The sequence below is a fragment of the Amycolatopsis sp. cg9 genome (assembly GCF_041346945.1).
Taxonomy (GTDB): domain Bacteria; phylum Actinomycetota; class Actinomycetes; order Mycobacteriales; family Pseudonocardiaceae; genus Amycolatopsis.
On the sequence record NZ_CP166850.1, the window covers coordinates 9817770 to 9927955 of the forward strand.

Below are 110186 nucleotides of genomic sequence, written 5' to 3' on the forward strand. Positions count from 1 at the left end.
TCAGCGACCGGGAAATGCCGGTGATGTAGAAGGTCACCGAACCGTGCTCCAGCACCGAAAGATGCCCGACGTCCATGATGTGCTCGAGGTAGCCGGCGTTGGTCGCGGTGGCGGGGTTGGGCTTCTTCCACGACTGGTAGCAGGCCCGGCCGGCGAACTCGGCCAGCGCCTCGCCGCCGTCGGCGTCGGTCGACCACGGGACGTCCTCGGGCGGGAAGAACTCCGTTTTCGCGATCAGCTGCACCCTGGGTGACACGGTTTCGGTCACGTCAGCACTCCTTCTCCACGACTCCCCCGGCAGCCTATCCGCTTCCTTGACTGACACCACCGATGACGTCATAGTGGTGTCATGGACTTGACGCCGTACATCGCCAACCTTCGCGAGGACCTCGCGAACACGGCTGCCGCCGGGGACGAGCAGACCCGGCGGGCGGCCGCGCTGCTGTCATCCGCGCTCGAACCCGCCGTCCGCCTGACCCTGATGAACGCCCTCGCCGACCTCGCCGCCGAGGTCACGGCCGCTTTGCCCGGCCAGGTCGTGGACGTGCGGCTCGACGGGCGTGACGTCCGCGTGGTCGTCACCGGCGCCGCCGAGGAGCCGGCGTCACGCGCGACACCACGTGACACCACGCCGCCACCACCGCCGCTCGACGGCGGCGACATCAGCCGCATCACGCTGCGCCTGGTCGAGCAGATCAAGGGCCAGGCCGAGCGCGCGGCGGCGGCGCAGGGCGTCTCGCTGAACACGTTCGTCTCCCAGGCGGTGCAGGGCGCGCTCGGCGGGCACAAGCAGCACCACGGCAAGGACGACCGGTCCGGGTCGCGCCTGCACGGCTGGGTCGAAGGCTGAGGGGGCCGAAGATGAGTGAAGAGCAGACGACACCGGCCGACGAGCTGGTGCGGATCGACGACTTCGAGACCGAGGTCCCGCTGGAGCTCGACGTCAGCGTGACGATCGGGCGTGTCGAGATCGTCCTCGAAGGGGACTCCGGCGCCCGGGTGGAGCTGCGGCACGACCAGGGCGAGCAGCAGCCGTGGGTGGCGGGGGTGAACAACCTGCTGTCGTGGGTCGGCGAGCGCTTCGGCGACCAGCTGGGCGTCGACCCGGCGGCCTCCCCCGCCGAAGCGGTGCGGCAGAGCCGGATCGAGAAGCTCGGCAACCGCCTGGTCGTCCAGGCGCCGAAGGCGTGGCAGCTGCGGAACGTGGCACTGGCGGTGAAGGTGCACGCGCCGGTGGGTTCGCACGTGGAGGTGCGCGCGGGCGCGGCGGACGTGACGGTGACCGGTTCGGCCGGCCGCGTCGACCTGCTGACGGGCTCGGGCGAGGTCAAGCTCGACCGCGCGGACGGCTCGGCCACGATCCGCACCGGCAGCGGCGGCATCACCCTCGGCCCGACCCTGGCCGGGTTGCAGCTCCGCAGCGGCAGCGGCAGCGTCGAGGCGTCCTCGCTGGCGGGTTCGGCCACGCTCGCAACGGGAACGGGAAACGTCTGGCTGGGCGCGGTCTCGGGCGAGGTGATGGCCCGCACCGGCAGCGGTGACCTGTCCGTGGCGGACGCGGCTTCGGGGTCGCTGGACTTGATCACGGGCTCGGGCGAGGTGCGGATCGGGATCCGCGGCGGGACCGCGGCGGAGATCGACCTGACTTCCAGCGGGGGCCGGGTTTCGAGTGAGCTGGACGTGCTGGAGACGGCACCCGAGGGGGAAGTGAAGCTGCGGGTGCGAGCCCGCACGGGCTCCGGCAACGCCGTGGTGACGCGCGCGGCCGGCTGAGTAAGGGGGAGACGGGCCGTTCCCGGCGGGGGTGCCGGGGGCGGCCCGTCTTGCGTGCGCGGGAGGGGTCCTTCGCCGGGCAGCGCTGCACTTGTTGCCGCGGTGCACAACCGTGACTGCAACCCCCGCGGCTCCGGACGGCACTGGCGCGATCCCCGCGCCCGGCGCCGTGGTGCGGCCGAGGCAATCGCTGCCGCACGCCGCCGGGTCCACTGTGGATCGACGCTACTGGGCCTGCCCGGTCAGCAAGTTGATGAGGCTGTGCGGCGTCGCCTCGCCGAAGCACAGCTCGAAGTCGCGGGCCGCCTCCTCGGCCGCCGCCGCGCTGCGGGGGAACAGCTCCCGCTCGTACTCGGCCAGTGCGGCCTCCATGTCGTCCGGGTGGGCGGCGATCGCTCGGCCCAGTTCGGCGCCGTCCTGCATGGCGAGGTTGGCGCCTTCGCCGTTCGGGACCGACAGGTGGGCCGCGTCGCCCAGGAGCGTCACGCCCGGGGTGCGGGGCCAGCTGTGGCCGGGCGGCAGGGTGTGGAGCGGGCGCAGCACCGGTGGCGTCTCGCCGTCGGTGATCAGGGCCGTCAGTTCCGGGGCCCAGCCCTCGAACTCGGCCGCGACCTGTGCCCTGGCCGCCGCGGGGTCGGTGAAGTCGGTGAACCAGTCCAGCGGCTTGGACAGCACCACGTACGTGTGGAGCGTGTCGCCGGCTTCGCGGTGCGCCTGGATGCCCTTGCCCGGCTCCGGCACCAGCAGCGCTCCTCCCCCGGCCGCCTTCGCGGTCGCCGGGTGGCGGGTGTCGCCGTCGAACAGGAACGTCTCGACGAACGAGGTGCCGACGTACTGCGGGACCGCGGCCGACACCAGGGGGCGGACGCGGGACCACGCGCCGTCCGCGCCGACGAGCAGTCCGGTGACCGCCGTCGCGCCGTCGGCGAACGTCAGCTCGTGGCGGCCGTCGCCGAGGGAGCGGGCGCCGGTGACCTTGCGGCCCCAGCGGACCGTGCCCGCGGGCAGCGAGTCCAGCAGGAGCCGGCGCAGCTCGCCGCGCTGGACCTCGGGACGGGTGCCGGTGCCGTCGTCCGGCTCGTCGAGCAGGACCTTGCCGGTCCGGTCCAGGACGCGCGTCGCTTCGCGGCCTTCGAGGATCAGGGCGCGGAAGCCGTCGGTCAGGCCCGCCGCCTCGAGCGCGAGCTGGCCGTTGTGCTCGTGGATGTCGAGCATCCCGCCCTGTGTGCGTGCCGAAGGCGAGCTCTCCGCTTCGCAGACCGTGACCGCGACGCCGTGGACGTGCAGGACGCGCGCGAGCGTGAGCCCGCCGAGCCCGGCGCCGACGATCACAACGGGGTCGGACATGACGGCTCCTCTCGTTGGAATGATGTTCCAATCTTGGAACGACATTCCAGACGTGTCAAGATGGGGCATGGCACAGCGGCGCGCAGAGGCCCTTTCGCGGGCGCGCATCATCGAGACGGCGGTCGAGCTCCTCGACGCCGACGGCGAGCGCGGGTTGACGTTCCGGGCGCTGACCGAGCGCCTCGCCACCGGCCCCGGGGCGATCTACTGGCACGTGGCGAACAAGGGCGAACTGCTCGACGCCGCGACCGCCGCGGTGGTCGCGGGCGCCTTGGCCGCCGAGCGAGCCGCGGGATCACCGCAGGACGAGGTGCGCGCCGTCGCGCTCGGCCTCTTCGACGCGATCGAGGACCACCCGTGGCTCGCCCCGCAGCTCTCGGCTCAGCTGACGCGCGGCCCGTCGGGCTCGGTGACGCCGAAGATCTTCGAGAGTTTCGGACGGCACGTGCGCGACCTGGGCGTGCCGAAGGGCAGCTGGTTCACGGCGACCTCCGCGCTGGTGCACTACGTGCTCGGCGCCGCCGGCCAGAACGCCGCGAACACGCGCGTCGCGAAGCCCGGCGCGGACCGCAGCGAGTTCCTCGACGCCGTCTCGACGGCGTGGGAGGGACTCGACGCCGAGGAGTACCCCTTCGTGCGAGCGGTCGCCGACGAGCTGCGCGACCACGACGACCGCGAGCAGTTCCTCGCGGGCGTCGACCTCATCCTGACCGGGATCGGCACGGTCCATTCCCCGGCGTAGGCGTCAGCGCACCAGCTTCGCCAGCGGTTTGGCCAGATCGCCGCGACTGCCCACCGCCACGCCGGACAGGCCGAGCCACTCCGCCATGTGCCGCAGCTCCCCCGCCAGTTCCGGGAGCACGCGCGCCACGTCCGCGCCCTCCTCCGCGAAGGCGCCCTGGACCCGCAGGACGCCCGCCGCGCGGTCGGACTTCAGGTCCACCCGCCCGACCAGTTCGCCGTCCAGCAGGAACGGGAACACGTAGTAGCCGTACACGCGCTTCTGCTCCGGGACGTAGATCTCGATCCGGTAGTGGAACCCGAAGATCCGCTCGGTGCGGGCGCGTTCCCAGATCAGCGGGTCGAACGGGCACAGCAGCGCCCGGCCGGTCACCGACCGCGGCGTGCGGGCCTCGGCGTGCCGGTACGCCACCGCCTTCCAGCCGCGGACCGAAACCGGCTCCAGGACACCGGATTCGACCAGCTCCGCCACCGCCTGGCGCGCCGGGGCCGGACCGAGGCGGTAGTAGTCGCGCAGGTCCGTCTCCGTCGCGACGCCCAGTGCGCGCGCCGAGCGCTCGATGAGGCCGCGCGCGCCCTCCTCCGCCGAGACCGTGCGCGCCAGGATGTCCGGCGGGACAACGCGTTCGGTCAGGTCGTACAGCCGCTCGAACGACCGGCGCGTGCCCGTGGTCAGCTGGCCGATGCCGAACAGGTACTCGCAGACGCGCTTCACCTCCGACCGCTCCCACCACGAGCCGGGGCCCCGCCGCTGCGCATCCGCCTCGACCTCGCGCTCGATGCCGCCCGCGCCGATCGGGCCGAGTTCCTTGACCACCGAAAGGATCTCGTCGACCAGACCCGGCGACTTCTCGATCAACGGGCCGTAGTGCTTCCACCAGCCATCCCGCTTCGCGCCCGAGCGGATCAGCGGCCAGTCCTCGATCGGCAGCAGGCTCGCCTCGTGCGCCCACGTCTCCACCATCAGGCGCGGCTGACGCGCCGAGTGCGACCACGCCGCCGCGTCCAGCAGCGCGGGCTCGTACGCGCCCAGCCGGGAGAACACCGGCATGTAGTGCGCCCGGACCGCGACGTTCACCGAGTCCAGCTGCAGCAGCTGGACGCGCGAAAGCACGCGTTTCAGGTGCCGCCGGGACGGCTCGCCGGAGGGACGCGGGTCGGTGAAGCCCTGTGCGGCCAGGAAGGTCTTCCGGGCCGTCGAGACGCTGATCGTTTGCATGGTGAGGTCATGGTGCCAGCCACCACCGACAGTTTTCGACGACCCGATATCTTCTGGGCATGAGCGACGCCGCCGTCCGCCCCGCCGACCTGTCCGACGCCGCGGAGATCGCCCGCATCCAGCGCGACACCTGGCACGCCGCCTACGAAGACCTGCTGGGCAAGCAGGCGCTCGCCGAACTGGACGCCGCCGACCTGGTGGGCACCTGGACCGAGACCATCGACTACCCCGGCAGCCTCGTCTACGTCGCCACCGAAGGCGAGTACACGGTCGGGTTCTGCGTCGCCGGCCGCGCGCCCGAGGGCGAGATCGCGGCCGCCGACGGCAGCCTGCCCGAGGACGCGGAGGCCACCGGCCTGATCGCCACCCTGCTCGTCGAGCCGCGGTGGGGCCGGCGCGGCCACGCCGGCCGGCTACTCGCGACGGCCGCCGCGGGGCTGCGGGCCGACGGCGCCGGCCGCGGCATCGCCTGGGTCGCCCAGGGCGACCACGCCTCCCTCGGCTTCTACCGCCGGGCCGGCTGGAACCCCGACGGCACGGTCCGCACCCTCGACACCGGCGAGCGCCTGCTCCGCGAGGTCCGGCTCACCGGCACCCTCGAGCTCGCGCTCACCTGAGTCGCGGAAGATCACCCAGCGCATCACGGCGTACATGAACACGCCTTCGCAGGCGCCCGCGAGCAGCCGCGAGAAGTGGTATTCGACGCCCAGCGCCGTCAAGCCCGCGCCCACGCCCAGCAAGAACGCGGCGTAATTGACGGCGATCGCCACGACGTACAGCACGAGCTGGATTCCGACCGCGGCGTGGGAATGGAAGTTGAACGTCCGGTTCAGCACGAAGCTGAGCCCGAACGCGCAGCCGTACGCGACCGTGATCGCGAGCCACAGGGGCCAGCCGAGCAAGCCGTGGAAAACGGTCAGCAACCCGAGGTCGACGCCGAACGTCAGACCGTTGATGAGGCAGAAGCCGAGAAACGTCGGGGCGACGATCCGCGACAGACCCAGCGGGAGTATCCGGACGACGGCCCGGCAGAGGGCGCCGAAGCGGTCAGCGGGCGTACGGGGTTGCTCGGCGGCCACGTGTTCAGCGTTCCAGCGGGAGGTGACCGGGAGCCGTCCGGCAGGTGATCTTCTGGTGCGCACCACCGGCCGAAGTGGGGGGTCAACCCCCGTGTTTCAAGGTTTCGAACTGATAACGTGAAGAACGCGAGCGATTTTCGGGAGGTGACACGATGAGCTGGATTCTGCTGACGCTGGGCGTCGCGTTCGGTTCGGCCATCGTGCCGCTGATCAACGCCGAAGTGTTCTTGATCGGGTTGTGCGCGAGCCAGCCCGGCTTGCACTGGCTGTGGCTCGGGGCGGCGGTGGCGGTCGGGCAGATCGCCGGGAAGACGCTGTACTACCTCGCCGCGCGGGGGACGATCAAGCTGCCCAAGCCGCTGCACGACCGGCTGCACCGCGAGCGGCCGCTCACGCCGCGGCGGGTGCGGTGGCAGTTGCGGACGAAGCGGATCCGCGGGTGGGTCGAGCGGCTGCGGGAGCGGTGCCACCGGCATCCGCACTGGATGGCCGGGACGTACGGGGTCAGTTCGCTCGTGGGGTTGCCGCCGTTCATGGCGACCAGCGTGCTGGCGGGGCTGGTGCGGATGCGGCTGGCGACGTTCTTGACCACCGGGCTGGCCGGAAGGTGGATTCGGTTCAGTTTGATAGCGGCTTCACCTGCGGTGTTCGCCGGATGGTTGCATCACTGAGGAAGTGGGGTCGCTGCGAAGGTTGATCCGCTTCAGTTTTTGAGTCGGTTCGGGTTCTTGGTGTTCCGGGTGGCCCATTGCACCGCTACCGCGCCGGCGACCGCGATCGCGAACGCCCAGGCGCCGATCAGCTCGGCCAGGACCGCTGTCAGGAAGCAGAAGGCTGCGAAGCCGCGGAGGCCGCGTAGGACGCCTCGCATGGTTGCGACCGCTGCTGCCGGGCCGCCTTGCGCCAGGGCGAAGGCCGCCACGACGCTCGTCCCGGTCGGGAACGGGGCCAGCACACCGGTCAGATCCGGACCGAGCCGCCCGGCGGCGGCCGTCAGCGCCAGGACGAGCGCGGCTGTGGCCAGTGCGCGGGCGGGGAGGTCCCACCAGGGCAGGGTGACCGGGCTGGTTGCGCGCATGCTCGACGGCTCTGCTGCGCCCGACGACGGCGGGAGCGGCTGTCCGGCCTCGCGGGAGGCAAGCGGGCCCGGACCCGGTGTGCTCAGCGGCCCGGCTTCACCCGACGCGGGCAAGCTCGGCTCCGCCACGCCCGACGCGGGCAGGCCTCGCGGCCCGGCCACTTCGGGTCCAGGCGAGCTCACCGGCCCAGCCACGCTGGTTCCGCGCAGGCTGCCCGGCCCGGCCTCGCCCGGCTCAGCCGCGCCCGACGCGGGCAGGTCCCGCGGCCCGGCCACCTCGGCCCTGGGCAAGCTCACCGTCCCAGCCTCGCCCGTCGTGGCTAAGCCCGGCTCCGCCACGCCCGACACGGGCAAGTCCCGCGGCCCGGCCACCTCGGCCCTGGGCAAGCTCACCGTCCCAGCCTCGCCCGTCGTGGCTAAGCCCGGCTCCGCCACGCCCGACACGGGCAAGTCCCGCGGCCCGGCCACCTCGGCCCTGGGCAAGCTCACCGTCCCAGCCTCGCCCGTCGTGGCTAAGCCCGGCCCAGCCGCGCCCGACGCGGGCAAGTCCCGCGGCCCGGCCACCTCGGCTCCGGGCGAGCCCGGCCCGGCCACCTCGGCACCAGGCAAGCTCACCGAACCAGCCCCGCGCAAGCTCGCCTCCCCCGACGCCGGCACGAGTCGCGTGCCTCCCCAAGCCGCCGCCAGTGCCAACCCCACCGCGGCCCACGCCGGCACCGGCGCGAACGACAGCGCGAGGTCCAGCACCAGGCACACCAGCCACCCCACGAACACCGTTCCCAGCCACCCGCGGCCCCGCGCCACCCACGCGAACACCACCGCGAACGCCGCCAATGACACCAGTCCCAGCAACGACGCCGAAGCCGCCCGGGCCGCGAAAGCTGCTCCGTGGTCCACGTACGTGATCAGCAAGATCGGGCCCGCCACCACCGGCATGGCCACCAGCAGCCCCGTCAGTCCCGGGCCCCAGCGGCGGCCCGCCAGGGAGGAGCCGACCACCAGCAGCGGGGCCAGGACGAGCTTCACCACCAGCGTCACTGGGTCCAGTCTGCCGGACCCAGTGAAGCCGCCACGCGGATGAAGCCGCGGACGAGGGGGCCGGCGGCGGATTTGGGCCAGGCCACCGCCACGGTGCTCGGTGGGCGGTCGGTCACCGGGATGATGCGCAAGCCCGGTGGCAGCGGCTGGCCGAGCGGGGCGAACGCCGAAATCCCGTTCCACAGCACCGCTTGCAGGCACTCCTGGATCGTCCGCACGACCGGAGCGCCGTCGCCCGGCTCGCCGCCCGTCCAAAAGGCCGCCCAGACCGGGTCGGTGCCGTCCGGGAGGCGGATCCAGCGGCGGCCGGTCAGGTCCGCCGCGGACAGCTCGGCCCGGCCGGCCAGGGGGTCGTCGTCGCGCAGCACCACGCCCGTTCGCACCTGGCGCAGGACGTGGACGCCGATTCCCGTGCTCTCGAAGGGGGTCCGGGTCAGCGCCACGTCGACCAGGCCCGTGCGCAGCCCCGCGGTCGGGTCGGCGAGGTCCGTCTCGTGGACCCGGACGTCGACGTGCGGGTGGCGTTCCCGGAACAGCGCGACCAGCCGGGGGCCGGCCTGCTCGGCGGTGTCCGCCAGCGTGCCGACCGTCAGGGTCGCCGCGCCCGCCGCCGTGGTGACGCGGTCGCGGATCCGGTCCGCGCGCGCCAGCAGCGCGACCGCCTCGTCGTACAGCACCGTGCCCGCAGCGGTGAGCGTGACGCCCTTCGGCGTGCGCTCGAACAGCGTCGCGCCCAGTTCGTCTTCCAGCCCGCGCACCGCCCGGCTCAGCGGCGGCTGCGCCATGTGCAGCCGCCCCGCCGCGCGGCCGACGTGCCGCTCCTCGGCGACCGCGACGAAGTACCGGAGCACGCGCAGGTCCATACTCGCAGGGTATCGAGTCGACGCAGCCGGTCTTGGACACCCGCGGCCGCGCGCGCCGATGATCGGGGCATGGACCTCAAGATCGGGTGCTTCCCCTACGACACCACCAGGCAGCTCTTCGAAACCACCACCGTGGAAACCGCCGATACGCTGCCGGAGATCTTCGAACGGCTGATCCGCGGGAACGAGTTCGACATCGCAGAGCTCGGCCTCACGTTCTACCTGCGCCTGCTCGAAGAAGACACGCCCTTCGTGGCGCTGCCCATCTTCCCGAACCGGGTGTTCCGGCACTCGTGCGTCTTCGTCAACACCCACTCGGGCATCACCGGCCCGGCCGACCTCACCGGCCGGACCATCGGCGAATTCGGGACCTACGGCCAGGATTCGGGCGTCTGGGCCAAGGGCGTCCTGATGGACGAGTACGGCTTCGAGCCCGAAGCGAACCGCTGGGTGATCGGCGGGCTCGAACACCCAGCGGCACCCTTCGGCTTCATCCCGCACCCGCACCCGGCCGCCCTCGACGTCACCGCGGCCGGGGACGGGAAGACGCTGAGCGACCTGCTCGACACCGGCGAGATCGACGTGCTGTTCTCCGCCAACGTCCCGCAGTGCGTGCTCGACGGGTCGCCGAACGTCGCCCGCCTGTTCCCGGACTTCGCGGCGCGGGAACGCGAGTACCACCGCCGCACCGGGATCTTCCCGATCATGCACACGGTCGTCGTCCGGCGGGGGCTCCTGCGGGACGACCCCGGGCTGGCCCGCCGCGTCTACACGCAGTTCGAAGCCGCGAAGGACGCCGCCGCCGAGCGGTACCGGCGGAACCGGCGGCTCTACCAGGTACAGACGATGGTCCCCTGGGCGAACGCGCTGGTCGACGAAACCCTCGCCGAGTTCGGCGAAGACTGGTGGCCCTACGGGATTTCCGCCAACCGCGCGACGCTCGAAACCTACCTGCGGTACCACCACGAGCAGGGGCTGTCGTCCCGCCGCTGGCCGCTCGAGGAGATCTTCGCGCCGGAGCTACTCGGCACCTGAGCGTTCGGCGGCTTCCAGCTCCACGGCCTTTTTCATCGTCTCGCGCGCCCGGCGCCGGTCGCCGGCGATGTCGTAGGCGTACGCGAGCTTGTACCAGGCCCGCCAGTTCTCCTGGTCCGCCTCGACCTCGGCGCGGCGCTCCCCGAACCACGCGTCGGCCGCGTCGCGGTCGACGCGGCCCGAAGGCCGCCGCGGCAGGCCGGAGACGTCGGGGAGCGCGCCCTCGGCGTCCAGCCGACGCGAAAGCCGCTGGATCTGCAGGCCGTTGCGCCACGTCACGACGACGACCCAGACGCCGAGCAGCGGCAGCAGCAGGACGCCCGCCCCGAGCGCGATGCCCAGGCCCGTCCCCGACGCGAACAGGGCGAACGCCCGGTCCGCGAGCAGGAACAGGTACACCACCAGCGCCGCCGTCAGCAGCAGCGCCACATTGCGGGCCTTCACAGGTCGAGGACGTTTTCCAGGCCGACCGTCAGGCCGGGGCGCGTCAGCACCGTGCGGACGCCGAGCAGCACGCCCGGCATGAACGACGTCCGGTCGAGGGAGTCGTGGCGGATGGTCAGGGTCTCCCCTTCGCCGCCGAACAGGATCTCCTCGTGCGCGACCAGCCCCGGCAGGCGGACGGAGTGGACGCGGACCTCCTCGACCGAAGCGCCGCGGGCACCGTCCAGTTCCGACGTCGTCGCGTCCGGGCCCGGCGTCACGCCCGCCTCGGCCCGCGCGGCGGCGATCATCCGGGCGGTGTGCGCGGCGGTGCCCGAAGGCGCGTCGGCCTTGCGGTTGTGGTGCAGCTCGATGATCTCGGCGGACGCGTAGAACTTGGCCGCCTGGGCCGCGAACCGCATCGCGAGAACCGCGCCGAGCGCGAAGTTCGGCGCGATCAGCACGCCCAGCTCGGGCTTCGGCTCGAGCAGCGCCCGCAGCGAAGCCAGCCGATCCTCGCTGAAGCCCGTGGTGCCGACGACCGCGTGGATGTCGTGCTCGACCAGGTACTCCAGGTTGCCCATGACGGTGTCGGGGTGGGTGAAGTCCACGACCACCTGCGCCTCGGCGAGCGCCGCGAAGTCGTCGCCCGCGTCCAGCGCCGCGACGACCTTCATGTCGCCCGCGCCCTCGACCGCCTTCACCACCGTCGCGCCCATGCGGCCCCGGGCACCGAGCACACCGACGTTGATGGTCATGAAGCGATCACCTCGTGCAGGTCGTCAGGAAGGTCGTCGGCGTGAGCGTACGGCCCGACGACCGCCGCCGCCGAGACCCCGCCCGGGCGCGCGAACAAAGTGCGAGCGAGCGCACACACGTCCTCGGTGGTGACGGCGTCGATGCGCGCGATCGTGTCGTCGACACCCAGGTAGCGGCCGTAGTTGAGCTCGGTCTTGCCGATCCGCGACATCCGCGACGACGTGTCCTCGAGGCCCAGCACCAGCCCGCCGCGCAGCTGGCCCTTCGCCCGCTCCACCTCGGCGTCGGTCAGGCCGTCGACGCCGACCTTGTCGAGCAGCTCGCGGATGACGCCGGCGACGTCGCCGAGCTTCTCCGGCTGGCAGCCCGCGTACACGGCCATGTGGCCGGTGTCGGCGTAGCTCGCGACCGACGAGTACACCTGGTAGGCCAGCCCGCGCTGCTCCCGGATCTCCTGGAACAGCCGCGAGCTCATGCCGCCGCCGAGCGCCGCGTTGAGCACCGACAGGGCGAAGCGCCGGTCGTCGTGGCGCGACAGCGACCGCAGGCCCAGCATGACGTGCGCCTGCTCGGTGTCGTCGGTGTGCAGGGCCAGCTTCGGCGGGGTCTTGATCCGGGCCGCACCTTCGCGCGGCGCGACCGGCGTCGCGGTCCCGGTCAGGCGGTTCTTCAAGGCCTTGCGCACCAGCCGCAGCACCTGGCCGTGGTCGATGTTCCCGGCCACGGCCAGCACCATCCGCGGCAGGGTGTAGCGGCGCTTGTAGAAGTTCCGCAGTGCCGACGGCGACATCTCGATGATCGACTTCTCGGTGCCGAGCACCGGGCGGCCGAGCGCGTGGTCGCCGAGGATCGCGCTGACGAACGTCTCGTGCAGCAGGTCTTCGGGGTCGTCGTCGCGCATCGAAATCTCTTCGAGGACGACGCTGCGTTCCATGTCCATGTCGCGGTCGGTGCACAGCGCCTCGAACACGACGTCGGTGACCAGGTCCACGGCCAGCGGGAGGTCGGCGTCGAGCACCTGCGCGTAGTAGCAGGTGTGCTCTTTCGCCGTGAAAGCGTTGAACTCGCCGCCGACCGCGTCGATCTCCTCGGCGATCTGCGTGGCGTCGCGGTTCTTCGTGCCCTTGAACAGCAGGTGCTCGAGGTAGTGCGCGGCACCGGCGACGGCCACCGGCTCGTCGCGGGAGCCGATGCCGACCCACAGCCCGACCGTGGCCGAGCGGGACGCCGGGACGTGCTCGGTGATCACCCGCAGGCCACCGGGCAGCACGCTGCGCTTGACGACCGCACCGTCCGGGGTGGACTCGAGCGTGCGGGTGGTGCCGATGGGCTGTTCGTGCCCGGAAACCTGCCGTGCCATGGGTTCCTTACTCACGATGCCGCGAAGGCCTCCCCACCGGAATCGGCGAGGAGGCCTTCGACGGAACTGTCTTGAACCGGACGAGCCGGGTCTTACTTGGCGTCGGCCTTCTCGGCGTCGGCGGCCGGCGCGTCACCCTCGGCGGGCTTGGCGTCGTCCTCCTTGACCACGATCAGGCTGATCTTGCCGCGGTTGTCGATGTCGGCGATCTCGACGCGGAGCTTGTCGCCCACGTTGACCACGTCTTCGACCTTGGCGATCCGCTTGCCGTTCCCCAGCTTGGAGATGTGCACCAGGCCGTCCTTGCCCGGCAGCAGCGAGACGAACGCGCCGAACGCGGCCGTCTTCACCACGGTGCCGAGGAAGCGCTCGCCGACCTTGGGCAGCTGCGGGTTGGCGATGGCGTTGATCAGGTCGATCGCCGCCTCCGCCGACGGGCCGTCCGAAGCGCCCACGTAGATCGTGCCGTCGTCCTCGATGGAGATGTCGGCGCCGGTCTGCTCGGTGATCGAGTTGATCATCTTGCCCTTCGGGCCGATGACCTCGCCGATCTTGTCGACCGGGATCTTCACGCTGGTGACGCGCGGCGAGTACGGGCTCATCTCGTCCGGGCTGTCGATCGCCTCGGCGATGACCTCCAGGATGGTGGTCCGGGCGTCCTTCGCCTGCTTCAGCGCGGCCGCGAGGACCTCCGACGGGATGCCGTCGAGCTTCGTGTCGAGCTGCAGCGCGGTGATGATGTCCTTGGTGCCGGCGACCTTGAAGTCCATGTCGCCCAGTGCGTCCTCGGCACCGAGGATGTCGGTGAGCGCCACGTAGCGGGTCTCGCCGTCGACCTCGTCGGAGACCAGGCCCATCGCGATGCCCGCGACCGGCGCCTTCAGCGGCACGCCGGCGTTGTACAGGCTCATCGTGGACGCGCAGACCGAGCCCATCGAGGTCGAGCCGTTGGAGCCCAGCGCCTCGGAGACCTGGCGGATCGCGTACGGGAACTCGTCCCGCTTCGGCAGCACCGGCACCAGGGCGCGCTCGGCGAGCATGCCGTGGCCGATTTCGCGGCGCTTCGGCGAACCGACGCGGCCGGTCTCACCGGTGGAGAAGGGCGGGAAGTTGTAGTGGTGCATGTAGCGCTTGTGCGTCTCCGGGGACAGCGAGTCGATCTGCTGCTCCAGGCGAAGCATGTTCAGCGTGGTGACGCCCAGGATCTGGGTTTCGCCGCGCTCGAACAGCGCCGAGCCGTGCGCCCGCGGGATCACGGCGACCTCGGCCGCGAGCGACCGGATGTCGGTGAGGCCACGGCCGTCCATGCGGATCTTCTCCGTGAGGACGCGCTGGCGCATGATCTTCTTCGTCAGGGCCTTGAACGCCCCGCCGATCTCCTTGTCGCGGCCCTCGAAGGCTTCGCCCTCACCGAGGCCGACCTTCTCCAGCACGGCGGCCTTGACCTGGTCGGTCGCGGCGTCGCGGTCCTGCTTGCCGGCGATCTGCAGCGCGTTCGCCAGGTCGTCGGTCGCGATCGCGGCGACGGCCTCGTAGACGTCCTGCTGGTAGGCCGGGTAGACCGGGAACTCGCCGGTCGGCTTCGCGGCGGCCTCGGCCAGGCGCTGCTGCGCCTCGCACAGGACCTTGATGAACGGCTTCGCGGCCTCGAGGCCCTCGGCGACGGCGACCTCGTCCGGTGCCTTGCCGCCGTCGGCGATCAGGTCGAGCGTGTTCTCGGTGCCCTCGGCCTCGACCATCATGATCGCGACGTCGTCACCGACGATGCGGCCGGCCACGACCATGTTGAAGGTGGCCTTCTCCAGCTGCGACCAGGTCGGGAACGCGACCCACTGGCCCTCGATCAGCGCGACGCGGACGCCGCCGACCGGGCCGGAGAACGGCAGGCCGGCGATCTGGGTCGACGCCGACGCGGCGTTGATGGCCAGCACGTCGTACGGGTCGTCCGGGTTGAGGCTCTGGACGGTGATGACGACCTGGATCTCGTTGCGGAGACCGTCGGCGAACGACGGGCGCAGCGGCCGGTCGATCAGGCGGCAGGTCAGGATCGCGTCGGTCGACGGGCGGCCCTCGCGGCGGAAGAACGCGCCGGGGATGCGGCCCGCGGCGTACATGCGCTCTTCGACGTCCACGGTCAGCGGGAAGAAGTCGAAGTGCTCCTTCGGGTGCTTCGACGCGGTCGTCGCCGAGAGCAGCATGGTCTCTTCGTCGAGGTACGCGACCACGGCGCCGGCGGCCTGCTTGGCCAGGCGGCCCGTCTCGAAGCGGATGGTGCGGGTGCCGAACTTGCCGTTGTCGATGACGGCTTCAGTCTCGTGCACGGTGACTCCGGTGGAGTCGGTCATAGATGTTTCTCCTCTTTGGTTCCTTCGTTCGGCGCGAGTCTCCCACCCTGGGACCCATTTCGCCGGAGGACGCTCGAGGAATGAGGCCGGTCTTCGATCGAAGCCCCCGGGACGCTTCCCGGGAACCACTACCGAGGACCGGCGGACGGACCCTCGTGCGCGCTCGCGCCGTTCCTGTGGTGGTGCACCGAGGGGGAGCGACCGCGGTCACTCCCCCTCGGGTGAAGCTATCGGCGCAGGCCGAGGCGCTGGATCAGCGCACGGTAACGCTCGATGTCCACCTTCATCACGTAGTTCAGCAGCCGGCGGCGACGGCCGACCAGCAGCAGGAGCCCGCGACGCGAGTGGTGGTCGTGCTTGTGAGCCTTGAGGTGCTCGGTGAGGCCGACGATGCGCTTGGTCAGCAGCGCGACCTGGGCCTCGGGGGATCCGGTGTCCGAGTCGTGCACGCCGTACTCGGCCAGGATCGACTTCTTCTCTTCGGTGGACAGCGCCACTTGTGTTGCTCCTCGAAATAATCAGTGCCGTGCGGCCCCGGGCGTGGATGCACGCCGGGAAGACGGTCACGGCCGCCACGGACTGCAGCCGGACCCGCTCGTGAGGTTACCAGCCCGCTGAACAGCGGCTTCAGGCGCCGTCCAGCTCGAAGACGCGCGCCACCCGGTAGCGGGGGCCGCCCGGCTCGCGCTCACTGGTCATCAGCGTCACTTCGGCGGCCCGCCAGCGCCGGCTCGTGAAGCCGGCGAGCTTCCCCGTCCAACGCTCGGCGTGCCCCGGTTCTTCCCGGGGGAACCGCGCGAGCGTCAGGTGGGCCCGGTACGGCCTCGCCTCGGCGTCGGCGCCCGCGGCGTGCGCGAGCGGCGTCAGCTCCGTTCCGGCGACAGTCAACCACAGCACCCCGGGGAACGTCGCGGCCTTTTCCAGCCGGACGTCGACACCGGCCCGCCCGGCCAGCCGCTCCTCCAGCCAGGCACCGCGCGCCTCGACGTCGTCGTGGCCGTAGTAGGCGAGCGTGACGTGCCAGCGCTCCGGCGGCTCCCAGCGAAGACCGCCGTCCGGCTCGCCCAGGGCCTCGGCGACCGCCGCGACGACGTCGTCCGGCGGGACGAGCGCGCTGAACAGGACCGGCATCAGGAGCCGTGGCCCGCCCGGCGGAGCAGGTCGGCGATGGCCGGGAACTCGTCGTCGAGGCGCTTGGCGGCCTCGCCGAGGTCCTCGTCCTCGGCCAGGTCGCGCAGGTAGGCGAGGACCTTCGCGTCCTCGTTGACCACCGGGATGTTGTCGCGGCCGACGGTGGGGCGCGAGTCGCGGACGTCCTCCATCGCGGCGAGCATCGCGTCGCGGTTGCCGGCGGCGACCTCGGGCACGAGGATCTTGCGTTCGAGCATGATCATCCTGGCCAGCACGACCGGGTTGCCGATCTTCGCCCGCCGCCCGCTCATCACCTGGCTGAGCATGGGGGCGCTGATCCCGAGGACTTCGGCCAAGAACGCCTGCGAAACGTCGAACGCGACGACGAGCCGGCGCACGCGGTCGCCGAGCGGCTCCCCGTACCACTCGCGCTGCAACGCGATGTTCCGCTGGACGATCTTGTGGTCCTCCACCAGTTCCGCTCCCCTAAACCGCTTCGCCTGCCGCTCGCGCACACCGTCCGTGAGCATCTTGCCATCGCTGCCACGTGCGTGAACGCGAAATCCCCTATTCGTCCCCGGTCGGGGCGTCCGGGGGCACCTCGAGTGCCTTTCTCGTCTCGATCACGTCGTCGTCGATCTGCGTGACGAGCCCGGCCGAGTCCGCGAAGCGCACCTGGTCGCGCAGCCGCGTCACGAAGTCGATCGCCACGTGCTGGCCGTAGAAGTCCTCGTCGACGTCGAGGACGAACGCCTCGACGGTCCGTTCGCGCCCGGAGAACGTCGGGTTCGTGCCCACCGAGACCGCGGCGCGCAGCCGGCGCGACGGGTCGGCCGAGCGGGTGAACCAGGCGCTGTAAACGCCGTCGGCCGGGACGGCGGCGAAGCGCGGCGTCGACAGGTTCGCCGTCGGGTAGCCGAGCTCGTGGCCGCGGCCGTCGCCGCGGACGACGATGCCCTCCAGGCGGTGCGGGCGGCCGAGGGCCTCCGCCGCCGCGACGACGTCGCCCGCGTCGATGCACGAGCGGACGTAGGTGCTGGAGAACGTGATCGCCGATTGGTCCTCTTCGGACAGTTCCTTGCCCTGCAGTTCCGCGCCGTAGGCGGCGAACCCGAACCGGCGGCCGAGCGTGCGCAGCATCGCGACGTCACCGGCGGCCTTGGCGCCGAAGGTGAAGTTGTCGCCGACGATCACCGCGGCCGCGTGCAGGCGGTCGACGAGCACCTCGTGCACGAACTCCTCCGGCGCGAGCCGGGACAGCTCCAAGGTGAACGGCAGCACGCAGAAGACGTCGACGCCGAGGCTCTCGACGATTTCCGCCTTGCGCCGCAACGTGGTCAGCTGCGCCGGGTGACTGCCCGGGCGCAGCACCTCCGACGGGTGCGGGTCGAACGTCAGCATGACGCTCGGCAGCCCCCGTTCGGCGGCCGCGGCCACGGTCCGGCTGATCAGCTCCTGGTGCCCGCGATGCACCCCGTCGAACACGCCGATGGTGACCACGCACCGGCCCCAGCCGCCGGGGAGGTCCCCCAGCCCACGCCACCGCAGCACGTCGCACTCCCGTCTCTGTAAGGCCCACCCTAGGCGGGCAGCAACACCACCACCGCGCGGGACACGCCTTGTTCGTCGGCGGCCAGCGCGAGCACCCGGCCGTCGGGCCCGAAGAGCCCGTACGTGCCTTCGAGCCCGGTCGCCGGGATGCGCTGCCCGTGCCGGACCGCCTTCGCCGTGGCCGCGTCGAGGTCGCGCCTCGGGAAGGCGGCGGCGACGGCGGCGTCGAGGTCCAGGCTCAGCTCGGGCTGCTCCTCGAGCTGGTCGAGGGTGCGCGCCCTGGCCAGCGTGAACGGGCCGACCGTGGTGCGCCGCAACGCCTTCAGGTGCCCGCCGCAGCCGAGGTCCGCGCCGAGGTCGCGGGCCAGCGCGCGGACGTAGGTGCCGGACGAGCACTCGACGACGGCGTCGACCTCGACGTGGTCGTCTTCGTGCCGGACGGCGAGGACGTCGAAGCGGTAGACGGTGACCGGGCGCGCGGGGATCACGACGTCTTCGCCGGCGCGGACGCGGGTGTAGGCGCGCTTGCCGTCGATCTTGACGGCGCTGACCGCGCTCGGCACCTGCTGGATGTCGCCGGTCAGCTTCGCGACCCCTTCGGCGATCTCGTCGTCGGTGATCTTCCCGGTGTCGCCGGTCGTGAGGACTTCGCCCTCGGCGTCGTCGGTCGTGGTGCTGCTGCCGAGGCTCAGGGTGGCCAGGTAGGTCTTGCGGTCCAGCGCCAGGTGGCCGAGCAGCTTGGTGGCACGCTCGATGCCGAGCACCAGCACGCCGGTCGCCATCGGGTCGAGCGTGCCGGCGTGCCCGACCTTGCGGGTGCCCATGATGCGGCGGGCGCGGGCGACGACGTCGTGCGACGTCATGCCGGCGGGCTTGTCGACGATCAGGAGACCGGGCGGCGGGGCGGGGCGGCGGGGCGGTTTGGGGCTCGACACGCGGCAAACCCTAGCTGCCGCCCCTCGGGGAACGATCAGGCCGCTCAAGCGGCGACGATCGGCGTCTCCGGTAGTGCGGCGTCCCAGCGGCGGCGGGTGATCCGCACCGGCAGCTCCTCGCCGCGCGCTTCGGCGAGGAACAGGTGGGCGCGGGTCCGGCGCCACCACACCAGCATCCGGTACGTGCCGACGGCGAGGATCGCGACGATCGCCAGCAGCGACAGCCGGAAGTTACCGCCGGTCCACTGCAGCAGCACGCCGACGGCGAGCGCGGCGATCGTCGTCGCCACGAAACCGCCGACGTTGACCACGCCGGTCGCGGTGCCGACGCGGGACAGCGGGTTGTAGTCGCGGGCGAGCGCGAACCCGATCATCGACGCCGGGCCGCCGAGGGCCAGGAAGGCGAACGCGGGCACCAGCACGGGCACGGGCACGGTGCCGGGCCAGCTCAGCAGCACCGCCCAGATCAGCGCGGCGCCGCCGATGTACCCGCCGACCAGCGGCATCCGCAGCGACGGGTGCCTGCCGATCACGCCGCCGAGCAGCGGCCCGCCCGCCATCGACCCGAAGACGAACACGGTGAGCAGCGCGCTCGCGGCGGCCTTCGACTGCCCTTGGCCCTGGACCAGCCACGGGACGCCCCACAGCAGCGTCAGGGCGTTGGGGGCGAACATGGTGCTGAAGTGGACCCAGAAGCCCAGCCGCGTCCCCGGCGTCCGCCAGGCTTCGGCGACCTGGTGGGCGAGCTGGCGCGGCCGGACCTGTTCGCGGACGGGCAGCGCTTCGCCGGCCGGGACGTCCCGGACCCGCAGCGCCACGACCAGCGTGTAGAGCACGGTGAGGGCACCGACGGCGAGGAAGGTGGGGGTCCAGCCGGAGACGTCGAGCAGCAACGCCAGCGGAACGGTGGCGGCGAGGTTGCCGATGTAGCCGACGGCGGCGGTGAACGACGTCAGCAGCGCGTACTGGCGGCCCGGGAAGTGGGCCGCGACCAGGCGCAGCACGCTGACGAAGGTCAGTGCGTCGCCGAGCCCGAGCACGCCGCGGGCGAGCAGCCCGAGGCCGTAGGAGTGCGCGATGCCGAGCAGCAGCTGCCCGGCGCCGAGGATCAGCACGGCGACGACGAGGACGCGGCGGGGACCGTAGCGGTCGACCAGGACGCCGGTCGGGATCTGCATGGCGGCGTAGACGCCGACCTGCAGGACGGTGAAGGTGCCGAGCGCGGCGGCGCCGACCCCGAACCGTTCGGCCGCCTGCAGCCCGGCGACGCCGAAGGAGGTGCGGTGGAAGACCGCGAGGAGGTAGACGGTGACGGCGGCGAGCCAGATGAGCCAGGACCGGGCGGTGGCGCGGCCGGTGGCGGGCGGCACAAGGACCTCCAGGGGTTCGGCGGTGTTCGGGGCGTGGAACGCCCACGCTGCCGTCCCTACTACTTGTATCGCCTAAGCAACGGCGAAACATAGCCGTTATCCGGGTGGTTTTCGCCACAGGGTCGGGGGCGTCACACGTGGTCAGGGGCTCGGGTGGGGGTGATCGCTCGGACGGGTGAACGGGTCCGGGGGCTGGGCGCGCGGGGAGGCGGCGCGCGGCGCGACGCTCGCTGAGTGGACCAGGTGGCCGGGGCCGGTCGGGCCGCGAGCCGGCAGCCCACGACCGTCGGCTGGGTTCGGGTTGCGGGCAGGGAGGCGGCTGCGCGCGACTCGGGGCTCGCTGGCCGGACCCGGCCAGCGAGCCGGCAGCCCGTGATCTGCGGCTGGGTCAGGGCTTCGGGCCTGGCGCGCCGGGAGGCGGCTGCGCGCGGCTCCGACCTCACCGGGCGGGCCGCGTGGCCGGGGCCGGTGAGCCGGCAGTCCATGGCCGACGGGCTGCGTTGGGGCTGCGGGCCTGGCGCGCAGGGAAGCGGCTGCACACAGCTCAGGGCTCGCCGACCGAGGCCGCCCGGCCCGCGAGCAGGTAGCCCATGACCGATGGCTGGCACCCGGCCGGTGAGTGCCGCGGCCGGATGCGAAAGGCCGCCAAGCCCACGCCGGGTCAAGCCGGGCGGATCGCGCCTGTCACCGCCCAGTTGCCCGACCGCCAGCGCGCCACCACGAACGCCAGCCGGATCACCATGAACAGCGACAGGCCCGTCCAGATCCCCGTCAACCCCCAGCCGAACGCCAGGGATGCCCAGATCAGCGGCAGGAAGCCCAGCGCCGCGCTGCCGAGGGTGGCGTTGCGGAGGAAGGCCGCGTCGCCCGCGCCCAGCAGTACCCCGTCCAAGGCGAACACCACGCCGGCGATCGGCTGCAGGGCCACGAAGAACCACCACGCGTGCGGGATCTCCGCCAGCACGCCCGGGTCGGATGTGAACGCGTGCGGCAGCACCCACGACAGCGCCGCGAACAGGACGCACAGGAAGCACCCCAGCAGCAGCCCGTACCCCGTGATCTGGTTGGCGACCCCGCGCGCCTGCCGGGCCGCGTTCGCCCCCAGTGCCGCGCCGACCAGCGACTGCGCCGCGATCGCCACCGAGTCCAGGACCAGCGCCAGGAACGTCCACAGCTGCAGCACCACCTGGTGGGCGCCGACCGCCTCGGTCGACGTCCGGGCCGCGACCGCCGCCGCCGAGACGAAGCACGCCTGGAACGCCAGGCTGCGCAGGACCAGGTCGCGGCCCAGGCCGAGCTGGGCGCGCATCACCGCGAAGTCCGGGCGCAACCCGACCTTCTCCTTCACCAGCGCCGCGAAGAACAGCGCCGCCGAGATCACCTGCGCGACGACGTTCGCGATCGCCGAGCCCTCCAGGCCGAGCCCGGCCCCGTAGACGAGCACCGGGCACAGCACGGCCGAAATCCCGTTGCCCGCCAGCACGTACCGCAGCGGTTTGGCGGCGTCCTGGACCCCGCGCATCCAGCCGTTGCCCGCCATGGTGACGAGGATCAGCGGCGCCCCGAACAGCGCGATGCGCAGCCACGACACGGCCGCGCCGGCGATCTCGTCGCTGCCTGACAGCGCGCGGGCGATCGGCCACGCGAGCAGCTGGCCCGCGCCCAGTACGACGAGCCCGACGAGCAGCGCCAGCCACGTCGCCTGCACGCCTTCGCGGACCGCGTCCGGGCGGCGGCCGGCGCCGTGCAGGCGCGCGGTGCGGGACGTCGTACCGTAGGACAGGAACGTCAGCTGGCTCGACACCTGCGCCAGCACGACCCCGCCCAGCGCGAGCCCGGCCAGCGACAGCGCGTCGAGGTGGCCGACCACGGCCGTGTCGACCAGCACGTACAGCGGCTCGGCGGCCAGCACCCCCAGCGCGGGCACGGCCAAGCCCAGCACGCGCTTCGCCGGAACCCGCTCGGTCTCCTCCACGTTCACCACGATCCGGACTCTAACCGGCCCCACCGGCAGTTCTGACCGGCGGGAAGCCGGGAACTTTCCCGGGCCGCCGTCCGACGCCGGCTACAGCAGCGGTGCCCGGTCCAGCGCGGCGCGCAGTCCCGCGAGGACCTCCTCGGCGGTGCCCGGGATCGTGCAGCCCGCGGCCTGCCGGTGCCCGCCGCCGCCGAACTCCGCCGCGACCGCCGAGACGTCGATCCCGATGGAGCGCAACGAGATCTGCCACTGGGCCGGGTTCGCGAGGTCCTGCTTGAGCACCGCGGCGACCGCGGCCTCGCGCACCGAGCGGACGACGTCGACGACCGACTCGACTTCCTCCGCGCGCACCGTCCCGGCCGCTTCGACGCCGACCACGGCGTGCACGAAACCCTTGCCCCGCGCGGCTTCCGGTTCCAGCCGGGCCCCGCTCAGCACGGCCGACAGCATCGGCAGCCAGGCGAAGGGGCGCTCGTCGGTGATCCGCCGCACGACCGCTTCGGCGTCGACGCCCGCCTCGATGAGCCGCGCCGCCATCCGGTGCGTCTCCGGGCTGGCCCGGCGGAACCCGCTGGTGTCGGTGACGATCCCGGCGTAGATCCCGCGCGCGATCGGCTCGTCCGGCGCGACGCCCAGTTCGTCCAGGATCCGGAACACGAGGACGGCGCTGGCCTCGGCCGCCTCGTCGACGACGTGGCAGGTGCCGTAGCGCGTGTTGGTGGCGTGGTGGTCGACGACCAGCACGGCGCCGGCGGTGTCCACGCGCCCGGCGAGCCGGCCCAGCCGCTTCGGCGTCGGCGTGTCGACGCAGATCAGCAGGGGCTCGGTGGCCGGGAGGTCGGCCGGGTGGGTGAGCAGCCCGTCCTCGTCGAGCCACCGCAGCGTCTCGGGCGCCTCGTCGGGCTCGCCGAAGGAGACACGCACCTTCGCCCCGCGCTGGCGGAGGGCCCGGCCGAGGGCGAGCGCGCTGCCCAGCGCGTCCGCGTCCGGGCGGATGTGGCCGAGGATCGTCACGTCGGTGGCCGAGGCGAGCAGCGCGGCCGCGTCCCGGATGTCCTGCGCCGAAGTAGGGGTCACGGTGCGTCACGCTACGCTCTGCGGGATGCCTGAGTACGCGATGCTGGTCTACCCGTCGGCCAACCGGGTCTACGCCGCCTCCTCCGCCGCCCTGCTGCGCGCCGAGCTGGCGGTCTTCGGCACGGCACTGGCGGCCGAGCTGTCCGCGATCGAGGAGGCCGAGCTCGGCGGCGTGGGGTACGTGCGCTTCACGAGTTCCGCCCCGCTGGGCGAGCGCGACCTGGCGGTCCTGTCGAACCTCTCGTCGTTGTACGCGCTGTTCGAGCTCGGCGACGGCGTCCTCCGCCCGGTGACCGTGACGCCGCTGGCGAAGGCGGACTCGGACCTGCTGACCATCCAGAAGTACGCGGGCAAGACGAACGAGCTGTTCACGAAGCTGCTGGTGAACGTGACGCTGATGGCGACCGCGGACCCGTTCTCCCCGAAGGCGAAGTACCTGCTGGACCCGCTGTGCGGGCGGGGGACGACGCTGAACCAGGCGATGATGTACGGCCTGCACGCCACCGGCCTGGACGTCGACGGCAAGGACTTCGAGGCGTACGAGGCGTTCATCAAGACCTGGCTCCGCACCAAGCGCGTGAAGCACACCGCGGAGTCCGGCCAGCTGCGCCGCAACAAGGTGCGCCTGGGACGGCGGCTCGACATCGAGTACGCGCTGGACAAGGAAGCGTACAAAGCGGGCGACACCCGCAAGCTCACCTACTTCCAGGCCGACACGCTGACCACGGACGAGGTGCTGCGGGCGAACTCGTGCGACGTGATCGTGACCGACGCGCCGTACGGGGTGCAGCACGGCAGCCACCGCGAGGCGGGGTTGCAGCGGAGCCCGCGTGATCTCCTGGCGGCGGCCGTCCCGGTGTGGACGCGCGTGCTGCGTCCCGGTGGAGCGCTGGGGATCTCGTGGAACACGACGGTGCTGCCGCGGGAAGAGCTGGTTGCGGTGCTGCGCAAGGCCGGGCTCGACGTGCGCGAGGGCGGGCCGTGGGAGGAGTTCGCGCACCGGGTGGACCAGGCCATCCTGCGTGACCTGGTCGTCGCGGTGAAGCCCACGTCTTGAGCCGGCGGAGCCGGAGTCGACAAAGCGCTACTGCGTGAGCTCGGGCTTGGTCACCTGCCCGTTCTCCTGCGCCGCCGCGGCGGGCGCCGGCGGTGCGCTCAGGCCCCGCTTCACCGAGTCCAAGATGGACAGTCCCTGGCCGACGAGGCCCGCGGCCATCTCCCCGAGGCCGTCCGCGCCGTTGAGGATGTTGACGTTCGCGCCGGCCAGCCCGCGGCCGGCTTCCTTGACGATCTGCGGCAGCTGGTCGATGAGCATCCGGTCGAGCGCCACCCGGTTGTTCGACGCGGCCGCCTCCGCCTGCACGCGCATCTTCTCCGCCTCGGCCTGCGCCAGGATGCGGATCCGCTCGGCTTCGGCGTCGGCGGGCTTGATGACCTCGGCGACCAGTTGCTGCTGCCGCAGTTCCGCCTCGCGCTGCGCCAGCTCGGTGCGCGCGTCGATGACCTCCTGCTGCGCCCGCGCCTGCGCGAGCGGGCCGGCCTGGGCCGCCTCGGCCTGTGCCTTGTCGACCTCGGCGCGGTACTGCGCCTGCACGATGGACGTCTGGCGCGCGTACTCCGCCTGCGTCCGCTGCGACTTCTGCTCCGCCTCCGCCGCGGTCTGGTTCGCGATCGCCTGCGCGATCTGCGCGTCGCGCTGGATGGCGGCGTTGTGCGGAGCGGCCATCGCGGCGATGTAGCCGAGTTTCATGTCGTCGATCGACTGGATCTGCAACGCGTCGACGCTGAGCCCGATCTTCGCCATCTCGACCGCCGAACCGTCGAGCACCTCGGTCGCGAGCTTCTGCCGCTCGGTGATGATCTCCTCGACCGTCATCGACCCGATGATGGACCGCAGGTGACCGGAGAAGATCCGGCCGGTCAGCACGGACATCTGGTCCTGGTCGGAGAGGAACCGCTGCCCGGCGTTGACGATGCTCTCGGTGTCGTTGCCGACCTTGAACGCGATCACCGCCCGGACGGTCAGGGCGATGGCCTGCTTCGTGACGCACACTTCGGTCACTTCGGCCTCGCACATGGAAAGCGTGAGGAACCGGACTTTCCGGAAGACCGGCATGACGAACGCGCCGTGGCCGGTGACGACCCGGAACGGCGACGAGCCCTTGCTGTGCTTGCCCCCGGAGATGAGCATCGCCTCGTTGGGGGCCGGAACGCGATAACCGAACACCGCTGTCCTTCCGCGAACACTAAGAAGCCGGATCCGAGACGTCCCACGCCACGACGTCGACCGTGCGCCGTCCCCGGGCTTCCACGACCAGGACGGTCGTGCCCTTCGGCAGCTCCGTGTCGGACCAGGCAAGGAAGGTTTCCAGGCCACCCCTGATCCTGATCAGCACCTCCCCGGGGCCCCGCTGCCCGCGGGTGCCGACCAGGAGGACTCCCGTCCGGCCCGCCGGGGAGAGGTCGGAGTGCATGGCGCCGACCTCCCTCGCTGACCGCCTCGGTGCGGGTTGCGCCCCCGCTGAACCCCATTGTGCTCCTGGTGGCCACGGGCGGTGGGCGCTGTGAGGTTCCGATCAGGGGGCAACCGGGCGGGTCGTTCGAGCGTGGAGGGGCTTTCCGCTTGGCTATACTCCGGAGCGTGACCGTCGACCACCGTCCCCTGCGCGCGGACGCCCGGCGCAACCGGGAGGCGCTGGTCGCCGCCGCCCGGGAGGTCTTCGGGGCCAAGGGCGTCGACGCTCCGCTCGACGAAGTCGCGCGGCGGGCCGAAGTCGCCATCGGGACGCTCTACAACCGGTTCCCCACCCGGGCCGACCTCGTCGAGGCCGCGTTCCTGCCGACGCTCCGGGAAGCCGAAGCCATCACCGAAGAAGCGCTCGCCTGCGAGGACCCCTGGGACGGTTTCGTGCTCTTCCTCGAACGCTCGATCCTCATGCAGGTCGCCGATCGCGGGTTCACCGAGGTGTGCTCGCGGGTGTTCGACCCGGACTCGGGAATCGAGAAGGCCAAGCACGCCAACGCTTCCCGGATGAACCGGATCATCGAGCGGGCGCAGGAGGCCGGCGCGTTGCGGGCGGATTTCCGCGGGCCCGACCTCGCCGTCGTCTTCGCCGCGGCGACCGCCACCCCGGATTGGCGGCGGGCGCTCGGCATGGTCCTCGACGGCCTGCGCGCGCGATGAGCTGGCTCGCGGACACCCGCACCTCCTACGACACCGTCGCCGAGAGCTACGCCGAGTTCATGCGCGACGCCGTCGCCACGCGGCCGTACGTGCGGGCCGCGCTCGACGTGCTGGCGGCCCGGGCCGACGGGCCCGTGCTGGACGCCGGGTGCGGGCCCGGCCACGTCACCGCGCACCTGCACGCACTGGGGGTCGACGCCGCCGGGGTCGACCTCTCGCCGAACATGGTCGAGCTCGCGCGGCGGAACCACCCCGGGCTGCGGTTCGACGTCGGCTCGATGACCGACCTGGACCGGCCCGACGCGTCGGTGGCCGGGGTGCTCGCGTTCTGGTCGCTCATCCACGTGCCGGACGACGAAGTCCCCGTGGCGCTGGCGCAGTTCCGGCGGGTGCTGCGGCCCGGCGGCGTACTCGTGCTCGGCTACCACGTCGGGGCCGGGAGCCGGCTGAAGACCCAAGGGTACGGCGGGCACCCGATGCGGGTGCACGTCCACCTGCGGCAGCCGTGGTGGCTGGCCGGGCGGGTGCGGAAAGCCGGGTTCACGGTCGATGCCGAGTGGTTGCTCGACCAGGAAGCCGAAGTGCCGCAAGGGATCCTGTTCGCGAAGCGCTAGATCCGCTCCCCCACGAACTTCAGGACGTCCGGCAGGATCCCGCGCCAGTACGCGTCCTTGTGCCCGCCCGGCGAAAACCGGGACACCGCGGGCGAAACCGCCTTCACCAGTTTCTTGTCCGCGCCCAGGAACGGGTCCGACTCACCGCACCAGACGCCGAGGGTGGCCGGGCGGAGGTCCGGGGTGTGCAGCAGCGGTTCTTCCGCGCGCCAGTTGTCCTCGCCGGAGAACACCTTGCGGCTGCGGGCGTCGGGCCAGTCCACGAACAGGGCCGCGCTCGCCGTCGCCACCGCCTTCAGGTCCGGGTGGGCGCGGGCGAACCTCAGCGCGCCGAAGCCGCCCATCGAAATGCCGAACACCGCCGACGCCGGGCGCAGGTCGCGGGCCACGAGCCAGGCCGGGACCTCCTCGGTGAGCATCCGCTGCGGGTCGTCCCCGGAACCGACGTCCACCCAGTAGGTGTCGCCGTCGACGGCCGCGACCGCGAACGGCGGCGTACCGGCGCGAACGGCCTCCGTCAGGAGGTCCGGGACGCCCAGCGAGAGGAACGTCCGCGCCCGCGCGCCACGGCCGTGCAGGGCCAGGCACACCGGCAGCCCCGCCGCCGGGATCCCGGCCGGGGTGATGAGCACCAGGTCCACGTCGGTGCCGCGGGCCGCCGATCGCATCCGCTGGACCGTCACCGGGTCGCGCGGCGCCGAGGGGCGGGTCGGCGCCGGCACCGGGGCCGGGCCGGGTGGGGGTTCGGCAGGCGAGCAGCCCGCCAGCAGCGCGAGTGCGCTGCCGGCGAGCAGGCCGCGGCGGGAAAGCACGGGTCAGCCCCGGCTCTCCTCCTCCGCGAACTCGTCGTCTTCGGCCTCTTCGCGAGGCGCCTTGTACGGGTCGGCTTCGCCGGCGTGCTGGGCGCCGGTCGCGCGGCGGGCGACCTCCGCGTCGGCCTCGCGGGCCTTGGCGAGGAGGTCTTCGATCCGCTTCGACTCCTCCGGAATCGTGTCGGCGACGAACGTCAGCGTCGGCGTGTAGCGGACGCCGGTGCCCTGCCCGACCTTGGTGCGCAGCACGCCGCGCGCCGATTCGAGCGCGGCGGCCGCGCCCGCGAAGTCCGGGACGGAGTCCAGCTTCTCGCCGAGCACCGTGTAGTAGACGGTCGCGTCGTGCAGGTCGCCGGTGACCTTCGTGTCCGTGATGGTCACGTAGTCCAGGCGCGGGTCCTTGACCTCGTGTTCGATCGCGGACGCGACGATCTGCGAGATCCGCTTGGCGAGCTTGCGAGCCCGAGCAGGATCGGCCATGTCGTTCTCCTAGGAAGATCTAATCGTCTGGACCGAGCAGCCGGCGGTGGGCGGACAGGAGTTCGAACTCCGGTCTGCTCGCCACGTACCGCTCACACGAGTCGAGCACGTCCCGGACGTGCTCGCCACCTTCGGCGACCACGGCCACCCCGATGAGGGTCCGGCGGTGCAGGTCGGTGTGCCCGGCCTCGGCCACCGACACGGCGAAGCGCTTGCGCACCTCGGCCAGCACCGGACGGACCACGGACCGCTTCTGCTTCAGCGAATGGACGTCGCCGAGCAGGATGTCGAGCTCGAGAGCTCCGACGAACATAGGCAGTTTTGGTGGTGTAGTAGGGAGACACCGGGTGTGCGCGGAACGCACACCCGGTGTCGATCGTCCTTACGCGCGGGGCTTTTCGCGCTGCTCGTACGTCTCGATCAGGTCGTCGACCTTGATGTCACCGTACGAACCGAGCGTCAGACCGCACTCGTAGCCTTCGCGAACCTCGACCACGTCGTCCTTGAACCGCCGCAGCGAGCTGATCGGCAGGTTCTCCGCCACGACGGTGCCGTCGCGGAGCAGACGCGCCCGGGCGTTGCGCCGGATCTCGCCGGACATGACCAGGCAACCCGCGATCGTGCCGATCTTGGAGGACTTGAAGACCTCGCGGACCTCCGCGCGGCCCAGCTCGACCTCTTCGTACTCCGGCTTGAGCATGCCCTTGAGGGCCTGCTCGATCTCGTCGATCGCCTGGTAGATGACCGTGTAGTACCGGACGTCGACGCCCTCGCGGGTGGCCCGCTCGGTCGCCTTGCCCTGGGCGCGGACGTTGAACCCGAGGACGATCGCGTCGGACGCGGTCGCCAGGTCGATGTCCGACTCGGTCACGCCACCGACACCGCGGTGGACCACGTTCAGCTCGACCTCGTCGCCGACGTCCAGCTGGAGCAGCGAGGCTTCGAGGGCCTCGACCGTACCCGAGTTGTCACCCTTGATGATCAGGTTGAGGCTGTTCGTCTCCTTCAAGGCGGAGTCGAGGTCCTCGAGGCTGACCCGCTTGCGGCGCGACGCGTTGAGCGCGTTGCGCGTACGAGCGGCGCGGCGCTCGGCGATCTGCCGGGCGACGCGGTCCTCGTCGACCACCAGGAAGGTGTCGCCCGCACCCGGCACCGAGGTGAACCCGATGACCTGGACGGGACGCGACGGCAGCGCCTCGGTGACGTCGACGTTGTGCTCGTCGACCATCCGGCGGACGCGGCCGTAGGCGTCACCCGCCACGACCGAGTCGCCGACACGCAGCGTGCCGCGCTGGACCAGGACGGTGGCCACCGGGCCGCGGCCGCGGTCGAGGTGCGCCTCGATCGCGACACCCTGGGCCTCCATGTCCGGATTGGCCCGGAGGTCCAGAGCGGCGTCCGCGGTCAGCAGGATCGCCTCGAGCAGGCCGTCGATGTTGATGTTCTGCCGCGCGGAGATCTCGACGAACATCGTGTCGCCGCCGTACTCCTCGGCGACCAGGCCGTACTCGGTCAGCTGCTGCCGGATCTTGTCCGGGTTCGCGCCTTCCTTGTCGATCTTGTTGATCGCGACCACGATCGGGGCCTTGGCGGCCTGCGCGTGGTTGATCGCCTCGACCGTCTGCGGCATCACACCGTCGTCGGCCGCCACCACGATCACCGCGATGTCGGTCGAGTTCGCACCACGGGCACGCATGGCGGTGAACGCCTCGTGACCCGGGGTGTCGATGAAGGTGATCAGGCGCGGGTTGCCCTCGAGCTCGGTCTCGATCTGGTACGCACCGATGTGCTGCGTGATGCCGCCGGCCTCGCTCTCGCGGACCTTCGTCTTCCGGATCGTGTCGAGCAGGCGGGTCTTACCGTGGTCGACGTGACCCATGATGGTCACGACCGGCGGCCGGACCTGCAGATCCTCTTCGCCACCCGCGTCGTCGCCGTAGGTGATGTCGAAGGTCTCCAGCAGCTCGCGGTCCTCTTCCTCGGGGCTGACGACCTGAACCGTGTAGTTCATTTCGCCGCCGAGCAGCTCGAGGATGTCGTCCGACACGGACTGCGTCGCGGTGACCATCTCGCCGAGGTGGAAGAGCACCTGCACCAGCGAAGCCGGGTTGGCGTCGATCTTCTCGGCGAAGTCGGTCAGCGAAGCACCCCGCGGCAGCCGGATCGTCTCGCCCTGCCCCTTGGGCAGGCGGACGCCGCCGACGCTGGGCGCCTGCATGTTGTCCATGTACTCCTGGCGCTTCTGCCGCTTCGACTTGCGGCCCTTGCGCGAGGGACCACCGGGCCGCCCGAAGGCACCCGCCGTGCCGCCACGGCCGCCGGGGCCGCCACGGCCACCGCCGCCGCCGCGGAAGCCGCCGCCGCCGGCCGGGGCACCGGTGCCGCCACCCGGGCGGAAACCGCCGCCACCGCCACCGCCACCGGGACCGCCGCGGAAGCCACCGCCGCCGCCACCGCCACCGGGACCGCCGCGGAAACCGCCGCCACCGCCACCGGGACGACCGCCGCCGCCACCGGGGCCGCCACGGGCGCCGCCACCGGGGCCACCGCGGGCGCCGCCACCGGGACCGGCGGGACGCTGCGTGCGGCCCGGCATCATGCCGGGGTTCGGCCGCGGGGGCATGTTGCCCGGGCTCGGCCGGTTGCCACCGGCGCCGCCGCCGGGCCGCGGGGCCGGACGGTCACCGCCGCCCTGACCGCCACCGGGACGCGGCGGGCGGTTGTCGCCGCCCTGCCCGCCACCGGGGCGCGGGGCCTGCGGACGCGGAGCCGGGGCGCCGGAACCGACGCCGAACGGGTTGTTGCCGACGCGCGGGGTGCGCGGGCCGGGCTTGGGACCGCCGGGCTTGGGGCCCTGCGGCTTCGGCGGGACGACCGAGCCGGTGCCGCCCTGTGCGGGCGCGGCCGGGGTGTCCTGCTTGGGCGCGGCAGGAGCTTCGGCTTTCGCGGCCGGGACCTGCTGCTGGGGTGCGGGCGTCGCCGGCCGGGGGCCGGGCCGCGGGCCGGGGCGCTGCCCCGGAGCGGCCGGCTTCGAGGCGACGGGCGCCTGCTGCTGGGGCGCGGCCGGAGCCGGCGCGGCCGGAGCGGGTGCCGCCTTGGCCGCCGGAGCCTGCTGGGCAGGCGCGGGGGGCTTCGGGGCGGCGGGCGCGCCGGGCTTGGCGGCCGGCGGGCCGGGACGCGCCGACGGACCGGGGGTGGGCTTCTTGGCGCCCTTGGGCGCATACGCGTCGCGGAGACGGCGGGCGACGGGCGCCTCGACCGTGGACGACGCGGACTTGACGAACTCGCCCTGTTCCTTCAACTTCGCGAGAACGTCCTTGCTGGTGATGCCGAGCTCTTTCGCGAGCTCGTGTACGCGGGCCTTGCCTGGCACAACTCTCCTCATCTAGGGGAGGCCAGGCGGAAAACCCGCTGACCTCGTCCTTATTGTCTGACGCTCATGGCTTCAGCTTCACGGCTGACTCATGACGGGTCGACCTGCTTCCTTGCTTCCTCGCGACTCCGGGGACGTCCCGGGTTCGTGGTGCGTGGCGGTGTGCTCGACGTGCTCGCGGACCTCCCGGGCGTCGAGCGCCCCCGTCGCCCGCAGGGCTCTGGGGAAGGCCCGCCGCCGTTCGGCCTTGGCCAGGCAGTCCGGGTCGGGGTGCAGCCAAGCTCCCCGGCCCGGCAGCCGCCGACGTCCGTCGACGACCACCCGCCCGGCCACCGCGACCACGCGCAGCAGCTCACCGATCAATGCCCGCCGCTTGCAGCCGACACAAGTCCGCACCGGGGAAATCCGGTGGGGCTGGTGCTCGGCTACCCGCCGCGGGCGTTGAACCACTCCTGAGTCTAGCGCTTCGACCTTCACTCAGCCGAACCGGTTGTCGCGGCGGGCCGCGTCGGACCGGCGTGGTCTTGATCACCCTCGTCTTCGGCCGGCGCGGCATCGCTGCGGATGTCGATCCGCCAACCGGTCAGGCGGGCGGCGAGGCGGGCGTTCTGGCCCTCCTTGCCGATCGCCAGCGACAGCTGGAAGTCCGGCACCACGACGCGGGCGGTCTTCGCCCGCTCGTCCACGACTCGTACCGAAACAACCTTGGCGGGCGACAGCGCATTCCCGACGAAGCGGGCCGGGTCGTCGGAGAAGTCGATGATGTCGATCTTCTCGCCGGCCAGCTCGCTCATCACGTTGCGCACGCGCGCGCCGACCGGGCCGATGCAGGCGCCCTTGGCGTTGACGCCCGGCACGGTGGACTTGACCGCGATCTTGGTGCGGTGCCCCGGTTCGCGCGCGACGGCGGCGATCTCGACGGTCCCGTCGGCGATCTCCGGCACCTCGAGCGCGAACAGCTTGCGCACCAGGTTGGGGTGCGAGCGCGAGAGCGTGATCTGCGGGCCGCGGTTGCCGCGCGAGACGGTGACCACGTACGCCTTGATCCGGCTGCCGTGCTCGTAGGACTCCCCCGCCACCTGCTCGGCGGACGGCAGCACGCCCTCGGTGTCGCCCACCTGGACCACGACCATGCCGCGGGCGTTGGCGCGGGCGTCGCGCTGGATCACGCCGGCGACGATCTCGCCCTCCTTGGTGGAGAACTCGCCGAAGGTCTTCTCGTGCTCGGCGTCGCGCAGCCGCTGCAGGATGACCTGGCGCGCGGTGGTGGCGGCGATCCGGCCGAAGCCCTCGGGGGTGTCGTCCCACTCCTCGTCAACCTGGCCGTCGTGGGTCAGCGTGTGCGCGAGGACGCGCACCAGGCCCGTCTTGCGGTCGATGTCGATGCGGGCGTGCGGCTGGTGGCCCTCGGTGTGCTTGTACGCGGTGAGCAAGGCCGTCTCGATGGCCTCGATCACCGTTTCGAAGGGGATGTCCTTGTCCCGTTCGATCGCCCGCAGCGCGGCGATGTCGACGTTCACTTCGACCCCTTCTCCGTCTCGGCCGCGATGATGCCGGACGCGTCGTCTTCGAGCAGTTTCAGGTCCTCGGCGGGCGGCTGCTTGAACTCGATCTCCACGACCGCCTTCGCCACGTCGGCGTAGCGGACGTCGCGGAGCTTGCCGCCTTCGAGGACGCGGGCGGCGGACGCGCCCGCGTGGCCGACCCGGCCGATGAAGGCCGTGCCGTCGGCCGGGGTGATCTTCACGAGCCGGAACCGCGCGCGCCGCCAGTGGCGGGCCTGCGTGAGCGGGCGGTCGAGCCCCGGCGAGGTGACCTCCAGCGTGTAGGCGCTCGCGAGCACGTGGTCGTTCTCGTCGAGCACCGCCGAGACCTTGCGGCTGACCTCGGCGACCTCGTCCAGCCCGACCCCGTCGTCGGCGTCGACGACGACCTTGACCAGCTGCCGCCGGCCGGCCTGTTGCACCTCGAACGAGTCGAGGTCGAAACCCGCGGCGGTGACGGCTTCGGCCACTATCGGCTGGAGCCGGCTGGCGAGTTCTCCTGGCACGTGGGGGTCTCCTTGCTCGGACTGGGTGTCGGGTCGGTGGTGGACCAGCTTATCCGGTCGCCCGCTCGGGCCGCGCGAGCGGCGGGGGCGGCCGGGGGCCTGGCAGGATGGGCCGACGTGACCGGAAGACCGACCGACCTGACCCGTCGTGCCGCCCTCCGCGCGGGGGCGCTGGCCGCGCTGGCCGTCCCGCTCGCCGCCTGCGGGCCCGGCTACGACGAAAGCCCCGACCCCCTGCAGCCGTTGCTGGCCGCCGCCGACGCGGACGCCACGGCCGCGAAGGCCCTCGCCAAGGGCGACGACGCCGCCGGCCAGCTCGCCGCCGCGCGCGCGGCGCACGCGGCCGCGCTCAAGTCCGAAGTGGACCGCTTGAACCGGCCGAAACCGTCGTCGTCACCGGCCCCGCCCGCCCCGGCGGCGCTGGGCGACCTGAAGGACCGGCTGGCGGCGGCCCGCAAGCAGGCCGAAGACCTCGTCGGCGGCCTGCCGCGCTACCGCGCCGGGCTGGTCGCGGCGGTGGCGGCGGGCTGCGCGGCGCTGCAGCGCATCGACCCCGCGCTGGGCCCGGGCGAGGACGCGCCGAAGGTGGGCGTCGCGCCCGGGGGCGCGGTGCCCGCGGAGGTGGTGGACCCGCTGCAGACGGCGCTGGCCGCCGAGCACGCCGCCGTCTGGGTGTACGGACTGGTGGGCGCGTTCCTGCCGGCCGACTTCAGCGAGGGCGAGAAGAGCGGCGCCGCGGAACACGCCCTGCGCCGCGACTTCCTGCAGACGACGCTGGCGGCCTCGGGGGCGACACCGGTCGCGCCCGAAGCCGCGTACGTGCCGAAGAACCCGGTGACGGACGCGAAGTCGGCGTCCCAGGTCGTCGCGACGGCCGAGGCCGACTGCGCTTCGGCGTGGCTGGCCGTGGTGAACCACACCGACGACGCGGGGCTGCGGACGACGGCGCTGCACGCGCTGGTCGCCGCGTCCCGCCGCGGCACCCCGTGGCGCTCCGAGGCGGGCGAGAAGCCCACGGCGATCGCGATGCCAGGCCAGGCGAGCTGATGTTCGTGAAGGCCACCTCGAGGACCTCGAGGTGGCCTTCACGAACGGCGGTCAGGAGTGGAGGTCGGCCGAGAGGCGGAGGGCGTCGTCGGCGATCTTCTCGATCAGGGCCTTGTCGGAGTGCTTGTCGTAGAAGTCGGCCAGCACGATCACCGTGTCCGTGCCGTCCACCTTCGACGCGTATGCCGCGTCGGCGCCGCTCACGCTCGGGGTGCCCGTGCCCGCGAACGTCTTGTCGCGGACCAGGTCCGTCACGTTGCCGGTGCCGTCCTTCTCGGTCAGCGCCTTGAGCGACTTGGCCTTCGACGAGTCCGGCATCCCCACGACGGCCACGGAGACCAGCGCCTTGGCGCCGCCGGTCTCGGTCGTGTACAGCGCGCGGACCAGCGACTGGCACGGGTTGTCCTGGAAGAACTCCTTGGTCTTGCCGTAGGACTTCGCCGGGCAGTCGTCCGAGCGCACCGGCCCCGCGACCTTCGTGAATTGGTAGGCCCCCGAGCTCTGGGCCGGCGGCTGCGCGACCGGCTCGTCGGAGGTCGAGTCGTGCCGGATCAGGAACCACAGCAGCCCGGCGACGACGGCGATCGCGACCAGCCCGGCGCCCCTGAGCAGCAGGGACCGGGTGTCGCGCGCCGGCGGGCCCGGCGCCGGCGGGCGGGGCTGCGGGGGCACCGCGCCCAGCGGGGCCGTGTCGGACGGGCCTGGGGTGAAACGAGCACCAACCACGGGGTCATACGGTAGTTCACCGCCGCGGCGAGGTTCACTCGAATGCGGGTAAGACGCGTTCGACGTCGTCAGCGGTGTTGTAGAGGTGGAAGCCGACCCGCACCCGGCCGCCGCGGACGCTCGCCGCGATCCCGGCCGAGGCCAGCCGCTCGGGATCGGCGTCGAGCGAGACGATCGCGGTGCCGCGCGGGGGCAGCCCGAGCTTCTCCAGCAGCGCGTCGGCCAGCCCGGTGTTGTGCGCGTGGACCTGCGCCAAGTCCACCCCGTCGAGGTACTCCAGCGCCGCCGCGGCGCCGACCTGGGCGAGCCACACCGGCGAGAGGTCGAACGCGCGCGCGTCGCCGGCCAGGCGCAGCGGGAGGCCGTAGACGGTGGTCCACGGGTCGTCCTCCCCCGCGTACCAGTTCGCCGCGACCGGCCGGGTGCGCTCGTGCGCGTCCGGCCGCACGTGGAGCCACGCGCAGCCGCGCGGCGAGAGCAGCCACTTGTAGCCCGCCGCGACCACCCAGTCGGCCCAGGCGACGTCCAGCGGCAGCCAGCCGGCCGCCTGGGTGGCGTCCAGCAGCACCGCCGCCCCCGCGGCTTCGGCGGCCGCGCGCAGGGCCGGCAGGTCCGCGATCCGGCCGTCGGCGGACTGGACGACGCTCACCGCGACGACGTCGTGGCCTTCGACGCGCTCGGCCAGCAGCGCCAACGGCACTTCGGTGACCGCGACGCCCGGGTTCGCCGCGAAGGGGAACGTGACGCTGGTGAAGTCGCCCTCGGCGGCCAGGACGCGGGTGCCCGGGGGCAGGGCCGCGGCGACGTTGGCGACGAGCTGCGAGGCCGACGCCCCGATCGCGACCCGCGCGGGGTCGACGCCGAGCAGCCGGGCGAACCCGGCCCGCGACCGCACGACGTACTGGTCGAACTCGCCCGGCCGGGTCGCGCCGGTCCGCCAGCGCTCGACCGACTCGGCCACGGCTTCGGCCACCGGCGCCGGCGGGACGCCCACGCTGGGCGTGTTCAGGTAGCCGGGCGGGACGGCGAAGTCGGTTCCGAAGGCGCGCATGCCTCCGACTCAAGCAGACCGGGGCAAGCCGATTACGGCAGCAGCGCGGCGACGTCGGCGTAGGACGGCGGGCTCAGCGGCAGGTCACGGCCGTCGCGCACGGCCCGCGCGGTCTCGGCGGCGGCCGCGAGGGCCATCCGGTACGGCAGCGAGCCCAGGCTGATCCGCGCGACCCCCAGCTCCGCCAGCCCGGCGACGGTGACCTTCCCGGGCAGGAACAGCAGGTTGAGCGGGAGGCCGGCGGCGACGATCCGCTCGACGTCCGCCGGCTCGGCGAGGCCGGGCACGAACACGCCGTCCGCGCCCGCCGCCGCGTAGGCCCGCACCCGCTGCTCGGCCTCGGCGACCGAGCGGTCGCCCGCCCAGTGCGTGTCCGTCCGCGCGTTGACGAACAGCTCCGGCACCCGCTCCTTCACGGCCGTGACCAGCGCGCACTGGACGTCGACCGTGGCCAGCGAGCCGTCGGCGCGGCCGTCTTCGAGGTTGACGCCCACGACCCCGGCGCCGGCCAGCTCGGCCGCGAGGTCGGCGACCGCGGCCGGGTCCGCGCCGAAGCCGTCGGCGAGGTCGACGCTCACCAGCGCGTCCAGCCGGGTCAGGCGGGTGGCCAGTGCGACGGTCGCGGCCCGCGTCGACGGCGCGCCGTCCGGCTCCCCGGCCGCCGCGGACACGCCGAGGCTCGTCGTGCCCAGTGCGCGGAAGCCCTGCGCGGCGAGGAAGGCGCCGACGCCGAACTCCCACGCGTTGGGCAGCAGCAGCGGGGAACCGGGGACGTGCAGGGCACGGAATTCGTCCATGCCCCGAACCCTAGGTCCGCGACGCTTCGGCGGGCGCCGAAGCGAACGGCGCCAGGACGCCGGGCACGGCCGCCGCCGCGAACTCGAGTCCTTCGGCGGCGTCGGCGTCGAGGATCGAGTAGGCGCCGGCGCCCGCCGCGGTCGTCGCGGTGAAGGTCGCGAGCCCGCGGCGGCGCTGGAACACCGACTGCTTCACGGTCCAGCCGATCACCCCGTCCCGCGCCAGGACGGCCGTGCTGCGCCGGATCGTGCCCGCGCGCAGCACCAGGTAGCGGCCGCGAGAGCCGTGCCCGAGGCCGCGGTAGGCGTCCCGGGCCAGCAGGACCGCGACCGGGAGGGCGACGACGGCGAAGGCTCCGCCCAGCACGAGCAGGACGTCGGTGAGCAGCGCGCCGAGCAGCAGCAGGACCAGCACCGGCACCAGCGCGGTCAGCAGGGCCCAGCGCAGCCGGCGGCCGCGGGCGGCCCGCGGGTGCGGGACCAGCGGGACGTCCGCGACGGGCTCGCCCGCCACCCGCGTCGCCACGTCCCGGGCCACCGCGCGCGGCGCGACGGGCAGCAGCGTCTTGGCTTCGGTCTTGCCGTCGTCGCGCTTCATGCCGGTGGCGATGGCGTCCACGCGAGCGGCGCCGGCCAGCCGGGCCCCGAGCGGCTCGACGAGCTCGACCCCGCGCAGGCGCCGCTCCTCGATGGTGACCGACCGGGTCGTGAACAGGCCGCGGCGGACGCGCAGGGTGCCACCGGGTTCGCGGTCGAGCCGGTAGTGCCACCACATTTCGACGAACAGGCCCGCGGCCCCGGCCACGCCGATGACGAGGGCCAGGACCAGCAGGAGCAGGACGCTCGCGACCAGCGGGAGGTCGCCGAAGAGGTCGAGCAGCCACTTCAGCAGGCCACCGCCGGCGTCGAACCAGTCCGCGACCTTGAACAGCGCGCCGAACGCGGACAGGCCGAGCGCCGGCGCGACGAACGACACCGGCGCGTACCGGATCCAGCTCGGATCGAGGCTCGCCAGCGGCCCGTCGGCGGTCTCGGCGCTTCCGGTGGCCGTGCCGCGACGCAGCAGCTCGGTGCGCAGCGCTTCGGCGTCCGCCCGGGCCAGCGGGGCGAGGGTGATACCGCCCTGGCCGGACTTCTCGTGCTGCCCGGTGCCGACGGTGAGGACGGCGACGCCGAACGCGCGGTGCAGCGGGTTGGCCGTCAGGTCGGCGGTGCGGATCCGCTCGCGCGGCAGCGACTTGCGCGTGTGGGCGAGGAACCGGAACTCGAGCTCGAGGCGCTCGGGCGTGCAGCGGTACCGGGTGGACCGCCAGCGGACGAAGTCGGCGAGCACGCCGGCGCCGACGAACAGGACGGCCGCCGGGACGAGCCACGGCGACCGGGTGCCGATCGCGATCGGCACCCCCGCCGAGACCGCGATCCCGGCCGCGACGAGGGCGGTGACGCCGAGGGTGCGCCGGTCGAGCCGGCGCCAGCCGGTCACGTCGCGTCCCCGGGCGTGGCCTCGGTGCGGTCGGTCAGCCGCTCGGCGACCTCCGCCGCGAGCTGGGCGTCCAGGCCGCGGAGCTTGACCGCGCCGCGCGCCGACGCCGTGGTCACGGTGACCGTGGCGAGCCCGAAGCGCTGCTGCAGCGGCCCGCGCAGCGTGTCGACGGTCTGGACGCGCGAGAGCGGCGCCACCCGCCATTCCTGCCACAGGAAGCCCGAGCGGACGTAGACCGCGGTGCCGGTGACCTCCCAGCGGTGCAGGCCGAACCACCACACCGGCAGGACGGCGCACCAGGCGGCGCCGAGCACCGCGACCACGGCGGCCGGGACCAGCAGCCAGAACGCCGCCGGCGGGATCAGCACGCCGAGCACCGCGAGGACGAGCACCACCGGCCCGAACACGAGTGCCCACTGCGTGCGCCACCAGGCGATCGCCCGGCGGTCGAGCGCGTTGCGCGGCGGCCTCAGCCGCACGACACCGTCAGACACGAACACCCCCGAAGTTGTTTTACAATGCGACCGCATCGTAACGGCGGGGACGGGGTCTTCGCAATGCGATCGCATGACAACGGGAGCGGACGTGCCGAAACAGGTGGACCACGAGCAGCGCCGGGTGCAGATCGCCGAAGCGCTGCAGCGGCTGACCACGCGAGCCGGACTGGAAGGCGTCAGCCTGCGCCACGTCGCCGCCGAAGCGGGCATGTCCATGGGGTCGGTGCAGCACTACTTCAAGACCAAGGACGATATGCTGCGGTTCGCCCTGGCGCACCGGCACAAGCTGCGCAGCGAGCGGATCGCGGCGAAGGTGCTCGCCGAGGGGCCGCCGACCCCGCGGTCGATCCTGCGCGCGTGCCTGGTCGAGGTCCTGCCGCGCGACCCGGACAGCGAGGGCGACTTCCTGATGGGCGTCGCGTACTTCATCCGCGCCGTCGCCGACCCGGCGATGTCGGAGGTGTTCGGCGAGGGCATGCCCGAACTGCTGGCGTTCTTCGCCGACCAGGTCCGCCAGGCACAGGAAGCCGGCGCCGTCCCGGCCTCGGCCGACCCGGCGGCCGAGGCGGCGATCCTGTGGGCACTCGCGGACTCACAGGGCTCGGAAATCCTGATGGGGCACCGGACACCGGCCGAGGCAGTGGCCACTGTGGACTACTACCTCGGCCGGCTGTTCACCGGCTGACGCCAGCGAGCCCCCTCGGCTCCCTGGTTCGCCGGCCTCCGCGGAGCGAAGTGCCGTGGAGGACGCCCGCTCCGCAGTTTTCCCGCGGCGGCACCGCAGTCACCTGCAGTCACCTGCGCGGCACCGGATCCGCCGCTTCCCCGCGGCGGCACCACCCGCACGCCACACGAGCCGCTTCCCCGCGGCGGCACCAGCTCAGCCGCCACCCCCACCGCCGCCGGAGGCCGCCGAAATCGCCGCCGTGCGGGCCGCGTTCACCTCGCGGATCACCTTGCGCAGGGCCGGGACCGCCGCGCCCGCCTGGTCCTCCAGCTGCGCGATCCGTTCCTTGTGCCGGCGGCGGTCCGCGCGCGGGAGGACCGCGCCCAGCTCGACCGCCGCGGCCAGCGCCGTCAGCGCCGCGATACCCGGTGGTACCCGGTCGGTGCTCCGCAGCGCCGAGGCGACCTCGTCGTGGAGCGCGGCCGCCGCGGCGCGGTCGCGGACCACCGGGCGGCGGCGCGGGAACAGCCCCAGCACGCGGGACGTCCGCAGCGTGATCACCCCGGCCGCGCCGAGCTGCGCCTCCAGCGATTCGAGCGTGCCGCGGGCACCGCGGCGGACCCGGGCGCGCCACTTGCGGTGCGGGTCCGCCGACAGTTCGACGAGCAGGTCGTCGAGCACCAGGTGCCCGGTGCCACCGGCCCCGGTCACGACCGGGCGGCCGTCGTCGTCGGCGACCAGGCCGCGCAGCACCAGGTCCGTCAGCGCCGCCGCGCGGACCAGCAGCGCCACGCGCTCGCGGTCCGGCAGCCGGTCGCGCCGGGTGTCGCAGGCGAGCAGGTACGCCCGTGCGGGCAGGGAAAGCATCGTCGTTCTCCTCACTGCCGCTTCAGCGCGGGCCAGATGTCCCGCCACGGCGCCGTCCGGCCGTCGTAGTGCCACAGCAGCCCGTCGACCACCGTCGTCTCGTGCGCGAAGTACGGGCGCAGCAGGCCGGGGTCGAAACCCAGGAACAGCACCGCGTCCGCCGACTCCGGCGGCGGCCCGAAGTACCAGTACCCGCGGTGTCCACTGTAGACACGCTGGATGCCGGCCGGCGGCCCGTAGAACTCCGTCACCGCCGCGAACGGGTAGATCTCGGCGTACACCGCCGTCCGCGCCCGGGCGTCGGCGGGCAGCGCCGCGTACGCCTGCCCGACCGCCTTCGCCAGTTCCTGCTGCGGCAGCTCACCCTGCGCGAACGTGCTGCCGAGCAGGAACGGCCCGTACGACGTCCGCGCCGTCGCCGGCCACACCGGCAGCGCGACGAGCGTCACGACGGCCGACACCGCGAACACCGGCCACACCACCGCTTTCCACCACCGGACCAGGTTCCGCCAGCTGAGCTCGGTGGCCGCGGCCGCGAACGGCACCGCGTACAACCCCATGACGTAGTTCGACCGGCCCTGCATGACCAGCACGGCCACCGACACCACGAGCGCCGCGACGCCGAGGTAGCGGTACGGCCGCAGCTCGGGCGAGCGCAGCAGCCGCCAGACCCCGTAGAGCAGCGCGAGCACACCGGCCCCGACCCCGGCGCCGAGCAGCGCGTCCCGCGCGAAGCCGCCGTAGCCGGGGAACTCCGCCGCGACGACGTCACTCATGTGGGTGTACGGCCAGCCGTGGGTGGCCTGCCAGACCAGTGTCGGCAGGGTGGCGGCGACGGCGATCGCGGCGCCCAGCCAGAGCTTCGGCCGGGTGAGCAGCTCTCGCGGGCCCAGCCACAGCGCGGCGAGCAGCACCGCCGCCCAGAGCGCGGGGATCAGGAACTTCGTTTCCAGCGACACCGCCGTCACGACGCCGGCCCAGACGAGCAGGCCGTCGCGGCGGGTGCGGGTCCAGCGGACCAGCAGCCACGTGACGACCGTCCAGAGGAACGGGTCGAGCACGTAGGTCGCCAGCCAGTGGCTCGCGATGATGATGCCGGAGGTCGCGTAGCACCCGGCCGCCAGCACCTGGGCGCCGCGGCCGCCGCCGAACTCGCGGGCGATCAGCGCCGTGACGACCACCCCGGCGGCCGCGGCCAGCGTCATCGGCAGGCGCAGCACGACGAGCGAGTCCGGCGCGAGCCAGTCCATCGCCGCCGCCAGCGCCGGGATGAGCGGTGGCTGGTCGAAATACCCCCAGGCCAGGTGATCTCGACCGGCCACCAGGAAGTAGAGCTCGTCGAACCCGCCGGCGTAGCGCCCGCTGGTCAGCAGCAGCGCGAGCCCGGCCAGGCCCGCGACCACGAGCACCGGGCCCGTGGCGAACGTCGTCTTCGGTCGCGTCAGGACAGTCACTTTCTCCCCCCTCGCCGTGGTGTCCCAGTCCACCGGTCCGCCGGGGTCGCGCGAAACCGGACGAGGGTGGTGATCGCGGCGACGAACGTTGCGAGCACCCGGCGCGCGGTGCAACTTTGGTTGTGGTCCGGGCGCGGCGAGCCCGCCCGGCGATTACCGTGACCGCGTGACCACCGCCCGGCGGCCGCTGTGGCCGAGCCGCTCCGACGCCTGCTGGCTGTTCGTCGCCGCGTTCGCGTTCGCCGGCATGAACACGCTCTTCTTCGCGCTCGGCGACCGGACGACGGGAGCGCTCGGCCCGGCGGCCGGGCTGGTGCTGCAGGTGGTCTGCGACTTCACCCTGGTGCTGCTGTTCCGCTTCCCGGTGCCGGTGTGCGCCTTCGTCACCGCGGCGGCGTTCGCGATGCTCGCGTCCGACGTCTTCGCGCCCGGCCTGCTCGTGCCGCTCCACCCGCTCGCCCTGCTGACCGTCCCGACGATCGCCCCGGTGATCCTTTCGCAGGCGGCGCGGGTGCTGGACCGGCGGACCGTGCTGTGGGTCGCCGGAGTCCTGGCCGTCGTGGCGTCGCGGCCGTGGACGCCGAACTGGGCGGTCACCCCGTTCGGGCTGCTCAGCACGGCGCTGCCGGCGCTGGTTTCCCTCTACTTCGAGGCGCGGCGCCAGCTGCTGCAGTCGCTGCGCGACCGCGCGGAACGGGCCGAGCGGGAGCAGCACCTGCTCGCCGAGCAGGCCCGCGCGGAGGAACGGCGGCGGCTCGCGGGCGAGATGCACGACGTCGTCACGCACCGGCTCAGCCTGATGGTGCTGCACGCCGGCGCGCTCGGCGTGACGTCGGCCGAGCCGGCGGTCCGGACGGCGGCGGAGGACATCCGCCGCGAGGGCGCCCAGGCGCTCGACGAGCTGCGCGAACTGGTCGGCGTCCTGCGCAACGGCACCGAAGTCGTGGGCGCGCGGACGCTCAGCCCGGCCGAGCCCGGCGACCCGGCGCGGCTGGTCGAGGAGTCCCGGTCGGTCGGGGTGGCGACGGTGCTGGTGGTGGCCGGCGACCCGGCGCGGGTGTCCCCGACCGTCGCGCGCACCGCGTACCGGCTGGTCCAGGAAGCGCTGACGAACGTGCGCAAGCACGCACCGGGCGCGTCGGCGACGGTGTCCCTGCGCTACCGCGACGACGGGCTGGACGTCTCGGTCGGCAACACGGCCGCGGTGCGCCCCCCGGACCCGGCGCTGGCCGGCAGCGGCTCCGGTGCCGGGCTGGCGGGCCTGCGGCAGCGCGTCGAGCTGGTCGGCGGCCGCTTCGACGCGGGCCCGGCACCCGGCGGCGGGTTCCGGGTCGGTGCGATACTGCCCGCTTACGTACCGACGGCGGAAGGCACGCACTGTGATCCCGGTGCTCGTGGTCGATGACGAGCCGATGGTGTGCGCGCACCTGCGCACGATCCTGGGCTCGGCGGGCGACATCGACGTGGTGGCCCAGGCGGCCGACGGCGCCGAAGCCGTCGAGGCCGTGGTCCGGCACCGGCCCCGCGTGGTCCTGATGGACCTGCGGATGCCGGGCGTGGACGGCCTGACGGCGATCGCGCGCATCACGGCCATGCCGGACCCGCCGGCGGTGGTCGCGCTGACGACGTTCGACGCGGACACGTATGTCATCCGGGCCCTGCGCGCGGGAGCGGCGGGCTTCCTGGTGAAGTCGACGCCGCCGGAGGACTTGATCGGCTTGGTCCGGGTGGCGGCGGACGGTCATACGGTGCTTTCGCCTTCGGCGGCGCGTCGCTTGGTGGCGCTGTCTTCGGACGGCCGCGAGCGCGGCGAGGACGCGCGCCGCCGGACTGCGGGTCTCACCGACCGCGAGCGCGATGTGCTGGCGTGCCTGGGCGAGGGACTGTCCAATGCGGACATCGCGGGGCGGCTGCACCTGGCTGAGGCGACGGTGAAGAGTTATGTGTCGCGGATGCTGGTGAAGCTGGAGTGCGCCAACCGGACGCAGGCTGGGTTGCTGGCCCACGAGGCAGGTTTGGTGGCTCGCTAGGGCCACAGCATCGGGAAGGCGTGCCAGACCGCCCACCCGATCAGCGTGAACCAGGCGGCGATCCACACGAAGCTGGGGATCCCGGTCCGTTCGGCGAGCGACGAGGCATCGTCGTCCTGCCCGCGGAACCCGCCCCGGGCCCGGTTCGCGACGAGCGCGGCCAGCCCGCCGAGCTCACTCGTCAGCAGCAGCCACGCTTCGGCGTAAGCGACCCCGTTCTGCAGCCACACCGGCGCCCACCGCAGGGCGCAGAAGGCGACCGCCCCGACGGCGACGACCGCCACCAGGGTGATCGCGTCCCGGGTGACCAGCAGGATCAGCACCATCGCGGCGACGGTCAGGAACAGCACGGCGGGCGCGAGCCCGCGGTGCAGCAACGCCGCCGCACCGAGCCCGGCCAGCGGCGGCATCGCGTACCCGGAAGCGGTCGCCAGCACCCGGGCGAACGGCGAGGGGTTCCAATGCCAGGTACCCCCGGACTCGGCGCTGGTGATCTCGATGCGGAAGACGCCCCCGCCGGTCAGGATGCTCACCAGCGCGTGGCCGCCTTCGTGGAAGAGCGTTCCCAGCACGTTGACCCGGTTCAGGACCGTCCACGTCCCGGTGGCCACGAGCACCGAGGAGGTGGCGGACACCGCGACGGCGAAGACGGCCGTCACCCCGACGAGCCCCCACCCGGGAGCCGGGACGGTCTCGTTGAGCACTGAGAACACGCCGGACGCCATGGAACCCCTCCCCGGAGCCGTTTCCGCCCAGTTTCGCCGATTCAGGAGCCGGGCGGGAGTCCGTTCGCGGACTGTCCAGGAGCTGTCCGGTGAGCGCCGGCTCGTTCGCGATCGGCCTCCTCGAGACGGCTCTCGAAGACCGACATACCGTCCGGACCCGAGAGGACCGCTTGGTAGTCCGGCCCGAGGATCCGGGTGCAGATCGCTCCCAGGAGCCGGTATTCACGAGCGGCCTCGGCCTGCCGTCCCAGCTCGAGCAGAAGGGCTGCCCGCTTGACCCGGCAGACCACGGTGTCGCGGCTCGTGGGGCCGAGCACCTGCACCCGGATTTCGATCGCGGAGCGGAACTCCCGCTCGGCCTCCGCGAGCCATCCCAGTTCACACAAGACGGCGATGAGCGCGTCCCGGCTCTTCAGCGCATCCGGGTGGTCCGGTCCCAGCACCCGCGAGCACACCTCGAGCTCGGCACGGTGTTCGCGCTCGGCTTCCTCCAGCCGACCAAGCTTGCCGACTACCTTTGCGAGGTGGTATCGGCTGGTCAACGTGCTGCGGTCTTCCGGACCGAGGACGCGATCGCGAAGTTCGAGCACCGCACGGTGCTCCCGCTCGGCCTCCCTGAGGCGACCCAGCTCACCGAGGGCGATCGCCCGGTTGGCGCGGCTGGTCAGAGTGTCGGCGTGGTCCCGCCCGAGGACACGGGTCCGGGCGTCGAACAGCCTTCGGTAGTGCTCCTCGGCTTCCTCCGTCCGCCCCGAGTCGCGCAAGGTGGCTGCCAGCAGATCCCGTCGGAACAACGTGTCGTGGTGGTCCGGGCCCAGCACCCGGACGCAGGTGTCGAGCCCGGCACGAACCTCACGCTCTGCCTCTTCCAGCCGTCCCATGGCTCGGAGCGTGGTGGCGAGATCGGCGTGACAGCTCCGGGTGTACGGGTGGTCAGGACCGAGGAGCCGAGTGCGCACTTCGAGGACGACGCGGTGTTCCCGCTCGGCCTCGTCGAGCCGGTCGAGGTCGTGGAGCAGGGCCGCCCGGTTGTTGCGGGTGATCAGCGTGTCCGGGTGTTCCGCGCCGAGGACGAGTACCCGCGCGTCGAGTACCGCGCGGTGCTCCTGCTCCGATTCTTCGAGACGTCCCAGGTGCATCAGTTCGAACGCGAGGTTGCTGCGGCTCGTGAGTGTGTCGGGGTGGTCTGCGCCGAGGACGCGGGCGGGTGTCGAGGACCGCGCGGTGTTCCTCCTCGGCCTCCTCATGCCGGCCCAGCAGGCACACTGCGACCATGAGGTTGTTCCGGCTGGTCAACGTGTCGGGGTGGTCCGGGCCGAGAACCCGGCGGCGGGCCTCCAGCGTGATGCGACCCTCGTGTTCGGCCTCGTCCAGCCGCCCCAGCCGGCTCAACGGAAGCGCGAGGTTGCTACGGCTGGTCAGGGTCTCGGGGTGATCCGCGCCGAGCGTGCGCGTGCGGAGCTCGAGCACGGCGCGGTGCTCGCGTTCGGCCTCCTCCCAGCGGCCCGCTTGGTAGAGCATGCGCGCCAAGTGGTCGCGGTTGCCGAAGGTCTGGGGGTGGTCCTCGCCGAACAAGTCGATCATCCCGTCGAGCGCGGCGCGATGCTCGTGTTCGGCCTCCAGTAGCTTTCCCTGCCGGTCGTGGACGAGAGCGAGGTTGCTTCGAACGGTCAGGGTGAGCCTGCTCTCGGGACCGGACAGTCGCAGCATCGCGTCGAGGGTGACGAGGTGTTCCCGCTCGGCCTCGTCGAACTTGCCCCGCGCGCAGAGCAGGCAGGCGAGGTTGTTGCGACTGCGCAGTGTGTCGAGGTGTTCGCCGCCGAGTGAACCGCTGCGGATCGCCAGCACAGCGCGGGCTTCTTTCTCGGCCTCGTCCCACAATCCCATCTCGTGGAGCGCGCTGGCCAGCGCTGCGCGGCTCACCAAGGTGTAGGGGTGGTCGGCCCCGTGGTCGCTCGTCAGCCGTTGCGCGGCCCGCGAAAGTGCATCGAGTGCCAGAGCGTAGTGCCCCTGCGTGGTGCACTTGGCTCCGATGGCCATCGCTTCGGCACCGTCGGCGGTGTCGAGCGCTGCTCGCAGTGTGAACTCCGGGACGTACCCTTCCGGACCGCCGATGCGCTGCGCGGCATCCACCAGGTAGTCGAACACGTCGTAGCCGGCCTTGGCCGAGCCCGTCATCAGCGAGGTGGTCGCCCGGCGAGCGCCCAGCGCCCACGTCCAGGCATCGCCCAACGACTCGGGTCGAAGTCGATCACCCCCTCGCCGGCGCAGGTGTTCATCCGCCAGTTCCTCCACCAGCCGCCCGGACAGCGGCGGCTCGAGGCCCGCGCGGCGCGCATCGACCGCGGCGGTCACCAGAGCCGCCCCGCGAGGGTGGGCTCCGACGTCCCACCCGTTGTGCCAGGCACGCAACAGTTCCGGGCCGGCGGCGAGGTACTCGGCGAGCCCGTATTCGCCGCCGTGGCCGATCGCCTCGGCGATGCGCCGATCCCACACACGATCCGCGGCGCGCTCACTTTCGGCCCTGCTCAGGAAGCGCTCGACGCGGACCTCGTCGTCGACCAGGGCCAGCGCCTCTCGCGCCGTGCGGAACATGTCTCGGGTCGCTTCGTCGAGGCCCGCCTGTTCGGCGAACCGAGCTCGCTCCGACGCCCGGATCGTGCCCACGACCACGGTGTGCCGCGGTCCGGACAGCAAGCGGCTCAGCAACTCACGAGTGACACCCGCCGGTCCCAGGTAGTGCTCCAGATCGTTCAACCAGATCACGCAGTTCCCAGCCCGCATCGCCCGATCGAGCGCGGGCTTCACCGCGGCGCGGTCTTTGGGAGCCACCAGCACGTGCTCGGGAACCGTGGCCGCGATCGCTTCGAACGCGGTGCGCGTCTTCCCCGCCGTCGAGTCACCGACGAGCAGCACGAAGCCACCTCGCGCGATCCGGGCTCGCACTCGCTCGTCGACGTCTCGCGGTACGTACACCGGCATCATCTCCGCCGGCCCCTGCTGGTCGGCGGAATCGAGCTGGGCAGCCGGGTGCACCCCGAGGCGGCGCGGGTCGTCGACCTCCCGCACCTTCGGGAGACTTCCGCGCGCAGTCACCAAACACCCGTCGACGACGGCCAGGTCGCCTTCGTCACGGCGGGAAACGAGACGGCGCAGCCGCTCGGCGATGATCTTGCCGAACGGCGTCACGAGGGCCGCCACCGCCGCCGCGCCGCCCACCCACCAGGAGCCCTTGACCCCGGCCGCGCCCAGCACGGCCGGAACGGCGATCACCGCGGTCGCGGCGATCAGCGCGAACACCACCCAGCCCCAGCGGCCCCACCTCTGCACCCGCACCAAATGCCCCGCTATCACTCACGGCTTCGTGGAATCCGGCAGTCTCCGGCCCGGGGTGACCTACGCCGACGCCGGGGTGTGCTCCGCGTCGTACGCCTCACGCGCGTCCTGCACCGACGACATGTGCACCCTCGCCCACCGGTCCAGCATCTCCAGCGGCTCCGACAGGTTCCGCCCCAGCGGGGTCAGCTCGTACTCCACCTTCGGCGGGATCGTCGCGTACGCCGTGCGGGTGAGGATGCCGTCGCGGACCAGGCTGCGCAGCGTCTGCGTCAGGACCTTCTGCGAGATCCCGTCCACGCGGCGGCCGATCTCCGTGAAGCGGAGGGGGCCGTCCTTCAGTGCGCCCACGATCAGCACGGTCCACTGGTCGCCGATGCGGTCGAGCAGCTGGCGGGTCGGGCAGTTGCGGTCGTACGGGTCGGGCTGCCACACGGCGCGTCTCCTCACTCTCCTGGAGAGAGTAACACGCGTTTCAGCTGGTGGGAGCCATCAGCGCGGTGAACAGGATCCGCAGGTGGTGGCGCGCGCGGTCCCAGCGGGCTTCCAGCTCCTCCTGGTCGCGAGTGGCCCAGCTGGCGATGAGGATGCCGCGCACGACGTCCATCGCCGTGTACACCGCGTGCAGGAATTCGTGGTGCTCGGCGTGCTCCGGCAGCAGCGCCGTGCCGAACTCGACCAGGCTGGACGTCGCGATCGGCTCGACCACCGCCATCTGGCGGCGCAGGTCGGGGTCCGTGCGCGAAGCGACCCACAGCTCCACCGTCGCCGAAAAGACCGGGCCCTGGTGCATCTCCCACATCAGCTGCAGCGCGTCGCCGACCGGGTCGGTGGACGCGCGGAGCCGGTCGAGCTCGGCCATCGCGACCTCGGTGCGCTTGGCCGCCAGGTGCCGGATCGCCGACGTCACCAGGTCGGCCTTCGTCGGGAAGTGGTGCACCTGCGCGCCGCGCGTGACGCCGGCGCGGTCGGCGACGCGGGTGGTCGTCGTGCCCGCGTAGCCGTACTCGACGAGGCAGTCGATCGTCGCGTCCAGCAGCCGGACGCGCATCGCCGCGCTGCGCTCTTCCTGCGTACGGCCGGTCGATCCCCGTCGTGGCGCTGACATGCGCCCACCTTATGGGGCCACCGGCGCCGCCTCGACCAGCCCCGCCACGACCCGCCCGAGGAAGCGCCCGAGGAACCGCCGGTAGAACCAGCCGGTGCCGGGGATCTTCGCCGTGAACGTCGAGTGCCAGTGGACCTCGGTGCCGCCGTCGCGCGGGGAAAGGTCGACGTAGGCGACGTAGTCCCGCAGCGGCAGGCCGTGCTCCAGCGCGTAGCCGAACCGGCGGCCCGGCTCCAGCGCGACGATCTTCTCGTACGACTTGATGCCGCCGGTCCGGAACAGCCGGATCGCGCCGAGCCCTTCCGGCTCCCCTTCACCCGCGCGGACCAGCTCGAACGAGCCCAGCGGCGACCACTCCGGCCAGCTCGCGCCGTCACGGAGGAGCGCGTACACGGCGTCGGGCGGAGCGGACGTCCGGCCGCGCACGGAAATTCTTTGTACCATTTGGTACGTGTACCATCTGGTACATGATCGAGGCAAGCCCGCGCGACCGGCTCCTGGCCGCGGCGATCGACCACATCGCCCACCACGGCGGGGCGGGCAAGAGCCTGCGGGCGCTGGCGGCCGGCCTCGGCACCAGCCACCGCATGCTGATCTACCACTTCGGCTCGAAGGAAGGCCTGCTCACGGCGGTCGCCCGCGAAGTCGAAGCCCGGCAGCGCGCCGCACTCGCCGACCTCGACCCGGCGGAGTTCTGGCAGCGACTCACCGACGACGACCTGCGCGCCAACGAGAAGCTCTTCTTCCAGCTCTACGGCCAGGCCCTCGGCGGCACCCCGGGCACCACCGGGCTCCTCGACGGCGTCATCGACGACTGGCTCGGCCCGATCGAAGCGCTGCTCGCGCAGTACGGCGTCCCCGAAGCCGACCGCGCGGCCCACGCCCGGCTCGGCCTCGCCGTCGCGCGCGGGCTGCTGCTCGACCTCGTGACGACCGGCGACCGCGCCGCCGTCGACGCGGCGATGGAACGGTTCCTGGCCATGCACGAAGGACTCCCGTGATACTGGCGCGATGCGCTTGCTGCTGGGGATGTCCGCCGCACTGCTCACGATGACCGGGCTGACACCCGTGGCGGGGGCGGCCGAAAGCCCGCCCGTCCGCGAGACGGCGTGGGTCGAAACCGGCACCGACCACGACCACGACGGCAAGATCGACCGCGTCGCCGCCGACATCGCCCGGCCGGCGACCGACGGCCGCGTCCCGGTGATCCTCGACGTCAGCCCGTACTACGCCTGCTGCGGCCGCGGCAACGAGTCGCAGAAGAAGACCTACGAACCGGACGGCGGCCCGAAGCAGTTCCCGCTCTTCTACGACAACTACTTCGTCCCGCGCGGCTACGCGGTGGTGCTCGCCGACGTCGGCGGGACGAACCGCTCGTCGGGGTGCTTCGACGACGTCGCGAGCGGCAACGCCGTCGTGAACTGGCTCAACGGCCGCGCGAAGGCCTTCGACGCCCCCGAAGGCGGCCGCCCGGTGACGGCGGGCTGGGCCACCGGGGACGTCGGCGCGATCGGCAAGTCCCAGGACGGCGCCACCGCGATCGGCATGGCCGCCTCCGGCATCGAGGGGCTGAAGACCGTGGTGCCGATCGAGGGCGTCGCCGACAACTACGCCCAGCTCGTGGCCAACGGCGCGCCGCTGGCCACGCCGGAGCACACCGGCTCGTCGTTCACCTACAACGAGCGCGCGGCCGGGCTGTGCCAGCCGTTCGAAGCGGACCTCAAGGCGCGGATGGGCACGAACGGCGACTACAACGCCTACTGGCGCAGCGTGAACTACGTGCCGGAACCCGGCCGCGCGAGCGTGCTCGTCGCGCAGGGGTTCGGGGACAGCGTCGTGGGGCCGAACCAGTTCGCCGCCTACTGGGACGCGCTCGGCCGCGCCGGGGTCCCGCGCAAGGCGTGGCTGAGCCAGGCCGGGCACGTCGACCCGTTCGACCTGCAGCGCTCCCAGTGGGTGGCGACGCTGGGCCGCTGGTTCGACCGCTGGCTGAAGGGCGTCCGCAACGGCGTCGAGCACGAGCCCGCCGTCCACCTCGAGACCACGCCGGACCACTGGACCGACGTCCGGAGCTGGCCGCCCGCGACGGCGCCGCTGACGGTGCGCCCGTCGGCCGGCGGCACGCTCGGGCTCCGCGGCTCGGGCACGGCCACGGTCGCCGACGACCCCGCCGTGGGCCGCGAGGCGTGGGCGGCCGGGGTCTCGGCCGCGCGGTTCACCGGCGCTCCCGTGCCCGCCGCGGTGCGGATCGCCGGGTCGCCGTCGGTGACGATCACGGCGTCGTCCGACAAGACCGCCGCGCGGCTCGGCGTCGCGCTCGTCGATTACGGCCCGGCCGACGTGCGCAACACCGCGAACTACGGCAGCGGGACCAAGAACCTGACGACGACGTCGTGCTGGGGCGAGAGCCGGCCCGGCGATTCCGCGTGCTTCCTCGACACGGCCACCGACCTGGTGCGCGCCGACCACCGGATCGTCGCCGCGGGCTGGGCGGACCTGGGGCACCACGCGTCGCTGCGCCACGGAGAGCCGCTCGTGCCGGGCCGGGCATACACCATGACGTTCACCCTCAGCGCGCTCGACCACGTCCTCCCGGCCGGGCACCGGCTCGGCCTGCTCCTCGGCGGCACCGACGGGCAGCTCTTCGACCCGGCGCTGCCGGTGCTGGGCGACACGCTGACGTTCGACCTCGCGCGGACGTCGGTCACCCTCGGCCTTACAAAGCCCGAACACTAGGCGGACGCCCTCCGAACACCGCCGCGCGAAAGTTCTCCTCGTACCCGACACGAGGAGAAACGATGCGAGGAACCACCTGGACGCGGCTGGCGCTGGCGGGCTGCGGGAGCGCGGCCTGCCTGCTGGTGGCGGCACCGCTGGCCTCGGCCCAGACGACGTCGCCGGCGCCGGTCGCGCCGATCACGCTCAGCCCCGAGGAGTCGCAGCAGGTCTGCTCGGACTGGGTGCCGAAGCTGCAGAAGAAGGCCGACAACCTGAAGAAGCGGATCAACGGCGGCGCCGAGATCAGCGGCTCGGTCGCCAACCTCAAGGCGCGGGCCGCCGACCAGCGCGCCAAGGGCCACACGCAGCGCGCCGACCAGCTCGACCAGCGGGCCACCAAGCGCCAGGGCCGCATCGGCGAGCTGGACGCGGCCAAGCAGAAGCTCGACGCGTTCGCGTCCGCGCACTGCAAGCCGGCGAAGTGAGGGCGGCGAGGATCGCGGCAGCGGTCGGGGCCGCCGCGCTCATCGCGCTCGGCTGCTCCGGCTGCCGCGACAACCTGATGGGCTCGCCGGACTCCGGCAGCGCGCCCGCGTCGTCCGAGTTGAGCGGCGTCGAGTCGACGCTGAACGGCATCGAATCCGACATGAACAGCGATGGCACGCCCTGACCGGCTAGCGTCTCCCCGCACACGGTGGTGGAGACGGGAGTAGGCATGGGGTCACCGGGGCGCGGCCTCGTCCTCGTGGTCGAGGACGAGGCCGCGATCGCCGAGCTGGCGGCGCTGTACCTCAAGCGCGACGGCTTCGGGGTGCACGTCGAGGCGGACGGCGGACGGGCCCTCGACGCCGTCCAGCGGTTGAAGCCGGTCGCGATCGTGCTCGACATCGGACTGTCCGGAATGGACGGTATCGAGATCTGCAAGGCGTTGCGCGCGGCCGGGGACTGGACGCCGGTGCTGTTCGTCACCGCCCGCGACGACGAGCTGGACCGCCTGCTGGGCCTGGAGATCGGCGCGGACGACTACCTGACCAAGCCGTTCAGCCCGCGCGAGCTGGCCGCCCGGGTCCGGACGGTCCTGCGCCGCGCGTCGGGGGCGACGCCGGCCGCGGAGACGTTCACCGTCGGAGGGGCCCGGGTCGACGTGCTTTCCCGGCGAGCTTGGGCGGGTGACGCCGAAATCTCCCTGACGTCGACCGAGTTCGACCTCCTCACGCACCTGCTCCGGCACCCGGGGCAGGTGCTTTCGCGCGACCAGCTGCTCAGCGCGGTCTGGGGCTACGCCGCAGCGGCGGGCACGCGCACGGTCGACGTCCACGTGGCGCAGCTGCGGGCGAAGCTCGGGGCGTCGAGCCCGATCCGGACGGTGCGCGGCATCGGCTACGCGGCGGACCCGGCATGAGGGGCACGCTCGCCGGCCGGATCACCCTGGTGTGCCTGGCGGTCGCGGGGGTCGCGGTGATCGTCGCCGGGCTGGTCGCGGCGCGGCTGATCCGGACGACGGCGGACAACGTGCTGCAGTCGTCGCTGTCCGCGCAGGCCGACGTGGTTGCGACGCAGCTCGACGAAACCGGCATCGGCAACCGCCTGGGCGTCGGCAAGGTGGCCGACGTCGTGCGCGGCCAGGGCATCTCGGTGGTGGTCCGGCGCGCGGGCGGGCAGGCGCTCGGCGAAGCGGTCGCGGTGCAGGCCGCGGGCAAGCTCGGCCTCGGCGCCGACCACTCGGGGCGCGTCACGGTGGCGGGCTCGCAGTACCTGGTCGAGACGCGGGTGGTCGGCACGCGCGGGGCGGCGTTCGCGCTGGTCCTGCCCGCCCGCAACGCCGAAGCGACGCAGCGCGCGCTGGTGCGCACCATCGCGCTGGCCCTGGGCATCGGGCTGCTGGTGGCGGCCGCGGCCGGGTTCGTGTCGGGCCGGCTCCTGGGCCGGCCCCTGCGCCGGGCCGCACTCGCCGCGGGCTCACTGCGCGCGGGACGGCGGGACGTGCGGGTGCCCGTGCAGGGCCCGCGCGAGGTGGCGGAGGTCGCGGGATCGTTGAATTCCCTGGCCGACGCCCTGGCGGTGAGCGAGTCGCGGCAGCGGGAGTTCCTGCTGTCGGTGTCCCACGAGCTGCGGACCCCGCTGACGGCGGTGACGGGCTTCGCGGAGGCGATCGCGGACGGCGTGGCGTCCGGTGACGACGCCGTGCGCGCCGGCCAGACGATCCAGCGCGAGGCAGCCCGCCTCGAACGGCTCGTGACGGACCTGCTGGAGCTGGCGCGGCTGGGTGCCGACGAGTTCCGCCTCGACCTGGCCTCGGTGGACCTGGCCGCGCTGGTTCGTGATTGTGCGGAGGTGTGGCAGCTGCGCTGCGCCCGGGAAGACGTCCGGCTGTCGGTTTCGGCGCCTGCCTCTCCGGTGCCGGTGGTCGCGGACGCCCGGCGGCTGCGTCAGGTGGTCGACGGGCTGGCGGAGAACGCGCTGCGGGTGACGCCGGGCGGCGCCCCGATGGTGTTCGCTCTCGAGGTGACCGCCTCCGGCGCTTCCCTTTCGGTGCGCGACGGCGGGCCGGGACTGGCCCCGGAGGACTACCCGGTGGCGTTCGAGCGCGGCGTGCTGAACAAGCGCTACCGCGACCGGCGGCCGGTGGGATCGGGAATCGGCCTGGCACTGGTCCACGGCCTGGTGACGCGCATGGGCGGAACGCTGACCGCGGGCCCGGCCCCCGAAGGCGGCGCGGCGTTCACGATGACGTTCCCGTTGGCAGCCTCGACCGCCACGGTTCCCCTCCGGCTGGGCTGAAGGGGACGTTGGTCGCATCAGATGCGCTGAAGGGGACTTTCCTGGCATCTGATGCCAGGAAAGTCCCCTTCAGCTCACGCCACCATACGGACCGTTGGCCGGGGAAGCGCTGCAGCCGCCGCGTATGCGTCCTTGAGCTCTGCGATCACCATCTCGGGGTGGGTGCGCAGGCGCGAAGGCAACGTCGGCAGGACCAGGACTCCCGCGGCCGCGTACCGGGCGTTTCGGGCCAGAGTCCGCGCGAACCCATCCGCATCGGAGTGGAAGGCGAGCGAATCGATTTCCCACGCCAGTCCAGCCTGCTCGAACCAGGCATCCGGCTTGCCGACGTAGGCCCCAGAGCGCGTGAAAAGCGGCCTGTTCCACTTCGGCTCCGGCAGCCCGCTTCGCTTCCAGAGCCGGACCGCGTCGAGCTCAGCCACTGATTCCGCGCCGCCGGCCATCTCGGCGAGAACCAGACGCGGGACCGCACTACCGCGCCGGCTGCCGCTCGCGAGTTCCCTGGTGAGCTGCTCGTACGTCGTGAAAGAACGCTGCACGGCTTCGGTCAGAAGAGCGCGAACGGGCCGGAGTTCGGTCATCCGACGGCATGCGTCGAGCACCGAACGGGTCGGTTCGGCGACCGGCAGACCACGCCGGAAGAAAACTTTCGGCGTGCGGTGCGTACGTTCGATGTGTACATAGTCGTAGTTGTGCAGCCGCCGGCCATGCGGAACAAGCAAGTGGATGACGGAGCAGCCCTCCGGGACGTTCCGCAAGCCCACCGTTCGACAGGCTTCCGTACCGGTGAGGATCGCATCCGGTCCGCCGTACTGGAGAGCGGCCGCGATCTGCTGCCGACGCGTCGGCGGAGCATTGGACAGGAGGACGATGCCGGGCAGAAGCCGCGTCCACGGTCCTCCCGGCCCACATCTTCGATAAGCCGTCGTCGCGGGCACGCCCAGTTCCTCGAGCCGCCGGACGCGGATCACGCCTTCGAGACTGCTGTCCCTGAGTAGTTCGGGGTCTTCGCCCCAATGACCGACTTTCACACCATGATCGTCACCGCAGCCCGGCAACCACACCAGACCCGAACCGAACGCCTGTGGATAACCGGGGTGGTGTGGACAAAGCTGAAGGGGACGTTCGTCGCACCAGATCCGCTGAAGGGGACTTTCCTCTCATCAGATGCCAGGAACGTCCCCTTCAGCCCGGGTGACCAGCGGCAACGGCTAGGGTGATCACCGTGGAGATGCTGCACCTGCGCTACTTCGTCGCGGTCGCCGAGGAGCTGAACTTCTCCGCCGCCGCGCGGAAGCTGCACATGGCCGCGTCGCCGCTCAGCCAGCGGATCAAGGATCTCGAGCACGAGCTCGGGCAGCAGCTGTTCGACCGCAGCACCCACCACGTCACCCTCACCGAGGCCGGGACCGCGCTGCTGCCGCTCGCGCGGGACGTGCTCGAGCGGGTCGGCGCCATCCCGTGGAAGCTCGCCGAGGCGACCAAGCCGCAGCGGCGGACCGTTTTCCTCGGGATGCCCGCCGGCGTGCACCCCGATCTGCGGGAACGCGTCAACGCCCTCGCCGGGCGCGTCCGGGACGAATACGAGCTCAAACGCTGGCCCGGGACCACCGCCGATCTCGTGCAGGGGGTCCACGAGGGCAAGCTCGCCCTCGCGCTGGCGCGGCTGCCGGTCACCGATCCGGAGCTGGAGCAGCTGCCCGTGATGACCGAACGGCTCGGGGCCGTCGTGCCCGCCGAGCTGTTCGCCGGGCGGGACTCCGTCAGCCTGGCCGAGCTGGCCGACTTCCCCTACGTCGCCTCGCCGGGTGAAATCGTCCCCGCCTATTTCGAGCAGCTGGACCACCAATTGAGCGAACTCGGCGTCAAGAAACGCATCCGGTTGACCAACACCGGGTACAGCGGGACGTCCGAAATCATTTCCAGCGGCGAGGCGTTTTCCATTTCCATGCTCGACGACAAGTCGCCCATGCACGGCTACCGGCTCGACAACGTCATCGTGCTGCCCTTCAGCGACTTCCGGCCCCAGCTGGACACCGGCCTGCTCTGGCGGCGCGATCGCACCGACGGCGACCTGCGAAGGCTCGTCGAGGCCGCGAAAGCGATCTTCGCCGAACCCCTCACCAGCTGACAAATGGTATGACCGCTGCGGTCATACCATTGTTCGTATCATGATCATTCCCTTTCGGTGCCACCGCTATTAGCTTCGTGGGTAGAGCGAAACAGCAAGGCGCGAAAGGACGAACGATGAACAGCACCGGACCGCTGGACGGCGTGCGCGTGATCGACCTCTCGACCGTGGTCATGGGCCCGTACGCGGCCCAGATCCTGGGCGACCTGGGCGCCGACGTGATCAAGATCGAGTCCCCCGCGGACACGGTGCGGGTGGGCAGCTACCGGACCACGCCGGGCATGACCGCGCTGAACCTGAACGTGAACCGCAACAAGCGCAGCGTGGCCCTCAACCTCAAGGACGAGACCGAGCGCGAGCAGGCGCTCAAGCTGATCGACACCGCCGACGTGCTGATCACCAACATGCGCCCCGGCGCGCTGAGCCGGCTCGGCCTGAACTACGGCGACGTCGCCGAGCGCAACCCGCGGCTGGTCTACGCCCACGCGCAGGGCTTCCGCGGCGACTCCCCGCAGGCCGGCAACGCCGCCTACGACGAGACCGTGCAGGCCTCCTCCGGCCTGGTCGACGTGGCCAACCGCGCCCTGGGCCAGCCGGTCTACCTGCCAACGATCATCGGCGACAAGGTTTCGTCGCTGACCATCGCCTACAGCGTGCTCGCCGCGCTGGTCCACCGCGACAAGACCGGCGAGGGTCAGCAGATCGAGATCCCGATGACCGACACGCTGCTCGCGTTCAACCTGGTCGAACACCTCGCCGGGCACACCTACGAGCCGGCCGAAGGCCCCACCGGGTTCGGGCTGTCGATGACGAAGGGCCACGCCGCGGTCCACACCAAGGACGGCCTCGCCTGCGTCATCCCCTACAACCCGAAGAACTTCCGCGACTTCTTCGCCGCGGCCGGGCGCCCGGAGCTGGCCGGGGACCCGCGCGTGAACGGCGAAGCCATCGACCGCGTGGACAACGAGTGGCTGACCGAGCAGATCGCCGCCTGCGCCCCGGCGCTGACCACCGAGGAGTGGGCCGAGGTCTGCGCGAAGCACAGCATCCCGATGGCGCCGGTGCTCGAACTGGACCGCGCGCACGAGGACCCCTACGTCCGCGACGGCCACCTGCTCGACACCGTCGAGCACCCGAGCGAGGGCACCATCCGCACGGTCGGCATCCCGGTGAAGTTCTCCGCGACGCCCGGCTCGATCCGCCGCCTGGCCCCGCTGGCCGGCCAGGACACCGCCGAAGTCCTCGCCGAACTGGTCTGAACCACCGCACTTTCACGTGAAAGTGCGGCACTTGGGAAGTGAAGTCATGAGTGAAGTACGCACCGAACGGATCGGCGGCACCCTGCTGATCACGATCGACCGCCCGCAGGCTCGCAACGCGGTCGACGCCGCCGTCGCGGCCGGGCTGGCCGCCGCCCTCGACGAGCTGGAAGCCGATCCCACGCTCCGGGCGGGCGTCCTGACCGGCGCCGAAAACACCTTCAGCGCCGGGATGGACCTCAAGGCCGCGCTCAAGGGCGAGTCCCCGGAGATCCCGGGCCGCGGGTTCGGCGGCCTGACCGAAGCCGAGCTGGGCAAGCCCCTGATCGCCGCGGTCGAAGGGTTCGCCATGGGCGGCGGGTTCGAACTGGCGCTGGGCTGCGACCTGATCGTCGCCGCCGAAGACGCGAAGTTCGGCCTCCCCGAGGTGAAGCGTGGGCTGATCGCCGCGGGCGGTGGCGTGATCCGGCTGCCGAAGCGGATCCCGCACCACCTGGCGATGGAGTTCCTGCTCACCGGCGAGCCGGTCACCGGCCGCCGCGCCGGGGAGCTGGGCCTGGTCAACCGCGTGACGCCGAGCGGTGACGCCGCCGCCGTCGCGCTGCAGCTGGCCGAGAGGCTGGCGGAGAACGCGCCGCTCGCGCTCGCCGCCGTCAAGAAGATCGTGCGTGCCGCGGATCCCACCGCCGTGCAGCGCGAAGAAATCAAGAAGCTGATGCAGTCCGCCGACGTCCGCGAAGGCATGACCGCCTTCGCCGAGCGCCGCGCTCCGAAGTGGACAGGCGAATAGGATGAAGATCGACGAAGTCCGCCGGCACGTGACCACTCCCCTGACCGCCCCGGCGTTCGCGCCGGTGGTCCCGAGGTTCACGAACCGCGAGTACCTGAACATCGTCTACCGCACCGACGCCGACGCCCTGCGCGCGGTCGTCCCGGAGCCGCTGAAGGTCGAAGAACCCTTGGTGCGCTTCGAAGTCATGAAGATGGGCGACGTCTCCGGCTACGGCCCGTACACCGAGTCCGGCCAGGCGATCGAGGTCAGCTTCGACGGCGAGCGCGGCGAGTACCTGCACGCGATGTACCTCGACAACTTCCCCGCCACGGCGTCCGGCCGCGAGGTCAGCGCGTACCCGAAGACCGTCGGCAGCCCGGACCTCTATGTCGACAACGGTGTCCTCGTGGGCACTTTGGACTACGGGACGCTCCGGGTGGCCACCGCGACCATGGGCTACAAGCACCACGAGCTGGACACCCGCGAGGCCGAGCGGCAGATCACCGTCCCGACGTTCATGCTCAAGACGATCCCGGGCTACGACGGCGCGCCGCGCGTGCAGGAGCTGGTCCGCACCGAGATCACCGACGTCGTGGTCAAGGAGGCCTACACCGGCCCCGCGCGGCTGCAGCTGTTCCAGCACGTCCTGGCCCCGCTGGCCGACCTGCCGGTGCTGGAGGTCGTCGCCGCGAGCCACATCCGCACCGACCTGACGCTCGCCCCGGTCAAGCCGGTCTTCGACTACCTGGAAGGAGCGCGGTCATGAAGCACGCGGCAGTCATCGGTGCCGGCACCATCGGCCTGTCCTGGACGGCGCTGTTCGCCCACCACGGCCTGACCGTCCGGGTCACCGACCCCCGCCCGGACCTAGCCGAGGCCGTCACCGAGGCACTGAAGACGTTCGCGCCGCACCTGGGCACCACCGCCGCCGAGCTGGCGAGCCGCGTGAGCATCGCCGAGGACGTCACTGAATCAGTGAAAGAAGCGGATGTTGTGCAGGAGAACGGGCCCGAGAACGTCGAGTTCAAAAAGGACTTGTTCAAGCAGCTGGTCGAGGCGGCGCCGGAGCACGCGCTGCTGCTGAGCTCGTCGAGCGCCATCCCGTCGACGGCGTTCACCGAGGAGATCGACGGCAGCCGGGTCCTCATCGGACACCCGTTCAACCCGCCGCACCTGATCCCGCTGGTCGAGGTCGTCCCCGGCGAGCGCACCAGCGACGAGTCGGTCGAGCGGGCCGTCGAGTTCTACACCTCCCTCGGCCGCACGCCGGTCGTGGAGCGCAAGGAGATCCCCGGGTTCGTCGGCAACCGGCTGCAGAACGCGCTCAGCCGCGAGGCGATCTACCTCGTCGAGCAGGGTGTCGTGACGCCGGAAGAGCTCGACAGGGTCATCACGAACTCGCTCGGGATCCGCTGGGCCACGGTCGGGCCGTTCCTCGGTTCGCACCTCGGCGGCGGCCCCGGTGGCTACCGGCACATGGCCGAGCACATCGGCAAGTCCATGAAGAAGATGTGGGCCGGGCTGGGCACTCCCAGCCAGAGCCCGGAAGAGCAGGAACGGCTCATCGAAGCCGTCGAAACCGCTTACGGCTCCTCCACGTACTCGGACCTGGCCGAGACGCGCGACCGCAAGCAGCTCGCCGTTTTGCACGCAGTGGAGGAGAACTGACATGGAACCGCTCAAGGACAAGCTGACCGCCGACTTCTACGACTTCGAGGCGCTGCTCGCCGACGACGAGCGCAAGCTGCTCGTGAAGGCGCGCGAGTTCATGACGAACGACGTCAAGCCGCTGGTGAACGAGAACTGGGAAGCCGGCACCTTCCCGCAGGAACTCATCGGGATGTTCCGCGAAAGCGGTCTCGCCGGTCTGCCCTACGAGGGCTACGGCGAGCACAAGCCCGCCGTCAGCCACCTGCTCACCGGCATGATGGCGATGGAGATGAGCCGCACGGACGCGTCCGTGGCGACGTTCTTCGGTGTCCACAACGGACTCGCGATGTACTCCATCTACAGTGGCGGCAGCCAGGAGCAGCGCGACCGCTGGCTCCCCGAAATGGCCGCGATGGACAAGATCGGCGCGTTCGCGATGACCGAGCCGCTCGGCGGGTCCGATGTGGCCGGTGGCATGCGCACCACGGCGCAGCGGCAGGGTGACACCTGGATCCTCAACGGCGCCAAGAAGTGGATCGGCAACGCGACCTTCGCCGACTACGTCGTCGTGTGGGCCCGCGACCTGGCCGACAACCACGTCAAGGGTTTCGTCGTCGAGAAGGGCACGCCGGGCTTCGTGCCGGAGAAGATCCAGGGCAAGACGGCGTTCCGGATCGTCGAGAACGCCGAGATCACCCTGACCGACGTCCGCGTGCCGGAGGCGAACCGCCTGCAGGGCATCGACTCCTTCCGGGACGTCGCCGAGATCCTGCGCGCCACCCGCGGCGGGGTCGCCTGGCAGGCCCTCGGTGTGATGATCGGCGCGTACGAAGCCGCGCTGGCCTACTCGCAGGAGCGCACGCAGTTCGGCCGGCCGATCGCGCGGTTCCAGCTGGTGCAGGACCTGCTCGTGAAGAGCCTCGGCAACATCACCGCGTCGTGGGGCATGCTCGTGCAGCTCGCCCGCCTGCAGGACGCCGGGATCTTCAAGGACGAGCAGTCGTCGCTGGCCAAGGCGTTCGTCACCTCGCGGATGCGTGAGGTCGTCGCCTGGAGCCGGGAGATCTTCGGCGGCAACGGGATCGTGCTCGAATACGACGTCGCGCGGTTCTTCGCCGACGCCGAGGCGATCTACTCGTTCGAGGGCACGCGCGAGATGAACACCCTGATCGTCGGGAAGGCGATCACGGGACAGTCCGCGTTCGTGTGACGGGCTAGTTCACGCAGCCGGCGGCCGCACTGGTCGCCGGCTGCTTGCTGTCCGCCGTCCTGGTGGTGGTCGCCGCGACCGGCTTGACGCCGCCGGTCGTGTCGTCGCCCGAAGCCTGCACCGCGGGCGTGCTGATCGCCGTGCGCACGAACTGCTGGACCTGCGCGGGGTCGACCTTCACCGCGTCGCCGTCGGACGGCGTCTGCAGCGACAGGCTCTGCACCGGGATGGTGGCGAACGCGATCGCGCCCGACGTCATGCCCCGCAGCTGCTGCGCGAAGCTCAGGACGTCCCAGCCCTTGTCCAGCACCACCGCGCCCTGCACGGCGCTGACCAGCGAGTTCAGCTTCGACACGTCGGTGAACGTGCCCGCGTTGAGCACCTTCTTCGCCATCCCGGACAGGAACGCCTGCTGCCGCGCGATCCGGTCGAGGTCGCCGTTGGCCAGGCCGTGGCGCTGCCGGACGAACGCGAGCGCCTGCGCCCCGGACAGCGTCTGCGGCCCGGCCGCGAAGTCCGCGCCCGAGTAGCTGTCGTGCACCGGCGCCTTGAGGCAGACCTCGACGCCGCCGACCGCCTGCGAAAGCGCGTCGAACCCGGCGAGGTTGATGGCCGCGTAGTGGTTGATCGTCAGCCCGGTGAACTTCTCCACGGTCTGGATCGCCGTCTTCGCGCCCGCCGCGTTCGCCGCGACCTCCAGCTGCGCGCCGCTCAGCCCCTCGGCGCGCAAACCGGACATCGAAGCGTTCTTGCCGCGGCTGTACGCGGAGTTGATCTTGTGCTTGCCGTACCCGCCCGCGATGTCCACATAGGAGTCGCGCGGGATGGAGATCGCGGTGGCCGCGGCGCCGCCCGCCGGGATGTGCACGACGATCATCGTGTCGGTGGTGTCCCCGCCGTCGTCCCCGCTCCCGGCGTGCAGGGCGTCGAGCACGTTCTGCGGCAACGGGTTGCCGTACGCGTCGGTGCGCGCGTCGATCCCGACGAGCAGGATGTTCTGGGCCACTTCGAGCGGTTCGCCGGGAACGACGTCTTCCTCGTCGATCTGCGCCGAGGGCGGGATGACGTCCGCGGTGACGATGCCCGCGTCCAGCTTGCTCAGCTGCGTCCACGCGTACCCGGTGGCGGCGAGCACCAGCGTCGACACGACGCCGATGGCCACGCGCCCGCCGATGCGGCGCCCCCGGGACGACAGCAGCACGACACTTCCCCTTGCTTCCCTCTGGTGGATCCCCTCCTCCGAGGATCACCGGGTTAGCTGGGAATCACCTGAGAAAATTGTAGGAAGGTCGTGACGCTGCCCGATCGGCCGAGCCGGTTCGAGCCGATCGGCCGGTTTTCGCGACGGACCGTGCCGGAGCGCGCACGGGAAGGTGCTGTGGCACTGGCCACAGCGGCCACCGCGATCGCGTCAGCGCGGCATCCGGCGCCAGATCGCGCGCGGCAGGAGACGCATCGCGAAGAACACCGGGCGGAGCACTCCCGGCACCCAGACGACCCCACGACCCCGGCGCAACGCGGCCGCCGTCGCCTCGGCCACCTGGTCCGGGGTGCTCGAGAACGGCGCCGGTGCCATGCCGTCGGTCATCCGGCCGATCACGAAGCCCGGGCGGACCAGCAGCAGGTGGACGCCCGAGCCGTGCAGCGCGTCCGCGAGTCCGCTCGCGAAGCCGTCGAGACCGGCCTTGGCCGAGCCGTAGACGTAGTTCGCGCGGCGCACGCGGATCCCGGCCACCGACGAGAACACCACCAGGTTGCCGTGGCCCTGGGCGCGCAGCAGGTTCGCGGCGTGGGTCAGCACGCCGACCTGGGCGACGTAGTCGGTGTGCACGACCGCCGCGGCGTGGGCCGCGTCGGTCTCCGCGCGGGCCTGGTCGCCGAGGATGCCGAAGGCGAGCACCACCGTCTCCAGGGGACCGTGCTCGGCTGCCACCTTCTCCAGGAACGGGCCGTGGGCGGCGAGGTCGTCGGCGTCGAAGTCCGCGGTCTCGACGCTCTTCGCGCCGGCCTCCCGCAGCGCGGCGACCTCCGCGGTCAGGTCCGCGCCCGGCCGCGCGGCCAGCACGAACCGCCGGGTGTCCCCGCTGACCAGGCGTTTCGCCAGGGCCAGCCCGATTTCACTGCGTCCGCCGAGCACCAGCACCGTTCCGCTCACGGCAGCAGTGTCGCAGCCCGGGTGCGCTAGCGTGCCCGGGTGGGTCGCACTCCGGACTTCGAGACGCTCGTCGAACGGCACCGCCGGGAGATCCAGGTGCACTGCTACCGGATGCTCGGCTCGCTGAGCGACGCCGAAGACCTGGCGCAGGAGACGTTCCTGCGGGCGTGGAAGGCCCGCGACGGCTTCGAAGGCCGGGCGAGCGTGCGCACCTGGCTGTACCGGATCGCGACGAACGCGTGCCTCGACGTGCTCGCCCGCCGCCCCCGGCGGGTGCTGCCCGACCAGCTCGGGCCGGCCGGGGAGCCGGACGGCCCGATCGCGGCCGCCGACCTGCCGTGGCTCGAGCCGTACCCGGACCGGCTGCTCGACGGGGCCGCGCCGGACGACGCCGTGGTCGACCGGGAGACCATCGAGCTCGCCTACCTCGCCGCCCTCCAGCACCTGCCGCCCCGGCAGCGGGCCGCGCTCGTCCTGCGCGACGTGCTCGGCTGGCCGGCGAAGGAGACGGCGGCGGCGCTGGAGACGAGCGTGGCTTCGGCGAACAGCGCGCTCCAGCGGGCGCGGACGACGCTGCGTGAACGCCTGCCCGCGCGCCGTGCCGAGTGGCCGGCCGGCGACCCGACAGCCGAGGAAGCGGCGCTGCTCAAGCGGTTCATCGCCGCGTACGAGAACGGCGACCCCGGCGCGGTCGCGCGGCTGCTGCGCGAGGACGCCCAGGCGATCATGCCGCCCTACACGCTGTGGTTCGCCAGTCGCGCCTCGATCGTCCGGGCGCTGTCGCTCTCGATGGACCCGGCGTCGCCGCACTGCGTCGGGCGGTTCCGGATGCGGCCGGTCCGCGCCAACCGCCAGCCCGCCGTGGCCACCTACCTGCGGCGGCCGGACGAGGACGGCTTCCGGTGGTTCGGCGTCAGCCTGCTGACGGTCGAAGCCGGGCTGATCACGGCGATGGCCGCGTTCGAGTCGGTGCCGGCCGCCGCCTGGGGACTGCCCGAAGCGTGGCCAGGTGAGCACGATGGGCCCGGGTCGCGCTGACGACAATGGCGCTGTGAAGTGAATTGAGCACCCTACGTGGACGTGAAAATGCCCGGGCGGGTGATTCGCACAGGAATCACCCACCCGGGCACGCACACTCCCGGATCCGATTTTCTTCCGGATTCGGTGTTATTGCTCGAGGCCGCCGGGAAGAGGTCACCGGGCGGCGGTCAGGCCACTCGGTGCCGCTGCGGCGCGGTGCGCGCCAGCCGGCGTCGGTCCTCGGCGGTGGTCCCGCCGAAAACACCGTGGTCGAGCCCGTTGTCGAGCGCGTAGCCCAGGCATTCGGCGCGCACCGGGCAGCGTGCGCACACGGCCTTGGCCTGCGCTGTCTGCCGGGCGCCGGGGCCTACCGCGGAGATCGGGAAGAACAGTTCCGGGTCCTCGTCCTTGCAGGCCGCGAGTTCCGCCCAGCCCGTCATCGTGGCTTCCATTTCCTTCGTTCACCTCCCTCGGTTCTTCTGTTTCCCATTGTCATCGCGCGTCAACCGACTTGACCGCCGCGGGCGCGCGAGCGAACCCGCGTCGGTCAAGGGGGTTTTGGCTTCGGTCCCCGGCTCACCCTCCGGGCAACCAAGACTGCAACACATGAGAGTACGCCCTTCTTCCCGGGATCTCGATGTCGATCACGTCACCCGATCGGCGCGGTCACGCCCCGGCGCGTCCCTTGCGACGGTCGCCCGAACGTGCTCCACCGACCGGCCCCGGCCGGTGGCCGCCGATGAGCTTTCCGCTGTCCGGCAAGGCTTTCCCGCGCGGGCGCGGCCGAAACCGCGACCGCCCGAGCCGATCTTCCCGCCGGCGGCGCCCACCGGGGGGACCCGGCCCGCGACACCCCGCCGGCGTCCGGAATCCGCCGTTCGCGGCTTCGCGCCCGCACCGGCCCGCCACCGGACCTCGTCTCAGTGATCATCGGGCTCGGGTACCCGACCTGTCCGCGGTCATTCGTCACATCGCGTCACCAAGGAGAAGCGTCCCATTACTCCTACCGGGCAGTCTTGATCTAATCGTTACACGTAGCGGTCACCTCGCCGCACCTGTCCTTGTGGAGGCGAGGGGTGGTGAGGGGTCGGTGGGCGGTCACGACGATTTCGACGCGTTCTTCCGCGCCGACTTCGCGCCGCTGGTGGCGTTCCTCTGCAAGGCCGGGTTCGAGGTCGAGACCGCGCGGGACGCGGCCGCGGAGGCGATGGTCCACGCGCTGGAGGCGTGGCACACCCTCGAGGACCCGCGGGCGTGGGTCCGCCGGGTCGCCGGGCGGCTGCTCGACGGCACGGGCGACGCGCGGGCGGACTGGACGCTGGCGGGTGATCCGCGGGCCGACCACGAGCTCGCCGTGCTGGTCGACCAGCACGCCGGGCTCATCGACCTGCTCGCGTCCCTGCCCGGCCGGCAGCGGATGGTCCTGGCGTGGTCCCTCGACGGGTTCACCCCGGCGCAGATCGCGGACGCGCTGCGGATCGCACCCGCGACCGTCCGCTCCACCCTCCGCCACGTGCGGGAACGCCTTCGGCGACTCCGGGCCGTTCGGCCCGGTGACCAGCGGGACAGGGAAAGGTGAGCACCATGCCGGCAACCGAGTACGGGGACCGGGCGATCACCGAGCTGCTGCGGGAGTCCAACACCGCGCTGCACGACTCGCTGCGGGCCGGCCTCGACGTGGAGGGAACCCTGCTGCGGGTGCGCAGCAGGGTGCTGGTCCGGGAGATCGCCGCGGCGCAGCCCGCCGACGCCTTCCCCGCGCACTGGCGCCGGCACGACGAGCCGGTCGCGGACGCCATCGCCGGTGACGACGCCGCGACCGCCCGGCTGCTCGCCACCATCCGCCCGCTGGTCGTGCGCTACTGCCGGGCCCGCGTCGGCCGCCACGAGCGTTCGTTCGCTTCGGCCGACGACGTCGCGCAGGAGGTGTGCCTCGCCGTGCTCACCGCGCTGCCGGCCTACCGCGACCAGGGCCGGCCGTTCCTCGCGTTCGTCTACGGCATCGCCCAGCACAAGGTCGCGGACGCCCACCGCGCCGCGGCCCGCAACCGCACCGACCCGGTGCCCGAGATCCCGGACGGCGTCAGCGAAGCCGCCGGCCCCGAGCAGCACGCGCTGCGGTTCGAGCTGAACGAGCGGCTGGCCCGGCTGCTGGACGTGCTCCCGGCGAAGCAGCGCGAAATCGTCGTGCTGCGGATCGTGGTCGGGCTGTCGGCGGAGGAGACGGCAGCCGCGGTCGGCTCCACCCCCGGCGCCGTCCGCGTCGCCCAGCACCGCGCGCTCGGCCGGCTCCGAAGACTCCTGGGCGACGACGACTGACTCAGCGCCGCACCCGCTCCAGGACGAACTCCGCCAGCGCCGCGGCCGGCCCGGCCATCGACTCCCGCGCCAGCAGCATGAACTCGATGTCGCCGGGTTCGGGCAGGCCGTCGAGCTCGACCAGGTCGGCCGGGACGAGGCTGCGCGCGTGCAGGGTGACGCCGAGGCCGGCCGCCGCCGCGGCGCGCAGGCCGGTCAGGCTCGACGTCTGGCACGCCGCGCGCCACTCGAGACCCGCGCGTTCGAGGCACTCGACCGCCAGCTGCCGCGTGATGGACGGCATCGGGTACTGCACCAGCGGCACCGGCTGACCGGGCTCCAGCACCGTGGCCGCCGAGCCGATCCAGACCAGCGGCTCCCGCCAGAGCAGCCGCCCGTGGTGCGCGCCCGGACGGCGCTTGCCCAGCACCAGGTCCAGCTGCCCGGCGCGCAGCCGCTGCGCCAGGACGTCCGAGAGCTCGACCGTCAGCTCGACGTCCACCAGCGGGTGGCTGCGCCGCAGCCGGTGCAGGATCTCCGGCAGCTCGCCGAGCGCGAAGTCCTCGGACACCCCGAACCGGACGCGGCCGCGCAGTTCGGCGCCGCGGAAGTGCCGCTCCGCGCGCTCTTCGGTGTCGACGACCGTCTGCGCGAACCCCAGCATCGCCTGCCCGCGCGCGGTGAGCTCGACGGTGTGGGTGTCGCGGGCGAACAGCAGGCCGCCGGAATCGCGTTCGAGCCGCCGGACGTGCTGGCTGACGGTCGGCTGGCCGACGCCCAGCCGTCGCGCGGCCGCGGTGAAGCTGCGCGTCTCGGCGACGGCGAGGAACGAACGGCACAGGCGGGGGTCCAGCACGCGGCCACTTTATCGCGATTCACGATGACAGTCAGTCCGGTCATCGGGGTTCACAATGAACGCGACGCCGCCGACAATGGCTGTGGAAGGAGATCCATGTCCCGGTTGCGTCTCGACCCGTTCGTCCTCGCCATCCTCGCCACCGTCGGCGTCGCCACCCTGCTGCCCGCTTCGGGCGCGGTGGCCGGTGGCTTCGGCACCGCCACCACGGTCGCCGTCGGCCTGCTGTTCTTCCTGTACGGCGCCCGGCTGTCCACGCAGGAAGCCCTCGACGGCCTGCGGCACTGGCGGCTCCACGCGGTCGTGCTCGGCGCGACGTTCGTGCTGTTCCCGCTGCTCGGCCTGGCCCTGTTCGCGCTGCCGTCGTCGGTGCTGCCCGCGCAGCTGGCCGCCGGGGTGCTGTTCCTCGCCGTGCTGCCCTCGACCGTGCAGTCGTCGATCGCGTTCACCTCGATCGCCCGCGGCAACGTCGCGGCGGCGATCTGCAGCGCGTCGCTGTCCAACCTGGCCGGGATCGTGCTCACCCCGCTGCTGGTGGCGCTGCTGCTCGCGGGCGACGGCGCCGGCGTCGACGGGTCGGCCGTGCTGGGGATCGTGCTGCAGCTGCTCGCGCCGTTCGTGGCGGGCCAGCTGGCGCGGCGCTGGATCGGCGGCTGGATCTCGGCGCACGCGGCGCCGCTCAAGCTGGTCGACCGCGGCTCGATCCTGCTGGTGGTCTACACGGCGTTCAGCGCGGGCATGACCGAAGGCATCTGGCACCGGCTCGACCTGGGCCACCTGCTGGTGCTCGGCGCCGTGTGCTGCGCGCTGCTGGCGGTCGTGCTGGCCGCGACCGGCTGGGGCGCCCGCCTGCTGGGCTTCGCCCGCGCCGACCGGATCACCATCGTGTTCTGCGGGTCGAAGAAGAGCCTGGCGAGCGGCCTGCCGATGGCGACGGTGCTGTTCGGGCACGCGCAGGTGGGGCTGATCGTGCTGCCGCTGATGCTGTTCCACCAGATCCAGCTGATCGTCTGCGCGACACTGGCCCGGCGCTACGCCGCTTCGGAAGAGCGGGAACTCGTGCCCGCCTGACCGATGAGTTCCCGCGGCCGCACTCGTCGGTACCTGGTGTCACCCCTCCAGGAAAGGCGGCCCCGTGGCCAAGGTCCTCTACCACATCACGATGTCCCTCGACGGCTTCGTCGCCGGCCCCGCCGACGACATGTCCTGGCTGGGCGGCTTGTCCACCGGCCCGAACCCGGTCGTCGAGCGGCTGCTGGGCGAGATCGGCGCGGTCGTCATGGGGCACAACACGTACGCTCCGGCGACGAGCGCGGAGGGCGAGGTCTACGGCGGCCGCGTCCGGGTCCCGATCTTCGTGGTCACCCGCGACGACCCGGCGTCGGCCGAGCCGGGGTTCACGTTCGAGCCGGACTTGCGGACAGCGGTCGCGTCGGCGTCCACCGCGGCGGGGGACGGTTACGTCGCGGTACTGGGCCCGACGACGGCCCGCCGTTGCCTGGAGGCGGGCCTGCTCGACGAGGTCCTGGTCCACGTGGCCCCGATCCTCCTCGGCGACGGCGTCCGGCTCTTCGACCACCCGGGTGGGACGCAGATCCGGCTGGAGCCGGTGGAGCTGACGACGGCCGGGGGTTTCGGGACGTTCCGATACCGGGTTGAGTCCGCTGTGGACAGTCGGGCGTAACGGCGGCGGGCGGCGGAGCGATCCCGGTGGCGTCGTTCCCAGGGGAGGATCCACCATGGCACTTCAGGTTCGAACCGCATTGGCCGCGCTGGGCGGCGCCGTCGTCGTCACCGCGGGGGCGGTCGCGTTCTCGGGCGCGTCCGCCGCCGTCGGCCCGGCACCGGCCCCGATCGTCCAGGCGGCGCAGGCCACCTGCGTGACCGACGGCAGCGGGTTCTGCACGGTCACCCACGGCCTCGGCGCGGTGCCGGAGGCGGTCGTGGTCTCGGCGAACACGCCGGGGCCGTTCAACGCGTTCATGCTCAACACGGTGCAGGGCTCGTTCACGGCGACCACGTTCCAGGTACGGGCGATGTTCACGCAGACCGCGCCGAAGACGTTCGGCCAGATCTGGTTCACCTACGCGGCTTACGGCGCCGCGGCGGCCCCGCCGACCACGACTCCCAAGCCGCCGACGACCACGCCTCCGCCCACCACGACCGTGCCGACCACGCCGACCACGCCACCGCCGACCACCACCCCCGCCGGCACCTGAGCGGATTCCGCGGTCTTGGTCTTGCTCCGCAACGACTTCCGTCACCGAGGCCGTGGTGAAGGCTTGTCCCGCAGTTCTTCCGCCAATATCGCGTCGACGCGCGAGCCCGCCCGGAACAGGGCTCGCGCGGCGGCGCGGATCAGGTAGCCGAGTGCGCACAGGAAGACCAGCGACAGGCCGATGACCGCGAGGTTCGCCACGAGCTCCTCCCGGTACCGGTGCGCGAGGAAGCCCAAGCCCGCCCCCGCGGTGAACGCGTCCAGCAGCGCCAGCCCGAGCGCCCGGCGGTGGGGCGGAGTGGCTCCGGCCATCGGTCCCTCCCGCCGTCCGTTCAGCGGTGACGCCCTTGCAACCTAGACGAGCGTGCCCCGGTCGGCGGTCACTTCAACCTGTTTGGCCTACCGGATCTGCCCGGATGGCCGCTGTGATAACTTGAAACGAACTGAGACTTCTGTGCGGATGCAAATCCGCGTGCCGGGGTCAGGGGGCGGTAGCTCAGTTGGTTAGAGCAGGGGACTCATAATCCCTTGGCCGCGGGTTCGAGCCCCGCCCGCCCCACCCACTTCCCCACCCGAGCCGAACCGACCGTCCACTGCGGACTGGTCAGCGCACGCGGTCGTAGACCACCGCCGTCTCCCCCAGCTCGCCCGTTTCGTGGTGGGTCAGCCGCCACTTCGACGCGGGCAGGCCGTCGTCGAACAGCCGGGGGCCGCCACCCGCGATTTCCGGGCAGATCATCAGGTACAGGCGGTCGAGCAGGTCGGCTTCGAGCACCGCCTTGATGACGCTCGCGCTGCTGTTGACCAGGATCTCGCCCGATCCCGCGGCCTTGAGCTCGGCGACGACGTCCGCGGCCGGGGCGTTCACCAGGCGGGTGCGCTCCCACGGGGCCTCGGTCAGCGTGGTCGAGAAGACCACCTTTTCCACGTCCACCAGCCACTTCGCGTAGCCGCGGTCGCGCGGGTCGGCGTTCTCGTCCGCGGCCACGGCCGGCCAGAAGCCGAGGAAGCCCTCGGCGTTGCGGCGGCCGAGCACCGCCGTCGTCGCCCCTTCCCAGATGCGGGTGAGGTGGCGGCGCGCGACGTCGGTCATCGCGTACGTGACGATCGCGCCCATGTCGGCGGGCCCGGCGGGGCCGTGGTAGCGGCCGTCGAGGGTGAGGCTCAGGTTCGCGGTCACCTTGCGGTCGGTCATGGTGGTCAGCCCTTCTCGGTGAGTACGGCGGTGAGGTTGTCGAGGACCTGGCCCCAGCCGGTTTCGATGCCGGCGATGGCGGGGACGGCCTCGGGGGTCGTGGCGGTGATGCGCAGGCCGAGGCGCAGCCGGGTGCCCCCGGGTTCTTCGGTGAGCACCAGGTCGTAGTGGCCGGTGAACGAAGCCGGGCCCGCCACCGCGAGGTCGAACGCGAGGTGCCCGGGTTCCTCGGCGGCCCGGACCCGCCCTTCGGAGCGGTATTCGCCGTCGGCGTCGCGGTAGGCGACCACGGCCCGCCCGCCCGGCCGCGGCTCGAGGACGCAGTCGGTGATCGTCAGCGGCGCCGGGACCCACCAGGACGCCAGCAGGTCCGGGTCGGTCCAATACCGCCAGACGGTCTCGCGCGGCACGGCCAGCGAGCGGTCGAACGCGAACTCGCGCCCGTCCGCCCAGCGGTCCCGGTCCGCGGCCGCGGAGTCCGCCTCGATGGCCGCCCGGTAGCGCGCGACGACGTCCCGGTCGCCCGCGTGGCCCGCCGTGGCCTCGGCCAGCTCCCGCAGCCGGTCCGCGAAGGCGGCGAGCGGCTCCGCCTCGAGGGCGTAGACGCGGCGCTGCCCCAGCGGGAAGACGGCGACGAGGCCGGCCCGGGCGAGGGTCTGCAGGTGCTTGGTGGTCTGCGGCTGCCGCAGGCCGGTCAGCTCGGCGAGCTCGCCGACCGAGCGGGGGCGCTCGGCCAGGAGCTCGACGATGCGCCACCGCGCGGCGTCCCCGAGTGCTGCAGCGATCCCGTCCATGCCGCCAAGTATTCACACAGTGGAATATTCATGTCAAGGAATATCTTGGTCCGGCAGCCAGCGCAGCCCGTAGGCGTACCCGAGCTGCGGCGCGGTGAACTCCTGCGCGACCTCGCCGGCGCCGTCCAGGTCCAGCGGCGCGCCCGGCTGCGGCGGGTCGGTGAGCACCGAGGGCGCGACCCGGTCGAGGCGCCACACCGACCGCGGCGGCCGGTCCGGGTCGAACCGGACCCGCACCGTGAACGACTCGCACGTCACCAGCGGCACGAACGTGTAGGACGGCCGGATCGGCCGGCCGTCGCGGATCCGCAGGACCAGCGAGAACGTGTGGCTGTCGCCGCGGGACAGGGGCCGCGGCAGGTCGAGCAGCCAGCGGAAGTGCCGCTGGCCCTCCCGGCTCCGCTCGCTGATCCGGACGCCGTGCTGGGCGTCGGCGGCGACGTGCCGCTCGCCGTCCGGGCCGTCGCCCGTGCGGGGCACGGTCAGCTGCGCCGAGATCCGGCGGAGCCCGTCCTGGGTCGCCACGATCTCGCGCTCCTCGATCAGCTCCGGCTCGGCGGTGTCCAGCCGCACGAGGGCCTTGAGCCGCTTGACGAACCAGCCCCGGTCCGGGTCGGGCACGCCCTCGGCCGGCTGCGAGCCGGCCTGGATCTCCGCGGCGAGCCGGGCGAACGCCCGGTCGATGCGGCGCCGCGCCGTGCGTTCGGAGACCTGGAGGCGGTCGGCGAGGATCCCGATCCGGTCCCGGAGCCGGGCGTGCTGCGTGCCGGCGGCGATGCCGAGCGCGACGTCCACCGCCAGCCGGTCGTCGGCCGGGAAATCCGCGATCACCGCCGAAATCGCGTCACGCAGAACTCGCCGGGCGTCGCGGTCGCTCGTCGTCCGGTGGATTTCGCACCAGCCCGAGACGAGCGGCCCGAGCCGGCTCCGCAGCCGTTCGGCTTCCAATCCCCAGCCGCGCCGCAAAGTGGTGAGTTCCCGGAGCAGACCGTCCTCGTGTGCCATGGGAATTCGATTGTGACACGGGGACTTCCGGGCGATCGGCCGCACTCGGTGCGCCGATCAGGTGATTCCGGGATGGCCAGTGTTTGGCCATTTCCGCCGCGATTGGGACCGCGCGTGGACATTTCCGGTTCGTCGGCTGTCCGACCATTTTCCCGTCGACGACATCGGGAGGACGGGTTGCTCGACAGCACCGACGTCGCGGCCGTCCGCCGGTTGGCCCGCGACGGGCTGCTCGCCGATTCGGCCGCGGGCGCGACGCCCGGCGTCCGCGCCCGGCTGCGTGGCGCCGTCTACAGCGTGGCGTGGCCGCTGGTGTTCACGCGGATCACCAAGCCGCTGGAACGGCGGCGACGGCACCCGGACTGCGCCCGCGGCCTCGAGTGGCTGCGCCCCGACTGCCTCGACCGCTTCCACGACGACGTCGAGGCGGTGGTGGAGCACGCGCTGCGGCGCGCGACCGGCCCGATCGAAAACCTCGAAGGCTGGCTGGCCACCCGCCTGAGCCCGGCGACGGTCGACGCCCACCGGCGCCGGCGCGGCGAAATCGGGGCCCTGCAACGACCTCGCCTCCCGTCCTGGCTCGGCGACGCCCTCTTCGGCGACGTCTGGTTGTGCGATCTGGCGGTGCAGGTCCTGACCTGGGCCGGCGTCCCGACGACGGCGGGCGCCGAGCTGTGGCCCCTCGACGCCTGGGCCGCCCGCCGCGCCGAGGTGACCGGCGAGCCGGTGGCCGACCGCGACACGATCGACCGCGAAGTGCGGAAGGTGCTGACGGCGATGCGGTCCCGCCCGAAGTGGTACGGCGAACACGTCGAGCGGCCGCTGGGCCACAAGCGGGCACCGGTGGCCCCGATGCCGGCGGACAGCGCGGCGGAACTGCCGGCCCTGGAGCTGGTCGGGCGCGACGAGATCGAAGACGCGCAGCTGGTGGAGCTGGCCGAGGAGGCGCTGGCGGCGATCGAGACCCGGCTGGCGCGCGGCGATCCGCCGCACGAGGTGATCGCGGTCGTGATCCGCCTGCTGTTCGGGGCGGCGGAGGCCGGCGACTCCGCCCGCGACGACTGGCTGGCGGCCGCGCTCGCCGACCGGCGGCGGCTCGACGAGATCGTGGCCGCGGTGCTGGCCATCCTCGGCCGCTGACCACCGGGATCGGCCGGGCCGCGATGTCCGGAATGAGTCGTTCAGGTCCCCCACGGTCCTGAACGACTCGTTGAGGACACCGGGACCGGGTTCGGCGGACATCGGGCTAGGCCGATTTGGGTGGGGCCGTCCGGCCGGCTTCGGCCAGCCAGTTCCGGCGTGCCTCGAGCACCCGCGCCAGCACGTCCGGCGGGCACCCGGCCGCCTGCCACCGCCGCCGGGCGGCGGTCAGCTCGGCCAGCAGCAGCGCCCGGATCGCCGCGCGCGCCGGGTCCGGGATTCTTCTGAGCGGGGCCGCTTCGGTCACCCCGGCCTCCTCTCCACGGCACCGGCGCAGCGCCGCCGGCCCAGACTTCACCTGACGGACACGTCAGCGCCACCACGGCGGCGGGGGTACCGGGAGGCGCAGCGGGCAGCCCGCGTGCCGGCCGGTCCAGCAGTCCGCGAGCCAGCTCGTCAGCGCGACCGGCCCGAGCAGGCTGTCTTCCCACACCGGCGTCAGCTCGCCCGCCCGGCGCAGGACCCCGCCGGCCGTGCCGCAGAACGACACGATCGCCGCGACCGCCGCGGCGGCCCGCTCCTCCGGCCAGGCGACGGCGGCTCGCGGCAGCCGGGCGGGGATGGCCAGGCCGGTGGCGATGGTGCAGTCGCGCGCCAGCTGCACGGCGAGGTCGAATTCGACGGATTCGGCGTGGCGCTGCCGGGTTCGCCAGCGGGGCGAAGCCGCGGCCGCGTGCAGTCCGGCCAGCCGGGCGGCGGCCAGCCCGTCCCACACCGTCAGGAGCACCGCTCGCGTGTCCGCCGGAGGCGTGACGGCGAGCTCGTGGCTGACGGCACTGAGCCAGGCACACGGGTCCTTGACTTGACGATCGACGACGACGGTCACGGCTGCCAGTTTCCCACCGGAACACCGCGGTGAACCCGAGATGATCATGGTTCACCCGAGGACCACCCGGTCGGTGGCGAACCGTTGAGCGGCGCCGTCCCTCCTTCGGGCACTCCGGGTGACCGGTTGGTCACGGCTGTGCGACCATGTCGGCGCTCAGTGCCGAGCACGCCCTCCCGACCGTCCTCCGCGAAAGGCCGCCACCGAGTGATCAAGATCAGCAAGAGCCGGGCCGGCACCCAGCGCGTCACCTTCAGCCTCCCGCTCGGCGCCCCGCCCGGAAGGGTGAGCGTCGTCGGTTCGTTCAACGACTGGACGCCCGGCCGCCACCACCTGACCCCGCGCTCCAACGGCCGCCGCTCGGCGTCGGTCGACGTCACCCCCGGCACGGTGCTGCAGTTCCGCTACCTCGGCGAGAACGGCCACTGGTTCGACGACCCCGACCTGGCCGACCGCGCCGACGGCAACTGCGTCTGCACGACCGCCTGACCCCGGCACCGGGCGGGACCGGACTCAGGACCGGCGGCGCCGCTTTCCCGCGCCGCCGCCGGTGCGCCGGGCCGGCTTCGGCGGCGCCGGCTTCCGGACCGGGCGCTTGCGCTCCGCCGGGGCCTGCTGGCGGCCGCGCGTGCTGTTGACCGTGCGGCCGCGGACGATGCCGATGAACTGCTCCATCAGGTCCGTCGTCTCGTCCTCGAGCCACGACAGCGCCACGCTCGACTGCGGCGCGTCCTCGACCGGCCGGTAGGTCAGGTCGCGGCGGTGGTGCAGGCGGGCCAGCGACTGCGGGACGACGAGCACCCCGACGCCGGCCGCCACGAGCTCGATCGCGTCGGCCGTCGTCTCCGGGCGCGAGACCGCCGGGCGGCCCGGCCGGGACGGCCACTCGAGGGTGTCGTCCAGCGGGTGCAGCACGACTTCGTCCGCCAGGTCCACCGTGGACACTTCGTCCGCCGCCGCGATCAGGTGGTCCTTGGCCACCACGACCACGGTCGTCTCGGTGTAGAGCGGGATCGCGTGCAGGCCGTCGCGGTCGATCGGCGAGCGCAGCAGCGCCGCGTCCGCCTCCCGCGAGCGCAGCAGGCCCGTCGCGTCCGCGGCTTCGACCGGGACCAGGGTGAGCGGTACCTCCGGCACCCGCTCGCCCCAGGTCCGCACCCACTTGGCGGGGGTCGCTCCGGGAACGTAGGCGAGGCGGAACGAGGTCACCGGGTCAGGTTACCGGGCACCAGCTGGCTACCCTGGACGGCATGACGTCGCACAAGACCGCCCAGACCATGAAGCCCGCGACGGCGGCGAAGAAACTGGGCGTGTACCTCGAAGCCACCCCCGCGGAGTTCCAGGAGGGTGTCGTCTCGCGCGACGAACTGAACGCGCTGCAGGCCGACCCGCCCGAGTGGCTGCGGGAGCTGCGCCGCACCGGGCCGCACCCGCGGCCGGTCGTCGCGGCGAAGCTGGGGGTGTCCATCGGCGGCCTCACGCGCGGTGGCATCACCGAAGCGCTCACCACCGAAGAGATCGAAGCACTGAAGGCGGAAAGCCCCGACTGGCTGGTGCGCGAGCGCGCCACGCAGGCCGAGGTGCGCAAGGAAACCGTGCGCGTGAAGGAGAAGAACCGCTGACCACCCTGGCGGAGGCCGCGCGCCTCGACGCGGAAGACGAGCTGGCGGACTTTCGCGAGCGGTTCGTCCCGATCACCGATCCCGGCGTCGTCGCCTACCTGGACGGCAATTCGCTCGGCCGTCCCCTGCGCGCCACCGCGGACCGGCTGCAGCAGCTCGTCGCCGAAGAGTGGGGCGGCCGGCTGATCCGGTCCTGGGAAGAACGCTGGCTCGCGCTGCCCGAAGCGATCGGGGACGAGCTCGGCCGCGTCGCGCTCGGCGCCGCGCCCGGCCAGACGATCGTCGCCGACTCGACGTCCGTGTGCCTCTACAAGGTGCTGCGCGCGGCCGTCGCGCTGCGGCCGGGGCGCGACGAGATCGTCACGGACACCGCGAACTTCCCCACCGACCGGTTCCTCGTCGAAAGCGTCGCCGCCGAACTCGGGCTCACGGTCCGGTGGATCGAGACCGGCGACGTCCGCCCCGAAGACGTCGCGGCGGTGACCGGGCCGCGCACCGCGGCGGTCGTGCTGTCCCATGTGGACTACCGCTCGGCCGCGATCGCCGACCTGGCCGCCATCACGCGGCTGGTGCACGACCGCGGCGGCCTCACCGTCTGGGACCTCTGCCACAGCGTCGGCTCGATCCCGGTCGCGCTCGACGCGGCGGGCGCCGACTTCGCCGTCGGCTGCACCTACAAGTTCCTCAACGCCGGGCCCGGCGCACCCGCTTTCCTCTACGTCAACGCCCGCCACCACGCGGAGTTCGGCCAGCCGATCACCGGCTGGATGGGCGCGGCCGACACCTTCGGCATGGCCGCGGAGTACGTCCCCGCGCCGGGGATCCGCCGGGCGCTGTCCGGCACGCCGCCGGTGCTCGGCATGGCGGGCGTCCAGGAAGGCGTCGCGCTGCTGGCCGAGGCGGGGATCGACCGCGTGCGCGCCAAGGCCGTGGCACTGGGCCGGTGGGTGCTCGCCCTCGCCGACGAGTGGCTGGGCCCGCTCGGGTTCACCGTCGCCTCGCCCCGCGACGACGACCGCCGCGGCGGCCACGTCACCCTCCGCCACCCCGACGCGGAACGGCTTTCCCGCGTGCTGATCGACAACGGCGTGCTGATCGACTTCCGCCGTCCCGACGGCATCCGCGTCGGGCTGAGCCCGCTCACCACCGGCTTCACCGAAGTCCGGGCGGCAATGGACCGGATCCGCGAGCTCGCCGGCTGAACCGAACACCCGCCCGCACGTCATGAAAGGGTCGTTCACCTCGCCAGACGACATGAACGACCCTTTCATGGCATCCCGCGCGGCCGATTAGTAGCCATGGCTACAGTAGCCATGTACATTATCTGGCATGAGCACTCCGGGACACCTGGTCTGGCGCCTCTCCATGAAGTGGCGGGTGGCCGTCGACCGCGCACTGGCGCCCGTCGGCCTGACCCACGCCCAGTACGTCTTCCTGGCCTCGCTGCTCGACCTCCAGCGCACGGAAGCACCGAGCCAGCGGGAACTCGCCGACCACACCGGCCTCGAAGCCCTTTACGTCTCCAAGCTCGCCCGCACCCTCGACGCCGACGGCCTGATCGAACGCACCCGCGACCCCGCCGACACCCGGACCATCCGGCTGGCCCTCACCGAGCGCGGCCGCGAGGTCGTCGAGGCGGCGATCACCACCGTCGGCGCGCTGCTCGACCGGCTGCTCGCGCCGCTCGGCGGCCGCCGCGGCGACCGCACCGCCGCGCTGACCCGGGAGCTCACCCTGCTGCTCGACACCCCGCTCGAAGGAGCCTGACATGCTCACCCTCCACCACGAAGAAACCGGCAGCGGCACCCCGATCGTGTTCCTGCACGGCAACCCCGGCTCGTCGCACGGCTGGCGCCACGTCCTCCCCCACGTCGGTCCCGGGCGGCTGCTGGCGCCCGACCTCATCGGCATGGGGCGCTCGCCCAAGCCCGACCTCGCCTACGCCTTCGCCGACCACGCCCGCCACCTCGACGCCTGGTTCGACGAGCTCGGCCTGGCCGACGTGGTCCTCGTCGGCCACGACTGGGGCGGCGCGCTCGCCTTCGACTGGGCCGCCCGCCACCCGGGCCGGGTCCGCGGGCTCGCCTTCTTCGAGACGATCGTGAAGCCGATGGCGTGGGACGACCTGTCCCCGCAGGCGGCGGAGCGGTCCCGCAAGATCCGCACGCCGGGTGTCGGCGAAGAGATGGTGCTGACGCAGGACCTGTTCATCCGCCAGGCGTTCACCGGCGGCGTCCGCACGCCGGTCGCCGACGAGGACCTGGCCGCCTACCTCGCCCCGTTCCCCACGCCGGAAAGCCGCCGTCCCGTCCTCGCCTGGGCCCGCCAGCTGCCGCTCGGCGGGGAGCCGGCCGAGCTCGTCGAGCGCGTCGAGGCCTACGACCGGTGGCTGGCCGGCAGCGACGGCACCCCGAAGCTGCTGCTGACGTTCGAGGGCTCCCCCACCCTGCTCATCGGCGAAGCGATGGCGAAGTGGTGCGCCGCGAACATCACCGCGCTGGACATCGTCGCGTGCGGGGAGGCCGGGCACCACGCCCAGGAGGACCGGCCCAAGGAGATCGCCGCCGAGCTGTCGGCGTGGCTGGACCGGCACGGGCTCCGGTGAGCCGTCAGGTGTGCCGCAGCGGCGGCACGGCCTCCAGGCCGAGCACGCGGGTCGCCACCCACGCCAGGGAATCCGCCGTGCGGGCCGGGGTGTCCGACGGCTGCATGACGTGGCTGAGGACGGCGCGCACCACCAGGTCGATCACCACGTCGACCTGGTCGTCGGCGAGCGGCAGCCGATAGGGCCGCACGCGCTCGGCGAGCACGACCTTCGCGCGGGCGAGCAGCGCGCCCGCGTCGGTGGTCAGCAGCGGCAGGAGCTCGGGGGCGGCACCGTGCGACGCCGAGACGATCGCCCGCAGCAGGACGTTGTCCTCGGCGAGCTCGAGCACCGAGCGGACGGCCTCGTAGAAGGCCTCGATGAGGTTGTCCGGGTGGTGCTCGAAGGCGGCGTCGACGACCGTGAGGAACCGGTCGAGTTCGTGCGCGACCATCGCTTCGGCCAGCGCGGCCTTGGAGCCGATCTCGTTGTACACGGTCTGGCGGCTGACGCCGACCAGCTCCGCCAGCCGGGCCATGGTGACCGACGGCCAGCCGGACCGCGCGGTCAGCTCGATCGCCGCGGTGATGATCGGCCGCCGGTGCTGACCACCTTCGGGCGGCGCCGGAGGTGCCCCGCTCATGATCGTCATTCTAGGCGGTCCCGGCGACGGCCAGCGCGTCAGCCCAGGGCGCGCGGGTGGCGATCCGCCTGCGGTGCTTCATGATCTCGCGCGGGCGGTCGACGGTGAGCGCGCCGACGAGCCGGTCGCCGCGGCGGTACAGCGTCGTGTCCCCGGCGGTCACGACCTCGTCGGCCACCGGCGTCCCGACGAACTGGATCCGGTGGCCGTACCAGTCGGACCAGAAGTACGGCACGGCTTCCAGCGGCCGCGCCGACGCCGGGTCGAGCGCGTGGCGAGCGGCGGCCGCACCCTGCTCGGCCGCGTTCGTCCAGTGCTCGGGCCGCAGGTGGCCGTCGAACAGCGGGTTCGCCACGTGCGCGACGTCGCCCGCCGCGTAGACGCCCGGCGGCCCGGCGGACAGGGTCGCGTCGCAGACCACGCCGCGGTCCCGCTCGTGCAGGCGCAGCCCGCTGCCCTCGAGCCAGCCGGTGGCCGGGACGGCGCCGATGCCGGCGACCACCAGGTCCGCGGGCAGGACTTCGCCACCGGCCAGGTGCACGCCGTCGCCGGTGACGCGCGTGACCTCGGCGCCGAGCCGCAGCTCGGTGCCGGCTTCGCGGTGCAGCCCGGCCAGCGCCACCCCGGCGGTCTCCCCGACCGCGCGGGCGAGCGGGACGGGGGCCGCTTCCACGATCGTCACCGGCAGGCCGCGGCCGCGGGCGGCGGACGCGACCTCCGAGCCGATGAACCCGGCGCCGATCACGACGGTCCGCGCGCCGCGATCGAGCCCTGCGCGCACCGCGACGGCGTCTTCGGCCGTGCGCAGCGCGCGGGTGCCCGGCAAGGTGCGGGCGGTGGCGCCGGTGGCGATGACCAGGGCGTCGTAGCGCACGGCTGCGCCCGCGACGGTCACTTCGCGCGAGCCGATGTCGAGTCCTTCGGCCGGCGCGCCCAGCAGCAGTTCGACGCCGAGGACGTCCCGGAGCACCTCCTCGGTGTGGAACGGCTCGACCGCCACCGGACCGTCCGCGGCGAGGAACGCCTTGGACAGCGGCGGCCGGTCGTAGGGCAGGTGTTCCTCGGCCCCGATCAGCACGATCCGGCCGCGGTACCCGGTGCGGCGGGCGGCTTCCACGGCACGCAGCCCCGCCAGCGACGCGCCCACGACGACGAGCGTCATGTCAGCTTCAAGGCCAGCACGGGGCAGGCGTCCACGGCGGCGGCGAGGTCCTGCCGGTGCTCCTCACCGGGCCGCTCGTCGAGCACGACGACCGTGCCGTCCTCGCCGACCTCGAAGAAGTCGGGGGCCATCGCTTCGCACATGCCGAGGCCGTCGCACTTGCCGCGGTCCGCTTCGATCCGCATCACGCACCCACCCGGCCCGGCGCGACGAAGTCGACCTTCTCGCGGACGCCGCAGTCGGGGCAGCACCAGGAGTCCGGGATCGCGGCCCACGGGGTGCCGGCCGGGAAACCTTCGCGCGGGTCGCCGAGCTGCTCGTCGTAGACGTACCCGCAGCCGGGGCACATCCCGCCCTCGGTCGCGTCGCCGCGGGTGTCCGTCGGTGCGGGCCCGGCGGCCGTGACGCGGGTTCCGTACCGGGCGAGGACCTTCTCGCGCTTCGACGGCTGAATGTTGGCGCGGGAGACGTCGCCGCCGAAGTGGGCGAGCACCCGCGGGTCCATCACCCGGCGCCACACCGGCGGGACGAGCGCCAGCACGATCATCCCGGCGTACCCGGTGGGCAGCACCGGCGACTCGGCGAAGTCGCGCAGGGTCTGGTACCGCCGCGTCGGGTTCGCGTGGTGGTCGCTGTGCCGCTGCAGGTGGTAGAGCAGGACGTTGGTGGCGATGTTGTTGGAGTTCCAGCTGTGGCTGGGATCCACCCGCTCGTAGCGCCGCTTCCCGGCCGCGCCGACCCGCTGCCGCAGCATGCCGTAGTGCTCCATGTAGTTGACGACCTCCAGCAGCGAAAACCCGACGACGGCCTGGATCACCAGGTACGGCAGGATCCCCACGCCGAGCCACGCGATCATCGCCGCCCACAGCACCGCGGACATCAGCCAGGCGTTGAGCACGTCGTTGCCGATGCGGAAGGGGTGCTTGTTTCGGCGGGCGTAGCGCTTGCGCTCCAGGCGCCACGCCGACTTCAGCGAACCGAAGACCGTGCGCGGCCAGAAGCGGTAGAAGCTCTCGCCGAGGCGGCTGCTCGCCGGGTCCTCCGGCGTCGCCACGCGGACGTGGTGGCCGCGGTTGTGCTCGATGTAGAAGTGCCCGTAGAAGCTTTGCGCCAGCGCGATCTTCGACAGCCAGCGCTCGTGGCTCTCCTTCTTGTGCCCCAGCTCGTGCGCGGTGTTGATGCCGATCCCGCCGATGCAGCCGATGGACACGGCCAGCCCGATCTTGTCCGCGACGGAGACGTCCCCGCGGGCGATGAGCCAGAACGCGGCGACGAAGCCGACGTACTGGACGGGCAGGAAGGCGAACGTGATCCAGCGGTAGTACCGGTCGTTCTCCAGCCGCTCGATGACGTCGTCGGGCGGGTTGCTCCGGTCCAGCCCGGCGAGCAGGTCGATCAGCGGGACGATCACCAGGATCACGACCGGGCCGATCCAGAACCACCCGCCCCAGCCGGTGGCCGCGTGCAGCCCGATGGCGAGGAACGCCAGGGACGGCACGACCAGGCCGATCAGCCACAGGTACCGCTTGCGGTCACGCCACAGTTCGGTCGAACCGGCGGGGACGGTTCCGGTCACTTCGCTCATCACGCCTCCTCGAGTGATTTACGAAACGATAGGTGATGTAAAGTCAGTTTGACAAGAGGGGCCTGTTTGTCAATCGAGCCTTGCCCGCACCGGTACCCTGGTGAGCGGGTGAGGAGCAGCGGCGGATGAACCGCGGCCGGTGGTCGTGCCGGACTTCCGGGGCAGGCAAGCGCTCGACGCGTGGCTGTCGGGCCACGACGCGGGCTTGACGCTGCAAGGACCGGATCCGGACAGCCCCCACCCGTTGCTGAACGGCTTGGTCGTGGCCCAGCTCCCCGCCGCGGGGACCCGGCTGGACCGGTGGGGCGCGGTGACCGTGTGGGTGGCCGGCGGCGGCGACCCCAGCGGAGTCCGTGAACCCCGGCGGCCACCGCCTCAGGTCCGGGAGGAACCCGGCTACGGCGAGCCCTGACCCGGCCCGACACGCCGGAACGGGCGCCTTGTGGTCAAGATCATCGAGTGCGACACCCCGTGACCGCGCCGACCCTCGCCGGGTGCGCCGGGGCAATACCCGTGCCCCTTCTTTCCCGCAACGCGGACTCCCCGTCCGGCGCATCGGACGAATTCACATTCACCCGTTCGGCCCAGCGTGCAAGGCGCGGAAAACCGTCGCGGGGCCGTTACCAGAGGAAATGGCGGTAACCGCGCCAATGCACTCGGTAAACACCGTTCGCGCCTTGCCGGACAACCGTCCGCCGACCGGGTCAGCACCACCGGCCCCCGGTGGTTCGTGGTAAAAAACGGACCCTGATCGATTCCGCGGCAACACGGAGGGTGAGGCGAAGACGGGTGACGGCGGCCGCTGTGTCCCATCGTCGTGTCCGCTTCCTCGTCCGGGTCCCCTTTCCTCGCCGACCGTCACTCAGGAGTTCGTGAACCGCCGTGCTGAACAAAGACGCCAAGGACGAGTCGGACAAGCCGTACGACAAGTCGATCCGCAAAAGGCTGACCAGGACCGTTCTCATTCCCAGCGTGACCCTGCTGGTGCTGTGGATCGCGGTCTCTTCGTACTTCCTCTTCAACGGCGTTTACGTGCGGCTGGTCGCCGCGTCGGTGCGCGAGGTGTCCATCCCCGCGGCCACCGCGCTGGCCGAGTTCCAGAAGGAACGCCAGAGCGCGCTGCAGTACCTGGACGACCCGGCGCTGGGCCCGGGCCGGCTGCAGGCGCAGCAGAAGGTCACCGACGAGAAGCTCGGCACGCTGCAGGACGCGTTCGCCGCGACGATCTCGACCGCCCCGGACGAGATCGCGTCCAAGGTCAACGCGCTGAAGTCCCAGTTCGACCAGCTGCCCGTGCTGCGCTCGCAGATCAGCTTCCGCAGCATCGACCGCGCGCAGGTCAACAGCTACTACAACGGCGTGATGGACACCGCGTCGAACCTGTTCGACACCCAGGCCCGCGTCGTGCCGGACGCCGAAGCCGCGACCGGCGGCATCACCGCGACCTCGGTCTTCCGCGCCGGTGACGCGATGTCGCGCGAGACGTCGCTCGTGTCGACGGCCTTCTCGGCCGGCACCTTCGCCCCCGACGACTTCGCCCAGTTCGCCCAGCTGTCCGGGACCTACCGCGCCCAGCTGGCGCAGGTCGAGCCGTTCCTCGACGCGACCGTCCGCGACCGGTACCGGGCGCTGACCAAGAGCACCGCCTGGCAGCAGCTGGCCACCGCCGAGCAGGCGATCGTCAAGCACGGCCCGTGGTCGCCGAGCGAGCAGAACTCCGTGCCGGTGTCCGAAACGGACTGGCTGAACGCGACCACCCAGGTCGCCCAGGGCCTCAACGACCTCGCGATCACCCAGGCGGACAAGGTTTCCGCGGCCGCGATCGACTCCGGTGACGCCCAGCTGCGCAACGTCATCATCGGGTCGATCCTGGCCCTGCTCGCCTCGCTGGCGGCGATCATCGTCGCGGTGCGGGTGTCCCGCTCGCTCGTCGACCGCGCGCTGATGACGCGCCTCGCGCGGCTGCGCAACGACTCGCTCGACCTCGCCCGCAACCGGCTGCCGAACATCGTGGAGCGGCTGAAGAACGGCGAGTCGGTGGACCTCAAGGAAGAACTGCCGCAGCTCGACCACGGCCGCGACGAGATCGGCCAGGTGGCGGAGGCGTTCAACACCGCCCAGCTGACCGCGGTCAACGCCGCGGCGAGCGAGGCGAAGGCCCGCAGCGGCGTGCACAACGTGTTCCTCGGCATCGCGCACCGCAACCAGGTCCTGGTCCACCAGCAGCTGCAGATCCTCGACGAGATGGAAGCGCGGGAGGACGACTCGACGCAGCTGGCGTCGCTGTTCCAGCTCGACCACCTCGCCGCCCGGGCGCGGCGCACCACCGAGAACCTGATCATCCTCGGCGGCAAGCAGCCCGGCCGCCGCTGGCGCAAGCCGGTCGCGCTGATGGAGGTCCTGCGCGCGGCCGTCTCGGAAACCGAGCAGTACGCGCGGGTCCAGGTGGAGCAGGTCGCCGACGTCGCCATCCTCGGCGCCGCGGTGGCCGACACCATCCACCTCATCGCCGAGCTCGTCGACAACGCGACGTCGTTCTCGCCGCCCGGTTCGCCGGTCGAGGTGACCAGCCGCATGGTCGCGCGCGGCGTCGTCGTCGACGTGTCGGACCAGGGTCTCGGCATGAAGGACGGCGTCCGCGAGTGGGCGAACTCGATGATGGCGGAGGCGCCCGAGTTCGACGCGATGGCGCTGCGGGCCGACTCGAGCCTCGGCCTGTTCGTGGTCGCGCGCCTGGCGGCCCGGCTCGGCATCACCGTCACCTTCGACCCGTCCCGCTACGGCGGCCTCCGCGCCACCGTCCTCATCCCGGTCCAGCACCTGGCGGGCCGGGACAACGCCGGGGCCGAAGAGCCCGGCAGCTCCCCGGCGGAAACGACCGCGGTCCTCGCCCCGGTGGGCGCCCCCGCCGCGCGGGCCGCAGAAAGCTCGCTCGGTTCGATGGACTCTCCCAGCTCGTTCACCGGCCAGATCCCGATGAAGCGAGAGACCAAGCCGAGGCCGTACCCGGCGCGGGCGCTCACCCCGCCCGACGCCCTGCCCTCCGTGCCGGCCGCGGTGCCGGAGCCGGAGCCGGCGCCCGCCGGGGAGCCCGCGGTCGCGCAGCGCCCGACCGACGACCGGCCCCGGCTGCCCCGGCGCGAGCCGCAGCAGAACCTCGTCGCCCAGCTCGAGGCCGAGCCGGACGACGGCGACGACGACGTCGTGGCGCCGGGCGAAGGCACCGCGCGCACGCTGGCGGCGTTCCACAAGGGCACCCGCCGCGGCCGCGGGCCGGACGAAGCGTAGTTCCCGACCACACAGGAAAGTCCACACAGGAAAGTCAGGGTCTGACGTCGAATGAACGAGTACGGGAACCCCAAACCCGATCTCAACTGGCTGCTCGACGACGTGGTGAGCCGCGTGGTCGGCGCGCAGAACGCGATCGTGCTCTCCGCCGACGGGCTGCTCATCGGCAAGTCGGCGGGCATGAGCAAGGACGACTCGGACCAGCTGTCGGCGATCGCCTCCAGCTTGCAGAGCCTCGCCAAGGGGGTGAGCAAGCAGTTCAACCGCGGCCCGGTGCTGCAGAACATGATCGAGATGGAGCGCGGCTACCTGTTCGTCTCGGCGGCGGGCCAGGGCGCCTGCCTCGCCGTGCTGGCCGCGGACAACGTCGACGTCGAGATGATCGCCTACGAGATGAGCCGGCTGGTGAAACGGGTCGGCGACTACATGGCGTCCGCGCCGCGTGAAGCGGCGCACGTCCTGCGGGAGGCCACGTGAGCTCGGACGACGGCTGGTACGACGAGGCCGCCGGGCCACTGGTCCGGCCGTACACGATCACGAGCGGCCGGACGCCGGCCGACACCGCGCGGCTGGACCTGTCCACGCAGGTGATGACGCTGCGGTCGGAGCAGGAGCCGGTCGGGCTGGGCCCGGAGCACGTGGCGATCGTGCAGCTGTGCCGCCACCCGGTTTCGATCGCCGAGATCGCCGTGTACGTGAAGATCCCGCTGGGGGTCGTGCGCGTGCTCGTCGGCGACCTGATCGAACGCGGCCTCGTGATCACGCGCTCCCCCACCCACCACCCGGCGCAGTCGCCGGACCTCGAAACACTCCAGGCGGTTCTCGATGGCCTCATCAAGTACTGACGGCACGGGGACCGACCTGGTCCCGACGCCGGTCAAGATCATCGTCGCCGGCGGGTTCGGCGCCGGGAAGACCACGATGGTCGGTTCGGTCAGCGAGATCCCGCCGCTGACGACCGAAGAGGTGCTCACCGAGGCGAGCGCCGGGATCGACGACCTGTCCGGCGTGGAGCGCAAGACCACCACGACGGTCGCGCTCGACTTCGGCCGGATCACCATCTCGCCGCGGCACGTGCTGTACCTGTTCGGGACGCCGGGGCAGGCGCGCTTCTGGTTCATGTGGGACGACCTGGCGCGCGGGGCGATCGGGACGGTCGTGCTGGTCGACACCCGGCGGCTGGAAACCAGCTTCGCCGCCATCGACTTCTTCGAGCGGCGGAAGATCCCGTTCGTCGTCGCGGTGAACTGCTTCGACAACGCGCCGCGCTACACCGCCGACGAGATCCGCGAGGCCCTCGTGGTCCCGGATCGAGTGCCGATCGTCATGTGTGACGCGCGTGACAGGGACTCCAGCAAGCTCGCGCTGATCCGGTTGGTGAAGCACGCGATGACGGTCGTGCCCGCCCGGGTCTGAGACCTGCGCGTTGTCCGTTTGTTGTCCGGTCCGGACTCGCCGGTGTCCGATGTGTCCCTCCGTGTCCACGGCGGACACCGGCTTACCCACATGGCGCAATTGGTTGCACCACCCGGGTGCAGCTTTTTAGTTGAGCAAGCATCCAACTGATAGCATCCGCTCGTGACCAGTCGCGTGCCGGACTTTCCTGAATATATAAGGGAAAACTATCCGGCACTGGGCCGTCTCTTCGGTGACTTTCTGTGCGGGCTTTGGTCTACTGCCTGTGAAGCGCTCGAGGTCCCGGTGGAACAGTCCGTCCGGACGACCAGGATGCTGCGCGCCGCGCTCCCCCGCTGGGCGCGCGAACGGATCGGGCTCGCGCCCGCCCACCCGTCCTACGTGGCGGACGACGGTTTCCCGGCCGAGATGTCGGTGAACTGGTCCGGCGGGCACCCCGAGCTGCGCGTGCTGTTCGACAGCCTCGGCCACGACGTCGTCTGGCCGGGGGACGCCGAGCCCGTCACCCGCCGGCTGGACCGCGTCCACGAGACGTTCACCCCGCGGGCGGGCCGCCCGTCCCCCGCGCCGGTGTGGCACTCGATCGCCTGGCGCCCGCCGTCGCGGGTCGTCCACAAGACCTACTTCGGGCTCTACGCGTGGCCGCACGCGCACCGCGAGGCCGCCGTCGCGGAGGCGATGGACCGGCTCGGCATGGGCGTGGCCTGGGACGACGCCCGCCGCCGCGTCGAAACCGTCGACGGGGAACGGGAAATCGAGTTCTTCGCGGTCGACCTGGCCGACGAAGCCGAAGCCAGGGTCAAGGTCTACTACCGCAACCACGAGGCCGGCCTCGCCGAGGTCAACGCCGTCGCTTCGGTGGCGCTGAGCCACGACGCGGCCGCCGCGGCGGCCGCGTACCGCACGCTGACCGGCGACCGGCCCGACGCCGGTGAAGCCGCCCTGAGCTGCCTGGCGTTCCGGTCCGGGGTGGACCGGGCCGCGGAGTCCACGACGTACCTGCGGCTGCCCGATCTCACGTCCAGTGACGAAGAAGCCGTTGAGCGCACGGCAGGACTGCTGCACCGCGAAGGCGTCGACCCGGGCCGGTTCCGCCTCCTCACCGCCGCGCTGGCGCCGGCGCCGCTCGCCGATACGCGCGTGCTGGAGCTGGTGAGCTACCGCACAGCGGGCCGCCGGGGCGACGTGACCACGTACTTCCGGTTCCCCGTCTACGACCGGGCGCTCGCGCCTGTTGATCTTGGCTAGCCGTCCCGGAAGGATGATCTCCCGCAGCACCACGGTAAGGAGCCGATCGTGACCCAGCAGGACGTCGAGCGCATCGCCCGTCACAACGAGCAGCGGCAACGGGAATACGAGTCCTCGGACCTGATCCGCCTGCTGACCGACGAGACCACGTCGGCCGAGACCAGGAAAGCGGTGCTCACGTACCTGCAGCCGTGGTCGAACGCCTTCCAGCGGATGATCAGCGCGCGGGTCAGCTTCGAGAGCGACCCGGAACTGCGGGCGCTCGCGCTGGAGCACCAGCAGGAAGAGGTCGGCCACGACAAGATCCTGGCCCGCAGCCGCGCGGAGGACCGGCAGCTGGTCTGGGACCCGGTCATCGAAATGGGCGCTTCGTGGTTCGTCGACCAGTTCGCGATCCTGCCCGGCGTGCAGCGCGCGGTCCTGGCGCACCTGGCCCTGGAGGCCGGCAGCCTCGTGTTCAGCCAGGCCGGCACGAAAGCGTTTCCCGAGGACGAGTACTTCGAGCTGCACGACGAAGCCGACGTCGAGCACCTCGAGATGGGGTACGAACTCCTGCGGCAGCGCGGGGACTGGACGGAGGACGCGGTGATCGCGGTCCTCGACCGGGCGTGGCAGGTGATCGGCGTGGTTTCCGACCGCATCGCCGAATGCGCCCGCCGCGATACGGTGGCGGCATGACCACACCTGAACCCGCCGACGCGGCCCGCGCGATCGCCGCCGAAGCCGCCGAGGCGTACCGGGAAGCGTTGGGAGAGCGCCTGATCGGCGCGTACCTGCTGGGCAGCCTGTCCTACGGCGGCTATTCCGCGGCGGCCAGCGACATCGACCTCGCTCTCGTGCTCACCGACGTCCCCGAGGACGACCAGGTCGCGCCGGTCACGGCGGCGCTGCAGGAGCGGAGTCCGCTGCACCGCAAGCTGTCGGTGTTCTGGGCCTCCCTCCCGGCCCTGCGCGAAGGCCGCGACGACGGCCGCTTCCCGGCGCAGGACCGCTTGCAGCTGGCCGACCACGGCGTGGTCCTCGTCGGTGAAGACGTCCTCGCCGAAGTGGCCCGGCCGGCCGCTTCGGAGATGTTGCTGGAGAGCGCCCGGTTCGCGATCGCGGTACTGGCGACCGACGAGGTGGCGGCCGAGTTCCGCGAGCCCCGCCGTCTGCTGGCCGACAAGGTGTGGTTCACGAAGGCGGTGCTGTTCCCGGTCAGGTTCCTGTACTCGGCAACGCTTCCGACCGGCCGCGCGGCCAACAACGACGAAGCGATCGAGTGGTTCCTGTCCCAGCCGGACACCCCGGCGGCCTCGCTGGTGAAGCTGGCGGAGCGGGTCCGCGCCGGCCACCCGCTGGAGGCGGCGGAGGCCCGGCCGGAACTGCTCGCGGGCCTGGTGCCGCTGTACCGCCACTACATCGAGGCGGAGACGAAGCGCCTGCGCGACACCGGCGCCCCCGCGGACGTCGTGACGGCGTTCGAAAACTGGGGCGACCGGCTGGGCTGAGGGCCGCCGGTGCCGTTCCCGGGGCACGGCACCGGTCCCCTCACGATTGCGGCGTCGGCACCTGCGGGTTCCGCGCCGCCCAAGCCGCCACCTGCGCACGCGAGTCGAACCCCAGCTTCCGCAGGATCCGGTTCACGTGCCCTTCCGCCGTGCGCCGGGAAATCACCAGCCGGTCCGCGATCTCCTGGTTGGACCGGCCCTCCGCGATCAGGAACGCGACTTCCCCTTCCCGGTCCGTCAACGGCGTCGGCCGCTCCGGGTCCGCTGCCTCGGGGCGGGGCGGGCCCAGGTCGCCCAGTGCGTAGGCGATCGCCTCCGGCAGGCCGAATTCGCGCCCGCGCCGGACCGCCGCTTCGAACGGCCCGTCCCCCAGCGCACGCCGGGTCCGTGTCTCGCATTCGCCGTGCGGGGCGCCGAAGTACCGCGAGCCGAACATCGGGAAGCCGACCGCCTGCCAGATCTGCTGGGCCGAGCCCAGCATGATCGCGGCCGGTTCCCAGCGTTCGCGCGCGGCTTCGGTCCACGCCAGCGCCTCGATCGCCAGGACGATGCCGAGCAGGTCGTGGAACGTGCTCTTCACGCGCAGGCAGTCCCGCCCGCGTTCGGCCGCCCGGTCGAGGTCGCCGCGCCCCAGTGCGACCAGGGCCTGCGCGTAGATCGCGTACGCGTGCGCCCACTGCTCGCCGTGGGCGACGCCGGTCGCGCACGCCTCTTCGCACAGGCGGCCCGCGCGGTCGAGGTCGCCCAGGAAGATGGACGCGATGGCCAGTTCGATGCCCGCCAGCATCACGTTGCTGTTGAGCTCGCCGAGCTGCCGGTAGCGGGCCTGCGCCTCTTCGAACAGCGCCTTCGCGTCGCCGACGTCGTCCCCGACCAGCAGGTTGCAGCCGAGCCGGTGCGTCGCGTACGCCAGCGCGACCTCGTCACCGGTCCGCCGCGCGTAGGCGCGGCACTCCTCCAGCATCGCCACGGCGGCCGCCCGGTCGCCCTGCAACGTCGCGACGTACCCGTTGACGCACAACGCTTTCGCTCGTTCCGCGTCGGGTTCGGCGAGGGCGAGGGCGCGGTCGAGCCAGTGGCGGCCCTCGCCGAACACCCCGCAGCCCGCCCAGTAGAACCAGAGCGTCGAGGCCAGCCGGAGGCCCGTCCCAAGCTCGCCCGGTTCCGTCAGGCTGTAGTCCAGCGCGGCCCGCAGGTTCGCGTGTTCCAGGCGGGTCCGCCGGAAGATGTCCGCCTGCTCCGGGCCGAACCACGCCCGCTCGCTCCGCTCGGCGACGTCGAGGTAGTGGTCCCGCATCCGCCGCAGCACCACCGCCGTCTCGCCGGACGCGGCCAGCTTGTCGCGGCCGAACTGCCGCAGCGGCTCCAGCAGCCGGAACCGCTGCCGGTCGCCGTCGGCCTCGCGGATCAGCACCGACTTCTCCACCAGCCCGGCGAGCCGGTTCCGCAGCTCGGCGGCGGGCAGCCCGTCGCCGGCGCAGACACGCTCGGCCGCCGCCAGGTCGAAGCCGCCTGCGAAGACCGACGCTCGCGCCCACAGGTGCCGTTCGGCCGGGCTGCACAACGCGAAGCTCCATTCGACGGCGGCCCGCAGCGTCTGGTGCCGCGGCTCACCGCCGCGCTTCACCGTGCCGGGCAACCCGAAGCAGTCGCCCAGCCCGGTTTCCAGCTCCGCCAGCGTCAGCACCCGCAGCCGGACGGCGGCCAGCTCGATCGCCAGCGGGATCCCGGCCAGCAGGCGGCAGATCGAGCCGACGCGCTCCTGGTTCTCCTCCGTGACCGCGAACTCCGGGTCGACCGCGGCCGCGCGCTCGGCGAACAGCGTCAGCGCCGGGTAGCGCAGCCACGCCCCGCCGGCCAGCGGGCGGCCCGGTTCCGGCACGGGCAGCGGCGGGACCGGCCACAGGTGCTCGCCGGCCAGCGCGAGCCGCTCCCGGCTGGTCGCGAGCAACCGGAGTCCCGGCGCGGCCCGCAGCAGGTCGTGGGCCAGCCCGGCGCAGGCGTCGAGGAGGTGCTCGCAGTTGTCCAGGACCACCAGCGTCCGGCGGTCCCGCAGGTGTTCGGCGAGCACGGCCGCCGGGCCCCGGCCGGTTTCGTCGTGCACGCCCAGCGCCTCGAGCACCGTGTGCGCCACGAGCGCCGGGTCCTGCAGCCCGGCGAGTTCGACCAGCCAGACACCGTCGGGGAACGCGCGGGACAGCCCGGCGGCGGTCTGCACGGCGAGCCGGGTCTTGCCGACCCCGCCCACCCCGGTCAGCGTGACCAGCCGCGCCCGCGTCAGCAGCTGCTTGACCTCGGCGACGTCGGCCTTGCGTCCCACGAAACTCGTGGTGTCCGCAGGCAGGTTGCCCCTCTCGCACCCGGTGCCGGCCTTGCCCACGTGTGAACCGTAGGGAGGCGTCACGGACCGGTCAATGCGAAGGCGCGGGCGTCCCTCGGAGGTTGCAACGCGGGGCCGTCAGGCGTCGGGGATCCCGTACAGCGTCGGCGCGTCCCCGCCGTGCATCGCGGCCAGGCTCGTCCGGCAGGCCTGGCGGACGTCGCGGTTCGCCGCCGAACCGGCCTGACCGCAGCGCGGGCAGAACAGGTGCACCGCCCCGGGCGGGGTTTCGTCGACGGCGACGTCGACCGGGCATTCGCAGCGGCGGCACCACCGGTGCCCGGTGGCGATCAGGACGTGCAGCGGATCGCCGACGCACTGGTGGGTCCAGCACCGGTGGACGTAGCAGGTGCTGCGGGTGTGCGGGCTGAGGCCGTGCTCCTCGGCGGTGTCCTCGGCGGCCAGGATCGCGGCCAGCCGCCGGTCGGGGAGGTCGGCGTAGCGGTCGCGGCCGCGGGCGGGCGAGGGGGCCGGCCGCGCCTCCGGGACGTCCGAGGGGGTGACGACCCGGAGGAGGGGACGCGGCCGGCCGTGCACCATGGGTTCCGAACCTCCTGCGGACTTCTGCGGCGCGTCCGAGACTGCTCCGGACGGCCGCGCGCCGCACCCGTACAAGTACCCGACTCCATACCTGTTCCGGATCACCGAACGCACCCGCGGGACTACCTCCCGCAGTCGCGGCGGTCGCCGGAGGCCCGCGTGGCGAGTAAGCTTCTGGGTCACTCAGGGGTGATGCCGGGAGCCGTCGTCATGACCAACTCCGAGTTCGACCTTCGCCGAGCGATCCCCGACCGGCCCGGTCCGCGGGACGTTGAGCAGCTGGAAGCGCAGACCAGGGCGTTGCGGTCGGTCGATTACCGCAGCGGCGGCGGCATGTGCCGTGACGCCGTGCTCGTCCGGATCCAGCGCGGACACGAGCTGCTCCGGGCGTCCGTGGCCGAGCCGGTGCGGACGCGGCTGTGCACCGCGGTGGCCGACCTGCACAACCTGGCCGCGTGGACGAGCTTCGACAGCGGGCACGTCGGGGCCGCGCACCACCACCTCGACCTGGCGCTGAGCCTGGCCGAGCACTGCGGGCAGGACGACCTGGCCGCCAACCTCCGCTACCGGCGCGGCCGGATCCACCTGCACCACGGGGCCGCGGACGAAGCGCTCGCCCAGTTCCAGCACGGCAGGCTGGCGGCGCGGCGATCCGGATCGGCGCTGGCGGCGAGCATCCTCAGCGCGAACCAGGCGTGGGCGTACGCCGAAAAGGGCGACGAGCAGCTCGCGCTCGACCTGCTCGACCGGGCCGGCGAAGAGTTCGAGGCGGCCGGCCCCGGCGAACCGCCGGACTGGGCGCGGTTCTTCACCGAGACCGACGTCTCCGCGATGGCCGGCACGGTGCACACCGAACTCGCCGTGCGCGTCCGCCCCCACCGCGCCCGGGCCGCGATCGCCGCGCTGACCCGCGCGGTCGGCCGCTACGACCAGGACATGGCCCGCAGCCGCTCCTTCTGCCTGGCGATGCTGGCCACCGACCACCTGATCGACGGCGAGCTGGAGCGCGGCGCGGAGATCGGCACCGAAGCGGTCGACACGGCCGAGACGCTGAAGTCCGTCCGCACCAAGGACCGCCTGCGGCCGCTCAAGCTGGAGGCGGAGAAGCACCGCGGCCACGCCGGCGTCCGCGCGCTGGCCGACCACATCACCGCGTTCGCGGTGAGCTCGACGCACGTCTGAGCGGCTCAGCGCAGGGTCAGCGGGGTTTCGGAGCCGACGCGGGTCAGCTTCTCCGGATTGCGCACGTAGTAGAGGCCGGCGATGCGCCCGCCCTCGACCCGCACGGCCATGACGCCGTCGAGCTCGCCGTCGAGGTGCAGGGTGAGGCCCGGGTTCCCGTTGACCACGGTGGCCTCGGTGGTGAGCGCGGCGTCGTTCTTGGCGATGCCGCCGAGGACCAGGCGCGCGAGCCGGTCGGCGCCGGTGATCGGCCGCGGCACGGCCTGCTTGACGCCGCCGCCGTCGCTCATCATGACGACGTCGGGGGCGAGGACGTCGAGGAGTCCTTGCAGGTCCCGGCTTTCCAGCGCGCGCTGGAACGACTCCAGCACCGCCCGGGTTTCGCGCGCGGTGACGGTCTCGCGCGGGCGCCGGGCGTCGACGTGCCGCCGCGCGCGGTGCGCGATCTGCCGGACGGCGGCGGGGGTCTTGCCGACGGCGGCCGCGATCTCGTCGTACCCGAAGTCGAAGACCTCGCGCAGCACGAAGACGGCGCGTTCGGTCGGCGCGAGCGTTTCGAGGACGAGCATGAGCGCCATCGAAACGCTCTCGGCGAGCTCGACGTCCTCGGCGACGTCCGGCGTGGTGAGCAGCGGTTCCGGGAGCCAGGGGCCGACGTAGGCCTCCTTGCGGCGCTTCATGGTGCGCAGCCGGTTGAGCGCCAGGCGGGTGGTGATCCGGACCAGGTAGGCGCGTTCGTCGCGCACCCCGGCCGGGTCGACGTCCGCCCACCGCAGCCAGGTTTCCTGCAGCACGTCCTCGGCGTCGGCCGCGGACCCGAGCATCTCGTAGGCGACGGTGAACAGCAGGTTCCGGTGGGCGACGAAGGTGTCGGTGGCGTTCATGGTCGGCTCCTTTCCCGGCCGCGGTCAGACCGCGAACCGCCCCCAGGCGACGAACACGGCCACGGCGAGGTACGCGACGTTCAGGACCACCAGGTTCGCGCTGCCGTGCCGGACGTGGGTGATCATCGCACCGATCATCAGCAGCACCCAGCAGACGGCGGTCACCGGCACGAGCACGGGCGCGATCCCGGTCAGCGCGGGCAGCACCAGCCCGGCGGCGGCGAGCAGTTCGAGCACCCCGAGCCCCTTGACGAACCCGGGCTTGGCCGCGGCGGTCCACTCCCCGCCCGGCGCGGCGGCCAGCTTCTCCCTGGGCACGAAGGCTTTGCTGACACCCCCGGCGAGCGCGACGAGCGCGAGCGTGCCGGCGGCGATCCACAGCGCCAGGTTCATGGCGGTCTCCTTCTGTCGGTTCGGCCTCAAGACACCGCGCGGAGGTCGGCTGTGACAGCGCATGACCTGGATCACTTGCTCTCTGTACCTACTAGTATGTACGGTGCTCGGCATGCAGATCCGCCACACCCCCGCGGCTGCGGCCGCCCCCGCCCACGCGGTCACCGGCAGCGCGTGGATCACGCCACTGGCCACCCCCGAAGGCGCGTCGCGCACGCAGGTCGACCGGGTGCACTTCGCCCCGGGCGCCCGCACCCGCTGGCACCGCCACCCGCTCGGCCAGGTCCTGGTCGTGACGGAGGGAATGGGCCACGTCCAGAGCCGGGGCACCCCGCCCCGGCTGATCCGCCCGGGCGACACGGTCCGCGTGGCACCGGGCGAGTGGCACTGGCACGGCGCCACCGACACGACGCCGTTGACCCACCTGGCGATCGAGGAACTCCCGGCGGACGGCACGCCGACGGAACTCGGCTCGATCCCGGAACTCGACGAGCTACCCGTGGCGACCCGCGCCCTGGTGCTGGAGCAGCACCTCCCGGCACCCCGCGTGATCGACCACTTCGAGATCCGCCGCATCTCGATCGCCCCCGGCGGCGGAACCGGGTTGCACGTCCACAACGGACCGGTGTTCGGCAGCATCGAAAAAGGTTCGGCGGTGTACCAGATCGAGGGCGAACCCCCGGTGCTGCTGAGCCGCGGTGACGTCTTCTACGAGCCCGAGGCGACGCGGATCGCGCGGTTCGACGCCCAGGGCGAGGGGGTCACGTTCGTGGCCCACTTCCCCGCCGGCCCCGGCGAAACCCCGCGACTGGACCAGGTCACCCCTTGATCGGCAGGTAGGCGGCGACGTCGGCGAGCGCGTCCAGGGTGCCGCGGTCGCCACCCGCACCACCGGATCACCGCGGCATCACGATCGTCGGAGCTGCCCGGCCGCGGACTCCTCGCCCGGCGCACAACACGCGCAACCGTCCTCTTCGGACTCCATACGGATGGGAACCCGTTGGATCGCCACAGGTCCGGGGGCGGTCTCGCCGCGCAGCGGGCGCAGCCGTCCGGCCCGGACGCCGTTGCCGATGACGAACACCTCGGCCAGCTCGTGCACGAACACCACCGTGGCCAGGCTCAGCACACCGAACGCCGCCAGCGGCACCAGGGTCAGCACGATCGCGGCGGACAGGCCGATGTTCTGCAGCATGATCCCGCGCGCCCGGCGGGCGTGGCGCAGCGCTTGGGGCAGGTGGCGCAGGTCGGTGCCCATCAGCGCGACGTCGGCGGTCTCGATGGCGACGTCGCTGCCCATCGCCCCCATCGCGATGCCGACGTCGGCGGTCGCGAGCGCCGGGGCGTCGTTGACGCCGTCACCGACCATCGCGACCGCGCCTCGGCGGCCCTGCATGCTCCGCACGAGGCCGGCCTTGTCCGTGGGCTTGAGCCCGGCGTGGACCTGCCCGATCCCGGCCTGGGCCGCCAGCGCGGCGGCGGTGCGGGCGTTGTCGCCGGTCAGCATGGCGACCTCGACGCCCGCGGCCCGCAGCTCGGTCACGACCTCGGCGGCTTCCGGGCGCAGCTCGTCCCGGATCCCGACCACCCCGAGCACGGTGCCGCCGCGCTCGACGACGGCGACCGTCGTCCCGCTCTCTTCCAGCCGGGAAACCGCGTCACCCAGCGGTCCCGCGCTGATCCAGGTCGGGTTGCCCAGTCGCGCCGGGGTGCCGCCGACGATCCCTTCGAGGCCGGCTCCCGGGACCGTGACGACCGATTCGGCCGCGGCCGGCGGCCCGGCGGCGGCGAGGATGGCCGCGGCCAGCGGGTGTTCGCTCCGCGCCTCGAGCGCCGCGGCGACCTCGAGAACACTGTCGCCGGTGACGCCGTCGGCGGGCACGACCTCGGTGACCACCGGGCGGTTGCGGGTCAGCGTGCCGGTCTTGTCCAGCGCGACGACCCGGACGGCGCCCAGGGTCTCCAGCGCGGCGCCGCCCTTGACCAGCACGCCGAAGCGGCTCGCCGCGCCGACGGCCGCGATCACGGTCACCGGGACCGAGATCGCCATCGCGCACGGAGCGGCCGCGACCAGCACGACCAGCGCCCGCTCGAGCCAGGTGACCGGATCGCCGACCAGCGCGCCGAGCCCGGCGACCAGCACGGCCAGCACCATGACCGCGGGGACCAGCGGACGGGCGATCCGGTCGGCCAGCCGCTGCCGGTCCCCCTTCCGCCGCTGGGCGTCCTCGACCACCCGGACGACCTTCGCCAGCGAGTTGCCGTCGACCGTCGCGGTCGCCTCGACCGTGAGCACGCCGGTACCGTTGATCGCGCCCGCGTACACCCCGGCGCCCGGGCCGGTCTCCACCGGGACCGACTCGCCGGTGATCGCCGAGGTGTCCACAGCGGACCGTCCACTCAGGACAATTCCGTCGCTCGCGATCCGTTCCCCGGCGCGGATCAGCATGCGGTCGCCGATGCGCAGGTCCGCCGGCGCGATCGTCGACTCGCGGCCGCCGCGCACGACGCGGACCTCGTCGGGCACGAGGGCGAGCAGTGCTCGCAGGCCACGGCGGGTGCGCGCCAGCGAGTAGTCCTCGAGGGCCTCGCTGATCGAGAACAGGAAAGCCAGCATCGCCGCTTCGGCGAACTGGCCGAGCACCAACGCCCCCACGAGCGCGATCGTCATCAGGGTGCCGACGCCGACCCGGCGCTGGGCCAGGGCGCGCAGGGTGCCGGGCACGAACGTCCAGCCACCGGCCGCCGCGGCGGCCAGGAGCAGGCCGACCTCGCCGGGTCGCCAGTCCAGCCGGCCGGCGGCGAGTCCGCCGGCCAGCAGGATGCCCGCGATGCCGGCCAGGCGGATCTCGGGGACCTGCCAGAACCGCTGCCGGGCTTCGGGCGGGCCGGCCTCGTCGTGGTCGTCGCCGGGCCCGCAGCACGCGTCGCTCATGCCGGACCCGCCACCGGCGCGGCGACCGTCGCCAGCACCCGTCGTCCCGCGTCCGCGAGCCGGTACATCACCAGCTTCCCGTCCCGGCGCGAGGTCACCAGCCCGGCCGAGCGCAGCTGCCGCAGGTGGTGGGAGACGAGCCCCTGCGACGACCCGACGATCCACGCCAGGTCGCACACGCACAGCTCGTCGCCCACCGACAGGGCGTGCGCGATCCGCAGCCGCGTCGGGTCGCCGAGGGCGCGCAGCACTTCCGCGCGCGCCCGCAGCGCGTCGTCGCCGGGAAGCGCGACGCGGAGGGCCTCGGCGTGGTCTAGGTCCAGGCACAGCAGCTCACACCGATCGTCGCTCACCACTTCAATCTAACGTCCGTTGATATGTTGAGGCAACGGTGGGCCGCGGCACCTCGCTCCGCGCTGCCTGTCGAGTTACGGTCAGCCCGTTCGTCATCCTCTTCGACGGAGCACCACCGCCCGAGCCGGAGGACACGTGCAGTACATGCTGCTGATCTACAACTGCGACCGCCCCGAACCGGGCGACCCGCGCTTCCCTGCGGCCTTGGCCGCGGTGAACGCCTTCGCCGACGAGTGCCGGCGGCGGGGCGCGTTCGTCGCCGGGCACCCGCTGCAGGGCGAGCACACCGCGACCACGGTGGCCGTCCGCGAGGGCCGGACGCTGATCACCGACGGCCCGTTCCTCGAGACCCACGAGCACCTCGGCGGCGCCTACGTCCTGGACTGCGCCACGCTCGACGAAGCGCTCGAGCTGGCCGCGCTGTGCCCGATGGCCGCCGACGGCACCATCGAAGTCCGCCCGATCGCCGGCGTCCCCGACCTCGACCACCGGGCCTCGGCCGGCGCATGACCGCGGCGGCCGTCCTGCTGGAGACCTACCGCGAGCACCGCTCCCGGATGCTCGCCGCGCTGGTGCGCGTCCTGGGCGACTTCGAACTCGCCGAGGACGCCCTGCAGGACGCCTGCGCGCTCGCCTTGCGCAAGTGGGAGGCCACGACGCCGGACGACCCGGTCGCCTGGCTGCTGACCGCGGCCCGCACCCAGGCGATCGACCGCATCCGCCGGGCCCGCCGGGGCCGGGAGAAGCTCGCCGAGCTCGGCCCACCGCCGGAGGTGACGACCGTGGACCACGGCGATGAGCGACTGCTCGGCCTCGGGGACGAGCGGCTGAGCCTCATCTTCACCTGCTGCCACCCCGCCCTCGCCGAAGAAGCCCGCGTCGCCCTGACGCTGCAGGCCGTCGCGGGCCTGACCGCCGGGCAGATCGCCCGCACCTTCCTCGTCGCCGAACCCGCGCTGGCCCAGCGCCTGGTCCGGGCCAAACGCAAGATCCGCGACGCGCGGATCAGCCTCGACGTCCCCGCCGACCACCTCCTGCCCGAACGGCTCTCCGGCGTCCTCGCGGTCGTCTACCTGATCTTCACCCGGGGCTATACCGCCGGCCCGGACCGGCCGGAGTTCCGCGAACTGCAGCGGGAAGCGATCCGGCTGGCCAAGCTCGTCGCCACCCTGATGCCCGACGAGCCCGAGGCGCTCGGCTTGACCGCGCTGCTGCTCCTGCAGGACTCGCGCGCCGCCGCCCGCTACGACGCGGCCGGCGACGTCGTACTGCTGGCGGACCAGGACCGATCGCGGTGGGACCGCACCGAGATCGCCGAAGCGGCCGGGCTGCTGGAGAACGCGCTGCGGCTCGGCGCGCCGGGGCCGTACCAGCTGCAGGCCGCGATCGCCGTCCGGCACGCCCAGGCGCCCGCGGCCGAGCTGACGGACTGGGCGGGCATCGCCGGCCTCTACTCCCGGCTGCTGGAGCTGACCCCGTCTCCGGTGGTGGCGCTGAACCACGCCGTCGCGGTCGCCATGGCCACCACGCCGGCCGACGGGCTCGAGCTGATCGACCGGATCGACGGCCTCGACCGCTACCACCTGCTGCACGCCGCCCGCGCCGACCTCCTGCGCCGCCTCGGCCGGACCGCCGACGCGGCGGCCGCGTACCGGCGCGCCCACGACCTCGCCACCAAACCCGCCGACCGGCGCTACCTCGCGAGCCGGTTGCACGCCCTCGACACCGTGGAGAACCGATGAGGCTGTCCGTCCTCGACCAGGGCCACCGCCGCCGCGCGAAGGCGTTCTTCGCGCTCACGTCCAAGACGTCCGGCGTGGCCAGCCCCGACATCGTGAAGCTGCTGCTCTACCGGCCCGGCCTCTTCGCCCGCCCCCTGCTGGCCCTGACCGCCGAGGCGATGCGCGGCCCGTCCTACTGGACCGCGGCCGAGCGCGAGTACCTCGCCATGTCCACCGCGAAGGTGCACGAATGCCCGTTCTGTGCCGTCACCCACGCCGAGCTGGTCCGGATCGCCGCAACCGGCGAAATCGACCCGGACGACCCCGGCTCCGCCCGTCCCGCGCTGAAGGCCGTCCGCGCGTTCCTGGAGAACGTCAGCCAGGCCCCCGGCCACGTCGACGCCACGGTAGTCGCCGACCTGCCCCGCCACGCCGTTCTCGAAGCCCTGCGGGTGAACCTCGTGTGGAACATCGTCAACCGCCTGGCCAACGCGTTCGGCTTCGTACTGCGCGACGGCCAGCTCGAAACCGGAACCCGCTCCCTGCACCGGTTCGGCTACCGCTTCCCGGGCTTCCTGATCGCCGAAGGCCGCTACACCGATCTCGGCGACGCCGCGCGGAACCTGCGCCACGCCGTGCTGGAAACGCCCGGCGCCACGGACAAGGCGGTCCGTTCGGCCGCGCTGCTGGGTGAGGAGCTGCCGGAGCCGCTGAAGTCGTACGCCGCAAACGTTCGCGACGCGTCCTACAAGATCACCGACGCCGAGATCGACGCCCTGAAGGCGGCCGGCCACAGCGAGGACGCGATCTTCGAGGTGACCGCAGCGGCAGCGATCGGCGCGGCTTTGACCAGTTACGACGCCGGGCTCCGAGCTGTCGAGGCGTAGCAGGCGGGGAGGTCAGTTCCGGCACGTCCAGAGCGTGCCGATCTGCCGCGTGTTGTCGGTGCTGACCCCCGCGATCTGCCGCCCGTCGGCACTGATCGCCGTCGGGTACAGCGGGTAGGTGTTCCCGAGCTGGGGCAGCTGCAGCTGGCGGCCGTACTTCCACCGCGCCGGGAACCCGGACCGGTTCTTCGCCGCGACGACGCCGTTCGCCGCGAGGACCCCACCCTGGGCGTACGTGCTGTCAGGCAATGGGCGCTCACGTCCGGTCACCACGTCGATGAAGGTGAGCTGGTCGCCTTCGGCGCCGCCGCGGTCGGCGATCAGCACCCCGCCCACCAGGTCCGACGCGCGGTGCCCACCCGGCCCGATCACCGGGAACGACCGCACGACGGTGCCGTCCAGCCGGTAGACCGTCTGCACCTCGTCGCCGGCGAACCCCGCCGAGCCGAGAACGAATCCGAAGTCGTCCACCTTCAGCGCCATCGTGGACACCGGCCCGCCGTCGAGCACCCGCGGCGTCCGCGCGCCCGCCGGCCAGACGACGGCCCGGGACAGGCCACCCACCCAGGCGTACCCCGAGACGTCACCGCGGGCGTCGATGTCGGTCGCCCCGGAGCCCGGCTCACCCGGCTCCGCCAGGAACGTCGTCACACCACCCGACCGCACCGCGGCGCGCCGGATCCCATCGGCGAACTGCGACCCGACCATCACCCCACCGGAGTTGACCGCGGACGGGACGAACGCCCCCAGGTCCGTCGTGACACCGCCTCGCCACAGCAATCCGTGTTCGTCGTCGCCGAAATGCGACCGGCCGGAACCGACGAACGTGCCGCGGTCGTCGGTACCGGCGGGGTAGACCTCCTCGCCTGCGACCGCCCCGGGCAGCTCGGCCACCCGGCAAACGGCGGCCGGAGCGACCTCAGCCGCAGACGCCACCGCCGGCCCGGCGACCACTAGCACGCTCACGGCGGCCAGCAGTTTCAACCCTGTTCCCATGTTTTCTCCCCCGGTGAACTGGCGAGCCTGCGCGGACCCACCGAACCCCTCACGCTCGAGCGGCCCCTTCGGTTGAGTCTTCGGCGGACGCCGCCACCCGCCGCGGTGGCGCGTCAAGACGGCGTTCGAAGCCCGGCGCCGATGCTCGCCGGTTTTCCAGCCCCGAGCCAGTTTTGCTGGTCGGCGCCGAGCGATGGATGCGGGATACTCGGCGGATGGGCCACGGTCCCGACGAACCCGTTCGCGCGACGAACCTGGCTTCCGGCCACGTTGCCGGGCGCCTGACGCAGATCGGCACCGTCCACGGCGGCGTCCACCTGCACAACCCTCCCCGCCCAGTCGTGACTCTGCCGTACCGGACCGTGTCGATACCGCAACACGCCACGGCGCTCCAGCCCCGTGCAGCCACCGGCGAACTCGCACGCGTTCTCGAGCACGGCGACACCGCGGTCCTCACCTCGAGCAGCGCAGTGCGCGCCGGAGTGATCTCCGGGCTCGGCGGCGTCGGCAAAACTCAAATCGCGCTCACCTACGCGGAACAGGCATGGGCCGCAGGCGTGCTCGATCTGCTGGTCTGGGTGACAGCCGGGTCACGAGACGCGATCGTCTCCGCCTACGCCGAACTCGCGACCGAACTGGACGGTCACACCGATCCCGATCCCGACCGCGGTGCGCGACGCCTGCTCTCCTGGCTGGCCACGACCAAGGCGCGCTGGCTGATCGTGCTCGACGACCTCCAGCAGCCGCACGATCTCGACGGCCTCTGGCCGCCGGCCATGGAGACCGGGCGAGTCGTCGTCACCACCCGCCGCCGCGATGCCGCCTTGCGAGGCCCCTGGCGCCGCCAGATCGACATCGGCCTGTTCACGTCCCGAGAGGCGCACAACTACCTCCGCGACGCGCTCGCCGATCAACCGCTCCTGCGCGACGACATCACCGGGCTCGCGTCCAGCCTGGGGTGTCTGCCGCTGGCCCTGGCACAAGCCACCGCCTACATGATCGACCGCGACCTGTCGTGCACCGCCTACCTCGCACGGTGGAACGACCGTCACCGCCGGCTGGCCACGCTGTTCCCCGAAACGGACGGACTCCCGGACCAGCAACGGGCCACCATCGCCACGACGTGGTCCCTGTCCATCGAGCACGCGAGCCGGCTCGAACCCGCCGGACTGGCCCGGCCGATGCTCGACGTGGCCAGCGTGCTCGACGCCAACGGCATACCCACCGACGTTTTCGCCACCAGCGCCGTCACCGATCTGCTCACGACGATCACCGAGCGGGAGATCGACGCGGCGGAAGCCTACGATGCCCTCGGCTGCTTGCACCGGCTCAACCTGATCACCCGCAGCCAGGATTCGGCAGCTCGGGCCGTACGAGTCCACGCACTCGTGCAACGCGCCACTCGCGAGGCGATGCCGGACGCCTACCGCACGCGGATCACCCACGCCGCCGCAAACGCCCTGCTGGAGATCTGGCCTGAGATCGAGACCGATCCACAGCTCGGGCAGGTGCTGCGCGCCAACACCGCCACACTGGCCGAATGCAGCGGACCACACCTGTGGACACCGGACGCGCACAACGTCCTGCTCCGCGCGGGCAAGAGCCTCGGCGACGCCGGACTGACGATCGAGGCCCGTACGTACTTCACGGAGCTGCGCTCAGCCGCCGAACAACAACTCGGCCGCGCCCACCCCAGCACGTTGACCATCCGCCACGGTCTCGCCCGTTGGCAAGGTGAAGGAGGTGATCCCGCCGCGGCGGCTGCGGAGTTCCAGAGGGTCCTCGAAGACCGGATCCGGGTGCTGGGCCCCGACCACCCCGACACCCTGAGAACCCGGTACAGCCTCGCCGACTGGCGGGCCCGCACCGGCGACCCCGCCGGCGCAGCCGAGGAGTACGAACAACTCCTCGACAACCAGCTCCGCATCCTGGGGCGCGACCACCCGGACACGTCGAACACCCGAAACAACCTGGCCTACTGGCGGGGCGAGGTCGGCAACCCCGCAGCTGCGGCTGCCGAATTCGAACGACTTTTCGACGAGAGGCTTCGCACCTTGGGCCCGGACCACCCCAAAACCTTGCGCACGCTGAACAATCTCGCCTACTGGCTGGCCGCATCCGGCAACCCCGCCGGCGCAGCCGCTGCCCTCGACCGGCTCGCACACTGGCAAGAAAGCAATGACCGCTGAGAGCGCGACGCCAGACGCAAAGAAGGCCCAGGTCGTTGACCTGGGCCTCTGCTCCCCCGCTTGGACTCGAACCAAGAACCCTCCGGTTAACAGCCGAATGCTCTGCCAGTTGAGCTACAGGGGAATGTCGCTCACTTCCGGTGCCGGTCTCTCCGACCGACAAGAGAAACCTTAGCCCATGCCCCAACCCCGCCTCACACCACCCCCCACTTGGCGCAACCGCCACCGGAGTCCCGGTTTTCCTGGACAATGGACAGTCGGACGACCTGACGACGGAAGGCGTGGACGCGGATGAAGAAGTTCCTGCTGGGGGCGGGCCTGGGGTACGTACTGGGCGCCAAGGCAGGCCGGGGGCGGTACGAGCAGCTCGTGCGCACCTACCGCCGGGTCGTCGATCACCCCATGGTTCAAGGGGCCGCCGGGGTTGCGCGGGCGAAGATCAGTGAGAAGGTGCGCCGCTAGGCCTGGGCCACGAAGAACACCCGGCGGAACTCGAACCACGTGGTGCCGTCGGGGCGGGTGGGGTACGCCGACGCCAGGCGGGGGGCCAGTTCCGCGCGGAACCGGTCCCATTCGTCGTCGGCCAGTGCGGCGCGGACCGGGCGCAGGGCCGTTCCGGTGATCCACTCCAGCACCGGGTTCTCGCCGCGCAGGGGCTGCAGGTACGTCGTCTCCCAGGCGTCGACGGCGCAGCCCGCGTCGGCCAGGAGGTTCGCGTAGCCGAGGGGGCTGGAGACCGCGTCGTCCTCGCGCAGGACGACGTCGGCCAGCCGGGCCGACCAGGCCGGGGAGGCCGCGAGTTCCCGCGTCAGCGCGTGCGAAGGCGCGTTGAAGTTGCCCGGCACCTGAACCGCCAGGTAAGCGCCCGAAGGCAACGAAGCAGCCCAGCGGCGGAGCAGCGCGTCGTGGTCCGGGACCCACTGCAGGACGGCGTTCGACACCACGACGTCGGTGTCCGGTGCCGGCGTCCAGTCGCGGACGTCGAACACCGTGGCGTCGAGGCCGCGGGCGCGTGCGGCTGTCACCATTTCGGGTGAACTATCGCCGCACTCCAGGGCCGCGCCGGGCCAGCGATCCCGAAGAGAAACAGTCAGGTTCCCCGGGCCGCAGCCGAGGTCGACCACGCGCCGGGGCGACGAAGCCGCGATGCGCGAGACGAGGTCGTGGAACGGCCGGGCCCGCAGGTCGGCGTAGTCGAGGTACTTCGCGGGATCCCACACGGTCGCCTCCAGCAAGCAGTACGCCTGTACTGAGTACGAGCGTACTGCTATTCGGCGGGGTTGACCAGCTTCGCGGCGGCCTGCTCGGCGATGGCCGCCACCAGGGTGGCGTCGGTGCCGGGGTCCGGGCGGACCTGCAGGACCGCGCCGTCGCGGCCCGGGATCTTGCGCTGGACGAACCACGCTCCCCCGGACCCGATCTCTTGCCGGTGCCGTGAGCGGATCGAGCCCTCGACGCGCTGGTAGGCCTCGCGCGGCACCTTGCCCGGCTCCGGCAGCCGGAAGCGGACCGGTGGCAGGTCGGCCAGCACGACTGCCGCACCCGCGGTGCTCTCCTCGGCCGACTCGGTCAGCGTGAACACGCCGTCGGACCAGGTCGCCTTGGCGACCAGGTGCCAGCCGACGCGCCGCGCGCCGTCGCCGTCCGGGACCCACAGGCCCAGCGCCGTCACGACCAAGTGGCCGCCGCCCTCGACCGGGGCGCTGTCGACGACGTCCTCACCCGGCGAGAGCGTGCCCGGGAAGTCGGGCGGCGTGCGGTCGCCCAGCAACCGGCGCAGGAAGCTCATCTCAGCCCCACGCGCCGGCGGCCGCCTGCTCGCCCAGCGACTTCTTGTACTGCTCGAGCGCGACGAGGTCGCCGAACAGCGCGCGGTAGTCGTCCGGCGCTTCGACCGGCGACAGCCGCTGCAGCTTGCCCTTGATCTCCGCGATCTGGCGGCCGACGAGCCCCTCCTGCAGCCGCGCGAGGATCGACGAGATGTACCGCGAGTCGACTTCGTCCTTGGCCTGCAACGGTTCCACGGCCAGCTCGGACAGCACCCGCCGGACCGTCCCTTCCGGGCAGTGCGGGGCCGCGGCGTCCAGCAGCGCCGGGCCGGTCAGGCCGGAACCCGCGCCACCCGCCTTGAGCACGGCCTCGTGCACCGCGACGTACACCGGGTGCGTGAACGCCTCCAGCGGCAGGGCGTCGTACTCCGGCCCGGCGATCGCCGGCTGCTGCAACGCGGCCTTCAGCGCCTCGCGCTGCACGGCGAACCGCGGGTCCTTGGGCGCCGGGCGAGCGACGTCCTGCTTCGCCGGGGCCGACGGGGCCTCGGCGCGCGCGGACTGGCGCAGCGGCGCGCCCCCGCGCTTGTCGGTCGCGCCCGCACTGCCGCGGACCCGGTTGACCACCTGGGCGACGTCCTGCCAGCCCACCCACCAGGCGAGCTTCGACGCGTAGCCGTCGCGGGCCGCGCGGTCCTTGATCGACGCGACCATCGGCACCGTCTTCTGCAGCGCCGCGACCTGGCCGTCGACCGAGTCGAGGTCGTAGTTCTTGAGCGTGCTGCGGATGACGAACTCGAACAGCGGGGTCCGCCGCGCGACCAGGTCCTTCACCGCGCTGTCGCCCTTGGCCAGGCGCAGCTCGCAGGGGTCCATGCCGTCCGGCGCGACCGCGATGTAGGTCTGACCGGCGAACGTCTGGTCGCCTTCGAAGGCTTTCAAAGCAGCCTTCTGGCCCGCTTCGTCGCCGTCGAAGGTGAAGATGACTTCGCCGCGGAAGGCGTCGTCGTCCATCATCAGCCGGCGCAGCACCTTCATGTGGTCCTCGCCGAACGCCGTGCCGGACGACGCGACCGCCGTCGGCACGCCCGCCGCGTGCATCGCCATCACGTCGGTGTAGCCCTCGACCACGACCACCTGGTGCCGCTTCGCGATCTCGCGCTTGGCCAGGTCGAGGCCGAACATGACCTGCGACTTCTTGTAGATCGGCGACTCGGCGGTGTTGAGGTACTTCGCCGAGATCCGGTCGTCGTCGAACAGCCGCCGCGCGCCGAAGCCGACGACTTCGTTGCCGACGTCGCGGATCGGCCAGACCAGGCGCCGGTGGAAGCGGTCCATCGGGCCGCGCTGGCCCTCCTTGGACAGGCCCGCCGTCAGCAGCTCCTTGACCTCGAACCCGCGCGTGAGCAGGTGCTTGGTCAGCTTGTCCCAGCCGCCGGGGGCGTAGCCGCAGCCGAACGTCTTGGCCGCGGCGGCGTCGAACCCGCGCTCGGACAGGAAGTCCCGCGCGGCGCGCGCCTCGTCGGTGACCAGCTGCTCGGCGTAGAACTCCTGGGCCGCGCGGTGCGCCTCGATCAGCCGGCTGCGGCTGCCGCGGTCGCGCTGGATCGTCGCGCCGCCGCCTTCGTAGGTGAGCCGGATGCCGACCCGGTCGGCCAGTCGCTCGACGGCCTCCACGAAGGTGATCAGATCGATCTTCTGGATGAACTTGATCACGTCGCCGCCCTCGCCACAGCCGAAGCAGTGGAAAGTGCCGTGCGTCGGGCGGACGTTGAACGACGGGGTCTTCTCGTTGTGGAACGGGCAGAGGCCCTTCAGGCTTCCGCCACCGGCGCGGCGCAGCGCCACGTACTCCCCGACGACCTCGTCGATCCGGTTCCGCTCGCGCACCTCCGCGATGTCGCTCTCCCGAATCCGTCCTGCCACGTCATCCACTCTAGTCGTGCCGGTTGCGGCACACTCGGGGCATGGCCTCCACGCCCACCGCCCAGGACACCCTCGCCGCGGAGTTCGCCGCGCACCGCAGTCACCTGATCGGGGTGGCCTACCGGCTGACCGGCACGCGCGCCGACGCCGAGGACGCGGTCCAGGAGTCCTGGCTGCGACTGGCCGGGCTCGACGACGCCGGCCGCGCGGCCATCCGCGAGCTGCGCGGCTGGCTGACCACGGTCGTCGGCCGGATCTGCCTGGACCGGCTGAAGTCGGCCGCCACGCAGCGAGAGCGCTACGTGGGCAACTGGCTCCCGGAGCCGGTCGTCACGCCGTTCGGGCGGCCGGTGAGCGAGGACCCGCTCGAGGTCGCCGTGCGCGACGACGGGCTGCGGATGGCCGCGCTCGTCGTGCTCGACAAGCTGACCCCGGAGCAGCGCGTCGCCTTCGTGCTGCACGACGCCTTCTCGGTGCCGTTCGCCGAGATCGCGGACGCGCTCGGCGTTTCGGTCGAGGCGGCGCGCCAGCACGCGTCCCGCGGCCGCAAGGCCCTCGCCGACGCCGATCCGGCCCCGCGGGTGCCGCTGGACGACCAGGCGAAGATCCTGGAGAAGTTCGTCGTCGCCCTGCAGGCCGGCGACATCCGGGCGATGACCGAGCTGCTGGCCCCGGACGTCGTGCTCGTCGGCGACTCGAACGGCAAGGGCCGGACCACGCGCCAGCTCATCGTCGGCGCGGACAAGATCGCCCGGTTCTTCGTGGGCCTCACCAGCAAGTACCCGCCCGGGGTGCTCACCGGCGGCACGCCGGTGCTCGTCAACGGCGATCTCGGGGTGTACCTCGCTCCGCAGCCGGGCCAGGACGGCTTCTTCGCCCTCGACGAGCACGTGCAGGCGATGACCGTCCGCGACGGGAAGATCGTGGCGATCTACGACGTGGTGAACCCGGACAAGCTGGCCCGGATCACGCGTCCCGGCGACGCGCCCGCGTGATCCCGCCCGCCAGCAGCAGCACGGCGAAGGCCCCGAAGTAGGCCAGCGCCCAGCCCGGCGGCAGCGGCGAGTCGGACAGCACCGTGGCGTTGCCGCCGTCCCGGCCCGCGTTCGCCTCGCCGGTGCCGCTGAGGAACTTCGTGACGGCGTTCAGCGGCAGCCACCGGTGGATCGCCTGCCCGGCCCGCGGGATCAGCTGGACGACGTTCTCCGCCATCAGCGGGTAGGCCACGAGCACCGCGACCGCCCCGGCGGTGTGGCGCACGAGCAGGCCGACGCCGACCCCGCAGACGGCGGCCAGCGCGAACACCGGCCCGGTGCCGGCGACGATCGTCCAGTCCGCGGCGCTGTCCAGGGCCAGGTCGGCGTCCGGGGTGAGCACCCGGGCGACCAGCCAGGCCGTGAACGCGGCCGCTTCGCCGATCCCGAACGCGTACCCGGCGACGAGGGCGGCCTTGGCCAGCAGCACCGGCGTCCGGCCGGGCACGGCTTGGAAGGTGCCGTGG

General features: G+C 72.4%; 118 protein-coding genes, 2 tRNA genes and 2 pseudogenes (2 of these 122 cut by a window edge). 54 read left to right on the plus strand and 68 right to left on the minus strand.

Annotated features, from left to right (window positions below):
• A protein-coding gene (gene thyX, locus AB5J73_RS45050; RefSeq protein ID WP_370965772.1) for an FAD-dependent thymidylate synthase crosses the window boundary here: on the minus strand, positions 1-268 show its 5' end (the start). 485 nt of this gene lie to the left of the window's left edge; only the first 268 of its 753 coding nucleotides appear in the window; it begins with the start codon at positions 266-268; its stop codon lies off the left edge, out of view.
• 81 nt (positions 269-349) lie between these two features.
• On the opposite strand from thyX, the gene AB5J73_RS45055 reads away from it, so the two are divergent.
• Both AB5J73_RS45055 and AB5J73_RS45060 read left to right on the plus strand, forming a co-directional pair.
• The gene (locus tag AB5J73_RS45055; protein ID WP_370965774.1) at positions 350-850 is read left to right on the plus strand and encodes a toxin-antitoxin system HicB family antitoxin; all 501 of its coding nucleotides are present in this window, start codon (positions 350-352) and stop codon (positions 848-850) included.
• Positions 851-861: 11 nt separating this feature from the next.
• On the plus strand, positions 862-1773 hold the full coding sequence (locus AB5J73_RS45060; RefSeq protein WP_370965776.1) for a DUF4097 domain-containing protein: 912 nt from the start codon (positions 862-864) through the stop codon (positions 1771-1773).
• Positions 1774-1998: 225 nt separating this feature from the next.
• Here AB5J73_RS45060 and AB5J73_RS45065 read toward each other — a convergent pair whose 3' ends face one another.
• Entirely contained in the window at positions 1999-3120 is a 1122-nt protein-coding gene (locus AB5J73_RS45065) for an FAD-dependent oxidoreductase (RefSeq protein ID WP_370965778.1), read from the minus strand.
• 67 nt (positions 3121-3187) lie between these two features.
• Between AB5J73_RS45065 and AB5J73_RS45070 the strand changes: the two genes are divergently transcribed.
• Positions 3188-3862 carry a TetR/AcrR family transcriptional regulator gene (locus AB5J73_RS45070; RefSeq protein ID WP_370965780.1) on the plus strand — a complete coding sequence of 225 codons (675 nt, stop codon included), beginning with the start codon at positions 3188-3190 and terminating at the stop codon, positions 3860-3862.
• A 3-nt stretch (positions 3863-3865) separates the two neighbouring features.
• Here AB5J73_RS45070 and AB5J73_RS45075 read toward each other — a convergent pair whose 3' ends face one another.
• Entirely contained in the window at positions 3866-5080 is a 1215-nt protein-coding gene (locus AB5J73_RS45075; RefSeq protein WP_370965782.1) for a winged helix-turn-helix domain-containing protein, read from the minus strand.
• A gap of 59 nt (positions 5081-5139) precedes the next feature.
• Here AB5J73_RS45075 and AB5J73_RS45080 point away from each other — a divergent pair, with 59 nt between their 5' ends.
• Positions 5140-5697, plus strand: a complete 558-nt coding sequence (locus AB5J73_RS45080) for an N-acetyltransferase family protein (RefSeq protein WP_370965784.1) — start codon at positions 5140-5142, stop codon at positions 5695-5697.
• 66 nt (positions 5698-5763) lie between these two features.
• Here the strand turns inward: AB5J73_RS45080 and AB5J73_RS45085 are convergent.
• Positions 5764-6225 (minus strand): annotated as a pseudogene (locus tag AB5J73_RS45085) (GtrA family protein); the annotation flags it as partial.
• Positions 6226-6311: 86 nt separating this feature from the next.
• On the opposite strand from AB5J73_RS45085, the gene AB5J73_RS45090 reads away from it, so the two are divergent.
• The gene (locus AB5J73_RS45090) at positions 6312-6830 is read left to right on the plus strand and encodes a hypothetical protein (RefSeq protein WP_360769998.1); all 519 of its coding nucleotides are present in this window, start codon (positions 6312-6314) and stop codon (positions 6828-6830) included.
• Between the two features lie 32 nt (positions 6831-6862).
• Here the strand turns inward: AB5J73_RS45090 and AB5J73_RS45095 are convergent, their stop codons facing one another.
• Positions 6863-8275: a hypothetical protein gene (locus AB5J73_RS45095; protein WP_370965786.1), complete on the minus strand. Its 1413-nt coding sequence runs from the start codon at positions 8273-8275 to the stop codon at positions 6863-6865.
• On the minus strand, positions 8272-9138 hold the full coding sequence (locus AB5J73_RS45100; protein WP_370965788.1) for a LysR family transcriptional regulator: 867 nt from the start codon (positions 9136-9138) through the stop codon (positions 8272-8274). Before AB5J73_RS45100 ends, AB5J73_RS45095 begins: the two co-directional genes overlap by 4 nt.
• Before the next feature lie 69 nt (positions 9139-9207).
• Here AB5J73_RS45100 and AB5J73_RS45105 point away from each other — a divergent pair, with 69 nt between their 5' ends.
• Positions 9208-10173: a 4,5-dihydroxyphthalate decarboxylase gene (locus AB5J73_RS45105; protein WP_370965790.1), complete on the plus strand. Its 966-nt coding sequence runs from the start codon at positions 9208-9210 to the stop codon at positions 10171-10173.
• Here AB5J73_RS45105 and AB5J73_RS45110 read toward each other — a convergent pair.
• The 12 genes from AB5J73_RS45110 to AB5J73_RS45165 all read right to left on the minus strand — a co-directional run bounded on the left by AB5J73_RS45110 (position 10159) and on the right by AB5J73_RS45165 (position 23102).
• Positions 10159-10617, minus strand: coding sequence for a tetratricopeptide repeat protein (locus AB5J73_RS45110; protein ID WP_370965792.1), 459 nt, complete (start codon positions 10615-10617; stop codon positions 10159-10161). The genes AB5J73_RS45105 and AB5J73_RS45110 overlap by 15 nt on opposite strands.
• The gene (dapB, locus tag AB5J73_RS45115) at positions 10614-11354 is read right to left on the minus strand and encodes a 4-hydroxy-tetrahydrodipicolinate reductase (protein ID WP_370965794.1); all 741 of its coding nucleotides are present in this window, start codon (positions 11352-11354) and stop codon (positions 10614-10616) included. Before dapB ends, AB5J73_RS45110 begins: the two co-directional genes overlap by 4 nt.
• Complete coding sequence (locus tag AB5J73_RS45120) at positions 11351-12715, minus strand: M16 family metallopeptidase (RefSeq protein ID WP_370965796.1); 1365 nt, start codon at positions 12713-12715, stop codon at positions 11351-11353. Before AB5J73_RS45120 ends, dapB begins: the two co-directional genes overlap by 4 nt.
• A 92-nt stretch (positions 12716-12807) precedes the next feature.
• Positions 12808-15060 (minus strand): polyribonucleotide nucleotidyltransferase, encoded by a 2253-nt coding sequence (locus AB5J73_RS45125; protein ID WP_370965798.1) that lies wholly within the window; start codon positions 15058-15060, stop codon positions 12808-12810.
• 227 nt (positions 15061-15287) lie between these two features.
• A complete protein-coding gene (rpsO, locus tag AB5J73_RS45130) occupies positions 15288-15557 on the minus strand; it encodes a 30S ribosomal protein S15 (RefSeq protein WP_003084034.1) in 270 nt (89 codons plus the stop codon).
• A gap of 130 nt (positions 15558-15687) precedes the next feature.
• Entirely contained in the window at positions 15688-16191 is a 504-nt protein-coding gene (thpR, locus tag AB5J73_RS45135; protein WP_370965801.1) for an RNA 2',3'-cyclic phosphodiesterase, read from the minus strand.
• Positions 16191-16664: a helix-turn-helix transcriptional regulator gene (locus AB5J73_RS45140; protein WP_086851932.1), complete on the minus strand. Its 474-nt coding sequence runs from the start codon at positions 16662-16664 to the stop codon at positions 16191-16193. Before AB5J73_RS45140 ends, thpR begins: the two co-directional genes overlap by 1 nt.
• Before the next feature lie 94 nt (positions 16665-16758).
• A complete protein-coding gene (locus AB5J73_RS45145) occupies positions 16759-17742 on the minus strand; it encodes a bifunctional riboflavin kinase/FAD synthetase (RefSeq protein WP_370965803.1) in 984 nt (327 codons plus the stop codon).
• A 29-nt stretch (positions 17743-17771) separates the two neighbouring features.
• Positions 17772-18677: a tRNA pseudouridine(55) synthase TruB gene (gene truB / locus AB5J73_RS45150; protein ID WP_370965805.1), complete on the minus strand. Its 906-nt coding sequence runs from the start codon at positions 18675-18677 to the stop codon at positions 17772-17774.
• Positions 18678-18721: 44 nt separating this feature from the next.
• The gene (locus tag AB5J73_RS45155; protein WP_370965807.1) at positions 18722-20047 is read right to left on the minus strand and encodes a nitrate/nitrite transporter; all 1326 of its coding nucleotides are present in this window, start codon (positions 20045-20047) and stop codon (positions 18722-18724) included.
• A gap of 661 nt (positions 20048-20708) precedes the next feature.
• The gene (locus tag AB5J73_RS45160) at positions 20709-22028 is read right to left on the minus strand and encodes an MATE family efflux transporter (protein WP_370973528.1); all 1320 of its coding nucleotides are present in this window, start codon (positions 22026-22028) and stop codon (positions 20709-20711) included.
• An 84-nt stretch (positions 22029-22112) separates the two neighbouring features.
• Positions 22113-23102 (minus strand): bifunctional oligoribonuclease/PAP phosphatase NrnA, encoded by a 990-nt coding sequence (locus tag AB5J73_RS45165; protein ID WP_370965809.1) that lies wholly within the window; start codon positions 23100-23102, stop codon positions 22113-22115.
• A gap of 25 nt (positions 23103-23127) precedes the next feature.
• On the opposite strand from AB5J73_RS45165, the gene AB5J73_RS45170 reads away from it, so the two are divergent.
• Entirely contained in the window at positions 23128-24159 is a 1032-nt protein-coding gene (locus AB5J73_RS45170) for a TRM11 family methyltransferase (RefSeq protein WP_370965811.1), read from the plus strand.
• Between the two features lie 27 nt (positions 24160-24186).
• Here the strand turns inward: AB5J73_RS45170 and AB5J73_RS45175 are convergent, their stop codons facing one another.
• Both AB5J73_RS45175 and AB5J73_RS45180 read right to left on the minus strand, forming a co-directional pair.
• A complete protein-coding gene (locus AB5J73_RS45175) occupies positions 24187-25293 on the minus strand; it encodes an SPFH domain-containing protein (protein ID WP_370965813.1) in 1107 nt (368 codons plus the stop codon).
• Positions 25294-25348: 55 nt separating this feature from the next.
• Entirely contained in the window at positions 25349-25576 is a 228-nt protein-coding gene (locus AB5J73_RS45180; RefSeq protein ID WP_370965815.1) for a hypothetical protein, read from the minus strand.
• Between the two features lie 167 nt (positions 25577-25743).
• On the opposite strand from AB5J73_RS45180, the gene AB5J73_RS45185 reads away from it, so the two are divergent.
• A complete protein-coding gene (locus tag AB5J73_RS45185) occupies positions 25744-26286 on the plus strand; it encodes a TetR/AcrR family transcriptional regulator (RefSeq protein ID WP_370965817.1) in 543 nt (180 codons plus the stop codon).
• Positions 26283-26900 (plus strand): class I SAM-dependent methyltransferase, encoded by a 618-nt coding sequence (locus AB5J73_RS45190; protein WP_370965819.1) that lies wholly within the window; start codon positions 26283-26285, stop codon positions 26898-26900. The genes AB5J73_RS45185 and AB5J73_RS45190 overlap by 4 nt, the downstream gene beginning before the upstream one ends.
• Here AB5J73_RS45190 and AB5J73_RS45195 read toward each other — a convergent pair.
• The 7 genes from AB5J73_RS45195 to rimP form a co-directional block, all read right to left on the minus strand.
• Positions 26897-27712: an alpha/beta hydrolase gene (locus AB5J73_RS45195; RefSeq protein WP_370965821.1), complete on the minus strand. Its 816-nt coding sequence runs from the start codon at positions 27710-27712 to the stop codon at positions 26897-26899. The genes AB5J73_RS45190 and AB5J73_RS45195 overlap by 4 nt on opposite strands.
• A gap of 3 nt (positions 27713-27715) precedes the next feature.
• Positions 27716-28192 carry a 30S ribosome-binding factor RbfA gene (rbfA, locus tag AB5J73_RS45200; RefSeq protein WP_370965823.1) on the minus strand — a complete coding sequence of 159 codons (477 nt, stop codon included), beginning with the start codon at positions 28190-28192 and terminating at the stop codon, positions 27716-27718.
• A 19-nt stretch (positions 28193-28211) separates the two neighbouring features.
• Positions 28212-28505, minus strand: a complete 294-nt coding sequence (locus AB5J73_RS45205) for a DUF503 domain-containing protein (protein WP_323331477.1) — start codon at positions 28503-28505, stop codon at positions 28212-28214.
• Between the two features lie 69 nt (positions 28506-28574).
• The gene (gene infB / locus AB5J73_RS45210) at positions 28575-31565 is read right to left on the minus strand and encodes a translation initiation factor IF-2 (protein ID WP_370965825.1); all 2991 of its coding nucleotides are present in this window, start codon (positions 31563-31565) and stop codon (positions 28575-28577) included.
• A 78-nt stretch (positions 31566-31643) separates the two neighbouring features.
• Complete coding sequence (locus tag AB5J73_RS45215) at positions 31644-31928, minus strand: YlxR family protein (RefSeq protein ID WP_370965827.1); 285 nt, start codon at positions 31926-31928, stop codon at positions 31644-31646.
• A gap of 110 nt (positions 31929-32038) precedes the next feature.
• Complete coding sequence (nusA, locus tag AB5J73_RS45220) at positions 32039-33085, minus strand: transcription termination factor NusA (RefSeq protein WP_370965829.1); 1047 nt, start codon at positions 33083-33085, stop codon at positions 32039-32041.
• Positions 33082-33615, minus strand: a complete 534-nt coding sequence (gene rimP, locus AB5J73_RS45225; RefSeq protein WP_370965831.1) for a ribosome maturation factor RimP — start codon at positions 33613-33615, stop codon at positions 33082-33084. Before rimP ends, nusA begins: the two co-directional genes overlap by 4 nt.
• Before the next feature lie 117 nt (positions 33616-33732).
• On the opposite strand from rimP, the gene AB5J73_RS45230 reads away from it, so the two are divergent.
• Positions 33733-34662 (plus strand): ferritin-like domain-containing protein, encoded by a 930-nt coding sequence (locus AB5J73_RS45230; RefSeq protein WP_370965833.1) that lies wholly within the window; start codon positions 33733-33735, stop codon positions 34660-34662.
• Positions 34663-34713: 51 nt separating this feature from the next.
• On the opposite strand, the gene AB5J73_RS45235 is transcribed toward AB5J73_RS45230, so the two are convergent.
• The 5 genes from AB5J73_RS45235 to AB5J73_RS45255 form a co-directional block, all read right to left on the minus strand.
• On the minus strand, positions 34714-35334 hold the full coding sequence (locus AB5J73_RS45235) for a hypothetical protein (protein ID WP_370973530.1): 621 nt from the start codon (positions 35332-35334) through the stop codon (positions 34714-34716).
• Positions 35335-35422: 88 nt separating this feature from the next.
• Positions 35423-36439, minus strand: a complete 1017-nt coding sequence (locus AB5J73_RS45240; protein ID WP_370965835.1) for an aminotransferase class V-fold PLP-dependent enzyme — start codon at positions 36437-36439, stop codon at positions 35423-35425.
• 32 nt (positions 36440-36471) lie between these two features.
• Entirely contained in the window at positions 36472-37236 is a 765-nt protein-coding gene (locus AB5J73_RS45245) for an isocitrate lyase/phosphoenolpyruvate mutase family protein (protein WP_370965837.1), read from the minus strand.
• A 10-nt stretch (positions 37237-37246) separates the two neighbouring features.
• Complete coding sequence (locus AB5J73_RS45250; protein ID WP_370965839.1) at positions 37247-38719, minus strand: PH domain-containing protein; 1473 nt, start codon at positions 38717-38719, stop codon at positions 37247-37249.
• Entirely contained in the window at positions 38716-39213 is a 498-nt protein-coding gene (locus AB5J73_RS45255) for a PH domain-containing protein (protein WP_370965841.1), read from the minus strand. Before AB5J73_RS45255 ends, AB5J73_RS45250 begins: the two co-directional genes overlap by 4 nt.
• 91 nt (positions 39214-39304) lie before the next feature.
• Between AB5J73_RS45255 and AB5J73_RS45260 the strand changes: the two genes are divergently transcribed.
• The gene (locus AB5J73_RS45260; RefSeq protein ID WP_370965843.1) at positions 39305-39901 is read left to right on the plus strand and encodes a TetR/AcrR family transcriptional regulator; all 597 of its coding nucleotides are present in this window, start codon (positions 39305-39307) and stop codon (positions 39899-39901) included.
• Between the two features lie 195 nt (positions 39902-40096).
• Here AB5J73_RS45260 and AB5J73_RS45265 read toward each other — a convergent pair whose 3' ends face one another.
• Both AB5J73_RS45265 and AB5J73_RS45270 read right to left on the minus strand, forming a co-directional pair.
• Positions 40097-40750: a GPP34 family phosphoprotein gene (locus AB5J73_RS45265; RefSeq protein ID WP_370965845.1), complete on the minus strand. Its 654-nt coding sequence runs from the start codon at positions 40748-40750 to the stop codon at positions 40097-40099.
• Between the two features lie 11 nt (positions 40751-40761).
• Entirely contained in the window at positions 40762-42204 is a 1443-nt protein-coding gene (locus AB5J73_RS45270) for an ArnT family glycosyltransferase (protein ID WP_370965847.1), read from the minus strand.
• Between the two features lie 166 nt (positions 42205-42370).
• Here AB5J73_RS45270 and AB5J73_RS45275 point away from each other — a divergent pair, with 166 nt between their 5' ends.
• Positions 42371-43609, plus strand: a complete 1239-nt coding sequence (locus AB5J73_RS45275) for a sensor histidine kinase (RefSeq protein WP_370965849.1) — start codon at positions 42371-42373, stop codon at positions 43607-43609.
• Positions 43584-44234, plus strand: a complete 651-nt coding sequence (locus AB5J73_RS45280; RefSeq protein ID WP_370965851.1) for a response regulator — start codon at positions 43584-43586, stop codon at positions 44232-44234. Before AB5J73_RS45275 ends, AB5J73_RS45280 begins: the two co-directional genes overlap by 26 nt.
• Here AB5J73_RS45280 and AB5J73_RS45285 read toward each other — a convergent pair.
• From AB5J73_RS45285 to AB5J73_RS45310, 6 genes and pseudogenes are all read right to left on the minus strand, one after another.
• Positions 44231-44959: a M50 family metallopeptidase gene (locus AB5J73_RS45285; RefSeq protein ID WP_370965853.1), complete on the minus strand. Its 729-nt coding sequence runs from the start codon at positions 44957-44959 to the stop codon at positions 44231-44233. The two genes, AB5J73_RS45280 and AB5J73_RS45285, sit on opposite strands and share 4 nt — an antisense overlap.
• Before the next feature lie 41 nt (positions 44960-45000).
• A complete protein-coding gene (locus AB5J73_RS45290; protein ID WP_370965855.1) occupies positions 45001-46206 on the minus strand; it encodes a tetratricopeptide repeat protein in 1206 nt (401 codons plus the stop codon).
• A pseudogene (locus tag AB5J73_RS45295) lies at positions 46178-47944 on the minus strand (tetratricopeptide repeat protein); the annotation flags it as partial. The gene AB5J73_RS45290 and the pseudogene AB5J73_RS45295, both read right to left, overlap by 29 nt.
• A gap of 411 nt (positions 47945-48355) precedes the next feature.
• Positions 48356-48730: a helix-turn-helix domain-containing protein gene (locus AB5J73_RS45300; RefSeq protein WP_160700431.1), complete on the minus strand. Its 375-nt coding sequence runs from the start codon at positions 48728-48730 to the stop codon at positions 48356-48358.
• A gap of 40 nt (positions 48731-48770) precedes the next feature.
• On the minus strand, positions 48771-49346 hold the full coding sequence (locus AB5J73_RS45305; protein ID WP_370973532.1) for a TetR/AcrR family transcriptional regulator: 576 nt from the start codon (positions 49344-49346) through the stop codon (positions 48771-48773).
• Positions 49347-49412: 66 nt separating this feature from the next.
• Positions 49413-49847, minus strand: coding sequence for an SRPBCC family protein (locus tag AB5J73_RS45310; RefSeq protein WP_370965857.1), 435 nt, complete (start codon positions 49845-49847; stop codon positions 49413-49415).
• A 23-nt stretch (positions 49848-49870) separates the two neighbouring features.
• Between AB5J73_RS45310 and AB5J73_RS45315 the strand changes: the two genes are divergently transcribed.
• The 6 genes from AB5J73_RS45315 (at position 49871) to AB5J73_RS45340 (ending at position 54902) form a co-directional block, all read left to right on the plus strand.
• Positions 49871-50404: a TetR/AcrR family transcriptional regulator gene (locus AB5J73_RS45315; protein WP_370965859.1), complete on the plus strand. Its 534-nt coding sequence runs from the start codon at positions 49871-49873 to the stop codon at positions 50402-50404.
• Between the two features lie 10 nt (positions 50405-50414).
• A complete protein-coding gene (locus tag AB5J73_RS45320; RefSeq protein WP_370965861.1) occupies positions 50415-52139 on the plus strand; it encodes a CocE/NonD family hydrolase in 1725 nt (574 codons plus the stop codon).
• A 62-nt stretch (positions 52140-52201) separates the two neighbouring features.
• On the plus strand, positions 52202-52606 hold the full coding sequence (locus AB5J73_RS45325) for a hypothetical protein (protein ID WP_370965863.1): 405 nt from the start codon (positions 52202-52204) through the stop codon (positions 52604-52606).
• Positions 52603-52791 (plus strand): hypothetical protein, encoded by a 189-nt coding sequence (locus AB5J73_RS45330; RefSeq protein WP_370965865.1) that lies wholly within the window; start codon positions 52603-52605, stop codon positions 52789-52791. The genes AB5J73_RS45325 and AB5J73_RS45330 overlap by 4 nt, the downstream gene beginning before the upstream one ends.
• A 45-nt stretch (positions 52792-52836) precedes the next feature.
• Positions 52837-53523, plus strand: coding sequence for a response regulator (locus AB5J73_RS45335; protein WP_370965867.1), 687 nt, complete (start codon positions 52837-52839; stop codon positions 53521-53523).
• Positions 53520-54902, plus strand: coding sequence for an ATP-binding protein (locus AB5J73_RS45340; RefSeq protein ID WP_370965869.1), 1383 nt, complete (start codon positions 53520-53522; stop codon positions 54900-54902). Before AB5J73_RS45335 ends, AB5J73_RS45340 begins: the two co-directional genes overlap by 4 nt.
• 74 nt (positions 54903-54976) lie before the next feature.
• On the opposite strand, the gene AB5J73_RS45345 is transcribed toward AB5J73_RS45340, so the two are convergent.
• Positions 54977-55933 carry a hypothetical protein gene (locus tag AB5J73_RS45345; protein ID WP_370965871.1) on the minus strand — a complete coding sequence of 319 codons (957 nt, stop codon included), beginning with the start codon at positions 55931-55933 and terminating at the stop codon, positions 54977-54979.
• Between the two features lie 194 nt (positions 55934-56127).
• Here AB5J73_RS45345 and AB5J73_RS45350 point away from each other — a divergent pair, with 194 nt between their 5' ends.
• The 6 genes from AB5J73_RS45350 to AB5J73_RS45375 all read left to right on the plus strand — a co-directional run bounded on the left by AB5J73_RS45350 (position 56128) and on the right by AB5J73_RS45375 (position 61924).
• Positions 56128-57033: a LysR family transcriptional regulator gene (locus AB5J73_RS45350; RefSeq protein WP_370965873.1), complete on the plus strand. Its 906-nt coding sequence runs from the start codon at positions 56128-56130 to the stop codon at positions 57031-57033.
• Positions 57034-57149: 116 nt separating this feature from the next.
• The gene (locus tag AB5J73_RS45355) at positions 57150-58292 is read left to right on the plus strand and encodes a CaiB/BaiF CoA transferase family protein (protein WP_370965874.1); all 1143 of its coding nucleotides are present in this window, start codon (positions 57150-57152) and stop codon (positions 58290-58292) included.
• A gap of 46 nt (positions 58293-58338) precedes the next feature.
• On the plus strand, positions 58339-59082 hold the full coding sequence (locus tag AB5J73_RS45360; RefSeq protein WP_370965876.1) for a crotonase/enoyl-CoA hydratase family protein: 744 nt from the start codon (positions 58339-58341) through the stop codon (positions 59080-59082).
• 1 nt (position 59083) lies between these two features.
• Positions 59084-59830, plus strand: a complete 747-nt coding sequence (locus AB5J73_RS45365; RefSeq protein ID WP_370965878.1) for an acetoacetate decarboxylase — start codon at positions 59084-59086, stop codon at positions 59828-59830.
• Positions 59827-60732, plus strand: a complete 906-nt coding sequence (locus tag AB5J73_RS45370; protein ID WP_370965880.1) for a 3-hydroxyacyl-CoA dehydrogenase NAD-binding domain-containing protein — start codon at positions 59827-59829, stop codon at positions 60730-60732. The genes AB5J73_RS45365 and AB5J73_RS45370 overlap by 4 nt, the downstream gene beginning before the upstream one ends.
• Position 60733: 1 nt before the next feature.
• Positions 60734-61924 (plus strand): acyl-CoA dehydrogenase family protein, encoded by a 1191-nt coding sequence (locus AB5J73_RS45375; RefSeq protein WP_370965882.1) that lies wholly within the window; start codon positions 60734-60736, stop codon positions 61922-61924.
• 4 nt (positions 61925-61928) lie between these two features.
• Here AB5J73_RS45375 and AB5J73_RS45380 read toward each other — a convergent pair whose 3' ends face one another.
• A complete protein-coding gene (locus AB5J73_RS45380; RefSeq protein ID WP_370965884.1) occupies positions 61929-63125 on the minus strand; it encodes an LCP family protein in 1197 nt (398 codons plus the stop codon).
• A gap of 210 nt (positions 63126-63335) precedes the next feature.
• Complete coding sequence (locus AB5J73_RS45385) at positions 63336-64079, minus strand: SDR family NAD(P)-dependent oxidoreductase (protein ID WP_370965886.1); 744 nt, start codon at positions 64077-64079, stop codon at positions 63336-63338.
• Between the two features lie 39 nt (positions 64080-64118).
• Between AB5J73_RS45385 and AB5J73_RS45390 the strand changes: the two genes are divergently transcribed.
• Positions 64119-65117, plus strand: coding sequence for an RNA polymerase subunit sigma-70 (locus AB5J73_RS45390; RefSeq protein ID WP_370965888.1), 999 nt, complete (start codon positions 64119-64121; stop codon positions 65115-65117).
• Positions 65118-65287: 170 nt separating this feature from the next.
• Here the strand turns inward: AB5J73_RS45390 and AB5J73_RS45395 are convergent, their stop codons facing one another.
• The gene (locus AB5J73_RS45395; protein WP_370965890.1) at positions 65288-65551 is read right to left on the minus strand and encodes a WhiB family transcriptional regulator; all 264 of its coding nucleotides are present in this window, start codon (positions 65549-65551) and stop codon (positions 65288-65290) included.
• Positions 65552-66189: 638 nt separating this feature from the next.
• Between AB5J73_RS45395 and AB5J73_RS45400 the strand changes: the two genes are divergently transcribed.
• Together AB5J73_RS45400 and shbA are read left to right on the plus strand one after the other, a co-directional pair.
• The gene (locus tag AB5J73_RS45400; RefSeq protein WP_370965892.1) at positions 66190-66678 is read left to right on the plus strand and encodes an RNA polymerase sigma factor; all 489 of its coding nucleotides are present in this window, start codon (positions 66190-66192) and stop codon (positions 66676-66678) included.
• Positions 66679-66824: 146 nt separating this feature from the next.
• On the plus strand, positions 66825-67418 hold the full coding sequence (shbA, locus tag AB5J73_RS45405) for an RNA polymerase sigma factor ShbA (RefSeq protein ID WP_370973533.1): 594 nt from the start codon (positions 66825-66827) through the stop codon (positions 67416-67418).
• 1 nt (position 67419) lies between these two features.
• Here shbA and AB5J73_RS45410 read toward each other — a convergent pair whose 3' ends face one another.
• Positions 67420-68253, minus strand: a complete 834-nt coding sequence (locus tag AB5J73_RS45410; protein WP_370965894.1) for a LysR family transcriptional regulator — start codon at positions 68251-68253, stop codon at positions 67420-67422.
• Between the two features lie 96 nt (positions 68254-68349).
• Here AB5J73_RS45410 and AB5J73_RS45415 point away from each other — a divergent pair, with 96 nt between their 5' ends.
• From AB5J73_RS45415 to AB5J73_RS45425, 3 genes are all read left to right on the plus strand, one after another.
• A complete protein-coding gene (locus AB5J73_RS45415) occupies positions 68350-69324 on the plus strand; it encodes a bile acid:sodium symporter family protein (RefSeq protein ID WP_370965896.1) in 975 nt (324 codons plus the stop codon).
• 64 nt (positions 69325-69388) lie between these two features.
• Complete coding sequence (locus tag AB5J73_RS45420) at positions 69389-69937, plus strand: dihydrofolate reductase family protein (RefSeq protein ID WP_370965898.1); 549 nt, start codon at positions 69389-69391, stop codon at positions 69935-69937.
• A gap of 55 nt (positions 69938-69992) precedes the next feature.
• Positions 69993-70472: a hypothetical protein gene (locus AB5J73_RS45425; protein WP_370965900.1), complete on the plus strand. Its 480-nt coding sequence runs from the start codon at positions 69993-69995 to the stop codon at positions 70470-70472.
• Between the two features lie 41 nt (positions 70473-70513).
• Here AB5J73_RS45425 and AB5J73_RS45430 read toward each other — a convergent pair whose 3' ends face one another.
• Positions 70514-70783, minus strand: a complete 270-nt coding sequence (locus tag AB5J73_RS45430; protein WP_370965902.1) for a hypothetical protein — start codon at positions 70781-70783, stop codon at positions 70514-70516.
• A 173-nt stretch (positions 70784-70956) separates the two neighbouring features.
• Here AB5J73_RS45430 and AB5J73_RS45435 point away from each other — a divergent pair.
• Positions 70957-71030: transfer RNA gene (locus tag AB5J73_RS45435), tRNA-Ile, on the plus strand.
• Between the two features lie 45 nt (positions 71031-71075).
• Here AB5J73_RS45435 and AB5J73_RS45440 read toward each other — a convergent pair.
• From AB5J73_RS45440 to AB5J73_RS45450, 3 genes are read right to left on the minus strand one after another with little or no spacing between them, the layout of a single operon-like run.
• Positions 71076-71666 carry a dihydrofolate reductase family protein gene (locus AB5J73_RS45440; protein WP_370965904.1) on the minus strand — a complete coding sequence of 197 codons (591 nt, stop codon included), beginning with the start codon at positions 71664-71666 and terminating at the stop codon, positions 71076-71078.
• Positions 71667-71671: 5 nt separating this feature from the next.
• Entirely contained in the window at positions 71672-72460 is a 789-nt protein-coding gene (locus tag AB5J73_RS45445; protein WP_370965906.1) for a metalloregulator ArsR/SmtB family transcription factor, read from the minus strand.
• 33 nt (positions 72461-72493) lie between these two features.
• Complete coding sequence (locus AB5J73_RS45450) at positions 72494-73465, minus strand: hypothetical protein (RefSeq protein WP_370965908.1); 972 nt, start codon at positions 73463-73465, stop codon at positions 72494-72496.
• A 177-nt stretch (positions 73466-73642) separates the two neighbouring features.
• On the opposite strand from AB5J73_RS45450, the gene AB5J73_RS45455 reads away from it, so the two are divergent.
• A complete protein-coding gene (locus AB5J73_RS45455) occupies positions 73643-74605 on the plus strand; it encodes a hypothetical protein (RefSeq protein WP_370965910.1) in 963 nt (320 codons plus the stop codon).
• Between the two features lie 106 nt (positions 74606-74711).
• On the opposite strand, the gene AB5J73_RS45460 is transcribed toward AB5J73_RS45455, so the two are convergent.
• Positions 74712-74912, minus strand: a complete 201-nt coding sequence (locus AB5J73_RS45460) for a hypothetical protein (RefSeq protein ID WP_370965911.1) — start codon at positions 74910-74912, stop codon at positions 74712-74714.
• A 63-nt stretch (positions 74913-74975) separates the two neighbouring features.
• Entirely contained in the window at positions 74976-75491 is a 516-nt protein-coding gene (locus tag AB5J73_RS45465; RefSeq protein ID WP_370965913.1) for a hypothetical protein, read from the minus strand.
• A gap of 207 nt (positions 75492-75698) precedes the next feature.
• On the opposite strand from AB5J73_RS45465, the gene AB5J73_RS45470 reads away from it, so the two are divergent.
• Positions 75699-75980: an isoamylase gene (locus AB5J73_RS45470; RefSeq protein ID WP_370965915.1), complete on the plus strand. Its 282-nt coding sequence runs from the start codon at positions 75699-75701 to the stop codon at positions 75978-75980.
• Between the two features lie 24 nt (positions 75981-76004).
• Here the strand turns inward: AB5J73_RS45470 and AB5J73_RS45475 are convergent, their stop codons facing one another.
• Positions 76005-76700, minus strand: coding sequence for a LysR substrate-binding domain-containing protein (locus AB5J73_RS45475; RefSeq protein ID WP_370965917.1), 696 nt, complete (start codon positions 76698-76700; stop codon positions 76005-76007).
• Between the two features lie 41 nt (positions 76701-76741).
• On the opposite strand from AB5J73_RS45475, the gene AB5J73_RS45480 reads away from it, so the two are divergent.
• The 4 genes from AB5J73_RS45480 (at position 76742) to AB5J73_RS45495 (ending at position 79718) form a co-directional block, all read left to right on the plus strand.
• Positions 76742-77113: a DUF5997 family protein gene (locus AB5J73_RS45480; RefSeq protein ID WP_370965919.1), complete on the plus strand. Its 372-nt coding sequence runs from the start codon at positions 76742-76744 to the stop codon at positions 77111-77113.
• Complete coding sequence (locus tag AB5J73_RS45485) at positions 77110-78315, plus strand: kynureninase (protein WP_370973535.1); 1206 nt, start codon at positions 77110-77112, stop codon at positions 78313-78315. Before AB5J73_RS45480 ends, AB5J73_RS45485 begins: the two co-directional genes overlap by 4 nt.
• Before the next feature lie 127 nt (positions 78316-78442).
• On the plus strand, positions 78443-78880 hold the full coding sequence (locus AB5J73_RS45490) for a MarR family winged helix-turn-helix transcriptional regulator (RefSeq protein WP_370965921.1): 438 nt from the start codon (positions 78443-78445) through the stop codon (positions 78878-78880).
• 1 nt (position 78881) lies between these two features.
• On the plus strand, positions 78882-79718 hold the full coding sequence (locus tag AB5J73_RS45495) for a haloalkane dehalogenase (protein ID WP_370965923.1): 837 nt from the start codon (positions 78882-78884) through the stop codon (positions 79716-79718).
• A gap of 4 nt (positions 79719-79722) precedes the next feature.
• Here AB5J73_RS45495 and AB5J73_RS45500 read toward each other — a convergent pair whose 3' ends face one another.
• Genes AB5J73_RS45500 through AB5J73_RS45515 form a run of 4 tightly spaced genes read right to left on the minus strand, consistent with a single transcriptional unit; the run spans position 79723 to position 83087 of the window.
• Positions 79723-80349 carry a TetR family transcriptional regulator gene (locus tag AB5J73_RS45500; RefSeq protein ID WP_370965925.1) on the minus strand — a complete coding sequence of 209 codons (627 nt, stop codon included), beginning with the start codon at positions 80347-80349 and terminating at the stop codon, positions 79723-79725.
• A gap of 1 nt (position 80350) precedes the next feature.
• Positions 80351-81502, minus strand: a complete 1152-nt coding sequence (locus AB5J73_RS45505; protein WP_370965927.1) for an NAD(P)/FAD-dependent oxidoreductase — start codon at positions 81500-81502, stop codon at positions 80351-80353.
• The gene (locus tag AB5J73_RS45510) at positions 81499-81687 is read right to left on the minus strand and encodes a ferredoxin (RefSeq protein ID WP_290056122.1); all 189 of its coding nucleotides are present in this window, start codon (positions 81685-81687) and stop codon (positions 81499-81501) included. The genes AB5J73_RS45505 and AB5J73_RS45510 overlap by 4 nt, the downstream gene beginning before the upstream one ends.
• Positions 81687-83087, minus strand: a complete 1401-nt coding sequence (locus AB5J73_RS45515; protein WP_370965929.1) for a fatty acid desaturase — start codon at positions 83085-83087, stop codon at positions 81687-81689. Before AB5J73_RS45515 ends, AB5J73_RS45510 begins: the two co-directional genes overlap by 1 nt.
• Positions 83088-83232: 145 nt before the next feature.
• Here AB5J73_RS45515 and AB5J73_RS45520 point away from each other — a divergent pair, with 145 nt between their 5' ends.
• The 8 genes from AB5J73_RS45520 (at position 83233) to AB5J73_RS45555 (ending at position 90529) form a co-directional block, all read left to right on the plus strand.
• Positions 83233-83499, plus strand: a complete 267-nt coding sequence (locus AB5J73_RS45520) for a PASTA domain-containing protein (RefSeq protein ID WP_370965931.1) — start codon at positions 83233-83235, stop codon at positions 83497-83499.
• 470 nt (positions 83500-83969) lie between these two features.
• Entirely contained in the window at positions 83970-86375 is a 2406-nt protein-coding gene (locus AB5J73_RS45525) for a nitrate- and nitrite sensing domain-containing protein (RefSeq protein WP_370965933.1), read from the plus strand.
• Positions 86376-86426: 51 nt separating this feature from the next.
• Positions 86427-86852: a roadblock/LC7 domain-containing protein gene (locus tag AB5J73_RS45530; RefSeq protein ID WP_086861080.1), complete on the plus strand. Its 426-nt coding sequence runs from the start codon at positions 86427-86429 to the stop codon at positions 86850-86852.
• A complete protein-coding gene (locus AB5J73_RS45535) occupies positions 86849-87220 on the plus strand; it encodes a DUF742 domain-containing protein (RefSeq protein ID WP_370965935.1) in 372 nt (123 codons plus the stop codon). The genes AB5J73_RS45530 and AB5J73_RS45535 overlap by 4 nt, the downstream gene beginning before the upstream one ends.
• A complete protein-coding gene (locus AB5J73_RS45540) occupies positions 87201-87791 on the plus strand; it encodes an ATP/GTP-binding protein (protein ID WP_191984406.1) in 591 nt (196 codons plus the stop codon). Before AB5J73_RS45535 ends, AB5J73_RS45540 begins: the two co-directional genes overlap by 20 nt.
• Before the next feature lie 285 nt (positions 87792-88076).
• Positions 88077-89039, plus strand: a complete 963-nt coding sequence (locus AB5J73_RS45545; protein WP_370965937.1) for a hypothetical protein — start codon at positions 88077-88079, stop codon at positions 89037-89039.
• A gap of 48 nt (positions 89040-89087) precedes the next feature.
• A complete protein-coding gene (locus AB5J73_RS45550) occupies positions 89088-89717 on the plus strand; it encodes a hypothetical protein (RefSeq protein WP_370965939.1) in 630 nt (209 codons plus the stop codon).
• Positions 89714-90529 (plus strand): hypothetical protein, encoded by an 816-nt coding sequence (locus AB5J73_RS45555; protein WP_370965941.1) that lies wholly within the window; start codon positions 89714-89716, stop codon positions 90527-90529. The genes AB5J73_RS45550 and AB5J73_RS45555 overlap by 4 nt, the downstream gene beginning before the upstream one ends.
• A 40-nt stretch (positions 90530-90569) precedes the next feature.
• Here the strand turns inward: AB5J73_RS45555 and AB5J73_RS45560 are convergent, their stop codons facing one another.
• A complete protein-coding gene (locus AB5J73_RS45560; protein WP_370965943.1) occupies positions 90570-92849 on the minus strand; it encodes a LuxR C-terminal-related transcriptional regulator in 2280 nt (759 codons plus the stop codon).
• Between the two features lie 138 nt (positions 92850-92987).
• Positions 92988-93449, minus strand: a complete 462-nt coding sequence (locus tag AB5J73_RS45565) for a hypothetical protein (RefSeq protein ID WP_370965945.1) — start codon at positions 93447-93449, stop codon at positions 92988-92990.
• Between the two features lie 210 nt (positions 93450-93659).
• Here AB5J73_RS45565 and AB5J73_RS45570 point away from each other — a divergent pair, with 210 nt between their 5' ends.
• Positions 93660-94631 (plus strand): tol-pal system YbgF family protein, encoded by a 972-nt coding sequence (locus AB5J73_RS45570; protein ID WP_370965947.1) that lies wholly within the window; start codon positions 93660-93662, stop codon positions 94629-94631.
• Positions 94632-94636: 5 nt separating this feature from the next.
• Here the strand turns inward: AB5J73_RS45570 and AB5J73_RS45575 are convergent, their stop codons facing one another.
• Both AB5J73_RS45575 and AB5J73_RS45580 read right to left on the minus strand, forming a co-directional pair.
• A complete protein-coding gene (locus tag AB5J73_RS45575; RefSeq protein WP_370965949.1) occupies positions 94637-95515 on the minus strand; it encodes an RNA polymerase sigma-70 factor in 879 nt (292 codons plus the stop codon).
• Between the two features lie 24 nt (positions 95516-95539).
• Entirely contained in the window at positions 95540-95908 is a 369-nt protein-coding gene (locus AB5J73_RS45580; protein WP_370965951.1) for a DoxX family protein, read from the minus strand.
• Positions 95909-96020: 112 nt separating this feature from the next.
• Here AB5J73_RS45580 and AB5J73_RS45585 point away from each other — a divergent pair, with 112 nt between their 5' ends.
• On the plus strand, positions 96021-96737 hold the full coding sequence (locus tag AB5J73_RS45585; RefSeq protein ID WP_370965954.1) for a cupin domain-containing protein: 717 nt from the start codon (positions 96021-96023) through the stop codon (positions 96735-96737).
• A 78-nt stretch (positions 96738-96815) separates the two neighbouring features.
• On the opposite strand, the gene AB5J73_RS45590 is transcribed toward AB5J73_RS45585, so the two are convergent.
• Both AB5J73_RS45590 and AB5J73_RS45595 read right to left on the minus strand, forming a co-directional pair.
• Positions 96816-98843 (minus strand): heavy metal translocating P-type ATPase, encoded by a 2028-nt coding sequence (locus tag AB5J73_RS45590; protein ID WP_370965957.1) that lies wholly within the window; start codon positions 98841-98843, stop codon positions 96816-96818.
• Positions 98840-99196, minus strand: a complete 357-nt coding sequence (locus AB5J73_RS45595) for an ArsR/SmtB family transcription factor (RefSeq protein ID WP_370965961.1) — start codon at positions 99194-99196, stop codon at positions 98840-98842. The genes AB5J73_RS45590 and AB5J73_RS45595 overlap by 4 nt, the downstream gene beginning before the upstream one ends.
• Before the next feature lie 136 nt (positions 99197-99332).
• On the opposite strand from AB5J73_RS45595, the gene AB5J73_RS45600 reads away from it, so the two are divergent.
• The 3 genes from AB5J73_RS45600 to AB5J73_RS45610 are packed head-to-tail and all read left to right on the plus strand — an operon-like array spanning position 99333 to position 101805.
• A complete protein-coding gene (locus tag AB5J73_RS45600) occupies positions 99333-99707 on the plus strand; it encodes a YciI family protein (RefSeq protein ID WP_370965964.1) in 375 nt (124 codons plus the stop codon).
• Positions 99704-100939, plus strand: a complete 1236-nt coding sequence (locus AB5J73_RS45605) for an RNA polymerase sigma factor (RefSeq protein WP_370965966.1) — start codon at positions 99704-99706, stop codon at positions 100937-100939. Before AB5J73_RS45600 ends, AB5J73_RS45605 begins: the two co-directional genes overlap by 4 nt.
• Positions 100936-101805, plus strand: a complete 870-nt coding sequence (locus AB5J73_RS45610) for a hypothetical protein (RefSeq protein WP_370965969.1) — start codon at positions 100936-100938, stop codon at positions 101803-101805. Before AB5J73_RS45605 ends, AB5J73_RS45610 begins: the two co-directional genes overlap by 4 nt.
• Positions 101806-101817: 12 nt before the next feature.
• Here AB5J73_RS45610 and AB5J73_RS45615 read toward each other — a convergent pair whose 3' ends face one another.
• The gene (locus tag AB5J73_RS45615) at positions 101818-102801 is read right to left on the minus strand and encodes a hypothetical protein (protein WP_370965971.1); all 984 of its coding nucleotides are present in this window, start codon (positions 102799-102801) and stop codon (positions 101818-101820) included.
• A 215-nt stretch (positions 102802-103016) separates the two neighbouring features.
• Between AB5J73_RS45615 and AB5J73_RS45620 the strand changes: the two genes are divergently transcribed.
• On the plus strand, positions 103017-104990 hold the full coding sequence (locus AB5J73_RS45620) for a tetratricopeptide repeat protein (protein ID WP_370965973.1): 1974 nt from the start codon (positions 103017-103019) through the stop codon (positions 104988-104990).
• Between the two features lie 51 nt (positions 104991-105041).
• Here the strand turns inward: AB5J73_RS45620 and AB5J73_RS45625 are convergent.
• A tRNA-Asn gene (locus AB5J73_RS45625) sits at positions 105042-105114 on the minus strand.
• 167 nt (positions 105115-105281) lie between these two features.
• Here AB5J73_RS45625 and AB5J73_RS45630 point away from each other — a divergent pair.
• Complete coding sequence (locus tag AB5J73_RS45630) at positions 105282-105452, plus strand: hypothetical protein (protein WP_166641722.1); 171 nt, start codon at positions 105282-105284, stop codon at positions 105450-105452.
• Here the strand turns inward: AB5J73_RS45630 and AB5J73_RS45635 are convergent.
• Genes AB5J73_RS45635 through dnaG form a run of 3 tightly spaced genes read right to left on the minus strand, consistent with a single transcriptional unit; the run spans position 105449 to position 108685 of the window.
• Entirely contained in the window at positions 105449-106210 is a 762-nt protein-coding gene (locus AB5J73_RS45635; RefSeq protein WP_370973537.1) for a trans-aconitate 2-methyltransferase, read from the minus strand. The two genes, AB5J73_RS45630 and AB5J73_RS45635, sit on opposite strands and share 4 nt — an antisense overlap.
• Before the next feature lie 47 nt (positions 106211-106257).
• Positions 106258-106779 (minus strand): hypothetical protein, encoded by a 522-nt coding sequence (locus AB5J73_RS45640; protein ID WP_370965976.1) that lies wholly within the window; start codon positions 106777-106779, stop codon positions 106258-106260.
• 1 nt (position 106780) lies between these two features.
• Positions 106781-108685 (minus strand): DNA primase, encoded by a 1905-nt coding sequence (gene dnaG / locus AB5J73_RS45645; protein WP_370965978.1) that lies wholly within the window; start codon positions 108683-108685, stop codon positions 106781-106783.
• A 41-nt stretch (positions 108686-108726) separates the two neighbouring features.
• On the opposite strand from dnaG, the gene AB5J73_RS45650 reads away from it, so the two are divergent.
• Positions 108727-109680: a sigma-70 family RNA polymerase sigma factor gene (locus tag AB5J73_RS45650; RefSeq protein WP_370965981.1), complete on the plus strand. Its 954-nt coding sequence runs from the start codon at positions 108727-108729 to the stop codon at positions 109678-109680.
• Here AB5J73_RS45650 and AB5J73_RS45655 read toward each other — a convergent pair.
• On the minus strand, positions 109652-110186 hold the 3' portion of the coding sequence (locus AB5J73_RS45655; RefSeq protein ID WP_370965984.1) for a hypothetical protein. It continues 236 nt past the right edge of the window; 535 of the gene's 771 nt are visible here — the last part of the coding sequence; its start codon lies off the right edge, out of view; it ends in the stop codon at positions 109652-109654. The genes AB5J73_RS45650 and AB5J73_RS45655 overlap by 29 nt on opposite strands.

Excerpts from the sequence above, each read along its gene's own strand:
- AB5J73_RS45055 (WP_370965774.1), top strand. The coding sequence starts at position 350 with ATGGACTTGACGCCGTACATCGCCAACCTTCGCGAGGACCTCGCGAAC.
- AB5J73_RS45060 (WP_370965776.1), top strand. The coding sequence starts at position 862 with ATGAGTGAAGAGCAGACGACACCGGCCGACGAGCTGGTGCGGATCGAC.
- AB5J73_RS45065 (WP_370965778.1), bottom strand. The coding sequence starts at position 3,120 with ATGTCCGACCCCGTTGTGATCGTCGGCGCCGGGCTCGGCGGGCTCACG.
- AB5J73_RS45070 (WP_370965780.1), top strand. The coding sequence starts at position 3,188 with ATGGCACAGCGGCGCGCAGAGGCCCTTTCGCGGGCGCGCATCATCGAG.
- AB5J73_RS45075 (WP_370965782.1), bottom strand. The coding sequence starts at position 5,080 with ATGCAAACGATCAGCGTCTCGACGGCCCGGAAGACCTTCCTGGCCGCA.
- AB5J73_RS45080 (WP_370965784.1), top strand. The coding sequence starts at position 5,140 with ATGAGCGACGCCGCCGTCCGCCCCGCCGACCTGTCCGACGCCGCGGAG.
- AB5J73_RS45090 (WP_360769998.1), top strand. The coding sequence starts at position 6,312 with ATGAGCTGGATTCTGCTGACGCTGGGCGTCGCGTTCGGTTCGGCCATC.
- AB5J73_RS45100 (WP_370965788.1), bottom strand. The coding sequence starts at position 9,138 with ATGGACCTGCGCGTGCTCCGGTACTTCGTCGCGGTCGCCGAGGAGCGG.
- AB5J73_RS45105 (WP_370965790.1), top strand. The coding sequence starts at position 9,208 with ATGGACCTCAAGATCGGGTGCTTCCCCTACGACACCACCAGGCAGCTC.
- dapB (WP_370965794.1), bottom strand. The coding sequence starts at position 11,354 with ATGACCATCAACGTCGGTGTGCTCGGTGCCCGGGGCCGCATGGGCGCG.
- AB5J73_RS45120 (WP_370965796.1), bottom strand. The coding sequence starts at position 12,715 with ATGGCACGGCAGGTTTCCGGGCACGAACAGCCCATCGGCACCACCCGC.
- AB5J73_RS45125 (WP_370965798.1), bottom strand. The coding sequence starts at position 15,060 with ATGACCGACTCCACCGGAGTCACCGTGCACGAGACTGAAGCCGTCATC.
- thpR (WP_370965801.1), bottom strand. The coding sequence starts at position 16,191 with ATGCCGGTCCTGTTCAGCGCGCTCGTCCCGCCGGACGACGTCGTCGCG.
- AB5J73_RS45170 (WP_370965811.1), top strand. The coding sequence starts at position 23,128 with ATGCCTGAGTACGCGATGCTGGTCTACCCGTCGGCCAACCGGGTCTAC.
- AB5J73_RS45175 (WP_370965813.1), bottom strand. The coding sequence starts at position 25,293 with ATGCTCATCTCCGGGGGCAAGCACAGCAAGGGCTCGTCGCCGTTCCGG.
- AB5J73_RS45180 (WP_370965815.1), bottom strand. The coding sequence starts at position 25,576 with ATGCACTCCGACCTCTCCCCGGCGGGCCGGACGGGAGTCCTCCTGGTC.
- AB5J73_RS45190 (WP_370965819.1), top strand. The coding sequence starts at position 26,283 with ATGAGCTGGCTCGCGGACACCCGCACCTCCTACGACACCGTCGCCGAG.
- rbfA (WP_370965823.1), bottom strand. The coding sequence starts at position 28,192 with ATGGCCGATCCTGCTCGGGCTCGCAAGCTCGCCAAGCGGATCTCGCAG.
- AB5J73_RS45205 (WP_323331477.1), bottom strand. The coding sequence starts at position 28,505 with ATGTTCGTCGGAGCTCTCGAGCTCGACATCCTGCTCGGCGACGTCCAT.
- AB5J73_RS45240 (WP_370965835.1), bottom strand. The coding sequence starts at position 36,439 with ATGCGCGCCTTCGGAACCGACTTCGCCGTCCCGCCCGGCTACCTGAAC.
- AB5J73_RS45245 (WP_370965837.1), bottom strand. The coding sequence starts at position 37,236 with ATGGACGAATTCCGTGCCCTGCACGTCCCCGGTTCCCCGCTGCTGCTG.
- AB5J73_RS45265 (WP_370965845.1), bottom strand. The coding sequence starts at position 40,750 with ATGCTTTCCCTGCCCGCACGGGCGTACCTGCTCGCCTGCGACACCCGG.
- AB5J73_RS45285 (WP_370965853.1), bottom strand. The coding sequence starts at position 44,959 with ATGGCGTCCGGCGTGTTCTCAGTGCTCAACGAGACCGTCCCGGCTCCC.
- AB5J73_RS45290 (WP_370965855.1), bottom strand. The coding sequence starts at position 46,206 with ATGAGGAGGCCGAGGAGGAACACCGCGCGGTCCTCGACACCCGCCCGC.
- AB5J73_RS45305 (WP_370973532.1), bottom strand. The coding sequence starts at position 49,346 with ATGCGCGTCCGGCTGCTGGACGCGACGATCGACTGCCTCGTCGAGTAC.
- AB5J73_RS45310 (WP_370965857.1), bottom strand. The coding sequence starts at position 49,847 with ATGGTACAAAGAATTTCCGTGCGCGGCCGGACGTCCGCTCCGCCCGAC.
- AB5J73_RS45315 (WP_370965859.1), top strand. The coding sequence starts at position 49,871 with ATGATCGAGGCAAGCCCGCGCGACCGGCTCCTGGCCGCGGCGATCGAC.
- AB5J73_RS45320 (WP_370965861.1), top strand. The coding sequence starts at position 50,415 with ATGCGCTTGCTGCTGGGGATGTCCGCCGCACTGCTCACGATGACCGGG.
- AB5J73_RS45325 (WP_370965863.1), top strand. The coding sequence starts at position 52,202 with ATGCGAGGAACCACCTGGACGCGGCTGGCGCTGGCGGGCTGCGGGAGC.
- AB5J73_RS45335 (WP_370965867.1), top strand. The coding sequence starts at position 52,837 with ATGGGGTCACCGGGGCGCGGCCTCGTCCTCGTGGTCGAGGACGAGGCC.
- AB5J73_RS45340 (WP_370965869.1), top strand. The coding sequence starts at position 53,520 with ATGAGGGGCACGCTCGCCGGCCGGATCACCCTGGTGTGCCTGGCGGTC.
- AB5J73_RS45355 (WP_370965874.1), top strand. The coding sequence starts at position 57,150 with ATGAACAGCACCGGACCGCTGGACGGCGTGCGCGTGATCGACCTCTCG.
- AB5J73_RS45360 (WP_370965876.1), top strand. The coding sequence starts at position 58,339 with ATGAGTGAAGTACGCACCGAACGGATCGGCGGCACCCTGCTGATCACG.
- AB5J73_RS45365 (WP_370965878.1), top strand. The coding sequence starts at position 59,084 with ATGAAGATCGACGAAGTCCGCCGGCACGTGACCACTCCCCTGACCGCC.
- AB5J73_RS45370 (WP_370965880.1), top strand. The coding sequence starts at position 59,827 with ATGAAGCACGCGGCAGTCATCGGTGCCGGCACCATCGGCCTGTCCTGG.
- AB5J73_RS45375 (WP_370965882.1), top strand. The coding sequence starts at position 60,734 with ATGGAACCGCTCAAGGACAAGCTGACCGCCGACTTCTACGACTTCGAG.
- AB5J73_RS45395 (WP_370965890.1), bottom strand. The coding sequence starts at position 65,551 with ATGGAAGCCACGATGACGGGCTGGGCGGAACTCGCGGCCTGCAAGGAC.
- AB5J73_RS45415 (WP_370965896.1), top strand. The coding sequence starts at position 68,350 with ATGTCCCGGTTGCGTCTCGACCCGTTCGTCCTCGCCATCCTCGCCACC.
- AB5J73_RS45425 (WP_370965900.1), top strand. The coding sequence starts at position 69,993 with ATGGCACTTCAGGTTCGAACCGCATTGGCCGCGCTGGGCGGCGCCGTC.
- AB5J73_RS45430 (WP_370965902.1), bottom strand. The coding sequence starts at position 70,783 with ATGGCCGGAGCCACTCCGCCCCACCGCCGGGCGCTCGGGCTGGCGCTG.
- AB5J73_RS45440 (WP_370965904.1), bottom strand. The coding sequence starts at position 71,666 with ATGACCGACCGCAAGGTGACCGCGAACCTGAGCCTCACCCTCGACGGC.
- AB5J73_RS45445 (WP_370965906.1), bottom strand. The coding sequence starts at position 72,460 with ATGGACGGGATCGCTGCAGCACTCGGGGACGCCGCGCGGTGGCGCATC.
- AB5J73_RS45450 (WP_370965908.1), bottom strand. The coding sequence starts at position 73,465 with ATGGCACACGAGGACGGTCTGCTCCGGGAACTCACCACTTTGCGGCGC.
- AB5J73_RS45480 (WP_370965919.1), top strand. The coding sequence starts at position 76,742 with ATGACGTCGCACAAGACCGCCCAGACCATGAAGCCCGCGACGGCGGCG.
- AB5J73_RS45490 (WP_370965921.1), top strand. The coding sequence starts at position 78,443 with ATGAGCACTCCGGGACACCTGGTCTGGCGCCTCTCCATGAAGTGGCGG.
- AB5J73_RS45495 (WP_370965923.1), top strand. The coding sequence starts at position 78,882 with ATGCTCACCCTCCACCACGAAGAAACCGGCAGCGGCACCCCGATCGTG.
- AB5J73_RS45500 (WP_370965925.1), bottom strand. The coding sequence starts at position 80,349 with ATGACGATCATGAGCGGGGCACCTCCGGCGCCGCCCGAAGGTGGTCAG.
- AB5J73_RS45505 (WP_370965927.1), bottom strand. The coding sequence starts at position 81,502 with ATGACGCTCGTCGTCGTGGGCGCGTCGCTGGCGGGGCTGCGTGCCGTG.
- AB5J73_RS45510 (WP_290056122.1), bottom strand. The coding sequence starts at position 81,687 with ATGCGGATCGAAGCGGACCGCGGCAAGTGCGACGGCCTCGGCATGTGC.
- AB5J73_RS45515 (WP_370965929.1), bottom strand. The coding sequence starts at position 83,087 with ATGAGCGAAGTGACCGGAACCGTCCCCGCCGGTTCGACCGAACTGTGG.
- AB5J73_RS45530 (WP_086861080.1), top strand. The coding sequence starts at position 86,427 with ATGAACGAGTACGGGAACCCCAAACCCGATCTCAACTGGCTGCTCGAC.
- AB5J73_RS45540 (WP_191984406.1), top strand. The coding sequence starts at position 87,201 with ATGGCCTCATCAAGTACTGACGGCACGGGGACCGACCTGGTCCCGACG.
- AB5J73_RS45555 (WP_370965941.1), top strand. The coding sequence starts at position 89,714 with ATGACCACACCTGAACCCGCCGACGCGGCCCGCGCGATCGCCGCCGAA.
- AB5J73_RS45565 (WP_370965945.1), bottom strand. The coding sequence starts at position 93,449 with ATGGTGCACGGCCGGCCGCGTCCCCTCCTCCGGGTCGTCACCCCCTCG.
- AB5J73_RS45570 (WP_370965947.1), top strand. The coding sequence starts at position 93,660 with ATGACCAACTCCGAGTTCGACCTTCGCCGAGCGATCCCCGACCGGCCC.
- AB5J73_RS45575 (WP_370965949.1), bottom strand. The coding sequence starts at position 95,515 with ATGAACGCCACCGACACCTTCGTCGCCCACCGGAACCTGCTGTTCACC.
- AB5J73_RS45580 (WP_370965951.1), bottom strand. The coding sequence starts at position 95,908 with ATGAACCTGGCGCTGTGGATCGCCGCCGGCACGCTCGCGCTCGTCGCG.
- AB5J73_RS45585 (WP_370965954.1), top strand. The coding sequence starts at position 96,021 with ATGCAGATCCGCCACACCCCCGCGGCTGCGGCCGCCCCCGCCCACGCG.
- AB5J73_RS45590 (WP_370965957.1), bottom strand. The coding sequence starts at position 98,843 with ATGAGCGACGCGTGCTGCGGGCCCGGCGACGACCACGACGAGGCCGGC.
- AB5J73_RS45605 (WP_370965966.1), top strand. The coding sequence starts at position 99,704 with ATGACCGCGGCGGCCGTCCTGCTGGAGACCTACCGCGAGCACCGCTCC.
- AB5J73_RS45610 (WP_370965969.1), top strand. The coding sequence starts at position 100,936 with ATGAGGCTGTCCGTCCTCGACCAGGGCCACCGCCGCCGCGCGAAGGCG.
- AB5J73_RS45615 (WP_370965971.1), bottom strand. The coding sequence starts at position 102,801 with ATGGGAACAGGGTTGAAACTGCTGGCCGCCGTGAGCGTGCTAGTGGTC.
- AB5J73_RS45620 (WP_370965973.1), top strand. The coding sequence starts at position 103,017 with ATGGGCCACGGTCCCGACGAACCCGTTCGCGCGACGAACCTGGCTTCC.
- AB5J73_RS45630 (WP_166641722.1), top strand. The coding sequence starts at position 105,282 with ATGAAGAAGTTCCTGCTGGGGGCGGGCCTGGGGTACGTACTGGGCGCC.
- AB5J73_RS45640 (WP_370965976.1), bottom strand. The coding sequence starts at position 106,779 with ATGAGCTTCCTGCGCCGGTTGCTGGGCGACCGCACGCCGCCCGACTTC.
- AB5J73_RS45650 (WP_370965981.1), top strand. The coding sequence starts at position 108,727 with ATGGCCTCCACGCCCACCGCCCAGGACACCCTCGCCGCGGAGTTCGCC.